This is a genomic window from Lysinibacillus sp. NPDC096418 (assembly GCF_044762775.1).
Taxonomy (GTDB): Bacteria; Bacillota; Bacilli; order Bacillales_A; family Planococcaceae; genus Lysinibacillus.
This window is the reverse complement of record NZ_JBIWEY010000006.1, coordinates 1-115,343: the sequence shown is the minus strand read 5'-3', so window position 1 is coordinate 115,343 and position 115,343 is coordinate 1. Positions and strand designations below refer to the sequence as shown.

Annotated in this window: 122 protein-coding genes, 2 pseudogenes and 1 riboswitch (1 of these 125 running past the window's edge); of the genes and pseudogenes, 83 read left to right on the top strand and 41 right to left on the bottom strand. The window is 37.2% G+C overall.

What is annotated here, in order from left to right:
* Positions 1–539, top strand: partial view of a DUF4179 domain-containing protein gene (locus tag ACIQZG_RS07900; RefSeq protein WP_402754621.1) — the 3' portion only. 574 nt of this gene lie to the left of the window's left edge; only the last 539 of its 1,113 coding nucleotides appear in the window; its start codon lies beyond the left edge, outside the window; the stop codon is at positions 537–539.
* 157 nt (positions 540–696) lie between these two features.
* On the opposite strand, the gene ACIQZG_RS07895 is transcribed toward ACIQZG_RS07900, so the two are convergent.
* The 4 genes from ACIQZG_RS07895 to ACIQZG_RS07880 form a co-directional block, all read right to left on the bottom strand.
* Positions 697–3,081: an ABC transporter permease gene (locus ACIQZG_RS07895; RefSeq protein WP_402754620.1), complete on the bottom strand. Its 2,385-nt coding sequence runs from the start codon at positions 3,079–3,081 to the stop codon at positions 697–699.
* 3 nt (positions 3,082–3,084) lie between these two features.
* Positions 3,085–3,843 (bottom strand): ABC transporter ATP-binding protein, encoded by a 759-nt coding sequence (locus ACIQZG_RS07890; RefSeq protein ID WP_402754619.1) that lies wholly within the window; start codon positions 3,841–3,843, stop codon positions 3,085–3,087.
* Positions 3,844–3,925: 82 nt separating this feature from the next.
* Positions 3,926–5,368, bottom strand: a complete 1,443-nt coding sequence (locus ACIQZG_RS07885) for a sensor histidine kinase (protein ID WP_402754618.1) — start codon at positions 5,366–5,368, stop codon at positions 3,926–3,928.
* 12 nt (positions 5,369–5,380) lie between these two features.
* Positions 5,381–6,085 (bottom strand): response regulator transcription factor, encoded by a 705-nt coding sequence (locus tag ACIQZG_RS07880; protein ID WP_402754617.1) that lies wholly within the window; start codon positions 6,083–6,085, stop codon positions 5,381–5,383.
* Between the two features lie 340 nt (positions 6,086–6,425).
* On the opposite strand from ACIQZG_RS07880, the gene ACIQZG_RS07875 reads away from it, so the two are divergent.
* Positions 6,426–7,088 carry an MBL fold metallo-hydrolase gene (locus ACIQZG_RS07875; protein WP_402754616.1) on the top strand — a complete coding sequence of 221 codons (663 nt, stop codon included), beginning with the start codon at positions 6,426–6,428 and terminating at the stop codon, positions 7,086–7,088.
* Positions 7,089–7,366: 278 nt separating this feature from the next.
* On the opposite strand, the gene ACIQZG_RS07870 is transcribed toward ACIQZG_RS07875, so the two are convergent.
* From ACIQZG_RS07870 to ACIQZG_RS07855, 4 genes are all read right to left on the bottom strand, one after another.
* Positions 7,367–8,077, bottom strand: coding sequence for an ABC transporter permease (locus ACIQZG_RS07870; protein WP_402754615.1), 711 nt, complete (start codon positions 8,075–8,077; stop codon positions 7,367–7,369).
* Between the two features lie 17 nt (positions 8,078–8,094).
* Complete coding sequence (locus tag ACIQZG_RS07865; protein WP_402754614.1) at positions 8,095–8,973, bottom strand: ABC transporter ATP-binding protein; 879 nt, start codon at positions 8,971–8,973, stop codon at positions 8,095–8,097.
* A 423-nt stretch (positions 8,974–9,396) separates the two neighbouring features.
* Complete coding sequence (locus tag ACIQZG_RS07860; protein WP_402754613.1) at positions 9,397–10,413, bottom strand: ABC transporter permease; 1,017 nt, start codon at positions 10,411–10,413, stop codon at positions 9,397–9,399.
* On the bottom strand, positions 10,410–11,138 hold the full coding sequence (locus ACIQZG_RS07855; RefSeq protein ID WP_402754612.1) for an ABC transporter ATP-binding protein: 729 nt from the start codon (positions 11,136–11,138) through the stop codon (positions 10,410–10,412). The genes ACIQZG_RS07860 and ACIQZG_RS07855 overlap by 4 nt, the downstream gene beginning before the upstream one ends.
* 413 nt (positions 11,139–11,551) lie before the next feature.
* Here ACIQZG_RS07855 and ACIQZG_RS07850 point away from each other — a divergent pair, with 413 nt between their 5' ends.
* The 3 genes from ACIQZG_RS07850 to ACIQZG_RS07840 all read left to right on the top strand — a co-directional run bounded on the left by ACIQZG_RS07850 (position 11,552) and on the right by ACIQZG_RS07840 (position 14,145).
* Positions 11,552–11,953 (top strand): DUF3992 domain-containing protein, encoded by a 402-nt coding sequence (locus ACIQZG_RS07850; protein ID WP_402754611.1) that lies wholly within the window; start codon positions 11,552–11,554, stop codon positions 11,951–11,953.
* A gap of 606 nt (positions 11,954–12,559) precedes the next feature.
* Positions 12,560–13,123: a sigma-70 family RNA polymerase sigma factor gene (locus ACIQZG_RS07845; RefSeq protein ID WP_402754610.1), complete on the top strand. Its 564-nt coding sequence runs from the start codon at positions 12,560–12,562 to the stop codon at positions 13,121–13,123.
* Positions 13,120–14,145 (top strand): DUF4179 domain-containing protein, encoded by a 1,026-nt coding sequence (locus tag ACIQZG_RS07840; protein WP_402754609.1) that lies wholly within the window; start codon positions 13,120–13,122, stop codon positions 14,143–14,145. Before ACIQZG_RS07845 ends, ACIQZG_RS07840 begins: the two co-directional genes overlap by 4 nt.
* Before the next feature lie 78 nt (positions 14,146–14,223).
* On the opposite strand, the gene ACIQZG_RS07835 is transcribed toward ACIQZG_RS07840, so the two are convergent.
* Both ACIQZG_RS07835 and ACIQZG_RS07830 read right to left on the bottom strand, forming a co-directional pair.
* Positions 14,224–14,427 carry a hypothetical protein gene (locus ACIQZG_RS07835; protein ID WP_402754608.1) on the bottom strand — a complete coding sequence of 68 codons (204 nt, stop codon included), beginning with the start codon at positions 14,425–14,427 and terminating at the stop codon, positions 14,224–14,226.
* Positions 14,424–15,305 (bottom strand): DMT family transporter, encoded by an 882-nt coding sequence (locus tag ACIQZG_RS07830; RefSeq protein ID WP_402754666.1) that lies wholly within the window; start codon positions 15,303–15,305, stop codon positions 14,424–14,426. The genes ACIQZG_RS07835 and ACIQZG_RS07830 overlap by 4 nt, the downstream gene beginning before the upstream one ends.
* Before the next feature lie 153 nt (positions 15,306–15,458).
* Between ACIQZG_RS07830 and ACIQZG_RS07825 the strand changes: the two genes are divergently transcribed.
* The 5 genes and pseudogenes from ACIQZG_RS07825 to ACIQZG_RS07805 all read left to right on the top strand — a co-directional run bounded on the left by ACIQZG_RS07825 (position 15,459) and on the right by ACIQZG_RS07805 (position 19,791).
* Positions 15,459–16,835 carry an aminotransferase-like domain-containing protein gene (locus ACIQZG_RS07825; RefSeq protein WP_402754607.1) on the top strand — a complete coding sequence of 459 codons (1,377 nt, stop codon included), beginning with the start codon at positions 15,459–15,461 and terminating at the stop codon, positions 16,833–16,835.
* Positions 16,836–17,769: 934 nt separating this feature from the next.
* Positions 17,770–17,957 (top strand): annotated as a pseudogene (locus tag ACIQZG_RS07820) (helix-turn-helix transcriptional regulator).
* On the top strand, positions 17,957–18,172 hold the full coding sequence (locus tag ACIQZG_RS07815) for a hypothetical protein (protein WP_402754606.1): 216 nt from the start codon (positions 17,957–17,959) through the stop codon (positions 18,170–18,172). The pseudogene ACIQZG_RS07820 and the gene ACIQZG_RS07815 overlap by 1 nt, the downstream one beginning before the upstream one ends.
* A 335-nt stretch (positions 18,173–18,507) precedes the next feature.
* On the top strand, positions 18,508–19,113 hold the full coding sequence (locus ACIQZG_RS07810) for a TetR/AcrR family transcriptional regulator (protein ID WP_402754605.1): 606 nt from the start codon (positions 18,508–18,510) through the stop codon (positions 19,111–19,113).
* A gap of 27 nt (positions 19,114–19,140) precedes the next feature.
* Entirely contained in the window at positions 19,141–19,791 is a 651-nt protein-coding gene (locus ACIQZG_RS07805) for a CPBP family intramembrane glutamic endopeptidase (RefSeq protein ID WP_402754604.1), read from the top strand.
* 174 nt (positions 19,792–19,965) lie between these two features.
* On the opposite strand, the gene ACIQZG_RS07800 is transcribed toward ACIQZG_RS07805, so the two are convergent.
* The 3 genes from ACIQZG_RS07800 to ACIQZG_RS07790 all read right to left on the bottom strand — a co-directional run bounded on the left by ACIQZG_RS07800 (position 19,966) and on the right by ACIQZG_RS07790 (position 22,771).
* Entirely contained in the window at positions 19,966–21,138 is a 1,173-nt protein-coding gene (locus ACIQZG_RS07800; RefSeq protein ID WP_402754603.1) for an MFS transporter, read from the bottom strand.
* Entirely contained in the window at positions 21,135–21,680 is a 546-nt protein-coding gene (locus ACIQZG_RS07795; RefSeq protein ID WP_402754602.1) for a PadR family transcriptional regulator, read from the bottom strand. Before ACIQZG_RS07795 ends, ACIQZG_RS07800 begins: the two co-directional genes overlap by 4 nt.
* Positions 21,681–21,862: 182 nt before the next feature.
* The gene (locus ACIQZG_RS07790) at positions 21,863–22,771 is read right to left on the bottom strand and encodes a hypothetical protein (RefSeq protein ID WP_402754601.1); all 909 of its coding nucleotides are present in this window, start codon (positions 22,769–22,771) and stop codon (positions 21,863–21,865) included.
* Positions 22,772–23,285: 514 nt separating this feature from the next.
* Positions 23,286–23,474, top strand: a riboswitch (cobalamin riboswitch).
* 212 nt (positions 23,475–23,686) lie between these two features.
* Between ACIQZG_RS07790 and ACIQZG_RS07785 the strand changes: the two genes are divergently transcribed.
* Positions 23,687–23,869: a hypothetical protein gene (locus ACIQZG_RS07785; RefSeq protein WP_402754600.1), complete on the top strand. Its 183-nt coding sequence runs from the start codon at positions 23,687–23,689 to the stop codon at positions 23,867–23,869.
* Between the two features lie 150 nt (positions 23,870–24,019).
* Here the strand turns inward: ACIQZG_RS07785 and ACIQZG_RS07780 are convergent, their stop codons facing one another.
* Both ACIQZG_RS07780 and ACIQZG_RS07775 read right to left on the bottom strand, forming a co-directional pair.
* The gene (locus tag ACIQZG_RS07780; protein ID WP_402754599.1) at positions 24,020–24,880 is read right to left on the bottom strand and encodes a YitT family protein; all 861 of its coding nucleotides are present in this window, start codon (positions 24,878–24,880) and stop codon (positions 24,020–24,022) included.
* Between the two features lie 134 nt (positions 24,881–25,014).
* Positions 25,015–25,554, bottom strand: a complete 540-nt coding sequence (locus ACIQZG_RS07775; protein WP_402754598.1) for a helix-turn-helix domain-containing protein — start codon at positions 25,552–25,554, stop codon at positions 25,015–25,017.
* Between the two features lie 186 nt (positions 25,555–25,740).
* On the opposite strand from ACIQZG_RS07775, the gene ACIQZG_RS07770 reads away from it, so the two are divergent.
* Genes ACIQZG_RS07770 through ACIQZG_RS07755 form a run of 4 tightly spaced genes read left to right on the top strand, consistent with a single transcriptional unit; the run spans position 25,741 to position 28,099 of the window.
* Positions 25,741–25,992, top strand: coding sequence for a PLD nuclease N-terminal domain-containing protein (locus tag ACIQZG_RS07770; RefSeq protein ID WP_402754597.1), 252 nt, complete (start codon positions 25,741–25,743; stop codon positions 25,990–25,992).
* A complete protein-coding gene (locus ACIQZG_RS07765) occupies positions 25,976–26,884 on the top strand; it encodes an ABC transporter ATP-binding protein (protein WP_402754596.1) in 909 nt (302 codons plus the stop codon). The genes ACIQZG_RS07770 and ACIQZG_RS07765 overlap by 17 nt, the downstream gene beginning before the upstream one ends.
* Positions 26,881–27,660, top strand: a complete 780-nt coding sequence (locus ACIQZG_RS07760) for an ABC transporter permease (protein ID WP_402754595.1) — start codon at positions 26,881–26,883, stop codon at positions 27,658–27,660. Before ACIQZG_RS07765 ends, ACIQZG_RS07760 begins: the two co-directional genes overlap by 4 nt.
* Positions 27,661–27,709: 49 nt before the next feature.
* Positions 27,710–28,099: a GntR family transcriptional regulator gene (locus ACIQZG_RS07755; RefSeq protein ID WP_402754594.1), complete on the top strand. Its 390-nt coding sequence runs from the start codon at positions 27,710–27,712 to the stop codon at positions 28,097–28,099.
* Positions 28,100–28,211: 112 nt separating this feature from the next.
* Here the strand turns inward: ACIQZG_RS07755 and ACIQZG_RS07750 are convergent, their stop codons facing one another.
* Positions 28,212–28,712 carry a hypothetical protein gene (locus tag ACIQZG_RS07750; RefSeq protein ID WP_402754593.1) on the bottom strand — a complete coding sequence of 167 codons (501 nt, stop codon included), beginning with the start codon at positions 28,710–28,712 and terminating at the stop codon, positions 28,212–28,214.
* 342 nt (positions 28,713–29,054) lie between these two features.
* Here ACIQZG_RS07750 and ACIQZG_RS07745 point away from each other — a divergent pair, with 342 nt between their 5' ends.
* Positions 29,055–29,576 carry a general stress protein gene (locus ACIQZG_RS07745; protein WP_402754665.1) on the top strand — a complete coding sequence of 174 codons (522 nt, stop codon included), beginning with the start codon at positions 29,055–29,057 and terminating at the stop codon, positions 29,574–29,576.
* A 400-nt stretch (positions 29,577–29,976) separates the two neighbouring features.
* On the top strand, positions 29,977–31,308 hold the full coding sequence (locus ACIQZG_RS07740; RefSeq protein WP_402754664.1) for an arsenic transporter: 1,332 nt from the start codon (positions 29,977–29,979) through the stop codon (positions 31,306–31,308).
* A 286-nt stretch (positions 31,309–31,594) separates the two neighbouring features.
* On the opposite strand, the gene ACIQZG_RS07735 is transcribed toward ACIQZG_RS07740, so the two are convergent.
* The 4 genes from ACIQZG_RS07735 to ACIQZG_RS07720 form a co-directional block, all read right to left on the bottom strand.
* Entirely contained in the window at positions 31,595–32,986 is a 1,392-nt protein-coding gene (locus tag ACIQZG_RS07735; RefSeq protein WP_402754592.1) for a hypothetical protein, read from the bottom strand.
* 224 nt (positions 32,987–33,210) lie between these two features.
* Complete coding sequence (locus ACIQZG_RS07730; protein WP_402754591.1) at positions 33,211–34,479, bottom strand: PTS ascorbate transporter subunit IIC; 1,269 nt, start codon at positions 34,477–34,479, stop codon at positions 33,211–33,213.
* A gap of 26 nt (positions 34,480–34,505) precedes the next feature.
* Positions 34,506–34,769, bottom strand: coding sequence for a PTS sugar transporter subunit IIB (locus ACIQZG_RS07725; RefSeq protein ID WP_402754590.1), 264 nt, complete (start codon positions 34,767–34,769; stop codon positions 34,506–34,508).
* Entirely contained in the window at positions 34,769–35,224 is a 456-nt protein-coding gene (locus tag ACIQZG_RS07720; protein ID WP_402754589.1) for a PTS sugar transporter subunit IIA, read from the bottom strand. Before ACIQZG_RS07720 ends, ACIQZG_RS07725 begins: the two co-directional genes overlap by 1 nt.
* A gap of 306 nt (positions 35,225–35,530) precedes the next feature.
* On the opposite strand from ACIQZG_RS07720, the gene ACIQZG_RS07715 reads away from it, so the two are divergent.
* Together ACIQZG_RS07715 and ACIQZG_RS07710 are read left to right on the top strand one after the other, a co-directional pair.
* Complete coding sequence (locus ACIQZG_RS07715; protein WP_402754663.1) at positions 35,531–36,796, top strand: M48 family metallopeptidase; 1,266 nt, start codon at positions 35,531–35,533, stop codon at positions 36,794–36,796.
* Between the two features lie 85 nt (positions 36,797–36,881).
* Complete coding sequence (locus tag ACIQZG_RS07710; protein ID WP_402754588.1) at positions 36,882–37,697, top strand: YitT family protein; 816 nt, start codon at positions 36,882–36,884, stop codon at positions 37,695–37,697.
* Positions 37,698–37,957: 260 nt separating this feature from the next.
* Here ACIQZG_RS07710 and ACIQZG_RS07705 read toward each other — a convergent pair whose 3' ends face one another.
* Positions 37,958–38,302: a GIY-YIG nuclease family protein gene (locus ACIQZG_RS07705; RefSeq protein ID WP_402754587.1), complete on the bottom strand. Its 345-nt coding sequence runs from the start codon at positions 38,300–38,302 to the stop codon at positions 37,958–37,960.
* A gap of 16 nt (positions 38,303–38,318) precedes the next feature.
* On the bottom strand, positions 38,319–39,074 hold the full coding sequence (locus tag ACIQZG_RS07700; protein ID WP_402754586.1) for a DUF2087 domain-containing protein: 756 nt from the start codon (positions 39,072–39,074) through the stop codon (positions 38,319–38,321).
* Positions 39,075–39,375: 301 nt separating this feature from the next.
* Between ACIQZG_RS07700 and ACIQZG_RS07695 the strand changes: the two genes are divergently transcribed.
* The gene (locus ACIQZG_RS07695; protein ID WP_402754585.1) at positions 39,376–39,903 is read left to right on the top strand and encodes a hypothetical protein; all 528 of its coding nucleotides are present in this window, start codon (positions 39,376–39,378) and stop codon (positions 39,901–39,903) included.
* 356 nt (positions 39,904–40,259) lie between these two features.
* Positions 40,260–40,928, top strand: coding sequence for a DUF2642 domain-containing protein (locus tag ACIQZG_RS07690; protein ID WP_402754662.1), 669 nt, complete (start codon positions 40,260–40,262; stop codon positions 40,926–40,928).
* Positions 40,929–41,041: 113 nt separating this feature from the next.
* Here the strand turns inward: ACIQZG_RS07690 and ACIQZG_RS07685 are convergent, their stop codons facing one another.
* From ACIQZG_RS07685 to ACIQZG_RS07670, 4 genes are read right to left on the bottom strand one after another with little or no spacing between them, the layout of a single operon-like run.
* Positions 41,042–41,917, bottom strand: a complete 876-nt coding sequence (locus ACIQZG_RS07685) for an ABC transporter permease (RefSeq protein WP_402754584.1) — start codon at positions 41,915–41,917, stop codon at positions 41,042–41,044.
* Positions 41,914–42,837, bottom strand: a complete 924-nt coding sequence (locus tag ACIQZG_RS07680; RefSeq protein ID WP_402754583.1) for an ABC transporter ATP-binding protein — start codon at positions 42,835–42,837, stop codon at positions 41,914–41,916. The genes ACIQZG_RS07685 and ACIQZG_RS07680 overlap by 4 nt, the downstream gene beginning before the upstream one ends.
* Positions 42,837–43,259, bottom strand: coding sequence for a DUF3021 domain-containing protein (locus tag ACIQZG_RS07675; protein ID WP_402754582.1), 423 nt, complete (start codon positions 43,257–43,259; stop codon positions 42,837–42,839). Before ACIQZG_RS07675 ends, ACIQZG_RS07680 begins: the two co-directional genes overlap by 1 nt.
* Before the next feature lies 1 nt (position 43,260).
* Positions 43,261–43,710, bottom strand: a complete 450-nt coding sequence (locus ACIQZG_RS07670) for a LytTR family DNA-binding domain-containing protein (RefSeq protein ID WP_402754581.1) — start codon at positions 43,708–43,710, stop codon at positions 43,261–43,263.
* A gap of 744 nt (positions 43,711–44,454) precedes the next feature.
* On the opposite strand from ACIQZG_RS07670, the gene ACIQZG_RS07665 reads away from it, so the two are divergent.
* Both ACIQZG_RS07665 and ACIQZG_RS07660 read left to right on the top strand, forming a co-directional pair.
* Positions 44,455–44,955 (top strand): pyridoxamine 5'-phosphate oxidase family protein, encoded by a 501-nt coding sequence (locus tag ACIQZG_RS07665; RefSeq protein ID WP_402754580.1) that lies wholly within the window; start codon positions 44,455–44,457, stop codon positions 44,953–44,955.
* A gap of 26 nt (positions 44,956–44,981) precedes the next feature.
* Positions 44,982–45,278, top strand: coding sequence for an AraC family ligand binding domain-containing protein (locus ACIQZG_RS07660; protein ID WP_402754579.1), 297 nt, complete (start codon positions 44,982–44,984; stop codon positions 45,276–45,278).
* 79 nt (positions 45,279–45,357) lie between these two features.
* Here the strand turns inward: ACIQZG_RS07660 and ACIQZG_RS07655 are convergent, their stop codons facing one another.
* From ACIQZG_RS07655 to ACIQZG_RS07645, 3 genes are all read right to left on the bottom strand, one after another.
* On the bottom strand, positions 45,358–45,885 hold the full coding sequence (locus ACIQZG_RS07655) for a hypothetical protein (RefSeq protein WP_402754578.1): 528 nt from the start codon (positions 45,883–45,885) through the stop codon (positions 45,358–45,360).
* The gene (locus ACIQZG_RS07650) at positions 45,882–46,691 is read right to left on the bottom strand and encodes a hypothetical protein (protein ID WP_402754577.1); all 810 of its coding nucleotides are present in this window, start codon (positions 46,689–46,691) and stop codon (positions 45,882–45,884) included. Before ACIQZG_RS07650 ends, ACIQZG_RS07655 begins: the two co-directional genes overlap by 4 nt.
* 113 nt (positions 46,692–46,804) lie before the next feature.
* Entirely contained in the window at positions 46,805–47,026 is a 222-nt protein-coding gene (locus ACIQZG_RS07645; protein WP_402754576.1) for a hypothetical protein, read from the bottom strand.
* A 545-nt stretch (positions 47,027–47,571) separates the two neighbouring features.
* On the opposite strand from ACIQZG_RS07645, the gene ACIQZG_RS07640 reads away from it, so the two are divergent.
* The gene (locus ACIQZG_RS07640; RefSeq protein WP_402754575.1) at positions 47,572–48,303 is read left to right on the top strand and encodes a hypothetical protein; all 732 of its coding nucleotides are present in this window, start codon (positions 47,572–47,574) and stop codon (positions 48,301–48,303) included.
* Between the two features lie 41 nt (positions 48,304–48,344).
* Here ACIQZG_RS07640 and ACIQZG_RS07635 read toward each other — a convergent pair whose 3' ends face one another.
* Positions 48,345–48,722: a hypothetical protein gene (locus tag ACIQZG_RS07635; protein WP_402754574.1), complete on the bottom strand. Its 378-nt coding sequence runs from the start codon at positions 48,720–48,722 to the stop codon at positions 48,345–48,347.
* 76 nt (positions 48,723–48,798) lie between these two features.
* Positions 48,799–49,422 carry a hypothetical protein gene (locus ACIQZG_RS07630; RefSeq protein WP_402754573.1) on the bottom strand — a complete coding sequence of 208 codons (624 nt, stop codon included), beginning with the start codon at positions 49,420–49,422 and terminating at the stop codon, positions 48,799–48,801.
* Between the two features lie 154 nt (positions 49,423–49,576).
* Between ACIQZG_RS07630 and ACIQZG_RS07625 the strand changes: the two genes are divergently transcribed.
* The 4 genes and pseudogenes from ACIQZG_RS07625 to ACIQZG_RS07610 all read left to right on the top strand — a co-directional run bounded on the left by ACIQZG_RS07625 (position 49,577) and on the right by ACIQZG_RS07610 (position 53,555).
* Entirely contained in the window at positions 49,577–50,107 is a 531-nt protein-coding gene (locus tag ACIQZG_RS07625; RefSeq protein ID WP_402754572.1) for an NfeD family membrane protein, read from the top strand.
* A gap of 15 nt (positions 50,108–50,122) precedes the next feature.
* Positions 50,123–51,670 carry a flotillin lipid rafts scaffold protein FloT gene (locus ACIQZG_RS07620; protein WP_402754571.1) on the top strand — a complete coding sequence of 516 codons (1,548 nt, stop codon included), beginning with the start codon at positions 50,123–50,125 and terminating at the stop codon, positions 51,668–51,670.
* Between the two features lie 175 nt (positions 51,671–51,845).
* Positions 51,846–51,980: pseudogene (locus ACIQZG_RS07615) on the top strand (IS3 family transposase); the annotation flags it as partial.
* Between the two features lie 366 nt (positions 51,981–52,346).
* Positions 52,347–53,555 (top strand): acyltransferase family protein, encoded by a 1,209-nt coding sequence (locus tag ACIQZG_RS07610; RefSeq protein ID WP_402754570.1) that lies wholly within the window; start codon positions 52,347–52,349, stop codon positions 53,553–53,555.
* 98 nt (positions 53,556–53,653) lie between these two features.
* Here ACIQZG_RS07610 and ACIQZG_RS07605 read toward each other — a convergent pair whose 3' ends face one another.
* Positions 53,654–54,232 (bottom strand): TetR/AcrR family transcriptional regulator, encoded by a 579-nt coding sequence (locus tag ACIQZG_RS07605; protein ID WP_402754569.1) that lies wholly within the window; start codon positions 54,230–54,232, stop codon positions 53,654–53,656.
* A gap of 875 nt (positions 54,233–55,107) precedes the next feature.
* A complete protein-coding gene (locus ACIQZG_RS07600; RefSeq protein WP_402754568.1) occupies positions 55,108–55,653 on the bottom strand; it encodes a GNAT family N-acetyltransferase in 546 nt (181 codons plus the stop codon).
* Positions 55,654–56,173: 520 nt separating this feature from the next.
* Between ACIQZG_RS07600 and ACIQZG_RS07595 the strand changes: the two genes are divergently transcribed.
* Positions 56,174–57,379: an MFS transporter gene (locus ACIQZG_RS07595; protein WP_402754661.1), complete on the top strand. Its 1,206-nt coding sequence runs from the start codon at positions 56,174–56,176 to the stop codon at positions 57,377–57,379.
* Positions 57,380–57,422: 43 nt separating this feature from the next.
* Here ACIQZG_RS07595 and ACIQZG_RS07590 read toward each other — a convergent pair whose 3' ends face one another.
* From ACIQZG_RS07590 to ACIQZG_RS07580, 3 genes are all read right to left on the bottom strand, one after another.
* The gene (locus ACIQZG_RS07590) at positions 57,423–58,205 is read right to left on the bottom strand and encodes an enoyl-ACP reductase FabI (RefSeq protein WP_402754567.1); all 783 of its coding nucleotides are present in this window, start codon (positions 58,203–58,205) and stop codon (positions 57,423–57,425) included.
* A 472-nt stretch (positions 58,206–58,677) separates the two neighbouring features.
* Positions 58,678–59,196: a hypothetical protein gene (locus tag ACIQZG_RS07585; RefSeq protein ID WP_402754566.1), complete on the bottom strand. Its 519-nt coding sequence runs from the start codon at positions 59,194–59,196 to the stop codon at positions 58,678–58,680.
* A 216-nt stretch (positions 59,197–59,412) separates the two neighbouring features.
* Positions 59,413–59,661, bottom strand: coding sequence for a ferredoxin (locus tag ACIQZG_RS07580; RefSeq protein WP_053584054.1), 249 nt, complete (start codon positions 59,659–59,661; stop codon positions 59,413–59,415).
* A 106-nt stretch (positions 59,662–59,767) separates the two neighbouring features.
* Between ACIQZG_RS07580 and ACIQZG_RS07575 the strand changes: the two genes are divergently transcribed.
* The 7 genes from ACIQZG_RS07575 to ACIQZG_RS07545 all read left to right on the top strand — a co-directional run bounded on the left by ACIQZG_RS07575 (position 59,768) and on the right by ACIQZG_RS07545 (position 67,300).
* Positions 59,768–60,796: a YpbB family protein gene (locus ACIQZG_RS07575; RefSeq protein ID WP_402754565.1), complete on the top strand. Its 1,029-nt coding sequence runs from the start codon at positions 59,768–59,770 to the stop codon at positions 60,794–60,796.
* A gap of 2 nt (positions 60,797–60,798) precedes the next feature.
* Positions 60,799–62,241, top strand: coding sequence for a RecQ family ATP-dependent DNA helicase (locus tag ACIQZG_RS07570; RefSeq protein ID WP_402754564.1), 1,443 nt, complete (start codon positions 60,799–60,801; stop codon positions 62,239–62,241).
* Positions 62,242–62,326: 85 nt separating this feature from the next.
* Positions 62,327–63,061: a LysM peptidoglycan-binding domain-containing protein gene (locus tag ACIQZG_RS07565; protein WP_402754563.1), complete on the top strand. Its 735-nt coding sequence runs from the start codon at positions 62,327–62,329 to the stop codon at positions 63,059–63,061.
* Between the two features lie 161 nt (positions 63,062–63,222).
* Positions 63,223–63,981 carry a metallophosphoesterase gene (locus ACIQZG_RS07560; protein WP_402754562.1) on the top strand — a complete coding sequence of 253 codons (759 nt, stop codon included), beginning with the start codon at positions 63,223–63,225 and terminating at the stop codon, positions 63,979–63,981.
* A 73-nt stretch (positions 63,982–64,054) separates the two neighbouring features.
* Entirely contained in the window at positions 64,055–65,017 is a 963-nt protein-coding gene (locus tag ACIQZG_RS07555) for a YpdA family putative bacillithiol disulfide reductase (protein ID WP_402754561.1), read from the top strand.
* A 173-nt stretch (positions 65,018–65,190) separates the two neighbouring features.
* Positions 65,191–65,754, top strand: coding sequence for a glycerol-3-phosphate acyltransferase (locus ACIQZG_RS07550; RefSeq protein ID WP_402754560.1), 564 nt, complete (start codon positions 65,191–65,193; stop codon positions 65,752–65,754).
* A gap of 4 nt (positions 65,755–65,758) precedes the next feature.
* Entirely contained in the window at positions 65,759–67,300 is a 1,542-nt protein-coding gene (locus ACIQZG_RS07545; RefSeq protein ID WP_402754559.1) for a GNAT family N-acetyltransferase, read from the top strand.
* Positions 67,301–67,522: 222 nt separating this feature from the next.
* Here ACIQZG_RS07545 and ACIQZG_RS07540 read toward each other — a convergent pair whose 3' ends face one another.
* A complete protein-coding gene (locus ACIQZG_RS07540) occupies positions 67,523–68,491 on the bottom strand; it encodes an asparaginase (RefSeq protein WP_402754558.1) in 969 nt (322 codons plus the stop codon).
* 81 nt (positions 68,492–68,572) lie between these two features.
* Between ACIQZG_RS07540 and prsW the strand changes: the two genes are divergently transcribed.
* From prsW to ACIQZG_RS07345, 39 genes are all read left to right on the top strand, one after another.
* A complete protein-coding gene (gene prsW / locus ACIQZG_RS07535) occupies positions 68,573–69,247 on the top strand; it encodes a glutamic-type intramembrane protease PrsW (RefSeq protein ID WP_402754557.1) in 675 nt (224 codons plus the stop codon).
* A 151-nt stretch (positions 69,248–69,398) separates the two neighbouring features.
* The gene (gene sleB, locus ACIQZG_RS07530) at positions 69,399–70,232 is read left to right on the top strand and encodes a spore cortex-lytic enzyme (RefSeq protein WP_402754556.1); all 834 of its coding nucleotides are present in this window, start codon (positions 69,399–69,401) and stop codon (positions 70,230–70,232) included.
* 16 nt (positions 70,233–70,248) lie between these two features.
* Entirely contained in the window at positions 70,249–71,532 is a 1,284-nt protein-coding gene (locus tag ACIQZG_RS07525) for a PepSY1/2 domain-containing protein (protein WP_402754555.1), read from the top strand.
* An 87-nt stretch (positions 71,533–71,619) separates the two neighbouring features.
* A complete protein-coding gene (locus ACIQZG_RS07520) occupies positions 71,620–72,273 on the top strand; it encodes a flagellar brake protein (RefSeq protein WP_402754554.1) in 654 nt (217 codons plus the stop codon).
* A 123-nt stretch (positions 72,274–72,396) separates the two neighbouring features.
* The gene (gene cmk / locus ACIQZG_RS07515; protein WP_402754553.1) at positions 72,397–73,071 is read left to right on the top strand and encodes a (d)CMP kinase; all 675 of its coding nucleotides are present in this window, start codon (positions 72,397–72,399) and stop codon (positions 73,069–73,071) included.
* Positions 73,072–73,173: 102 nt separating this feature from the next.
* On the top strand, positions 73,174–74,316 hold the full coding sequence (rpsA, locus tag ACIQZG_RS07510; RefSeq protein ID WP_402754552.1) for a 30S ribosomal protein S1: 1,143 nt from the start codon (positions 73,174–73,176) through the stop codon (positions 74,314–74,316).
* 326 nt (positions 74,317–74,642) lie between these two features.
* Positions 74,643–75,953, top strand: a complete 1,311-nt coding sequence (der, locus tag ACIQZG_RS07505) for a ribosome biogenesis GTPase Der (protein ID WP_402754551.1) — start codon at positions 74,643–74,645, stop codon at positions 75,951–75,953.
* Positions 75,954–76,091: 138 nt separating this feature from the next.
* Entirely contained in the window at positions 76,092–77,108 is a 1,017-nt protein-coding gene (locus ACIQZG_RS07500) for an NAD(P)H-dependent glycerol-3-phosphate dehydrogenase (RefSeq protein WP_402754550.1), read from the top strand.
* Between the two features lie 274 nt (positions 77,109–77,382).
* On the top strand, positions 77,383–77,592 hold the full coding sequence (locus tag ACIQZG_RS07495; RefSeq protein ID WP_402754549.1) for a DUF2768 domain-containing protein: 210 nt from the start codon (positions 77,383–77,385) through the stop codon (positions 77,590–77,592).
* Between the two features lie 20 nt (positions 77,593–77,612).
* Complete coding sequence (locus ACIQZG_RS07490) at positions 77,613–78,419, top strand: hypothetical protein (protein ID WP_402754548.1); 807 nt, start codon at positions 77,613–77,615, stop codon at positions 78,417–78,419.
* 91 nt (positions 78,420–78,510) lie between these two features.
* Entirely contained in the window at positions 78,511–79,989 is a 1,479-nt protein-coding gene (spoIVA, locus tag ACIQZG_RS07485; protein ID WP_402754547.1) for a stage IV sporulation protein A, read from the top strand.
* 197 nt (positions 79,990–80,186) lie between these two features.
* Positions 80,187–80,459 (top strand): HU family DNA-binding protein, encoded by a 273-nt coding sequence (locus ACIQZG_RS07480; protein WP_053584035.1) that lies wholly within the window; start codon positions 80,187–80,189, stop codon positions 80,457–80,459.
* 270 nt (positions 80,460–80,729) lie between these two features.
* Positions 80,730–81,299: a GTP cyclohydrolase I FolE gene (gene folE, locus ACIQZG_RS07475; RefSeq protein WP_402754546.1), complete on the top strand. Its 570-nt coding sequence runs from the start codon at positions 80,730–80,732 to the stop codon at positions 81,297–81,299.
* A gap of 63 nt (positions 81,300–81,362) precedes the next feature.
* Positions 81,363–81,581, top strand: a complete 219-nt coding sequence (gene mtrB / locus ACIQZG_RS07470; protein WP_402754545.1) for a trp RNA-binding attenuation protein MtrB — start codon at positions 81,363–81,365, stop codon at positions 81,579–81,581.
* A 119-nt stretch (positions 81,582–81,700) separates the two neighbouring features.
* Positions 81,701–82,465, top strand: coding sequence for a heptaprenyl diphosphate synthase component 1 (locus ACIQZG_RS07465; protein WP_402754544.1), 765 nt, complete (start codon positions 81,701–81,703; stop codon positions 82,463–82,465).
* Positions 82,466–82,483: 18 nt separating this feature from the next.
* A complete protein-coding gene (locus tag ACIQZG_RS07460) occupies positions 82,484–83,188 on the top strand; it encodes a demethylmenaquinone methyltransferase (RefSeq protein WP_402754543.1) in 705 nt (234 codons plus the stop codon).
* 19 nt (positions 83,189–83,207) lie between these two features.
* Positions 83,208–84,182, top strand: a complete 975-nt coding sequence (gene hepT, locus ACIQZG_RS07455) for a heptaprenyl diphosphate synthase component II (RefSeq protein ID WP_402754542.1) — start codon at positions 83,208–83,210, stop codon at positions 84,180–84,182.
* An 87-nt stretch (positions 84,183–84,269) separates the two neighbouring features.
* Entirely contained in the window at positions 84,270–84,686 is a 417-nt protein-coding gene (gene ndk / locus ACIQZG_RS07450) for a nucleoside-diphosphate kinase (protein WP_402754541.1), read from the top strand.
* Between the two features lie 184 nt (positions 84,687–84,870).
* Positions 84,871–86,400: a class I adenylate-forming enzyme family protein gene (locus ACIQZG_RS07445; RefSeq protein ID WP_402754540.1), complete on the top strand. Its 1,530-nt coding sequence runs from the start codon at positions 84,871–84,873 to the stop codon at positions 86,398–86,400.
* Positions 86,401–86,479: 79 nt separating this feature from the next.
* Entirely contained in the window at positions 86,480–87,628 is a 1,149-nt protein-coding gene (locus ACIQZG_RS07440; protein ID WP_402754539.1) for a thiolase family protein, read from the top strand.
* Between the two features lie 15 nt (positions 87,629–87,643).
* A complete protein-coding gene (locus ACIQZG_RS07435) occupies positions 87,644–88,411 on the top strand; it encodes a 3-hydroxyacyl-CoA dehydrogenase (RefSeq protein ID WP_402754538.1) in 768 nt (255 codons plus the stop codon).
* Positions 88,412–88,420: 9 nt separating this feature from the next.
* Positions 88,421–89,563, top strand: coding sequence for an acyl-CoA dehydrogenase family protein (locus tag ACIQZG_RS07430; protein ID WP_402754660.1), 1,143 nt, complete (start codon positions 88,421–88,423; stop codon positions 89,561–89,563).
* 52 nt (positions 89,564–89,615) lie between these two features.
* Positions 89,616–91,241, top strand: coding sequence for a long-chain fatty acid--CoA ligase (locus ACIQZG_RS07425; RefSeq protein ID WP_402754537.1), 1,626 nt, complete (start codon positions 89,616–89,618; stop codon positions 91,239–91,241).
* A 251-nt stretch (positions 91,242–91,492) separates the two neighbouring features.
* The gene (locus ACIQZG_RS07420) at positions 91,493–91,729 is read left to right on the top strand and encodes a hypothetical protein (protein ID WP_402754536.1); all 237 of its coding nucleotides are present in this window, start codon (positions 91,493–91,495) and stop codon (positions 91,727–91,729) included.
* A 78-nt stretch (positions 91,730–91,807) separates the two neighbouring features.
* On the top strand, positions 91,808–92,581 hold the full coding sequence (locus ACIQZG_RS07415; RefSeq protein ID WP_402754535.1) for a CheR family methyltransferase: 774 nt from the start codon (positions 91,808–91,810) through the stop codon (positions 92,579–92,581).
* A gap of 256 nt (positions 92,582–92,837) precedes the next feature.
* Positions 92,838–94,019 carry a chorismate synthase gene (aroC, locus tag ACIQZG_RS07410; protein WP_402754534.1) on the top strand — a complete coding sequence of 394 codons (1,182 nt, stop codon included), beginning with the start codon at positions 92,838–92,840 and terminating at the stop codon, positions 94,017–94,019.
* Positions 94,020–94,022: 3 nt separating this feature from the next.
* The gene (gene aroB, locus ACIQZG_RS07405; protein WP_402754533.1) at positions 94,023–95,114 is read left to right on the top strand and encodes a 3-dehydroquinate synthase; all 1,092 of its coding nucleotides are present in this window, start codon (positions 94,023–94,025) and stop codon (positions 95,112–95,114) included.
* Positions 95,111–95,479 carry a chorismate mutase gene (gene aroH / locus ACIQZG_RS07400; RefSeq protein ID WP_402754532.1) on the top strand — a complete coding sequence of 123 codons (369 nt, stop codon included), beginning with the start codon at positions 95,111–95,113 and terminating at the stop codon, positions 95,477–95,479. Before aroB ends, aroH begins: the two co-directional genes overlap by 4 nt.
* A 16-nt stretch (positions 95,480–95,495) precedes the next feature.
* Positions 95,496–96,596, top strand: a complete 1,101-nt coding sequence (gene hisC, locus ACIQZG_RS07395; RefSeq protein WP_402754531.1) for a histidinol-phosphate transaminase — start codon at positions 95,496–95,498, stop codon at positions 96,594–96,596.
* Positions 96,593–97,690 (top strand): prephenate dehydrogenase, encoded by a 1,098-nt coding sequence (locus ACIQZG_RS07390; RefSeq protein ID WP_402754530.1) that lies wholly within the window; start codon positions 96,593–96,595, stop codon positions 97,688–97,690. Before hisC ends, ACIQZG_RS07390 begins: the two co-directional genes overlap by 4 nt.
* Before the next feature lie 229 nt (positions 97,691–97,919).
* Positions 97,920–99,209 carry a 3-phosphoshikimate 1-carboxyvinyltransferase gene (gene aroA, locus ACIQZG_RS07385; RefSeq protein ID WP_402754529.1) on the top strand — a complete coding sequence of 430 codons (1,290 nt, stop codon included), beginning with the start codon at positions 97,920–97,922 and terminating at the stop codon, positions 99,207–99,209.
* Positions 99,210–99,321: 112 nt separating this feature from the next.
* Complete coding sequence (locus ACIQZG_RS07380; protein ID WP_402754659.1) at positions 99,322–100,572, top strand: tetratricopeptide repeat protein; 1,251 nt, start codon at positions 99,322–99,324, stop codon at positions 100,570–100,572.
* A gap of 14 nt (positions 100,573–100,586) precedes the next feature.
* On the top strand, positions 100,587–101,144 hold the full coding sequence (locus ACIQZG_RS07375; RefSeq protein WP_402754528.1) for a ReoY family proteolytic degradation factor: 558 nt from the start codon (positions 100,587–100,589) through the stop codon (positions 101,142–101,144).
* 149 nt (positions 101,145–101,293) lie between these two features.
* Entirely contained in the window at positions 101,294–101,743 is a 450-nt protein-coding gene (locus ACIQZG_RS07370) for a DUF2487 family protein (RefSeq protein WP_402754527.1), read from the top strand.
* A gap of 157 nt (positions 101,744–101,900) precedes the next feature.
* On the top strand, positions 101,901–102,401 hold the full coding sequence (locus ACIQZG_RS07365; RefSeq protein WP_402754526.1) for a QcrA and Rieske domain-containing protein: 501 nt from the start codon (positions 101,901–101,903) through the stop codon (positions 102,399–102,401).
* Between the two features lie 22 nt (positions 102,402–102,423).
* Entirely contained in the window at positions 102,424–103,098 is a 675-nt protein-coding gene (gene qcrB / locus ACIQZG_RS07360) for a menaquinol-cytochrome c reductase cytochrome b subunit (protein ID WP_402754525.1), read from the top strand.
* A gap of 42 nt (positions 103,099–103,140) precedes the next feature.
* Positions 103,141–103,911, top strand: a complete 771-nt coding sequence (locus ACIQZG_RS07355; protein ID WP_402754524.1) for a menaquinol-cytochrome c reductase cytochrome b/c subunit — start codon at positions 103,141–103,143, stop codon at positions 103,909–103,911.
* 94 nt (positions 103,912–104,005) lie between these two features.
* On the top strand, positions 104,006–104,602 hold the full coding sequence (gene lhaT / locus ACIQZG_RS07350) for a lipoprotein heptaprenylglyceryl N-acetyltransferase LhaT (RefSeq protein ID WP_402754523.1): 597 nt from the start codon (positions 104,006–104,008) through the stop codon (positions 104,600–104,602).
* Between the two features lie 60 nt (positions 104,603–104,662).
* Positions 104,663–105,337, top strand: coding sequence for a zinc metallopeptidase (locus ACIQZG_RS07345; RefSeq protein ID WP_483869785.1), 675 nt, complete (start codon positions 104,663–104,665; stop codon positions 105,335–105,337).
* A 178-nt stretch (positions 105,338–105,515) separates the two neighbouring features.
* Here ACIQZG_RS07345 and ACIQZG_RS07340 read toward each other — a convergent pair whose 3' ends face one another.
* Positions 105,516–106,385 carry a YitT family protein gene (locus tag ACIQZG_RS07340; RefSeq protein ID WP_402754521.1) on the bottom strand — a complete coding sequence of 290 codons (870 nt, stop codon included), beginning with the start codon at positions 106,383–106,385 and terminating at the stop codon, positions 105,516–105,518.
* A 118-nt stretch (positions 106,386–106,503) separates the two neighbouring features.
* On the opposite strand from ACIQZG_RS07340, the gene ACIQZG_RS07335 reads away from it, so the two are divergent.
* The 5 genes from ACIQZG_RS07335 to ACIQZG_RS07315 all read left to right on the top strand — a co-directional run bounded on the left by ACIQZG_RS07335 (position 106,504) and on the right by ACIQZG_RS07315 (position 110,637).
* Positions 106,504–106,839 (top strand): nucleotide pyrophosphohydrolase, encoded by a 336-nt coding sequence (locus ACIQZG_RS07335; protein WP_402754520.1) that lies wholly within the window; start codon positions 106,504–106,506, stop codon positions 106,837–106,839.
* Entirely contained in the window at positions 106,839–107,636 is a 798-nt protein-coding gene (dapB, locus tag ACIQZG_RS07330; RefSeq protein WP_402754519.1) for a 4-hydroxy-tetrahydrodipicolinate reductase, read from the top strand. The genes ACIQZG_RS07335 and dapB overlap by 1 nt, the downstream gene beginning before the upstream one ends.
* A gap of 90 nt (positions 107,637–107,726) precedes the next feature.
* Entirely contained in the window at positions 107,727–108,131 is a 405-nt protein-coding gene (mgsA, locus tag ACIQZG_RS07325) for a methylglyoxal synthase (protein ID WP_402754518.1), read from the top strand.
* A gap of 198 nt (positions 108,132–108,329) precedes the next feature.
* Complete coding sequence (bshA, locus tag ACIQZG_RS07320; protein ID WP_402754517.1) at positions 108,330–109,478, top strand: N-acetyl-alpha-D-glucosaminyl L-malate synthase BshA; 1,149 nt, start codon at positions 108,330–108,332, stop codon at positions 109,476–109,478.
* Positions 109,462–110,637 carry a CCA tRNA nucleotidyltransferase gene (locus ACIQZG_RS07315; protein ID WP_402754516.1) on the top strand — a complete coding sequence of 392 codons (1,176 nt, stop codon included), beginning with the start codon at positions 109,462–109,464 and terminating at the stop codon, positions 110,635–110,637. The genes bshA and ACIQZG_RS07315 overlap by 17 nt, the downstream gene beginning before the upstream one ends.
* 54 nt (positions 110,638–110,691) lie before the next feature.
* Here the strand turns inward: ACIQZG_RS07315 and ACIQZG_RS07310 are convergent, their stop codons facing one another.
* From ACIQZG_RS07310 to ACIQZG_RS07300, 3 genes are read right to left on the bottom strand one after another with little or no spacing between them, the layout of a single operon-like run.
* Positions 110,692–112,002, bottom strand: a complete 1,311-nt coding sequence (locus ACIQZG_RS07310; protein WP_402754515.1) for a serine hydrolase — start codon at positions 112,000–112,002, stop codon at positions 110,692–110,694.
* Between the two features lie 54 nt (positions 112,003–112,056).
* The gene (locus ACIQZG_RS07305) at positions 112,057–112,359 is read right to left on the bottom strand and encodes a hypothetical protein (RefSeq protein WP_402754514.1); all 303 of its coding nucleotides are present in this window, start codon (positions 112,357–112,359) and stop codon (positions 112,057–112,059) included.
* A gap of 2 nt (positions 112,360–112,361) precedes the next feature.
* On the bottom strand, positions 112,362–112,592 hold the full coding sequence (locus ACIQZG_RS07300) for a helix-turn-helix transcriptional regulator (protein WP_402754513.1): 231 nt from the start codon (positions 112,590–112,592) through the stop codon (positions 112,362–112,364).
* A gap of 491 nt (positions 112,593–113,083) precedes the next feature.
* On the opposite strand from ACIQZG_RS07300, the gene ACIQZG_RS07295 reads away from it, so the two are divergent.
* The 3 genes from ACIQZG_RS07295 to ACIQZG_RS07285 all read left to right on the top strand — a co-directional run.
* Positions 113,084–113,623 carry a YhfM domain-containing protein gene (locus ACIQZG_RS07295; protein WP_402754512.1) on the top strand — a complete coding sequence of 180 codons (540 nt, stop codon included), beginning with the start codon at positions 113,084–113,086 and terminating at the stop codon, positions 113,621–113,623.
* Positions 113,624–113,817: 194 nt separating this feature from the next.
* A complete protein-coding gene (locus ACIQZG_RS07290) occupies positions 113,818–114,801 on the top strand; it encodes a biotin--[acetyl-CoA-carboxylase] ligase (RefSeq protein ID WP_402754511.1) in 984 nt (327 codons plus the stop codon).
* Positions 114,802–115,148: 347 nt separating this feature from the next.
* Positions 115,149–115,343 (top strand): transposase (locus ACIQZG_RS07285; protein WP_483869784.1); only part of this gene is annotated, 195 nt, incomplete at its 3' end.

Sequence of the window (115,343 nt, the reverse complement as noted above, 5' to 3'; positions counted from 1 at the left end):
TATGGAAAGTAGATAAAATATTTATCGAAGAAACAAATACAGTCATTAATGGTAACTGGCGTTTTGCTTTTTCTATTGATGCGACAGAGCAACATACACAAGTAGTCGATCAATCTACAGAGCAAGATGGGGTCAAGGTGACAGTTAAGCAAATCACGAAAACACCAATGTCGGCCATCGTTTACCTAAAAGAGCAACTCGATCAACAGGTCTCAGAATACTGGAATTCTATAAGTCTTGAGTATTCAATGATGGATGATGTAGGGAATGTCTATGAAGGTGAGGGCATGGGTGGTTATGGTGAACTAGATGACCCAGGGGTTATGAATACGGGGAAAACGTTTGAGAAAATAGATGAACGTGCAACAAAGTTAACAATAGTTCCACAGCTAACCATGCTAAAAGCTTCTGCGAATCCAAATGAGCAAACTGATAGCGTCAATGCACTTGGTGAATCTGTAGTAACTAATACTGCAACAACAGTTATGGACCATAAGGAAATAACGCTTGAACCGATTGTCATTGAGTTAGAGAAGTAAAAGTCATGAAGTGAGGATACGAATAGTGGAGTTTTTGTAAAATAAAAATGGATGTTGGAAAAACTACTTAATTATATATTCTTCATCAATTATTAGTTGTGAATCAAATTGATGCCCCTCGTTATTCAATTACTTATATAGCGAGGGGCATTTGTTCTTATTCTACAATTAATATGCGAGGGGAAGTTTTTGCAATAACTCTTGTTGCTACCCAACAGCCAATGCAAGAAGCGACGATACTTAAGCAAGCTATGGCAATACTCATTGGCCAGTTCACGACAAGCGGTAACTCAATTAATCCATATTCTAATAAGATGACCTTTAGGGAAAAAGGAATTAGTTTTATGCCAACAAAAATGCCGATTATTGAGCCAAGTGTTGAAAGTATACATATTCCCGAAGTAATGGACCATCTAATATTTGCTGAAGTCATACCAATAGATTTATAAATCCCGTAGGTACTGCTTTCTTTTCGAACATTGATACGAGAAACACTAAAAATAATTATACATGTAACGGTTAAGAATAAAATGCCCATGACAGAAAGTGGGATGATAAATACTGTAATAACCACTTTGAACATAGAGTCTAATAATGTTTGCTGCGTTTCAGCGGTTATAGAGTCCTTGAATTTTTCTTTTAACTCAGTTACTACTTGGTCTGCTTGCGTCTCACTGTGTAAGTTAATCAAACTGATTTTAGATGCTGAGTAGTCGGAATGATGAACCTTTACAACTTCAGCTGTGATTCGCGCAGAGGTAGACTTATTCGCGATAGCTTGATATATGCCAGTAATGAGAAGGCTATGTTGTTTTCCTTCTATATAGACGTCGATCACATCGCCTAAGCTTTTGTTTAATGCGCTTGCAACATTCACACCAATGGCAATTTCATTTCTAAGGGAAGGGTTACGACCCATAATATTTTCGTAGCCTACATCATCGAAGCTTCCTTCTACAATATCAATATTGATATGCAACGGTTGCTGTGCTTTGTTTGGAAGGATTCCAGTAATTACATCTAGCCAAGCGTAATTTTTAATTCTACTATCAGAAAGCAATTGCTGTTCAAAGCGCTCTTTTGAAAATGTAGCATCATTATCAACAGTTACTGCGATATGAGATGAATCATAGCCCCATGAAGGTGCAGTGTCTTTAATAGAAGCAATGCTGTTAAGAAAGACAACACTAAATACTAAAATGCCAGAAGTGATTGTAGTCAGTATAATAATAAGAATTGAACTCTTCATATTCTTTGTTATATTTTTCATGCCGAGTTGCAGATGAATTGGTAAATCTACAAAATGTAGAATTCGATTTGATTGATTGAGACGTCTATTCATTTTGCTGTTGGCTAGTTCAGACATACCGTATTTGATGGCCTGAACAGGTTTGATATATCGAGCTTTGTTCGAATAAAAGAAAGCGGTAATGCTGACGATAAAAAATATTAGTAATCCGATAAGTAAATTTGTCGTAACATCTTGAATAATCGTTAAATGATCTCCTGTTTTTAAATAAGACAAAGAGCTTTCAATGATGATGCGAGAGAGGACTTTACTTACTATTAGACCTGGAACTATGGCAACAATCGATAAAAGGCTATATTGCAGTACATATGTTGCAATTATCCCTTTAGATGAAAGACCAAGGGACTTGATTACACCAATGGTTTTGTAATTGGATAAAATCGCATCTGAAATACTTAATCCAATGATAAATAATGAAATAAAAAGCATGGCTATGGCTAATACCACCATGATAAAGCCAATTATTTTATTGATGATGGAATAAAATGAGAAGAGTTGCTCATACTCCATTTTTGATTCAAGATATGGGCTATTTAAATATTGTTCGAAGTTCGTCCAATAGTCTGTACGTTGATGATAGTCTTCATATCGAAGGGCCATCATATATTGATCTGTCCCTGCCATCATGCCTAAATGTGCATTGTAATCCAGTTCGTTCATCCAAATGCGAGCATTTGTTGTAAAGGGTCCGCCGTAAGGTAAATCTACGACAATTGCGGCAACGCTTAGTTTAAAACTATTTTCGCCAGTCTGGAATTCCACGAAGTCACCAATAGTTATACCAGAAGTAGCAGCCATAGATGTGGGAATCCATATAGTTCCTTTGTCTGGATAAGGCTGTTTTTTTCCTTCTGCAAGTATTAATTGATCAATAGGAGATGGTGTTTTCGGTGTATTCATCATAAGTAAGTATAGATTTGGTATTTCAATACCATTAAATTTTGGGCCTGATAGGTTTCTAAATGGTATTAGTTCGGAAGCGGTTACGCCATTTTGATTCTGCCACCAGTTGTTTACGATGCGTGGATTATGGATTTCTTCGCCCATTGTCAAAATTTGATGGGCACCATTTGTTTCACGATGTGTTTTCTCAAAAATATTATCAGTATTGGTGATAATGGTAATAGAAGTGGCTAAAAGTAAAGTGGACAACAAAATGAGTATGGCAATAAGTCCATTTTGAATTTTTCTTTTTCTTATATGTGCGAGACAGAGAGTAGTGACTGCATACATAATCTAATCCTTCCTCGAAACATAAGAAAATATGATATTCTCACGCTCTTGCATATTTGTTTCATCGAATTTTTCAAAATCTAAAATACCATCAATCTTTCCATCTTGAATAAGTATGAGGCGATTCGCACGACAGGCTGCTTTTATATCGTGTGTAATCATGACAACGGACTGACCATCTTTATTTAAATTCGTTAAAGTATCTAATACCGCGATTCCTTGGTCATAATTTAAACTTCCCGTTGGTTCATCTGCAAAAATCACTTCTGGATCATTAACTAATGCTCTAGCTATTGCAGCTCTCTGTTGCTGACCTCCTGAAGTTTGGGAAGGGAGCCGATTGCGCTGCTCTTTAAGTGACATTGCTTGAAGAAGAGAATCCGCTTTTTTTAGAACCTGTTTTTTTGCTGTTTTTGCAATATATCCTGGAAGTACGATATTTTCAAGTAAGGTTAGATCGGGCACAAGATTACTACTTTGATAGATGTAACCTATTCTTTTTGAACGAAATAAAGCCAGCTCTTTTTCTGAAAATGTATCCAACCGTTCTCCATGAAAATGGACTTCTCCGGCCGTTATCGAATCCAGTCCACTTAGTAGATAGAGAAGTGTGGATTTGCCAGATCCAGAATTCCCCATAATAACAGTGAAATCACCTTTGTAAATTTCAACATCAATATTTTTTATGGCATGGTAGTGTTCACTACCTGTTGTATAAGTCTTACACAAATTTGTAGCACGAATAAGAACCTCTTTTTCCAATTAAATTCCTCCCTAAATGCTGTATTTTCTTCAGTGTAATGGATACATATTACAAGGTCCTTATCCAAATATTAATAAAGTATTAACAAATAGGGAGTAGTAGCGTAAAGGTTGTTCCTTCATTTTGTTTACTTTTGAATGATATGGAACCATTATGAGCCTCCATAATATGCTTGCAAATGGATAATCCGAGGCCTGCACCTTCATTTTTAATGATTGTTTCATCTGTAGAATGAGAACCTCTAAAATAACGTTCAAAAATAAAAGGCATATCTTGTGGAAGCATACCGTTCCCTGTATCCGACACAATAATTTTTAGTGCTTGCTGTTCAACAGTGATGGAGATGGTTATGGAGTCCCCATAAGATGTATGTTTGAGCGAATTTGTAATAAGATTCGCAATAACTTGTTCTAAGCGATGTTCATCTACTTGGATTAGGACATTCGGAATATCTGTCGGTGCTGTTAATTGAATGCCTGTTGTATGGACGTAATGACTAATCGGATGGAGGATATTTGTCAGTACTTTTTTACTGTATTGTTCTTTTAAGGTGACAGGAATATGGCCAAGTTCTTTTAATGAATGGATCAATAAATCATCGAGGAGTCTCGACATTTTTTCTGTATTAGCTTGCATCACATTTATATAGGCCATTAGGGATTCCATATCAGGACAAATCCCTTCAGCAATCGCATCTAAATAGGCTTTTACTGTTGTCAGAGGAGTTTTAATATCATGTGAAATGCTAGAAACGAGCTTCTTTTGGTTTTGGTCCTGTTCAAGACGTTGCTTGTTAAGATTCATAATTTCGATGCGCATTTGTTCAAATACGGCGTATAAATCACCTATTTCATCGTTTTTCACGAAGTCATTCTTTTGACCATAGTTACCTTTTAAAATTTCTTCTGTACTCTTTTTTAAATTGTTGATAGGTAGTAGCACATCTTTTTTTGATTTATTTACAATGACATAGAAAAGTACTATTAGAATAATCGACAGGAGACTAATAACGAGCATTATTAAATAGTTATTCGAGTTATTTGGCTTTTCTGCTAGTACCATATCTTTACGGAGAGTAAAGATGGCGTTACCTATTTGATTCTGTGTTGTTTCTTCTATAATAGGGAACGCGATTTTATACACTTCCGGTTCCGCTTTTGAAGCTGATAAATCATAATGAAGATCATTTTTAATATGAATATACGAAGGACTATCGATATTTGTAGATTTAAAGATTACTCTACCGTCTAATTGAACAACTAATATACCTATTTTTTTGTCATTGCTCATTGTCTGAAGGGAATTTTGTAGATAGAAGTCCTGTTCCAAATTTTTATAGTGTTGCTCTATGTACAATTGCAAGTCGTTTACTTGTAGTCGAGTTTGATTGATAGCGTACGGATTTCTAGAGTCAGAATCGCTATCCAAACTATTAAAGAATATATAACTGACACATCCAAGCAGCAGTAATAAACAGACGATAGCTGCCAACAACCATTTTCTTAGCCAGTCTTTCACATACATAGCGTTCTCCTATTAGTCGTTTTTTGTATTAAATTTATAGCCAATTCCCCAAACAGTTTGTATATAGACAGGGGTAGATGGATTTTTTTCTATTTTTTCACGCAGCCTTCTAATGTAAACTGTTATCGTATTTTCATCCCCGAATGAAGTATATCCCCAAACAGCATCCAGTAACTGACTTTTTGAAAAGACTTGATTTCGATTTTGGATTAAAAAATATAATAATTCGAATTCCTTAGCTGATAATTGAATTTGCTTTTGGTCACGCGTAAACGTATGTTCTATTTTATTTATCTCCATATTTTCAACCTGAATTACATCTTTATTGTTAACTTGATCCTGTAATAATCTATCTTGTTTACGTAAATGTGCATTTATTCTTGCTACAAGTTCGCTTAAAGAGAATGGTTTTGTCATATAATCATCCGCACCGAATCCTAATCCAAGTACTTTATCAGTATCACTGCCACGTGCACTTAATATAAGAATCGCCACATTGCTATTCTCGCGAATTTGGCGACACAGCTCGATGCCATCACAATCTGGGAGCGTCAAATCGAGGATAATAAAATCTGGATTGCTTTTCTCGATAGTATAAATGGCTTCCTTGCCAGTTTCGGCAATCATCACCTCAAAATTATGTACTTTTAAATAATCTCTTACGATAAAAGCAATATCCTTTTCATCTTCAATAATTAAAACCTTCTTCTTATACAAATATTCTGCCTCCTATTAGAAAATACTGGTATGAATAGTATAGAATAATTTGAATGTTGATGCTCTAATTTACTTTGTTAAAAAGTGAAATTGTAAGCTAATAAAATGTATGAGATTTGAAATTTAAATTATTTGATAGTTTTTTTTGCAGCAGGAACTTTGGAGAATGCAGCAGAAGTTAGTAAGTGTTATTCCAATGAAGATTGTAGGTATCATCATAATGAATAATTATTGGTACTACGTAATAAAAGTGTACCGAAGCTTTGTTATTTCGAACCTTTTATGTAGTATAACGATTCTCTTAAATCAATAAAATCTAATTATGGAGGAGGAGAAATTTATGGAAATTGCAAAGGGAGTAGAAATGCTTCAGCTTGATTTTTATGGGAGTAGTATTCATCCAACTCTTTTATGGGATCAAGAAATGGCTGTTTTAATAGACACTGGATATCTTGACCAATTTGAAGATTTACGCTTGGCAATGGAAAAGGTTGGTGTTACATTCGACAAGCTAAAAGTTGTGATTTTGACACATCAGGATATAGATCATATAGGTTGTCTTCCTGAAATAGTACAAGAATGTGGGAGTCATATAAAAATATATGCCCATGATCTAGAAAAGCCTTATATTCAAGGGGAGTTACCTCTTTTGAAAGATGGTCATCTAGAGAATCCGCCAAAGGGAACAGTAAACAATACTTTGAGAGACGGTCAAGAATTATCGTATTGCGGCGGAATTCAAGTCATCCATACGCCAGGACATACATCGGGTCATATAAGCCTATATTTGAAGCAAAGTAAAACATTGATTGCTGGGGATTCGCTATACAGTGTAAATGGAAAAATTAAGGGGATTCATGCCCCGACAGTATTGGATATAGAAGAAGCTCGACGCTCTTTAAAGAAATATCTAAACTTCGACATTGAATCTGTAGTTTGTTACCATGGAGGATTAAGTGAGGGCAATATTAATGATCAAATTCAACAAGTAATCTCATATTAATTTAAATCCTGTTAAATGTAAGAAAGGGTGTGTCCTAAAAGAAAAATAGCATACTTAAAGTACTCTTCGCATACCGTCTTTTCTTTTAGGACAGCTTGTTATTTCTAAATAAATGTATACCTTATTACGCACTCCATCTTTATGATTAAAAATGGGATACAGAATGGTGGATGCTTCAATACTTTCAGATGATAAAAGCTGTGTCCTCTTTAATAATGGATGTCTTCATCAAGAGCATCTACCTTCGTCAATACTAAATTTTGATTAATAACTACTCATTATAAATTCCGTTTGCGCGTAGTAATTAAAATGAAAATACTTATAATGAGTGTGCCATACATAAAAATCCATCCGAATTGCCAATAAAATAATCCTGGGATAGAAAGGATTTCATCTCCCGAAGCCATCATTTCTAACGAAAGATAGACTGGTGGTAACAGCCAGATAAGACCTTTTATTTGTAAAATTGAACTTTTTACAGTGGCAATGGCTAGAGAGAGGAAAAGAATGCTTAGTACCCCCCACCAAGTATTCTGTTTGTTTTTCACCATTTCTCTTGTGAAATTAGCAGACAATGCGATAGCTAGAAAGGAAAGACTAAAGTGAGACAAGAAACCCATCAAAATATGTAATGGTTTCGGCTGTGCACCAAACGCATTAATAACTATGGGGTAAGTGATGGACACACAACTTAGGCACAAACCGATCAGTAAACAAATTGTAAAAAGTGCTAAGCTGTACTTCTTTCGATTTTTGGTATGTAGTAAAGTTATAATCTTTTGGCCTTCGTCTTCTGAGTGGAAAATCGTGATTGTAAACCAGCCCATGATAAAGAATAGCACTATAGATGAAAAGGAGTAGCTATCTAATATTGGGTTAGGTGTAAAAGTATAATTCACTATAAGAAAAATGATAAAAATCGAAAATGGTGGAACATATCTATATGCACGTAAATAATTGATAAATTGATAGCGTAGCAAACTACTCATATTCATACCTCACTTATTTAGAAATGGTTGTAGAAATCTTCTTTTGCAGGGTTTATGGGCTGTAACTCTTTAATGGAAGCATTTTTTTTGAGGAGTTCTAGTAAGATTTTGTCTGTATCCTCTTGTTTTACAATTACTTTGACAGTATTAACTTTTGGATTTAATAGTCTTGTTTGTACATTTTCAAAATAGTTGTGTAGATTTTCTAAAGATGCTTGTGTTGAAATTTCAAAAGAAAGTTTATTTCTATGAATAATGGTATTCAGAACTAAGTTATTTTGATTAACGTGACAATCATTTATGGAAAGAATCTCATCTACAATATTTTCTAGTAACTTAGTTTCATGGCAAGTTAAGATGATACTTAATCCTTTGTCTTTCAATAACGAAAGTGTAGCTTCTAAATCATTTTGTGCCTTAGGGTCTAGTCCAGATAAAGGCTCGTCCAATATTAGAAGATTCACCTCTTCAAGCAACGCCTGAATAATCATGACCTTTTGTTTCATACCCTTCGAAAAATCAGAAATCCTTGTTTTGCGAGAACCTTGCATATTAAAGATGTCGAGTAAGTAGTTTATTCTGGGTTGGAGTTCATTTTTAGGCATACCTCTAATACTTCCCATATGAAACAGATACTCTTCAGGAGTGAACAAAATATTAGAAGGTGTAACTTCTGGTACGTAGCCAATTGTAAAAGGATGGATATGCTTAGAAATTGTCCCGCTGTCGGGGTTAACTAAACCCCCGATGATTTTGAGAAGGGTACTCTTCCCAGAACCATTTTTCCCTACTAGTGCTACAACTTGATGAGCATGTATCGAAAAAGAAATATCCTCTAGGATTATCTTGCCTTTAAACTGTTTTGTGACGTTCTTTATGTCCATTATTGTTTTCATGTATGCCCATCCTTTATTAAGTATTAGACAACTCGAAGGAAGATCGTGCCCCAAAAATACGATAACTTATTTCAAAGTGCAATAATTGGCGATGGATGTATGCAAGTTGTCGATAAAAACAGTATAAAGTAATATGAATTCTTTTTCTCCTTATATATGGTTATTTTTATAATTAGTGGCTATTTACCATAAATTGTGGTTGATTTCCGTTACGTCAGCGTGCTTTCCTGGGGGGCGTCCGAAAAGCCGCTGCTCGCTCCAATGACTTATCAGTGAAGGAGTTCCGCTGCCTCTACTCCAAGTATCAAACACTGTATTTAAAATATCACCCTCAACTTTTGGTGAAGAGCCTAATTAATTGTTAAATAAAAAAAGTCCCGCTAACTATTTTTTAGCAGGACCTTCATATATATAATTAACTAATTACAATGAGCGGTATTTTTTCAGACTAATAATATTTAAAGTAATAAACACGACAGCAAATAATGCTAGTATCGCTAAATCTGTTGAAATATCACTAAACGTATATCCCTTGTACATCACACCATTTAATGCGTCTGATGCGTAATAAATAGGCATGATACGACCGATATTTTGTAGCCACTCGACCATATTATCAAGAGGGAAGATACCTGAAAAGAATACTTGTGGCACGATCACTAGTGGAATAAATTGCATCATTTGAAACTCTGAAGCAGCAAAGCTAGACAACAAGGCTCCCAATGATAAGGATACAAGTGCCAATAAAATATTCGTGAGCAGGACAAGCCAGATGGAGCCTACATGCACAATATCAAGTACATAAATACTAAAAAATACAATAATAATCGTTTGGATTAATGCGAATAATCCATAACCAATCATATAGCCAACGACAATTTCTGATCGCTTGATAGGTGTAGCTAGTAGACGTTCTAAAGTGCCAGATGTCCGTTCTTTTAAGAGTGCAATACCGGTAATTAAAAAGACAAAAAAGAATACGAAATAGCCAATAAGCATCGGACTAAAAATATCAAAAATTACAGTATCTTCGTTACCATATACATACTCGGTTGAAAACTTCATAGTTGACGGGCTTTCAGGTTGTATCGCTTGCGTGAGTTTCATTCGTACAGCTTGAGCTGTGGATGGGCTGTCGTTAAGTAACGTAAGTTCGAATTGGTTTTGCCGGATGTCTAACCAACCATCATAATCCTCTGTTTTTAAATTTTGTTTTGAAAAATCGTCTTTTTCTATGATATGAAAATCTACAGCTCGTAGTTTTTCGATTAATTGCGTATGTCCATTTGACACAACAAGTGTTAAATCTGTCTCATCACTATCGAAAATAAAGTACATTAACGAAAGTATGAGAAGCGGAGCTAAAAACAGTAATGCAAGTGTGCGTTTATCGCGTCTCATTTGCTGAAAAATCCTTGTGACTAGTGCGAAAACTCTCATACTACCTCACCGCCAGCCTTTAAGAATACATCATCAAAGTCTTTTGCATCATAACGTAACTTCAACTCATGAGGTGTACCATATGCGATAATTTGACCATCTCGTAGCATCGCTAATTGATCACAACGTTCGGCCTCATCCATAGCATGAGTTGTCACCAAAATGGTTTTTTGTTCTTCTTCTTTCAGGCGAATGAGTTCCTGCCATATTTCTCTTTTTAGGACAGGATCAATTCCTACTGTAGGCTCATCTAAAATAAGAAGCTTTGGATTTTGAATTAATGCAATAGCCAATGACAATCTTCGTTTCATACCACCAGAGTAATTAAGTACTTTTTCATTTAAATCTTCCGTTAAATGGACGAGATTTGCAGCGTATTGCACGCGGTTCTCTCTTTCCTGTTTGGATAAACCATAAAGTTTTGCGAATAAATTTAGATTTTCTGCTCCAGTTAAATCTGTATACAGAGCATCAGATTGTGCCATATAACCAATGTCCATTAATAGCTGTTTATGTGGCACAGCATAGTTAAATATGTGAATGCACCCTTGGTCGGGCTTTAGCATCCCCATAATCAATTTAATTAATGTAGTTTTCCCGCAACCTGAAGGACCGAGTAAGCCAATGAGCTGACCAGTCGGTATTTCTAATGAAAGTGGTGCAATGACCTGTTTATGTTTAAATCGTTTTTCAACTGCAGATAGAGTAATCGCTTTAGCTTCCACATTACATCTCTCCTTTTCTGAACACTGTGTCTAACATACTAAAATTTTACGTTAGCATAATTGCAAATACAATGAACAAATCAAGAAAAAGGGTAAAGTGAATAGGGGATCTATTTGTCAGTTCATGAAAAGATGGAAAAATGGAGATTTTATCTGTGTGTTGAAATAATCTAAGACCAAGTATTTCTAGAGTTTTAATCGTTAAATACAAGCGTATTGTTTTTCCTCGTTTAAAGAGGATACTTTTGCTTGATTAAATGGTTTGGCGAAAGTGTTTACTAAATTTGGCTATTTAAATTTAACGGTTACAACAGCACAAATAGTATCTAGAATCCAGCACAAATAGTATCTAGAATCCAGCATTTAATAGTAAGAATTATCATTTTAGGATAGGAAGGAGTTGAAGCTATTTTATGTGTCAAAGTTCTAATGGAAGTATTGGAGCGGGAAGTTTTAGTTGCTGCGAGCCTAAAAATTTTGTACAAGATAAAGTATGTAATAATTTCACAGTTGCTGGTGACGATGTAGTAGGTGCGGAAATCCTTTACGCTACAAATTCAAACGAAGTTATTTATGCATCAGGATTTATAAAAAACACTGGTAACTTTCCTATTACCGTACAATTTGTAAAAGGGGCAGACCCTGTCGGAGGCACAGGCGGTACCATCGTCAGACAAACAGTTGTCCCAGTTGGAGGAGCTTTTACTTTCACAATCTCACGTTTTGATACAATTCGTGCATTCGCCACTGGAGCTACACTAGCTCTACCAGCTGCGGGAGAATTTTGTATCACTCCTCGTTATTCAATCGGTTAATAGTTTTTTGATTTATATAGGATAGCAAATCGCTCTTTTGAAAACCAATTATTTGGAGTATGATACTGCTGAATTTCAACGCTAGTATTGAAATAGAAAGGAAAATAAAAGTCGATAGTAATTTTATAATCGCCTTTTTTTATTGCCCATTTTCTCACAAATATTCATCTTTAGTAGAATATGAAATTTTCATGTTTATGTGCCAAATGTATGAAGTGAAAAACGGATAAACCGAAAAGTTTAGTTTTAAATATAAAATACTTTGTAACATCAAAGTGATAGAGCCTGCTCCTCATTTTATTAAAGCGGTCTTACAAAAAATGATTATATAAGTGATGCCGTTCTAGATAATACATAATCTATTTTTCAAAATGGGAACCCAAAAATTCTTAAGTGTGTCATGCTTATTTTAATTTTCTGCTACGTCAGAACAATAAGAAAAATGATTGTCGTTATCGTTTTAGTCTTTTAAATTCCTGCTAATCGAAAGTAATAATTGAACACTTCTATTAACAAGGAAATCTAAAAGTTTTTTGAGAATAAGTAGTAAGACTGTTCGTTGTACTTTATGAAAAAGCTTTTTCAATCACATAAGGAGCGAAGTAAATGAAAAGTTCATCGGCAAACTTTATCATGAGATTAAAAAAACAAAAAGAAGATGCACTCGAGTATATTATTGATGCCTACATGCCACTCGTGAAAACAATTGCTACAAAAATTTTACACAATATGAAACGCCCAGATATTGATGAATGTATCAATGATGTTTTTTTAACGGTTTGGCAAAATGCTCATCAGTTTCAAGGTGATACACAGGACTTTAAAAAATGGATTGGCATGATTACGAAATACAATGCAATCGATCGCTATCGGCAAGCTGAAAAGCAAATTGCTCGTGAACAATCAGATGCTCCACTCGAGCAAAAAGCGAGCTCTCTAAAAACAGATTTATCTGTCTTACAACGAGAACAAAAAAATGAATTATTACTGGCAATCAGTCAGCTAGAGGAAATTGACCGCGATATTTTTATGATGAAATATTATTTAGAGCTATCAAACAGTGAAATTGCCGATGCACTTGGGCTAACGAAGGCCGCTGTCGATAATCGCCTATATCGAGGGAAGAAAATATTAGCCACAAACACAAAGTTGAAGGAGCGATTTGTATGAGTATGAAGGAGTGGATGGATTTAGATATCGATTCTCTTGAATTATTAGAGGTAACAGATATCGAAAAGGCGCGCGTCAAACAGCATGTACTAAAGATACGAAAAAAAGCCCCCATTTGGCGCCATATTGCGGTCGCTGCTGTGATAATTGTTGGAGCTACTACTGCAACAGGCTTTGCATTCCCGACCATTGCTGCACAAATTCCTTTTATGCAAAATGTCATTAGCTATTTTGAGGATGGAGAACAAAGATACAAAAATTTTGAAGCTTTCTCTACTAATATCGGTCTCGCACAAACGAGTAACGGCATGACAGTGATGATTGACAATGCGGTATACGACGGAACAAATATTACAGTGTCCTATGCAATTGAAACGGATCATGATTTTGGAGAAGCGATGCAAGTTCGTGCACCAAATTGGTTTGATGTCGTTGGTGCAATTGGGGGTGGGGGTGGACATAATATTACGAAAATTAGCGATACACGTTATGTAGGCTTATCAGAATTCACCCCACATTTCAAAAATGATATATACCCAGAAACCGTGAAAGTCACTTGGACACCGCAAGCATTTTACAGTTTATCAAATGACTTAGAGGTCGAAGGGGATTGGTCGTTCGCATTCTCTTTGGAGCGCTTAGAAGGTGATATACTGCTCCTTAATGAAACTGTACAAGAAAAAGACGTAAACTTTACACTACAATCTGTTGAATTCACAGATGTTTCGACGGTTATTACGTATGAGCAATTTGTGACTGACAAACTTATTGAACAATGGCCAGAAGTGACACCTGTATTCCGAGTGTCAGATGATCTCGGTCATGTATACATGAATGAAACAGGTGGTGGCGGCGTTTCTACAGATAACGGGAAAATTTTTAAAGGAACAACAGCATTCGGTGCCATCCAAGAAGGTGCCAGTCAGCTCATTATACAGCCTGTTGAAATTGCAAGTCTTATGTACGGTAAAGGGCATACCGAAATTGAACTCGAGCCGATTATCATTGAATTGAAAAAATGATAGTATTAGCCCCTATAGAAGTTAGTGGATTGTCTAACTTTTACAGGGGCTTTAATTAAAGAATGTATCGCAACAACATTAAATTATGCACGAACGTTCTAAGTGTTCGTTTAAAGTAAATTCTTCTCCAACATATACTTTTATTACCTCATATATGCCGTCACCGAATTGATACCTACGTTCATCTTTATCAATGACAACTTCTTCATCCAATACAATTCGATCTTTTTTTGAGGGTAATTCTTCAGATAGAATTTGTATATGGTTATTAATACCTCTCATTTTCTAGATACGGGAGCATTTTTTCCAATTAAAACAGAAATGACAACAATCACTGCGATGACAAGCGTAAACCATGTGATGGATTCGTCTAGGAATAAAGTCGCGAATAGAATCATCAAAAATGGTTGTAAGTATTGAATTTGACTAACTCTGGCTATGCCACCCATAGCCATTCCGCTATACCAAGCAACATATGCTAGGAATTGACTAACTACTGCAAGATAGATAAAACTTACCCAAGCTTGCATTGGGGCATGGAGCATTTCAGTTGTAAGCTGCAAGCCAACTGGAATAATGAAAAATGGAGCCCAAATCATAATTGCCCAAGCAATCACTTGCCAGCTACCTAATTCTTTTGCTAATATTCCACCTTCTGCGTAACTAAGTCCAAGTAGTATCACTGCTGCTAGTAAAGCTAAATCGGCAAATTGTAATTGACCGAATCCAAGATGAAGTGCATACATAATGACAGCTAAAGAGCCGATGATACTTGAAATCCAGAATTTAATGGATGGTGTTTCACCTGCTCTTAACAATGCAAATCCAGCCGTAGCTAACGGTAACAGAGCTAATTCTACAGCCCCATGAGAAACAGGCAAGGATTCCATTGCCCAAGAAGTAAGAAGCGGAAATCCTAAAACTGCACCAACAGCAACAATGATTAGACTTTTAAATTGGCGAGCAGTAGGAAGTTTTTCTTTTTTCACGATCAAGACCACAGCTACTAAAATAGCAGCAACAACGGTTCTTCCTAAACCTACGACGGTAGTTCCAAAATACTCTACAGCAATACTTGTAGAAGGAAGCGTTAAGCTAAAGCAAATTACACCTACTAGCCCTAAAAATAATCCGAATTTTTCTCTCCGCTCCATTTGCATTTTATCCACCCCAAATCTTCATATAAATCTGTACCAGCTACTGCGCTTTGGAAAGCCGCTCTGGTATAGTTAAATATTAATAGCTGTACACATTAGGAATAAACAGTTGTTTTATCCATCTGTCATGGTACAGTTCAAGGAGTGAATCAGTGGATGAGTTCGAAATACATTCAAATTATGGAGGGAATTAAAGAGCAGTTAGCAAATGGCATACTGCATGCAGGTAGTAAACTTCCTTCAGTTCGTCAATTATCTGAGCGTTTTTCTTGCAGCAAAAATACGGTGATTAGAGCTTATACAGAATTAGAAAAGGAGCATGTCATTTATGCTGTTCCTAAAAGTGGCTACTATGTGGTCAATGAATTTCAGCATACCAAGCATGAAAATGAAATAATCGATTTCTTTTCTGCAGGTCCCGATATAAATGTGTTGCCTTATGTTGATTTTCAGCACTGTATGAATCAAGCAATTGAACAATACAAAGGAGAACTGTTTACCTATTCTGATCAACAAGGGCTCTATTCTTTACGCGTACAGTTAGTGAAATATTTGCAAAATTTACAGGTCTTCACGCAACCAGAGCGACTAGTAGTTGTATCTGGCTCACAGCAAGCCCTTAATTTATTCGTTTCCATGCCGTTTCCTAATGGCAAAAACAATATTTTAATCAAACAGCCTAGTTATTTCGGAATAATCGAATCTATCAATTTGCATCAAGTTACTACTCTTGGAATTGAACTAACTATGGAAGGAATTGACCTTGACCGTTTGGAATATATTTTCCGTAATAATGATATCAAGTTTTTCTATGTGATACCGAGATTTCATAATCCGCTTGGACATAGTTATACAAATAGCGAGAAGAAAAAGATTGTGGAATTAGCTGAAAAATACGATGTTTATATCGTAGAGGATGATTTTTTAGGAGACATTGATCCAAATATAAAATCAGATCCTATGTTTTCGTTTGCTCCTTCAGGGAGGGTTATTTATATTAAAAGCTTTTCGAAAATTTTCCTTCCGGGGTTAAGAATTGCGTCAGTCGTTCTTCCTGAACGAATGGTTGAAAATTTTTTGCGCTACAAATTCACTTCAGATTTTAATAGTTCCACCTTGTCTCAAGGAGCATTAGAAATCTATTTAAAAAGTGGCATGTTTACTAGTCATCTAAAAAAAATAAAAGAACTATATCATAGAAAAATGCAAGTCCTTCAAGAAGCATGTGAGTTATTGCTACCGACTACTACTCATTTTTCTAAACCGACTTCAGGATTTTATCTAACCATCTATTTGCCCGGAAATATAACAGCAAAACAGATAGTTCATATGTTAAACGAGCAGCATGTATATGTTGATGATGCCTCCAGAATGTTTCTACCAGAATATAAACAGGAAAATCTCCTTCGATTATGCATTTCTCAAGTGAATGAAAATCAAATTAAGGTAGGGGTTGAGCGATTGGCTCACTGCATTACTGTTATCGACAGTAGGAAGAAAACATATAAAACCAAACAACTTTTTACTCTTTAGGGATGAGTAATGATTAATAGATGGAGATATCTTTCCAATGTCGTATCATTAAAGGGAAAGGATTTTTTACAGTGCTAACAATGATCAAATTTCAAAACTTATTTCCATTCTATTAAAATATAGGAGCTCTCCGCTCTGGCCCTCACTTTCCGCAGGCACATCATTAGCCGCTACAAGCTCTTACTAGTAGTGTGGAAATATTAGTAACTATTTTTGCTTATTTAAAGAGTGTAGTCTTTTTTGTGTGGTGCATTTTTATTTTGAAACCTTTTTTAAGTTCATTCGTATACTAACTATACAATTCGAATTGATAGAATTAAAAAAGGGAGAAATTTTATTTTGAACCATTGAACAAAACTGTTTATTTTTGTGACTTACTTTATTGCAATTGGGGAAGCGTATTATTCTACGCTGTTTATTGAACCAAAGACACCACCGCAACACCAGACGATTCAAGCGTCTGCAATTACGATGGCACAACTGCGGTAGCAAACCAGACAAAAAGAAGCGTAAAAAACGTCGTTTTAACTCTTCTATGTTGCAATCAATCAAAGGATTTCTTCTGAGCACTAAATGTTCTAAAGAAAAAAGGATTCTTTACTACATGTTAAAGAATAGAATGGATATAGGCAGACCAATGCGGGAGCCGCTTTTCATCTTTTTACGATATCGAACTTTACGTTGTTGATGATATATGTTCATAATTATTAAGTTGCAAATTTATTTGCAGCTTTTTTTGGTTTTGTAGATTAATTTTAAATTAAGTCGTGAGCATTCAAGGGCCGAATGTTATGAAAAGTAATATCAGCATTACTTTTCATAAAAGGGTTCAACTAGGCCTCTTCTGGCATCATTGCTGTTTTGATTTGTGCATAAAATGTAAGATACAATGATAAATGTAAAAATTATTTATATTTTATGCAAGGGGAGGAAAATGCAAAACATTATAAAATTTAAACGAAAATCAAAGAAACTATCACAAGAAGAATTAGCTAAACTTTACGGGTCTCGAGACAAGCCATCAATGCTATTGAAAATGATAAGTATGAACCTACACTCCAATTAGTTTTTCATTTAGAGAGTACTGTTGATGAATTATTTCAATTTCAGGGAGTGAGATGATGAGTAAAGAAGTAAAAAAAGATGAAAAGGGTAAACAAATTATTCAAAAGAGTTCTTCTTTAAGCCAAATAGTATTTTATACCTTATTACTTTTATGGGTAATTGACTTCTTCTTTGTTGGAAAAGGAAACAACCACACCCTATTTCTCGCTCTATGTATAGCTTATCTAACCAATCGAATTATTCAATTTATTAATGTGAAAAGAAGTATGTAATTTCTTATCTTGTGTTACTACTTTTTGATTTCTTCTGTTCTTAATGTTGAATTCTTTTTTCTCTTCTGAGCCATTGTTAATGGTTCTTTTTTCTTGATAAATTATATTGTAACTGAAATAAAAGATCTCTCTTTTAAAATGTTCTTGTCAGTCAGTTGAATAGCAACAATCAATACGAAAACAGCCTTAGTAAAAATGAAAGCACGTATCTTTTTCTTGATTGAATAACTTAAATTAAGATAATGTTACATCAAAATAGTTTTGACAAAATAATCCTTCTGGAATAAGATTATTTTAAATTGACTGATTAATCAATCAAAAAAGAGGTGTTAATAATGCCAAGAAATGAAGAACAAAATCAAGAACTTCGAGACGCTCGGAAAGAACAAATTCTACAAGCTGCTTTACTCGTATTTGCGCGTAGGGGGATGGTTGCTGCAAAAATTAGTGATATTGCCAAGGAGGCAGGATTAAGTCATGGACTTGTATATCATTATTTCACTTCTAAAGAAGAAATCTTTTCGACGTTAGTAAGGACAGCTGCAAATAACTCGGTAGGGGTCATTCAGCAGGCAAGTGAGCAAATAGGCACGCCGCTTGAGAAATTACATTGGATGTCAGAACAAATTTTAAATGGCTTATCAGATGAGAGAAATACGCTGTTATTTTTAATCATGATTCAAGCAAGTACTTCAGATGCTATACCAGATGAGGTTAAAGAGATTTTAACAGGGGTGGAAGCAGTTTCGCCGGTAACTTGTATACTACCTTTGATTATTGAGGGACAAGAATTTGGAGAAATTATTTCAGCTGACCCGGTATCTCTGGCGATTGCTTACTATGCTTTTATACAAGGACTCGCTGTTAATAAAATTCAATGGCCAGAATGCCCTATACCTAATGCGAAATTGATTATGAAGATTTTTGAAAAGGATAATTAATCATTTGAATGGAGAGGGGGAAAGGTTATGGTTAGGAGTAACAAACAACGCTTATATCTTTTGATATCACCTTTCGTTATCATATTTTTAGGTTTTTCAACAGCAACTATTTTCAAACAATATATACAAGGGTGGGCTTGGATACCATTAGCACTTGTTTACTGGAGTTCCCTCGGTTTTTGTATATATTATTTCAAAGGCGATCAATCAATAAAAAATTGGCTAGGAAAGTCGAAATCATCAAAGTCTTGGATTACTCTTTCTTTACTTATTGGGATGTTCCCACTCACCATTCTAATAATGAATTTTCATTTATTTGATTCCATTTCGCTTGTCCTACTATGGTTGTTATTTGCGCTCATTAATCCTTGGTTTGAAGAACTTTTTTGGCGTGGTGTATTACTGGATGGCTTACTTGCTTGGTACCCAAAATGGCTATGCATATTGTATACAACGGCTTTATTTGTCCTGAGTCATCCTTTGATGTGGGGTGTTTTCTCGATTGCAAGTAAGTCTTATCACTTATACATTTATTTAAGTGTAGCAGGTATTGTTTGGGCGATTACATATTTTAAAACAAAAAGCTTAAGATGGGTTATTTTTTCTCATTTTATAGTGGATATCGGGAATTTGACCGTTTTAACTTTTTTGAATATCTATTTACCTCCAACTATGTAAGAGTAATAAATTTAAATCTTGAATATAGTATTTTGATTTAGTAATGGAAAAGGGCATATAATTTACCCTTTTCCGCATTCATAATAAGAGTAGAAAAGCCACTTATACTTTTAGGAATAAGTTATAAATGATCAAATAGAGTATGAGTAGCGGGACCTAAAATACAATTGAGATTTACGCCTTTGGTGAAATTATTTTTGAATTTAGTTTATTCAAAGGAAACAAGTATAAAATAATTAAAAGTCCCATTACTAAGTATGCTGTTTTAAGTCCGAATCCATCTGCTAATGTACTTGCAACTAATGGTCCTACCATCATTCCAAAAGAATATGCTGTATTATACACCGCAAAGGTAACACCCTGAGAGGGATTTCCTACTGAGTGTGAAATATCAGCTAACTTAGGAAGAGTAGGTGTTAAAATCATCCCAAGGCTAATCCCTAACACCGCAAGTGTAAGTATCTGTACCCATATTAGAGTAGGGAAAGCATTTAAAGGAAGTACAATAGCCGCCATCCCAACGCCTATAATGATAGTTTTTACATGTCCAATTCGGGTAGAAAATGTACCAATCATTGGTGCAGTCAAACCATAAGCAAGAGTTATTACAACAAACATTGATCCGATTATTCCAGGAGATAGATTTAAATTTTCACTAAGATGAATAGGTAAAGTCGGCTCAATACTTGCGAATATCGAGGCCCCTACTGCTGCTATTCCTGCGATTATTAGGACTTGTTTATGACGAAGAATTCTAAATGGTGAAGTAAAACTTTCTGCCCTTGTTTCAGTTATATTTCGGAGGAACACAAAGCTTAGAAGAGCAGCTAGTAGTGCCATGCCTGCAGCTACAAAAAAAGGTAATTGATATCCACCTAACTCAAAAAGCCATCCACCTAAAAGTGGACCAAGAAGAACGCCACTAGCTTGCCCAGACATGGCCATCCCCATAGCTGTTCCATGCTCTTCTTTTGAAAACACTTCTGCAAGCAATGCTAATCCTGCTGTCCATGGTATGGCTGCAGCTACTCCTTGTAAAGAACGTGCCAATATAAGGAGTAAGAAATTAGTTGCAAAGGCAAACACTATTGTCGTAATAGCGAGCCCAATAAGTCCCAATACAATAAGTTTTTTTCGACCCATTCGATCGGCTAAAGCTCCAAAAATAGGGGTTGCAATAAATAGTGCTATTGCGTAACTAGCAAACAAAAAACCGATTTCTGATTGAGAGGCACCTAAGTACTCCGCATGCATAGGTAAAAAAGGAACAACTAATCCATACATAAGCATATCTGTAAAAATGGTAATCATAATTACAATTACAACCATTTTTTTTGATGTTTTCACTTGTATTCCCCCGCTTTAACCATCTGCAATATATCTTCCATATAATTCAGTTGTAATTCACATTGCTTGAACATGTTGTGAAAAATGAGATCGATTTTGGCTGGTGTTTTTCCATTCATTCGCTCCTTCTCCTCGTATCCATGCTTCATACTCTGATAAATGTGTGTTATTTCATCTATCTGTTTTTCTAATGCGGTAATGATCTCATCTTCTGATAAATTTTCCATAAAGGTTAAAGCTGTATAGAGAGAAGCCGGGAAAACTACTGATGGGCTAGCAAATGAATCTAAAAGTAGCTGGTTTAATTCAAGCTCTCCATCTTCAGTGATTTTAAAAATTGATTTTATTCTTAAGCCAGTCTGTTCTACTTTCTCTAACACTACTTTTCCCTCATCCTGTAGCTTCTTTAAGGCATGATAAATCGAAGCTGGCTTTACATAAGCCCACGTATCTGTTTGTGCTGATTGCATCATCTGTTGAATTTCATATCCTGACATGGGTCCTGCCGACTTTAAAAGACCTAAAACTAATGCACGTGTCATAATATCCCTCCATATTTACTAAACATTGAATACTAAACGTTTAGTATTAATGAGAATATATTAGCATTACTTGGAAAAACAGTAAAGTAAATTTATTGATTCCATTTGTTAATTCTAAAAGAATTAAATGAAAAACCAGCAATTCTCCAATCCATTCGATTGAGATGTTGCTGGTTGGTCATCTATTCGTAATACTCAATTAATGCTACTTCCAAACGTTCGGCCAAGTGCTTTGTGATATATCCGTCAATAAATTGCTCTTTTTCCACTTCAATTTGTGTGGATTGGAAGAGTTTTGCGAAAAAACCTGCCTTTTTTTGAGTAGAAAATTGTTGTAATGCTTCTGTACGTAAAGTGGAGACAATTTCATTCTCAATAAATCGTTCACGGATTTTCATGACGACATCCTTCGCGTTATCTTCTCTTAGCTCCGCTATTTGTTTTTGTAGTCTTTCATTTTCATATTTTAGCTTCTGTGTTTCTTGTTGAATTTCTATGATTTGGTTGTTCGATTCGGAAGCTTGTACGAGCATATTTTGTGTGAGAAAATCTTTGTTCACTGCAATTTGCAACGCGCCACTTTCATCTTCTTGTTGCAGGTTAAATAACCCTGTCTGCATCATTTGCTGCAATACATTCCCTAAAACCTCGACTTTATTTACTAAATCATCTGGAGATGTAAAATCCGTTGTGGCTGTTAGTTGTTGGTTGATGAATTGGCCATTTTCGTCCATACCAAGAATCAGTTTAAGCCCTCTAACACGGTACTCATCTTTAAGTAGTAAAATCATTCGCAACTTTAGAATAGCCGGTAGGTTGAAACGAATAGCAGACGTGTTTTTTGGGTTAACTATCATGTCATCAAAAATATAGTTTTCAAACGGTTTGATATAATAACGAACTTTCTTCTCCGTAATGTCAAACCATCTTGCAACGTCTGCTGTTGAGTAATACTTTTTTTCGTTAATGTCGTTTAAGTACGTATCACGATAAAGTACTTCTTCAAGAGGGCTGCCTTGTAAAACAGCGAACAATGGGTCCTGTTGGATTATTCCGAATACCATTTCTTTTGCATCATGTGTTTCAATCATATTCTTCACACTCCATTTAAGGTTATTTTATCTCACGCGTTTTTTCGGAATACTTCTCTATTAGATTCCTATTCAAATATGGACAAATATATGCTTGTTTTTATGAAGAAAATAATTTTCGGAGCATATCTACTTAGTAAACATATTGATAGGGTTAATAAATTATTTTCGAAAATATAGGCAAATGGGAAAAGTATTAGAGTGATTTAGGAAATATGAAAAAACAGAAGTAATTCGTCAAGCGCGAGTAATAAAACAAGTATGGAGGGAGGTTTGCAGGTATTAAATAAGGATTAATTAGGGGTTAATTCTGATTACGGTTTGAACACACGAAAAGAGACCGAAACTATTGCTACTCTTGCGATTGTGTTAGCAACTACAAAAACATTGAGCCAGCAAGTAAAGCTATCAATAGTATAATTTAATGCAAGGTTTCTTACAGAGATCATGTCTTACTATAGGTTTCAAATAATGTTCAATTATTTGGTGTTTATATTATGTTAAAATAATAAAAGTGGAATAATACGATAAAGGTACAAGTCTAAATTCGGATTTGTTTAAAAAGGAAGATCGGTGAAAATCCGGCATTGTCCGCAACTGTAAATGGGAGCACATTTCTTAGGTCACTGTTACATATCGTAATGGGAAGGGTAAATGTGAGATGAGTATAAGCCAGGAGACCTGCCTTTTTCTAGTACAACCAAAATCTACGAGGGTAGGATGTGTTGAGTATGATGGAAGAATTTCTTCAGCATACTCATAGTACGACGACGTTCAAAAGGATAGCTTCAATAATGTATGGTAGAAGGCTTATTTCAACATGGCAATCGGCGTATTATGCAGTTTGTTTGTCATAGCATGCATCTTACTAAAAGTGAAAGGTGTTTATATGTTTACTTTGAAGGAGTGTTACACATGGATCAACAAGTAGTCGAATATTATGAAAATCTGTTTAAAATTGAAATCATGCAAAAGCAGATAGACGGTGCTACAAAAACATTAAAAGAATTAGTTGCAGAATTTGTTCAACGAGACGAAGCACATCATACAGATATTCACGTTGCCTATTCAAATGTGAAAAAAGAATTAGTCGGATAATAGATAAAAACCAGCAATTCCTTATATAAAGGGATTGCTGGTTTTTATATGTCCAGTACTTATTTGTATGTGTGACAAAGTGTAAAGGTTATAGTACAAATGTATAGATTGAATTGCGAGAAATAACTAAAGGACTCTGCACCACAATTCTTAGTGAATATCGCGTTTTTTGAAGTTACCACCACGTACTTCTGATACGTCAGAAATAACGACAAAAGCACCAGGATCTATATCTTTAATAATGGAGACTAGCTTATTTTCTTCCATTCTGTTAATAACGCAATTTAAAATTTCTGTAGGTTCGTTCGAAAAACCACCACGGCCTTGTGTATATGTTACGCCACGACCTAAGCGTGATTGAATGGATTCACCAATCTCTTCTGATTTACGACTAACAACTTGAACCGACTTGGACTTTTCTAAACCAACCTGAATAATATCAATTACATTTTTAGCAATGTAATATGTTAAAGCTGAGTATAACGCGCTTTCTAGTCCGTAAATAAAGCTCGCACCTATGAATATAAAGGCATTAATAAATAGAATAATATCGCCGACAGAAAATGGGACTTTACGCGAAAGTAAGACTGCTAAAACCTCAGAACCATCTAAAGCGCCACCATTACGTAATACAATACCTATACCAACACCCAGCATAATACCACCAGATAACACGATTAATAAAGGATCTTCAGGTCCTAAAATCGTCTCAACATGGTGTAATACTACTGTCGAAATCGATAATGCAGCAATCCCTACAACACTCATTATTGCAAATGTTTTTCCGACTTGCTTGTAGCCTAAATATACAAACGGAATATTTAACACAAACAGTAGGACACCTAATGGAATACCAAAGAGATGGGCCCCCATAATACTAATCCCTGTAACGCCACCGTCAATGACATCGTTAGGAATCAACACTGCTTCAAGACCGTACGCAGCGATGACTGCACCAATAATAATCATGATGGCTTTTCGGATGTTTTCTACTAACTTTTGTTTCTTCATACTATTTCTCCATTTCTTTTTGTGTAGCAAGATTAACTCAAAAAGAGCACTTTTCTATTGTAAACTTTTTTTTATCGAACCTCTAGGAATATTCTCCATAGATTTAAATTTAAAAAGTCACCCTAAAAAATATATTAAGATCTTGGAATAATGTTTATAGCAATGGTTTTCGATACAATTTCTTCATTTTCGTTACTCATTAAAATATATTTAGAAAATAAATTACTTAACTCGTTTTCGAAATGTAAGAATTGCTCATTGGATAAAGATAACTCTACAAATGAAAAAGTTGCGGTATCCTCTGGGTGTTTGTTTTCCTCAAGTGAAGTTAAATAGTTTTGGTATTGTGATAATAATGCTAATTGGTAGTAGGAAATATAGTTTAGCTTTTGTTCTTTAGACAGACGTTGCCAATCTTCTTGATTTAATCGTGCTGCGTCCCCATTTACTGCATAAAACTTCTCAGAAACAGAACGTACTTTACGTTCTTTGACGATTTTAATAATACCTGCATCCGTTAAAATTTGAATATGTCGATACAAAGTTGCCTGTGGAACGTCTTTGATGATTGAACTCATCTCTAATGTACTTAAGCCTTCTTCTTTTTTTTGCATAAGTGTCTGTATAATTTTCATTCTCACAGGGTGCATTAAAATCTCTGCTTTGTTGCGCATAATTAGTTCCTCCAATATGTTTGATTGTTGAGTTATCAATGGTAATTGTGACTGGTTATTTAAAATGAGAACATTATCAAAAAATATAATATAAATTTCAACAAATGTATAGTGTAGAAAAAGGTGGATTTATTCTGTTTATTTTGTTATCGTTATTGATAATGATAACGAACGGGGTGAGCAATTTTGAAATTACATTATGGTTTTGATGACTTAAGTAAAATTGATTGGAGTAGTATTTTGCCCATAATTATTCCTTTTCTACTTGTTGGATTTTTATTAATATTGATTGCTTTAGTGGATTTATATCGTCATCGTGCATTAAGAGAAAACGTACTGATGTGGACAATTATTATTGTTTTTTTTAATACAATTGGGCCTATCTTATACTTTGTAATTGGTAGAAAGGATGTAAACAAACATGCGATTAGAGATTAATAATGTGACAAAAAAGTTTAAGCATAAAACTGCGGTGAATCATTTTTCAATGGTAATCGAGGCAAATGAGTGTGTTGGTTTAATTGGGCCGAATGGTGCCGGAAAATCTACATTAATTCAAATTATTGCAGATATTCTTACTGCGGATGAAGGTCACATTCTTCTAGATGGTCAAAAAATTTCAGCTAAGAAAGATCAAATTGGTTATTTACCTCAATATCCAAACTTTTTCTCGTGGATGACAGCATTTGAGACCTTATTGTTCATGGGAACACTCTCTGGACTTTCTAAAACCCAGTTGCAAAAAGATATTCCTCTTATCTTAGCAAAAGTAGGGCTGGCGAAAGAAGCACAGACCAAGGTTGGAACATTTTCAGGGGGTATGAAGCAGCGTTTGGGCATCGCACAAGCCATACTACACAAACCCACTTTAATAATCATGGATGAACCTGTATCAGCACTAGATCCAATTGGACGTAGGGAGGTATTGAATCTACTAAAAGAGATTAAAAAAGAAACGACGATTTTATTATCTACACATATATTGGCTGATGCGGAAGAAATCTGTGAACGCTTTGTTGTCATTAAAGAAGGTCAGAAAATTGAAGATGCAACAAAATCTCAGCTGCTAAATCGTAGTCAAGAATCCGCTATTTATCTAACGATTCGAAAAGAAGATTATGAATGGCTAAAACAAGTTGAACATTTTCCATATGTGAAGGGAATTGAGAACATTGGAGACGGATTTAAAATAAGTGTACATCAAGTAGAAGAAGATGCGTATCGACTATTACAACATGGACTGGATCAGAAAATTGCTTTTACTAAGTTTGAGATAGGGGTTAAGGAAAGTCTTGAAGAGATATTCTTAGCATTGGTGGTGGAGGTATGATTAATTTTGCAGTATTAAGTAAAAAAGAATTTAGTCAAATGATTCGTGAATTAAAAATAATATGGCTTCCTGTTGTTTTTATGCTATTAGGGCTTATGCAACCAATTACGATGTATTATTTACCCGTTATTTTAGAGAAGCTTGGGGGCGTAGAAGGAATTGTTGTTGATCCGATGATGGCGAGACCTGAGGGAAGTGAAGTACTAGCTTCGACGTTGGGCTCACAGTTTGACCAGTTAGGAATTATCATCCTCGTAGTTGCTGTTATGAGTATAATCCAAGCTGAAAAAGCAAATGGGATGTTGGCATTTATTCTAACAAGGCCGGTGTCTATTTCTTCTTATATCGGAAGTAAAATTATTAGTCATTATTTGTTGGCTATTATTTCATTTGCGCTTGGTTATGCCGCGTCATATGGCTATACAGCCTATTTATTTACATCCGTACCGATTGCTCAAGTGATGTTGGCGTTTGTCTTGTACTGTATTTGGTTGTTATTCGTGATTACTTTAGTAACCATGTTGAGTACGTTTTTTAATAGCCCTGCTTTTATTGCGTTAGTAGGGATTGTGGTGCTTTTCCTATGCCGAATGGTTGCAGGTTTACATCCGTTAATAGGCGCCTTAAATCCTGCTGGTGTTAGTCTACGTGCTTCAAGTGTTTTAGTCACAGATAGTATGGGGGACTGGTGGGAAGTTAATATTGTAGTGACACTTTTAATAACTTTAGGAATGGCACTTATAATACATTACTGGATTGCGAAGAAGAAGTTTTAAATAAAAAATATGAGGGGATGGGCGAAAAGAATTGAAAATATCTTTAAATATGAATAGCCAAATTCCCCTTTATCAGCAGCTAGTTCAGCAAATTATTTTAGAAATAGCAAAAGGGAATTTACGATGTGGCGACCAATTGCCTTCTATTCGTGAGTTGGCTAGGCAAACAAACGTACATTTACATACGGCCCATAAAAGCTACAAGGAACTTCAAAAAAAGGGACTTATAAAAATGAAACCTAATAGTGGAGCCTTTATTTTGGCAATACAATATGGATCTATAGACGAGATTGATCTACACCAATTTTCGTGTAATTTGGAGCAAGTGGTGGTAGAGGCATATGTGAAGGGAATCAGTGAGGAACAATTGCAACAGCTATTTAATCAGATATCCCAAAAAATTATTCAATTTAAAGGAGAAGACTCCAGTATATACTGAGGTCTTCTCACCGAAGCGTAAATATTTTATTCATCGTTTTGAGAATTAGTCTTTTGTAAAAATCCTCAATGGAGTGACTCATTTAATAATTTAATATAATCTCAGTCTTTTTTTATTTAGATTCTTCAATTTTAAATTTCGCTTCAGTCAATGTCACAGGTTCTTTCGTTGGATCATTGTCTGTAAATTGAACAGCCGTCACTGTGTAGTCACCAGGCTTCAAATTATCCTCTGATAAGTTTAATAATGATTGCGATAATTTTCCTACTTGCTCCTTAGCGGAGAAAATTTCATTGATATACACATATGTTTCAATGCTATCGTCAAAGTTTTCATATTCGATGTCAATTTCCGTTAGTACATCGTCTTCATACACAAATAACACTGGAACATTTCCATTTGAGCTATCGCCACCCAGAGTACTTACAGTAATAGTTGCGTTACCTATTGGTGAGGCGTTTGGAAATGGGTATTTACTTTCAGCTGTGGCTGGTTTTTCTGTAACTTCTGATGGTTCTGCAGTAGGAGTTTCCTCTTTAGGTTTGGCCTCTTCTTCGCTACATGCTGTCAGCAACAATGCTGATAATGCTCCGATATAAAATAATTTCCTCAATCTCTACACTTCCTTTCAATTACCATTTTAGAAAAGCGTGCTTCAAAAGTATATAAAAAGACAACATTAATTGTCATCTGCTTAAAATAGTTTCTTAATTGTCCATTTTAATGAAGGTTTACGTGGATTCTTAATTAATGGCTTAGGATTTTTAATTTTTATGCCTAGTTATTTCAAGTAATGTTTGGACATCTCAGAATGCGAAAGTTAAGTTATAAATTTAAAAAGTGATTTAGATAATTTCGGTGATAAAATAATTCTATAAGTTCTGATGAGTCATTTAAGGGGAACGTGAAAAGACCACTCCGTAATGGGTGATTTTTTTAAAATGGAGGTAAAAAAATCGGAAAGAAAAAATTAGAAAAGAGACTGACTTATTTATTTTCGGGAGAATTATCTGCGTTAATTATGTTTATTATTGTTAGTTTTCTTGCTAATAGGACTTTTCCTAATTTGCAATTATATTCATTGTATTCTTTTTGGATATCATTTTTTCTTTTAGAAATTCTTCTACTACAAGGGACTATTTATTGGTATTCGAAATTGAAGAGATTAAGAATTGAAAATACGTCTATGACACCTGTTTGGATAGTTAGACTATTGAAACGTTTAAAAATAATTAATATTATCTTAATTTTTGTTTCAATTGTTATGTTTGTAATTGATTACGTGCAATTTCATTCTTCTCTACCAATAAAAGGATTGATAACTGTAGCTTTCATTTATATTTTTGCAGTTTTGGAATTTATCAATTACTTTTACATTCAACTTTCATATGACAATATCTCTGATTTTAAATATTTGTTGAAAACAAAGAAATTAAAGCATTCCTGTATACGTAAAGACTTTCAAAGAATTTTATAATCTAAGATATACACTTTACTTCTCGACTAATGATGACATGGGCTTAGCTGAATAAACGATAAAAAAGACCACTCCATGATGGGTGGTCTTTTAATATGTCTTTTATGGGTGTTAGAGTGACAGCTCCAAGTCAAATAGCATTATTAGGGAGGGCGTAAATGGAGAACAGATTAGCATTATGAAAGTTTAGTAGGCATTTGATGATAGGTTTCAGCAAATTTAATTAAAAGTCAGGTACTAAGCCAAGAGAGGTTTAACCCAGGTACATATAAATATTGTAAGGCAAAATCATAAAGATAGCCGGGTGAGGTGATAAGGCAGTTTTTTAGAGAGGGAACAAATTTATATAAATGGGTAGTTTAAAAATAAGGCGGAAAGGAGGGGGAAAACAATGCAACCAATGGCTTGGATAACCATTTTAGCATTTCTTGCTACACTTATATTTATTCTTTGGAGACCTAGAGGCATAAATGAAGCTATACCTGCGACAGTAGGTGCTATCGTTGTACTAATAAGTGGAAGTGTTACACTGAGTGAACTCGGAACGATTGCTGGAACTATAAGTGGGGCTGCAATAACCATTATGGCAACGATTGTAATGGCAATCGTCTTAGAGAGCTTTGGATTTTTTAATTGGATAGCAGAAAAGTTGGCGGAAAAAGCAAACGGATCAGGCATTCGATTATTCTGGTACGTTAATCTTTTATGTTTTCTAATGACACTCTTTTTTAATAACGATGGTAGTATTTTAATAACGACGCCGATTTTAGTTATGTTATTAAATAATATGGATTTGAAAAACCATCAAAAGATTCCTTACCTACTGTCAGGTGGTTTAATCGCAACGGCTTCAAGTGCACCAATTGGCGTAAGCAATATCGTCAATTTAATTGCTCTGAAAATTGTGGATATGAGTTTGTATTCGCATACAGCAATGATGTTTGTACCAGCAACTCTTGGGTTACTACTTTTAGTCGGACTCCTGTTTTTAAGATTTAGGAAGGATTTACCGAAAGTTATCCCTATTAAAGTAGCCGGACTATCTCTCCCTTCCTATCACCCACTTAAACAGCATTCAATCTATTCTTCTGGAAAAGATCGTTCAAAGTTTATGCGCAATATCCTACTATTCGTTTTTGCAGTTCGACTTAGTCTCTTTTTCGCTTCATTCGTAAATATTCCAGTCTCTGCTATGGCTGTTCTTGGCTCCTTACTACTTTTAGGATGGAGATGGATGTATCTAAAAGTACCACCAGGAGATATGTTGAAAAAGACTCCGTGGTATATTCTCATTTTTGCGTTTAGTATGTACGTAATTATTTATGGTTTGAATAACATCGGTTTAACAGACTGGTTAATTGGGTTTATGCGTCCTATGGTATCTGGTAGCTTACTCCATACAAGTGTGTTGATGGGGGTACTCTTATCAGTACTTTCAAATATATTTAATAATCATCCAGCGCTAATGGTCGGAACAATGACGCTTATGAATATGGATTTAGATCCACTTTCCTTGAAGGTTGCTTATCTGGCAAATGTTATCGGAAGTGATATTGGTTCATTACTTCTTCCAATGGGTACGCTAGCTACACTCATGTGGATGCATATTGTAAGAAGAGGTAATGTAAAAATTACTTGGTGGGAATATATAAAGGTTACGGTAGTCGTGATACCGCCGACATTAATAATTACTTTGGTTATTCTTTATTATTGGGTTACGTGGTTATTTTAATGAGCATTCAATTTACTGCTCAACTTTACGTCAGATAAACCGCCTTGTGTTCATTTTTCTAAAATCTCGTCAATCGAATGATGAATTGACGAGATTTTTTGTTGTTAAGGAAATTATAGATTTTTCACCTGTGGATAACTGAGGGTATTATCTTTAAGGATAAAGCGCTACATCCTCGAGGTTCCTGCGATTCCTCGGGCGAAAGTGGTGAAGCGTTTACTTTCGCTTCGGACTCGAATGAAGCTGTCGGATGTGAACGAGCACTTTAGCGCATTTGTTTTTTAAGTTACATTAAAAACAGAGCAACAATGGTTGTGGCAATGAGCCCGATAACTACAGGTACTAAATTTCGCCGTGCGAGTTCAAATGGGCTTACGTTACAAATCGCAGCAGCAGGGATGAGTGCCCAAGGAATGAGTGTACCGCCCCCAACCCAAATTCCGGTAATTTGTCCGAGCGCAGTAAGTGTAGCTGTACCTTCACCTATGGCATTGCCAAATAAACTACCAATAGAACCTGCTAGAGATATACCGGAAAATCCAGATCCGTCTAATCCGGTGATGGCACCAACGACTGCCAATGTGATAACTGCTATTTCTTTTGTTAAAGGTACAATGGCTGCTAGACCAACACCGAGGTCATTGACAATTCCATGTGAAGCTTTTGGTAAATAGTCACCAAGGATTTGATTGAAACCAGAATCTCCTAAATAAAAGAATGCAGCGATTGGAATGACCGGTCCAAATACTTTAAAGCCAAATTGGAAACCTTGAATCAAATAGCTAGTTGTCTTCTCAAGCCCCTGTTTTTTATGGGCTACAACTGAAAGTATTAGTAAAATAAAGACTGCTGTTCCACCGATTAATGCTGTTGCGTCGCCACCTTGTAATTTCAAAACGGACATTGCCACGACGTCAGCTAAAAAGGCAATGGGAATCAATATTGCGAAAAATCGTTTTTGCCCAATTGAAAGTAAATTCTCTGGCTTCTCTTGTTCGGTTTCTTCGCCGTTCGTAACTGTTAAATCCAAAGTTCCTCTTTTCATATCACGTCTAAGCATTATAAAGGCCACAATCGTTGTGACAAGCCCCATTGTAATCACGAGTGGAATACTTGCGCTAACTACATCTCCAACAGGAATACCAGCAGCGTCAGCAGTTAGCTTTGGAGCTCCCTGAATGACAAAGTCACTAGATAAGGCAATCCCGTGACCAAATAGGTTCATCGCCATCGCCACACCTAAAGCAGGTAAACCAGCACGTATTGCTACAGGTAACAGAACGGCACCTAAAAGGGCTACTGCTGGGGATGGCCAAAAGAACCATGATATAACCATCATCAATATACCAATTGTCCAATAGGCTAGTGTCGGTGTTTTAATAATTTTCGTAAATGGGGCCACCATGACCTCATTAATACCCGATTTCATTAATACTCGGCTCATCGCCACAATGATGGAAATGATTAAGATGGTTGATAACAGCTCTGTGATTGCAAAAATAAAGCTATTAAAAACGCCACTAATCGATGCAGTTAAATCGCCAGTAGCGACAATGGCTATCATAAATATTCCAATAATACAAATGAGGGTGGTATCTCGACGTCGAACCATAAAACCAATGATCAATACAATGAACACGACATAAATCCAATGGAGAGCAGTAAATTCAATCCCCATAATTTTTCCCCCTCAAAATAGGTCTGACTATAGGGTATGAAGATATTTCTAGAGTGTGAGTGATTTCAAAATAAAAAGTGCGTGCCTAGGGGATGTAAATACAAAAGGGCTATTAGAAGTAGGTTAAAATAAATTTGAAAAACTACATCCATTAAAGAAACTCGTTCTGAAATTCAGAACGAGCTTTGCATTATCATTTTTACAATTCAGATATAGTAATACGATTAAACCGCACCGAATAATTTTAGAACATTAATAATAACAATACCTACAATGCCGAAGTCTGAATCACCAAATGTTGTCCCTTCGTAACCGATGTCACCCATGAAAATAAGCAGGATGGCTGGCAGGAAGCTGATGATTACACCATTTGCAAATGCGCCAGCCATGGCCCCAATTCGACCACCCGTTGCATTCCCGAATACCCCGGCGGCAGCGCCAGTGAAGAAATGTGGCACAAGACCCGGGACAATCACTTTTAAGCCTAAAAGTGGGAGGGCGAACATGGATAGTAATCCTGCTAGGAAACTGAACACGAAACCGATGATTACTGCATTTGGTGCGAAAGGAAAAATAGTGGGGCAGTCTAAAGCTGGTTTTGAATTAGGTACGACCTTATCTGCGATTCCTTTGAATGCAGGAATAATTTCTGCAATGAGCATCCGTACACCTGCTAAAATAATGTAGACACCAGCAGCGAAGGTGATAGCTTGAATAATAGCGAAGACAATGAAGTTAGAACCGCCAGATAAATCTGCCTCAATATAAGATTGCCCTGCAAATAATGCCACGATAATAAAGAATATAGCCATTGTTAAAGATACAGCGACGGATGTATCTCTTAAGAACCCTAGAGATTTAGGAACTTTAATATCTTCCGTTGATTTTCCTTTGTTTCCAAACAGCTTACCAATTTGAGCTGATACATAATAACCGACACTGCCAAAATGGCCGACAGCAAAATCATCACTACCTGTAATTTGACGGACAAATGGTTGTAGCAGGGCAGGGAAAACGACCATACAAATGCCAAGTAAAATAGAGCCTACAAGTATGAGGGGAGCCCCGCTCATACCACCAACTGACAGTGAAGCAGCGATTAAACAAGCCATAAATAAAGTATGATGACCAGTTAAAAAGATATATTTTAAAGGCGTGAATCGTGCTAATAGTAAGTTCATAACCATACCAAATACCATAATCATTGCTGTGGCTGTACCAAATTCCGTTTGAGCTGCAGCGACAATTGCTTCGTTGTTCGGGATAACTCCCTGCACATTAAATGCATGATCGAACATTTTACTAAAATGATCTAACGAGCCGATTAAAACAGCTGCTCCAGCCCCCAAAATGACAAAGCCCATAATTGTTTTTAATGTACCTGAAAGAACTGTTGAAGCTGATTTCTTTTGAATGAGTAAACCGACTAATGCGAATAGGCCGACTAGTATGGCTGGTGTACCTAAAATGTCATTGACAATAACATCTAACATACCAACACCTCATCCAATCCGAATTTTTAAAGAAGTGGGTCGAGTTTCCGTTTAATCTCCGAAACATTCATCATATTAATGATACTCACAATTTTTCCTTTACTTTCATCCAAACGCTCGACAATGTCTCCCGCACCGATAAAAATATCTGCCTTCTCAGTGTTGGCTGATGCTAAATCTGTGTGAGTTACCTCTGCAGTTTTTCCAAGTTCAGTGAGTGCTTTTTTCACATTCAATTGCATAATGAAGCTACTGCCTAACCCATTTCCACATACCACTAATATTTTCATCATAGCCTCTCCTCTGTAGAAAATTGTTTTATTTTATTGAGAATTTCATCTGTATGCTTACAGGCGATAATAATGTCGATTTGAGATGGATCATGTATAACTTGCGCTAAATCGACTAATGCCTGTAGATGGGACTCGCTATCTGTAGTAGCTAAAACAAAGATTAAATAAACTGGTTTATCTGGTGCGAAAAGTACTGGGGTTTGTAAGTGTAATAGGCTCATGGATAATGCCTTGACGCCATCGGTAGGACGTGAATGTGGTATGGCAACTTTGGGGGTGAGAACGACATAGGGACCGTATTTTTCTATGGATTGAATCATCGCTTGTATATAGCGATTTTCTATTTTGTTCTGTTGCAATAGAGGCGCTGAAGCTAGGCGAATTGCATCCTGCCACGTGTCTACTTTGTCAGCAATTTGAATCGTATCCGCATTTAGTAACTCAGTTAGCAAGCAGTAATACCTCCTTTCAAAAGGAATATTAAAATCTTCTATGTATGTTATTAATGTGAGGGTGGTAATTATGTCAAGGGAGGGCATAATATTAGAGATTTTGCTTGATGATGAATGAAAGTATTAATAAAGCTATCTTTAAATAATGCTTGTGTGAAGAAATTTTTTTTGGCGGATAGCGGAATAAATGCGTATAAAGAGAATGTGTTTCATTAGCAATGAAATAAACTCGGACAAACATGTTCTAACTTTTCTTATTTTGCTTACACTTACTATAGGATAAAACTGTGCAAGGGAGGAAAAGACATAGCTAAAAAATGGGGAATTGTAGCATTGATTTTATTTGCCCTGTATGTGCTCTGTATGTATTTGTATATTTTTCATAGTGGTAGCGGTACTATTCCAATGACTCTAAAAGGGACAGCTGCGGACCCTGCGATATTTATGTCAGAGCGGGAACTTAATCTAAGTGGGGAATATTCAAAAATTAGAAATTTCCTCTTCTTTGTTGTGACGCCGTTAGAATGGCTCATTTATTTTTATATTTTGCTAATGGGGATTTCACGTTGGTTTGAAAAAGTAGCGATTCCACAAACAAAATGGACAGTCCTACAAAATGCGGCTTATTTATTTTTGTTATCGCTGTTTTTGTTTATTGTGTTATTCCCGATAGATTATTATCGCTATGCATTAAGTAAGAGCTATGGCATTAGTACACAAAACTTTACTTCCTGGATGAGAGATGGCGTCATTGATTTTTGGGTGAACTTTGGTATGTCCGTTATACTTATATCAGTGCTATATTGGCTCATTAAAAAAAGTACAAAAAGATGGTGGCTCTATGCTTGGTTATTAACCATTCCATTCTCCATTTTCCTAATGTTTATACAGCCAGTCGTTATTGATCCTTTATATAATGACTTTTATCCATTGAAAAATAAAGAATTGGAAACGAAAATTTTAGCGCTTGCCGAAAAAGCAAATATCCCTACTGAGCATGTCTACGAAGTCAACATGGCTGAAAAGACCAATGCGTTAAACGCTTATGTAACGGGCGTAGGAAATAATTCGAGAATTGTGCTATGGGATACAACTTTAAACCGTTTAACGGAAAATGAAATTTTGTTTGTCATGGCACATGAGATGGGACATTATGTGGAAAAGCATATTTACTTTGGTATAGCTGGCTATATATTAATGACGTTAGTTGGACTTTGGTTTACTGCGAAGCTCATGACGTGGATGATTACGCGTTATGGCCATGTATTGAAAATAAAAAAGGTAAGTGATATTCGGTCCTTACCATTATTTTTCCTGATTACATCTGTATTATTATTCGCTTCAAGTCCTCTTTCTAATTATGTTTCGAGGTACCAAGAAACAAGAGCGGATGAGTATGCGATCGCATTAATGGGGAATCAGGAGGCGGCGGTAACGGCTTTTCAAAAGCTTACAAAAGCAGGCTTGAGTGAAGTGAACCCACCACTACTTGTGAAATGGTTCAGATACTCACACCCTACGATGCTTGAACGAATCGATAAAGTAGCTGAAAAAGAAGGAGAGAAGAAATAAATAGTGTTTTTTGTACGTATAAGTTGGGTAATCTAGATATAGAAAACATAAAATTTTTCTGCTTTAGAATGGTAGGGGAGTCGTTATGCGCAATATTGTAATTATTACACTTGCATCAATTTTGGTTAGCTTTGCTTATAACTTTTTGCTAATTCCTCATGAAATTCTTAGTAGTGGCTTAAGTGGAATTGCCATCATGTTGGGCTTAGTAACGCCAGTGAATACAGGTATTTTGAATTTTTTATTAAACCTTCCGTTGCTTATTATCGGGGTTATGAAATTAGGGAAGCGGTTTATTGGGTATACAATTCTATCGGTCGTCGTAATATCGGTCAGCTTATTAATCATTCCTGTTTACAAGGTAACAAATGAGCCCCTCCTAGCCTCTTTATTTGGTGGTGTTATTGCGGGAGTAGGGGTCGCGGTAATTTTTCGTGCCTCAGGATCATCGGGTGGCTTCGATATCGTAGCGATGCTTTTAAATAAGAAAAGAGATTTACCTTTAGGGGCATTAATTTCTGGGATGAATGCAGTCGTCGTATTAGTTTCAGGTTTTATCTTTAGTTGGGATGCAGCATTGTATACGCTTGTCTCGATATATGCCACAGGTAAGGTCATCGATACGATTCATACAAGCCATATCAAACTTACGCTTATGATTGTCACAAGTAGTGGGGACGAAGTGAAGAAGAAGCTACTGAGCAGTCTTTATCGTGGCGTGACCATTCTGGATGCGGAGGGTGCGTATACTGGGGAAAGAAGAAAGGTGCTTTTCACGGTTATTACGCGCTACCAACTTGGAGAAGTAAAAGAAATGATTAAAGAAGTTGATCCATCCGCGTTCGTCAACATCACGCAAACAACTGAGGTTATTGGGATGTTTGATCGGGGAGCAAAATAAAGTAGCCGTTCAAAAAGAGAAAAATAATGTTGAGAGTACTTCTAGCATGCTTTTTTGATTCACAGGCGTAAATCCGCGGAGACTCCTACGGGAACATTTTTCGACGAAAGCGTGAGTGAAACGTAGCGGCAGGAGTACGCACAATAAGTAAGCCGCAACCAGCCGCGCGTAGCGGGGGTGGTTGCGGCTTATTTTGTGCCCGCGGAAAGCGGAGCGGATTTTTATCATATAGAAAGTATGATGTTATGCTTTAGTATTCTTTAAGCATTATAGCCATGGTCACCATACGGCTTTAGTGTGTCGAGCCATTTTTGTTCAAGCTTTTCCAATTCTTTTTTTGCATCGAAATAGCCTTCTTCTTTTTTCTTTAAATACTCTACAACCTCAATATCAAAGGCATCTACGCCAAACGTTTTGTAATCAGCTTGCAAAGCCTTATTTGTATGTGTGTTTGTTTTCAGCATGAACTGAAAGCCATTTAAACGTTTTAAATTGTTGAAGCTTCCGACAAATACTTTGCCATTTTCTTTATTAGTCATCGTGAAAACGCCGGCTTCAATCGGTGTTTCTTTATATAACTCTTTCAATTGTTTCTTGTGATCCATAACGAGCCCCACTTTCTTATTTTTTCACCCAGTAAGAACTACCATCTTCTTGGCGGTCCATAAAGCCATATTCGATTAAATAGCGACGAATTTGTACATAGTCTTCATAAATCGGCTGAATGATTTCATTTAATTCTTTTTCAGAATATTGTTTGGTGTCATCTAGTAATTTCGTAATCGCACGTAGCACGACGATTTTATGTTTTTCACGTTTTGGGAAGCGAACAAGCAGCTGCCCTACTCCATTTGGGAAGTACTTTTCAAGAAGTTCTTGCTCTTCAGAAAGTGTGATATCATAGCGTTCATCAACCATAGTAGCCGTTTTATGAATGGGTACATAGGCATCAGCTTTTTGGTCTTTTTCTTTGTATAACTCCATCATTGCGAGGAAAATCTTTGCTTGACGTTCTTTTTCTTTTAATGCAAAACGGTGATGGCGAATCGTGGTTGCACTGCCGACTTCCAATTCCTCTTTAATTTCTACATCCGATTTACCTTCATAAAATAACCGTAAAATATGGCTTTGGTGATCGGTTAAGCCTGTCATTTTTTTATTTAAGCCATTTAAATAATGAAAAACGGACTGGTGCTCCGCTGTGATATGAAGTCGCATATATTTTTCAGCTTCATAAAAGACATTGTCATGTGGATAAATAATCCCTTTTTCAATTTTTTTACTGCAAAGTAAGCAAGTATAGTAATCGTTTTCTTCAGTAAAACCTTCTTTAATATCCTCTAAGGATGCTTGCCAAAATAGTTGGTCTAAATCCATGTAGATTCCCCTTTTTACAAACGTAAAATAAATTCGTTTGTTTATTTATATATAAAGTAACAAAATGTTTGGTAAAAATCAATAGAAACGACATTTTATTTCAATGTATCGAAAAGTTTTCGCTATCTATAGTCATCTGTAGGGATGTGAGACATAAAATATAGGCACATTCCATCATTTAGTTCATATTATAAAGATGAACCTATTTGACAGCTAAATTTTCCAATTTAGGCGTTTAACATAGGTTTATTAATCAAAGACACATATAGATAACAAGACAATAAAAATAGGGGGCAAAAAAATGAACAAAGAACTTCTACTTTCCTTAAAGGATAAAGTTGTAAGAGTAGATCGGGGAGGTCCGGAATCACGTATTGGTCAATTACTATCTGCAGAAGACGATCATTTTGCATTACTAACTGAAAAAGATGGTGTCGTTTACTATAAATCGCAGCATATTAAGAGTCTTACAGTCAATTCGAAAGATGGTATGGATTTTAATGTTGAAATTCCTGACGACTTCGAATTTTCGATTGCTTCAGATTTTAAATCAGTTGTAGCTGGGTTAAAACATCAGTGGGTAAAAGTAAATCGTGGTGGTCCAGAAATGTTAGAAGGGATTATGGATGACGTTACCGATGATTTTATAACGATTATTTCAAAAGATGAAATCATCCGTCTTGCATTGTATCACGTGCGAAACATTAGCTATGGAGCTAAGGTTGAAAGTAATGACAAAAATGAGAATAAGGATAACGGCAATTCGAGAAATAAAGATAACGGCAATTCGAGAAACAAAGATGGTAATTCTAGAAATAGAAGAAGATAATACGGTAAATTTGTTGAGGCTGAGTTACTTTCCTTAAATTTATTACTATTTTTATAAAGTGATATGCTTAATTAAATCTCAATTATTGCTCTCTTGTGATACCGAAGATGACTATGAGGGTATGGTCTTAGTTGCGACTTTAGCGGGTCATTTAGCGACGTTGCCATATGGAATTTCAATTAAATATATTGTTTTGTATATTAGTAATTATTCATTATGACTGATTAGTGTGAAGGCTGCATCGATTGATGTACTAAAATCCCTTAATATTCTAATTGGTTTTCTTGTGAGGTTACTTAGATTATTAGTGAGTATTATTTCCATCCAACTGTAAAGCGGTGAGAAAATTGAATAAAATGGTTCAGAATCTTAATAAAGAAACAGTTAGATTGGACATTTCAGGAAAAAAAGTACTTAAAGGAATAATTGTGGATTCGGGTATTGATATGATTGTCCTTTATAATGGATACGATTATTATTACATTCCTAATAGTCATATCCATGAATTGAAAATGGATGATTATGAAGAGGATAGCATTGTAATACCTACAAAAAAACCTGATATTGTTTTAAACAATAATAAGGATGATTTGACCCTAGAAAAAGTACTTACACGTGCTATGGGGATATACTGTGAAATCTATGTGACTGGTAATCAGGCACTCCATGGCTATATTTCAAATATTATGGACGATTATTTTGTATTTCAGTCCCCTTTATATAAAACTATATATATTAAAATCGAACATTTGAAATGGCTCATTCCATACAATGACCATCAATTTCCGTATAAACTATCAGCTGCAGAATTTCCAGTTCAACCGTTTAATGAATCATTATCGAAAACGTTTGAAACACAAATTGACTCATTGAAAGGTAAACTTGTCATATTTAATCAGGGAGAAAAAAGTAATTATATTGGAAGAATGAATAATGTTAAAGGACAAATCGTTGAGCTACAAACAGCCAGAACGAGTCCTATTTTCCTCAATCTTCTTCATTTGAAAACGGTATATCAAGCGTAATTCTCTATTGCCCTCTAATCTTTGAAATATAAAATGATTAAATAAAAGCATGTCTTTGGAAGCAACACTGAATGGATGCCATAGACATGCTTTTTTCATCTTTTCAAGAAATATTATTTATTTTTCTTTTTGAAAATCATAATTGACAAAGTGGCTAGCACGACAATTGACACTAGAATAATTATGATGCTAGTCGTAGAACTTAGTAAATGTCCGTTAATGTCGTAGACAACCCCATAATTTACTTTATAGGCCTCTACGTCCGTAGCTGGCACGCCGTCAAAAACAGTCGAAATGGAGTTTTGCATAAAGGCATCTCGCAAAAGCACAGTAGTATGGCTGATAGGGAAGTACATTACTAGATTTTGTGCAAAACTAGGTAGCACGCCAACTGGCACGTAAACCCCACATAAAAAGCCGATCCCAGTACCAAGAAGAGTACCTAGCGTTGAAAAAGCATTTTGTGTGCTGACAAACTGCACAAGGAAAACATTAAAAACACTTGCTAGCGTGACAGATAACAATAAAATGGCGAGCACTTTAATAAAATCAGCTAGACTGAGTAAATTGCCACCAGTTGCAACGATGAAAATCTCACAGCCAATAAGTGCAACAAAAGAGAAGGCAAGCCCGATTAGAAAAGCATTTGCTACATAACTGAATTGAATGGTAGCTCGTGATACTGGAGCGGTTAAAAAGTCCGCTGTTGCCTTCGTCTCGATATCCTTTACCGTAATACCGAAAGTAGCAAGGGTAGTTGTGACAGCCATCATCGATAATAATCCAGCAGCGAGCCATTCATTGACCATGGTCACCATTTCAGGTGTTGCCTGTGCTACTTGTTCAATGGTATCAATTTGCATTTTTTGCAGGAAAATCGCGTATAAGGCAATGACGATAATTATAGATAAAAGTGAGAAAAAGACTTGGGTTTTATCTCGACGAAATACTTTGTTATTGCGAAGAACTAAACTAAGAAATGCATTCATTCGGCATCCCCTCCGTCTTCCATAATGTGAATAAATACATCGTCCATCGTACCTTTAATGACCTCAAAGGAAACTAAAAGGGGCTCAGCCTTTTTTAGTAAAGCTAATGCATCTAATGTAGTGTTAACTTTGATGGTGTAAATACCTTGCCTTTCAATGTATGGTAGCTCATTTTCGAGGAGCCACTTTTCACCTTCTTTATCGTTTTGAAATACTAATGCCATTTGGTCATACGCATAAGTCGTTTTGAGTGCATCAGGTGTGCCTTGTGCGACGATTTGGCCGCTTTTCAAGACAATGACATTGTGGGCGACAGCCGCTTCTTCCATATAGTGAGTTGTTAAAAAGATGGTCATATTGGTTTCTTGCTGTAATTTCTTGATGGCTTGCCATACAAACTGACGTGTTTGTGGATCAAGTCCTGTTGTAGGTTCATCTAAAAATAAAATTTGAGGTTTATGAATAAGAGCACGTGCAATATCCGCACGACGCTTTTGACCGCCAGATAATGTGCCGTATTTTTTCTTTTCAATATCATCTAGGTGAAGGTAAGTGGAGACGAACTGATAATTTGCTGTGAGTTCAGCCTTTGTTAAACCATATGTCTTGCCACGGTGTATGATATTTTCATAGACTGTGAGACGTTCATCGAGTAAGCTTTGCTGAAAGACGACACCAATGGATTTACGAATATCCGCATTATCATTTTTTGTATCGAGTGTGAAGCCGTTAATGCGAACAGTCCCACTTGTTTTTTTAACTAAAGTACATAAAATTTCGATCGTCGTGGATTTTCCTGCGCCATTTGCTCCTAAAAAGGCAAGAAGTTCTCCTTTTTGGACTTCAAAGGAGATGCCTTTGACTGCTTCATGCGCACCATATTGCTTGCGTAAATTTTCTACTTGAATAGCAATTGTCATCAAATGCTCCCTCTTCTCTTTTGAATAGATTTGTTCATTTCCTTAACATCTAGCTTTAATAACACATAGATAATACACCAAGTGAGTATATAAATGATGACCATAGAAAGGAGGACAACTGCAACTGTAGAAAGATCTGAAATATCATACCAATGACCGATGTACCCCGCTATTAACACGCAAATGGTAATCGCGATATAGTGAATGATTAACAGAATCGTAAAAGGCAGGCGCTCTGTTTCTAGAATAAGTGAAATTAAGCCAATAATAACACCAAGAACTGCAGCAATCATTACTTGCTCTAATAATTCTACTCCCGTCATCACAGCGTCTGGTTTTGAAAAAACGCTTAGTGACATTAACACATAGGAAGAACTTAGTGAGATAAGTAAACCAATGATCATCATACGTAAAGCATGCATATTAAAATTCCCTCCCAATGCCCAATTGACGTTTCAGTTCTTTTAAATATTTCCGGCTGACGTGAATAGAGACATCGTTGTCGAGCAATAGTTCCGTTGAGCCGATTTTGCCCATTTGAATGGAGGCAATTTTATTGATATTAACAAGGGTCGATTTACTGACACGTGCAAAATCTTTAGCCATCTGTTCTTCCAGCTCATACAATTTACGTTTCGATTCAAATTCCTGTTCTTCAGTCTGTAAAAAAACCTTCGAGCCTTCCGCATAAATAGAATAAATATCACTGATTTTCAACATATGAATCTCCTGTTGTAAATAGCCGTCAATTATCGTCGATTGAGCCGCTTGTAATTGCTTCATCAGTTTTTCAATTTGTTCGTTATACTCTTTTGCGTGTATATGAATCTCTGTTTCGTGGAGCTCACTGTTAATCGTTAAATGGATTTTCATTAGAGGCCTCCTTTCGTTAATGTAAATGTAACATAGAAAATTTTGGATAAGATATGTAGCTTGATAAGTGGTTGAAAATGATTTGTAACAGGCTGTTTTCAGCATATATAGTGCATGGAATGTAGTCGCTAGAAAAAGTCCTTATTCCTTGCATAATAGAACTATTCTATCGTAAATGGGAGATGTAGGTGAATAAGGATTATAAAACTATGCTCCTATCGTTAAATAGTTGGTTTTCTAGGTGTATTGCTGTATTCCATGCCTAGGTTGCTTGGTGCGATAGCAGCTGTGCTTTGTGTACAGTTAGTAACGGCTGTGCATTCCTTCGTAATTTTGGGTTGGTCGTTGTAAGTTATTCAATTCTTTGTACAGAAATTAAGAGCATAGTTTGGCTATATATAGAACGAAATTATAATTGCATAATAAATCCTCAGGTATGTTGATTAGCCAATTTTATCCTATCCTAACAAAAAAGGTGATTTCCGCTACAATCTATAAAAGTGGCTTTATTAATACTGTAAACTTTTATGGAAAAGTTGAGGAATCGCGATAAAAACCATACAATCATTCCCTAATCAACACGCTTGATAAATCCTATAAATATATAACAGACTATTCCATTTTTGATGTTAAAGATGTATTATATATATATGTTTTAGTGTGTGGGTTTTAGAAAAATGGTGTATGCAAAAAATGATTTCCCGGAAAGTATGACCAATAATGACATTAGAGGAGTGGAATAATATGCGTGGATTAATAGGAAATAAGAGAGTGGAAATTTCGAAAAAAGAAGCACTTCAATTTTTAAGATCTGGACAGGTTGCACATGTCGCGACGGTTGGAGAAGATGGATTCCCATATGTAATTCCATTTGTTTATGTGTATGAAGGGGAAGAGAAGTTATATCTTCATATTGGCAATATAAGAGATAGTCATTTTTGGACGAACATTAATAGTAATCCTCTAATAAGTATTGAAGTAAGTGAGATGGGTGCTTTACATCCTGGTAAAAAATATGCTTGTCAGTCTGCATTAGTTTATACAAGTGTCGTACTGTTCGGTGCAGTAAAGCATATAACTAATGATTCAAAGAAAGAGTGGTTCTTTGACCGTTTATTAGAAAAATACGGTGATCCTAAATGGAAGTTTGAAAAGGCGGGTTATCCTGTATTGCCTAAGATTGAATTATTTGAAATACAAATTGAACAAATTACGGGAAAACATAATGAAGGGTTAATGCATTAACCATAATAGGTGTTAGGAGAGATTGGATGGAACTAGTTCACATTGAAAATGAATTGAACGATAAGGCGAAAATCATTAGGAAAGTATTCTCACATGACAAAATGGATATTGTGACTATTCAATTACGCGCAGATGAGAAAATTGCTACGCATGATGCACCAAATACGGTCGTAATTGTTGTACGAGTTGGAGAAGTTATTTTTACTGTTAATGAAATGGAACATACTTTAACATCTAATGATGTAATGGTGATAGAGCCATTTGAAAAACATAGTCTGTCTGCAGTTAGTGATACTGAGATTGTCTTGCTTAAAGCTTTTTAAACAGACATGAAAAGTATAGTTTCGTTATGTATGAATAAAAAGTTCCTTCTCCATTTTTAATAGTGGAGAAGGAACTTTTTTAGACGATAGAATGTTGATCCATACTAGTACCTGTACGAATTAAATAGATGAAAAACCAAACCATGATACAAAATGAGTAAGTACCAATGATGGAAGAATAAAGATCTTGTGTTTCTAAAGGTGTATGAAGTAAAGTAGCTATGCCTATAAATCCACCAAATAGCATAATGAAAAAGCATATACGTAACACCTTCGTATAGGATTGTTCATTCAATGACATTGCAACATCTTGTAAAATCTCGAATAAGAAATAGTAGAAGATAATCATTAGAAATTGTTCGGCTAATGAAATGGCTGTTGAAAAGAACATTATTTCTTGTAGAGGAAGCAACAAATAGAAAAAGTTCCAGATACAAAGTGGGATAGCAAAAGTACGCGCCCTTTTAGCAGATACTGAGTTTACTTTCTCTAGAGCTGCAATGATCAAAATCCAGCCAACAAAATTAGGAAGGACATCAATTGGAATGCTAATACTTAGCCAAATAAATAGATGGCCAAAGATTAGCAGTTTGAAAAACGTTTTCATTTGTCACCCCTCCAATCACGTATAAGCTGACGCATTATCTTTTCAGGGGGATGCCCATATGAATCTAGTATTTGTGTTCGTAGAAATGGAGCGCCATTTTGATCCTCCCCAGTAATTAATAATTGTAGTTGTTGCGCTGATGTGAAGTTATATAAGTTTTGCACATTAATTTTTAGGATTGAGCCTTTTTGTATAGTAGTTGGTAAAGAGATTTCCTTGTCATCAACAGTAGCTGTGAACTTAATAAAAGGCGAAGGACTTTTAATTGTTGAGACTGTGATAGGTGCCTCATTTTGTATATCGAATAAAAGTGTACCTGCACCCTCTGTTGTAACTGTTCTATCCGCCTTAAGAATACTTTGTTCAAATGGTTCTAAAAATGACAATGGAGCGGTTTGTGGTTCAAGTTCTGTAAAATGAAAAGTGGCATTCTTCAATAATTCAGGGTTATCTTTGAAATAGGCCACATCATCTCCAGTCAGAGAAAATCTTGTTTCATATAAAGAGTAATATGTATAGTCGATGGTAGATGAAGTAGATGGTGATTCAAGTAACAAGTTAGTTGGATCCTTCGTATAAAATGAGCGCTCACCAATCGTAATTCTTTCTAACTCTCGATGGTCCTGACGGTTATCGACATAAGCTATTGTCAAAAATTGATGCTCGCCACCTTCTGTAGAAAGGATAGATTCACTTTGAGGAATCGGAATCGGGTACTTGATCGTCGTATTCCTGTAGTATATAAATAAACTACTACAAACAATCGACGTCGTTACTAATAAGAGCACAATGAAACGTTTACTCAAGCAAATTCACCTCGATTTATACATAATTGTTTAATTATACCATAATCAAAGTGTGGTTAATTAAGAAAGGTTATTCAGTATCAGTTTTCCTGATGATTGAATAACCTTTTTACTTAATATTTAAATTGATAAATTAACGAATGGAGATTTTCCGCATTCTTTGCTAATTGTTCTGCGGCTTCATTAATATCCTCCATAGAGTGCAAATTTGTATTGGCAATTTCGGTAACGGTATGAGCTTCTTTTGCGATTTCTGCCATTAAATGTGTAGAGGCATTTGCTTCCTCGATACGCGCGTAAAGTTTCGCAGGCGACACACGCGTCAATACAAACATTTCTACTAATTCATTTTTGCTACATAAACAATTATTAAAAAAAATACTATTTTTACTATTATATAAACGTTTCAAACATTTGTATATTTCAAATGATATAAATTACTAAATTTCCGGAAAATAGCAGAGGCTATGCAAAAGAAAGTTCATTAGAAGTGTAAATTGAAAAGTTTGAAAGAATCGGCACTTACAGATGAATTCTGAAGTAAATTGTAGTGGCATTTAAATCGTTATAGGAAAAATCAATAGGTGATGATAATGAGCTAAAATATTAAACAGTAATCGGGAGAATTTCAAATAAAAAATTTAGGAGATTAGAGGTAAATTACTTGAAAAAATTTGGTGTTAGATTTATGTTCTTAAGAGATATGCAAAATTTTATTTCAAACAACTCGCTGAATAAAATTAAAGTCTCCGGTGAATGTCACAGATTTTGGAAAGTACTAGCACGATTCAAAGTTTGGATGCTAGGTTTCTGCGCTTACGTGTAGTGACAGCGACAAATTTTCTGGGGTGAATTTGATTGGAACTTGGAGGATAAAAACATGCACGGAATTTTAATACGTTATAATGTGTCAGAAGAAACGACTGAAAATAAGTGCTTTAAAAAAATGGATGCATTTGCATATGTTCAGCGGAGCAAACCTCATGCTGAAGAAAAGATGCTTTCATCGGATGAATTACGAAATCATGCAATTCGCTATATTAAAAGTTTAAAAGAAAACGCAAGTGAACACCTGGTGGAACATCGCACGGGTGAAATTGAACATTTTGATCGACGATATACAGAGTCGTTGAAATCAAAAGAAAGTATTGAAGCACAACTCATTAATCTAGAAGAAATTCTACTATTGTTACAATCGATGAATGTCCTAAATTTATCACATGCATTTGTAGAGAATTCGGGGAAATTATTGCGCCAACTTAGCCCTTATGCCAATGATGCAGACCATCCAACATTTCAAACGACGCGTGTAGAGCGCCATTTTTATACGGAATTGATAGAGCATATAGAAGTGGTGCATGCACGTATAATGCGCATGCATAATCCATCCACTATCGAGATGCAGCACAATGAAAAGCTATGGACAACAGTTTGTGGGCAAGCAATTGAAAAAGTAGAGGCACGAATCGAACGGTTTTTGAATGTAAAGGTTAAGTATGAAAAAAAGTTACTTGAGCTACATGAATTAAAGCAACAAAATGTCGAGGCGAAAGAACGTTTGGACCATGCTGTCCATGAGTTAGACCAAATACTAGAAGCTTTGGAATCATAAAAAAAGCATGCCACTAGCAGTACTCTTATAATAGGAGTATTCTAGCTTGGCATGCTTTTATTGTTTTTATCTTTTGATTGGCGGTACATGCGAAGTAGATTAAAAGTGTGTAGTAGTATTGCAATGTAAAATAGTGGGGTGTTTAAAGATAGTCCAACTTGTGAATGACCGCCAAGCAATGTCAGCGTAATCCACAAGCCCACGATATAAATTGTTAAATAAAGATGCTGTTTTAGTGAGAGTTTATCTTCCCGCCCTTTTGTTACCACAAGCTGCAAAATGATAAGTGCAATGATTATAGCGAAAATGACTTTTTTAGAAATTACATCCGCAAATGCCATCGAAGGAAAAAAATCGATTATTACAATGAACGTGAAAAATGCAAGCATTGTAAAGTTAATGAGCGTCGGAAATTTCATGTAAATTCCTCTTCCTACTAAATAATGCGTTTCTCCTTAGATAGAAAACACAAAGGAAATATCGTCCTTTGTGTGCTTAGAGTTTATGTTTTTTCCCGTTTTGATAGGCATGATGAGCCGCTGCCCATAATAATGGTGATGGTTGGTAAGGGGGATTTTTGGAGCTGGTTTTCTTTTTCTTCCGATAATCAAACTCTGTTGCTGGCTTTTCTTGATATTCCTTTGTTTTTTGATATTCTTTGACAGAATCTCGTAGTTGATTTGCACGAGCTTGGGCTTCTTCAGCAGTACCGCCAGATTTTCTAATACCGTCAATCGTTAGTAAAGGTACTTGCATAGTACTGACTTTTGTGCGAGACATACGCATCATCATCTCATTTTGTTCCCGTTCAGCAGAAATACGTAAAATACGATCGACGCTTGCTGGAGCATGTTTTATGAGATAACTAAGTTCTTCAGATGATAATTTTTTTCCACTGTTAAATTTACTAATAATACGCTCAGCCTTTGAGTTACCTTTCCCGGTTTGCATCTTTGCTTCCTGTATTTCAGATAGCTGTTTTTGAATGGATTCTTTTAGGATAGTATCAGAGTCTTTTATTTTATCTTCTTCATCGGTGATTATTTCTGTTGGGTTTGGAGCCGTTGTTAGCGAGGTTTTTTTAGGTAAAAATGTACCCATTGATGGATGAATTTTCATTATATAATCCCTCCTTAATTTAGTAACTATATCGGAAGTATTTGTAAAAGGTGAAGTAGTGGCGCCTCAATTATTTGAAAATATTAAAAATTACGAAACCTAATGAAGGGTTCGCCCGTATAGTAAGTAACACGATGAAAAGGGGTGAAACAATTTGACGCTATTTGGCTATTCGCTGGAGCAAATATATTTAGTTGTTTTAATTTTTGTCGGTCTAGGAACAATTTTGTACATGTTTTTTGGGGATGTCGCAGAGGGAATTGGTGAAGGACTACCTATTTTAAATCCGAGCGTAATTTTATCGTTTATCACGATGATGGCTGCAGCTGGTTATATTTTAGAGAAGCTTGCATGGCTTTCTAGTGGTATGAATATCGTCGTAGCTTTTATACTCGGTGCCATTTTAAGCACTCTTTTCTATTTATTCATACTAGTACCGTTAAAATCAGCTGATGTATCGCTTGCATATACAGAAGAATCACTTGGCGGTCAATTAGGAAAGGTCATTGTACCGATTCCGATAGACGGCTTTGGAGAGGTCGTAATCGAATCAGCTAGCGGCATGATTTCCAAGCGTGCAACGGGCTTTGACAACGAAGCAATCGATTATGATACAACGGTTTTGATTGTGGAAGTGAAAGAAGGTACGTTATTTGTTAGGGAGTATGAAAAGAAATTTATATAAAGGGGAGAGATTTAGATGACAGGGATTTTGATTGTTGTAGGAATTGTTGCTTTTATATTAATCGCAATCGTAGCACTATATGTGACGAAGTATCGTACGGCAGGTCCTGATGAGGCATTAATCGTTACGGGTAGTTATCTTGGCTCAAAAAATGTACATACGGATGAGTCAGGAAATCGCATTAAAATTATTCGTGGGGGCGGTACATTCGTATTCCCGATTTTCCAACAGGCTCAACCACTTAGTTTATTATCTAGTAAATTAGAAGTTACTACGCCAGAGGTTTATACAGAACAGGGCGTTCCCGTTATGGCAGATGGTACAGCTATTATTAAAATTGGGGGCTCGATTACTGAAATTGCTACAGCCGCTGAACAGTTTTTAGGGAAGCAAAAATCGGAGCGTGAAGGAGAAGCGCGTGAGGTTTTAGAGGGACATCTACGTTCGATTTTAGGGTCAATGACAGTCGAGGAAATTTATAAAAACCGTGATAAGTTCTCACAAGAAGTACAACGTGTGGCATCGCAGGATTTAGCGAAAATGGGCTTAATAATCGTATCCTTCACGATCAAAGATGTTCGTGATAAAAATGGCTACTTAGATTCATTAGGGAAGCCGCGTATTGCGCAAGTGAAGCGTGATGCAGATATTGCGACAGCAGATGCGGAAAAAGAAACACGCATTAAACGTGCAGAAGCATCAAAAGAAGCTCAAAAGGCAGAGTTAGAGCGTGCAACTGAAATTGCTGAAGCGGAAAAAGAAAATCAGTTAAAGGTTGCAGAATTCCGCAGAGAGCAAGATATTGCAAAGGCTCGTGCAGACCAAGCCTATGAGCTTGAAACAGCCCGTGCAAAACAAGAAGTAACAGAACAAGAAATGCAAATCCGAATTATCGAACGTCAAAAGCAGATTGAGTTAGAAGAAAAAGAAATTTTACGTCGTGAGAAGCAATATGATTCGGAAGTGAAGAAAAAAGCAGATGCTGACCGTTACGCAGTGGAGCAAAATGCGGCAGCGGAAAAAAGTCGCGAGCTTGCGCAGGCTGATGCAGAGAAATATCGTATTGAGTCATTAGCAAAAGCTGAAGCGGAAAAGATTCGATTAGATGGTCTTGCAAAAGCAGATGCTGAACGTGCACAAGGGGAAACAGATGCTGATATTATCCGTTTACGTGGTCTTGCAGAAGCCGAGGCTAAACGTAAAATTGCAGAAGCCTTTGAATACTATGGTCAAGCAGCTGTCCTCGACATGATTGTGCGCATGATGCCTGAATACGCAAAAGAATTAGCAAGTCCGCTAAGCAATATTGATAAAATTACGGTTGTTGATACAGGTGGTGGAGAAGGTGGAGGCGGTGCTAACAAAGTGACGTCTTACGCGACAAATCTTATGTCAACATTGCAAGAAACTCTGAGAGAAACATCTGGCATTGATGTGAAGGAGCTAATTGAAAGCTATGCAGGCAAACATACACTACGCCCAGAGTTATCTCAAATTGCTACGGGATTAGAGAAGAAACAAGATTCAGTGGAGACAGAGAACGAACCACAAACAGTTGAATAAATAAGCAATAGCTACCTAACGATTTACTTCTCTAGGGTTAAATATTTATAATCAAACTACTAAAAAGGTATTACATTTTAAGGGACTTACCCCATAAGTATAGACAAATAAAAAAAGCATCTTCGATTGAATTCGGGTTTAATTACCCAAAATTTAATTAGGAGGTGTTTTTTCTATGGGGACAAGAGTGAGTTATACATATGAAGTGAAAATGAAGGCCATTGAAATGCGATTAGCTGGTGTGCCAACGAAACAGGTGTTACTCGAATTAAATATACGGAATAAAACGCAAATAGAAACATGGATGCGTAGGTAGGAACTTGTATCATTGTAAGCATCCTTTCCATTCCTCCTAATCGACTTTTTTGCCAATTAGAAGGTTAGTAGTTTTGAAGGGTACGGACAATGATATTTTTGTACGTTTTAAAGGACCCATAACTGCTAGAATTTCCAGTTACATTCTGCTCCTTTTTTATTATGCACTAAACATTTTATATTAAAGTGAAATTCCACGTAATTAACCATATATATAAATTGACCCGTAGTCATAAATGATAATTGTAAAATAAATATTCTGAAATTTAATCAATAAAATAGTAAGATAAATATTGACCGTGAGTCTAAAAAGTATTATAAATAGTTTAGTAGTTATTTCCAAAAAAAGGGGAAATGTAAGTTGTCTAATACACGTATTCATTTTATGGATTTTTTAAAAGTGTTTCTTTCTTGCACTGTAATCGTCCACCATGCAGGTCAACCTTATGGTGGGGCAAATGGTTTTTGGTATGTACGAGATTTGGGTGTCGATTCTGACTTGGGCGTTTTTTTTGGGATAAACTCTGCCTTTAATATGAGTCTTTATTTTTTTCTTTCTGCTTATTTTATTCCTCTTGCGTATAAACACAAAGGGAATATAGGTTTTTTGAAAGATCGGTTGAAGAGGATTGGTATACCTTTATTGTTTGGATTTATAGTAATAATTCCTTTAATAATGTACTTTTATTATAATGAATTTCGTGGTTACCCTAACCTATCGTTATATGAATACTATAAAAATATTTATCTAGGATTTGGTGAAAAACCATTAAATTGGGCAGGACCATCTTGGCCAGACCTTAATTTTGGCCATCTTTGGTTTATTGAACATCTTCTTATTTATTCACTGATATATCTATTAGTAATGTATCTTTTTAAAAATATTAATTTACCAAAATTTTCAATTGCCCCAACACATAAACATATTTTTATATTTGTTATTATCGTATCGTTAATCACTTTTTTAGTTCGAACAAGTTATTCGATTGATGAATGGATTGGTGTACTAGGTTTTATCCAAATGGAGTATGCACACTTTCCTCAATATTTAGCATTTGTAGTTTTGGGAATAACAGCTGCTAATAGTAACTGGATTTATCATATCCCTAAAGGTGTTGGTAATTTATGGTTATTTATAGGGGTTTTATTAATTGCTCTAAATGTCATTGGGTTTGTACCACATTCAAGGGGTGGATGGGATAGTAGTTCACTTATTTATGCAATCTATGAGACCTTTTTATGTACAGGACTTTCAATTGGTTTAATTGAATTATTTCAACGTAAATTAAATAGAAAATCAAAATGGATTGAGACGCTAGCTAAAAATACCTTTTGTGTTTACATTATTCATATTCCGGTTTTAATTGGAATTCAATACATTTTAATTAGTGTACCTGTTTCAGGCTATATAAAATTCGTATTAGCATCACTATTGGGGATTGTCTTTAGCCATTTAATATCGTATTTTATTATTCGGAAATTACCGATTATTAGTCTACTATTCTCTGGTACAAATCATAGACGTTCTCAAAGTTTAGTCGATAAATTTAATAAGAAGAGTATATATTAGTTCTCTACTTGTCTCCAATTCTCTCTTTGACAACATTCCTGCGAGTTTTTATAACCCAGGCTATTCTCGCAGGAGTACTTTGGAAATCAACAGGATCTTTATGAAGATATTCCTTTAAAGAAAACATCAAAACTCATCAAAAGTTGTGTAATAAGATCATCTTCGCCTCCACCAAGACACCAGTGGGTTAATACACCAATAAACATTTGAATAGTTAAGTCTGCCAGTGTTTCAGGGGATAATTTTTGTGTAAATTCCCCCGTTTCTTGTCCATGCTTAAAAATTGGAATCAATAAAGCACGAAGATTATTCATATTATCTATGTGATTATTTAAATTATTAGCACTTGAGAGAGTTGCCATTAAAGTTGCTCTTCTTAATGACCTTGTATAGTTTAAATTATGTACGATATTAATTAACGAAGAGAGTAGTTTAGGTACTACTGGACTTGTGATATTCATAAATTTTTCAGCTTCTGAATAAATTGAAATTCTTTCGAAATCCTCTATGACTGCCTCTTTTGTCGGAAAATAATTAAAAAAAGTACCCTTAGAAACTCCAGCTAATTTCACAATATCTTCAACCTTTGTCGACTCATATCCGTTTTCCGAAAATAATTTGAAAGCAGCGTTTGTTATAGCTAATTTAGTTTGTCTTTTCTTTTCTTCCCTTCCCAACTTTATTCACTCCATTTCTTACAATAACGTTATTATTAATTCTACTATAAATAACTGTTTAAAAAGTAATTATTGTTTTAATTATACGTATTAAGAAAAACAGACAGCTATTATTGATATGCTCCCAATTAGGTAGACAGATGAAATTAAAAAATTCATCTTATCTAATTGGGGGCATTTTTGTATGGCCTTTTATAAACATCCCAAAGAATTAATGTTATCTATTGTTCATTTATATCAAGACACTAGCGTCGCATTAAAATAGCTTAGGTTTCAATTTGAGTCTGAATTTTCTGTAATTATATTTCTCCATAAAAAAATCCTTTATAATGGTTTGGCGGTAGTAACCAATCCAAATCCAACATAAGGGACAAACACATGGATAAGATACCATATAAAACATCAATTAAACACACTTGCACCTGAAGATTAGTCAATAAGATGTTGATATTTCATACATAATAAAATAGTATGAAAAAAATGAAATTTATTCACTAGTTAAGATATGATACAAAAAAAACGCTACGAAATCAAAGTTTGGGTAGACACAAAACTCCAAGAAATGTTATTCAACAATCGGGCGCGTTTATGGAGTAATGCTGGAAGAAAATGTTCAAACTTTTTTATAAAAACTAAACTTAAAAACGCAAGAGAAGAATCCATTTTGATCAATCTTTTTTCAAAATGGATTCTTCTTATTAATCATAAAATAAGGATTTACGAGGTGTTTTGCTCAAACTTTATTTCAAAGCTACATATATACAAATAAGAAGTTTGATTATATATAATCAAACTCAAAACCTCTAAATATAAGGTCTAGTTTTATTTTATTATACTATTCACCCTATATTAGGACGCGGTTAGGTAGCTATTTTCTATTGAGTTTTCTTCCATTCATTTGCGAGCATGCCATATACAACATGGTCGACAAAGTGGTCGTATAGCCATTCTGCCGATCGAATTGTGCCTTCTTTTACAAAACCTAGACGTTCTGGGATAGCTCGACTTTTTATATTACCCACTGCAGCACGGATTTCAACTTTATTGAACTGAAGCTCTTCAAATGCATACTGACATAAAGCTTGCACAGTTGTTGTCATGATGCCATGACCTTGTACATCATTACTTAACCAGTAGCCGATATAAACGGTTTCATTGGCATGGTTTATGTAGTTGAAACCAGCAATACCCACAGTTTTTCCGTTAAATATAATAACCGTGGAAAGGCATTTCTTCTCATTGAATCCTGTGATACAGCTCTCGATATAATTACGAGTATGCTCTTCTTTTGTCGTCATATCGAGCCAAGGAAGCCACTCGCGTAAAGTACTTCTCGATGCCTCCGTTATAGCAAAAACTGCTTCTGCATCCTCTACTGTTACAGTGCGTAGGGATAATTTGTCATCAATCCATATGTGCATCTCATCTGCCCCTTTTCATTAAAATTCGAGATTAGTTCCCATACAACAAGATTGAAATTAATCGGTGAGTCATTATAACAACGGATTTAAGAACGTTTTAAGGGAGAATGCTCTATTTGGTGAAGAAAACATCAGTAGTTCATAATTGAACCTTTATTTACCATAAAAGGATGTTTCTTTATTGTAATTCATTCTATTATGTAATATCAATTATAGACCGAAAGAATGATAATGTTTTTACGGTTTAATAGTGGACTTGCTACTGTGCAATTATCAATGATATAGGACATCTTTAAAAAGGTGTGTTCGGTATAACTTTGATTTAGCTGAAATTTGTCTATTTTTCGACAATTTAAGATGTATTTCGATTAAAGTTGTATTAGAATAATAGTATAACAATTGATATCTTCAAAGTTTAAAAGTAAAAGCTTAGAAAATAGGTTCTGTGAGGGAAAATATTTCGAAGATGAAAGTATTTTGCACGATGTAACGAAGACTGAAAATTATGGGGAGAACAGAGATGGCGTATATAAAGAAGGGAACAAAAGAGTTTAATAAAGCGAACTGGGCATTATTTTTAGCAGGTTTTATTACGTTTGCAAATTTGTATGTGTCGCAACCATTATTGCCGACATTTTCAGAGGAGTTTAACGTATCGCCCGCAGTAGCTAGTTTATCTTTATCGGTGACAACATTTGCACTAGCCGTAAGCATGATTATAGTGGGCTCATTATCGGAATCTTGGGGGAGAAAACCGTTAATGACTATTTCGATTTTTGCAGCATCGGTTATTACGCTAGCACTCGCATTTTCACCAAACTTTGAAACGATTCTTGGATTGCGTGTAATTCAGGGTGTCGTATTCGCTGGTTTACCTGCAATCGCGATGGCGTATTTAGGAGAAGAAATTGATCCACCAAGCTTAGGCATTGCAATGGGTTTATACATAAGCGGTAACTCAGTAGGGGGACTGAGTGGTCGCGTCATTATCGGAACATTTACTGATTTATATAGTTGGAAAGTAGGTATGATTGTCCTTGGTATTTTAAGTATCATTATTAGTGTGATGTTTGTCTTAATGCTACCGAAATCCAAACATTTTACACCACGACCTTTGCAATTAATAGCGTTAACCAAATCACTCGTTGAGCACTTAAAAGACCCATCCATGCTATGTCTTTTTGGCATTAGCTTTGTCTTAATGGGGAGTTTCGTGACATTGTATAACTATATAGGCTTTAAGTTAATGGCGCCTCCTTACAATTTGAGCGCAGCGATTGTTGGCTGGATTTTTGTGATCTATTTAGTCGGCACGTTTAGCTCGGCTTGGTTTGGTAGTTTGGCTGATAAATATGGAAGGCAGAGAATGCTGTTACTTGCCATTGGTATTATGCTAATGGGTGCCATCATTACGCTAAACGGCTATTTGATCATGAAAGTTTTAGGTATTACTGTATTTACATTTGGCTTTTTTGCGGCTCATTCGATTGCCAGTGGCTGGGTAAGTAAACGTGCCACACACGCTAAGGCGCAAGCGTCATCATTATATTTGTTCTTCTATTATTTTGGTTCGAGTGTTGGGGGAACAGTAGGGGGCGTATTTTGGATGCAATATGGATGGATAGGCGTCATTTCTATGATTACGATCTGTTTACTTATAGCATGTACTCTGACATATATATTAAAGGGGATTGTAGCAAAGAATCCATTAGTATCTAGTCATTAAAAAGGAGTGAGCGACATGTGGAAAATGTCGCTCACTTCTTTTTTTAACCCATAATATTGTAACCAGCATCAATGTAAATCGTTTCCCCAGTGACACCACGTGAAAGGTGGGAAAGCATCACGATTGTCATATCTGCTACTTCATCTTGTTGAACATTGCGTTTTAAAGGCGCAGTTTCTTCAATTTTGTGCAAGATTGTATTGAATGAAGGGACACCTTTTGCAGCTAGTGTACGAATGGCACCCGCTGAAATGGCATTGACACGAATATTGTCTTTACCGATATCTGCAGCTAAATAACGCATTGAAGCTTCTAATGCAGCTTTTGCCACACCCATCACATTGTAGCCATCAAGTACACGTTCAGCACCTAAGTAACTCATTGTGACAATGGATCCGCCTTCTGTCATATACGGATGTGCGGCTTTTGCAGTTGAAATGAGTGAGTACGCACTTGTATCTTGTGCAAACGCATAGCCGTCACGTGTTGTTTCTAAGAAGCGATTGTGTAAATCCTCAGCATTGGCAAATGCAACTGAGTGCACAATACCGTGGATGACGCCAACTTTTTCTCCGATTTCATCGAAAGCTGCTTTTGTACTTTCATCGCTGTTCACGTCGCATTGTACAATGAGTGTACCTTGTTGTCCATAGTTTTCAAGTTGCTTTTGTAATTTTTTTAGTGAGCGCTCTTGACGGTAAGTGAAGATTACATTTGCACCAACATCAAATAAACGTTTGGCAATCCCCCAAGCAATACTTCTGTCATTTGCAACGCCCATCACGACGATATTTTTATCTTTTAATTGTAATAGATTATCCATCATTTATAGTATCCCCTTTTGAAATGATATCTGTTATTAGTACCAACTACTAAAATCTTATCATATATAAATTATGGATGCAATAACAACATAAAAAAGACGATGCACAAGTGGCTCGTCTTTTAGGTTGTTATTTATGAGGACGGTATATAGGCATCGCTCAACATTGGTGGTGGCTCGCTCAACTATGGCAGTAAGTCGCTCATGTTCAGTCTTGACTCGCTCAACTATGGCAGTAAGTCGCTCATGTTCAGTCTTGGTTCGCTCAACTAAAGAAGTATGTCGCTCAAGTTCAGCCTTGGTTTGCTCAACTATGGCAGTAAGTCGCTCATGTTCAGTCTTGGTTCGCTCAACTAAGGAAGTATGTCGCTCAAGTTCAGCCTTGGTTTGCTCAACTAAGGAAGTAGGTCGCTCAGGTTCAGCCTTGAGACACTCAACCTCACCCTTAAGTTACTTCATTAAAAAGTGAATTTTCTTATTTTGTGTTTAAATGTGTATTATAAATATCCAATGCTTGATAAAATGCGTCATTCACTGTTACCCTAAAACAGTTTTTTGAACGAATGGACTGTGCAATTTTCTTGATTACTCGCGTTTGATCCATATGAAAGATTGCATCGTTGGTTGTGAAGTCTTTACTGCTGTGAGTAAGAAAGTATTCTTGCTTGATATTACGATGTAAAATATCGTCCATGTCGTCGGTATTCAATAAATTGTATATCCAAAGGTTGACGGCTTTACTAAATTGGAATGCTGAAATATAAAATAAATCATCGTTATTCATCTTTATTATCTTGTGAAAAATATGAAATTTTTCAAGTTCTTCCGCTAAGAAAGTATTGATAGAATAATGAATGGCTTTTGAAGGGCTAAGGATAAGATTATTCTGATGGGATTTCATAAGAAGCCAGTTATTTAATACAACAGCCCATGTATCTATTTTATTTAAACATGTTGGATGGACATCATGTAAAACAGTTTTCCAGTTTGTCACGAGTTGTTTAAATTGATCTAAATGATTTTGCTGAATATTGTATAAGCTATGATCGATTTCTAATTGATTGAACAGAATAATTCCTCCTATGTAATTCTATATCTCTAGAACAAAAGGAATATAAATCCTAAGTAAATCCTATATGTAAAAATTGCTAATTAAGAAGGCACCCTAAGAAAGGATGCCTTGCTAATTTTATGTGTAGCTGTATAAAGATTACTCGAATTTTAAAGAGTCGCCATCAAAAGTTTCGTCTGCCACTTTGATAGAATCAGTTGGGCAACCTTCGAAAGCGTCTTGCATGTCTTCTAATAGATCTTCTGGAACTTCAGTAGTCCCCATGTTATCATCTAAAATAACGAAGGCAATTCCTTCATCATCATAATCATAAATGTCTGGTGCCGCTGCTCCGCAAGCGCCACATGCGATACATGTATCTTTATCGACAATTGTGTATTTAGCCATTTCTTTCTCTCCTTTTAAGATGTTCCTACGAAAGCTTCATACTCATTCTAAAGATGTTTAACTCACTTTTCAACATAATCCTATTAAATTGGAGGAATTTGCGTCAATGTTTCAGCAAATCTTATTGCAAATTTTTCAGAAATTGAATAATGAACGTACTGTTTCAGCTGCATATCATCTACTACGGGGGAAGCGTTCAGGCCAGACAATTCAAGATGTTGGGCTGTTTCAGTTGCATGCATATTTTGGTTTATTGCCTAAATTAACACGTGCCACATTCGATTCAGAGGTAACTACTTTTATGCAATATAGTTGGTTAGATTTGCAACAATCCGGTCACTATTGCTTGAAAAAGCTTGGTTTACAGCGAGCGGAACAAACACCTGAATTTTTATTTGATGGTTGGCATTACCGGGGGAATGAGCATGTGTTTTTTGCAAGATTATCGTTGGTTGTACAGAGTTTATCCTATCAACGCGCCGATATTCGTTCATTTTCGCCAATTAGTAAAGACCCGCATGTGCAGGCATGGGTTAGATCATTTTTACTCAATCATTCTTACCAATCAGGGCAGTTACAGCAACAGTTATTGAATGAGTGCCAGCAAGTATTGGCCACTATTCAAGTGTGTAATACGAATAAACAGCTTGTGTTATACCGCTTGAGTGGGAATGGTGTGCCAGGGTGGACTTGGCAACAGCTTGCTAGTGAAAGAAAGGAAACGGTATTAGATAGCCAATTAGCATTTATTGAAGTATTACATACGTTATTAAATGAAGTGTATACCACAAATGCCTATCCACTGTTAGGTAAAATTGCGGAGGGCTTGCGGGTAAAGGCGTTGCTAACAGATTCAGCGCAGCAAACCGCACATTTATATGAACAAGGTTACTCGCTTGAGCAAATTGTACAAATGAGACGTTTAAAACAAAGCACTATAGAAGATCATTTAGTTGAAATTGCGATGAATGAGCCGAACTTTTCTATCGGCCCCTTCGTCTCATATATAGATGCTGAAAAAGTTTGGCAAGCATCGAAGCAACTACAAACAAAAAAATTAAAAGCATTACATGAAGCTGTTGAAGGCATGAGTTACTTTCAATTGCGATTAATCCTTGCTAAAGGGGAGGTATAGCCATGCAATTAGAACAAACTTTAGCACAGTATTTTGGTTACACTTCGTTTCGACCGGGGCAAAAAGAGGTGATTGAAGCTATAATTGAGGGGCAAGATGTAATTGCCCTATTGCCAACTGGGATGGGGAAATCGCTCTGTTACCAGTTACCTGGTTATATTTTTTCAAAGCCTGTCCTCATTGTTTCGCCATTACTTTCTTTAATGCAGGATCAGGTAGAGCAATTGAAGCGTTTAGGAGAAAAAAGAGTGGTCGCCTTAAATTCTTTTTTATCAGCGGATGAAAAACGTTATGCGCTTCATTTTTTAGAGCAGTATCGTTTTATTTTCACATCGCCAGAGATGTTGTTACAGCAGCAGGTACAAGAGAAATTGTTGCGAATGGAGCTTAGCCTAATTGTGGTGGATGAGGCGCATTGTATTTCACAGTGGGGCTTTGATTTTCGACCTGATTATTTACGAATTGGCGAGTGGTTTTCGCAAGCTAAGCGTCCACCAGTACTGGCTTTATCAGCGACTGCAACAGACAAAGTATTAACTGATATTCGTTCAACGTTATCATTACATACACCATTTGAATTTATTTATAATGTGGATCGTCCGAATATTCATTTGGGCCGTGTAACCTTTGAAGATAAAGCAGATAAGGCGAATTGGATCATGCATCATATACAAAAAACAGCAGGACCTGGTATTTTGTATATGTCCTCCAGGAAACGTGCTGAGCAATATAGTGAAACGTTAAAGCAAACGGGTATTCGAGCGGCAGCTTATCATGCGGGATTTGGAGCAGAGGATCGTCAGTTTATTCAGCAACAATTTTTAGATGGGGAGCTCGACTGGATTGTGGCGACTAATGCATTTGGCATGGGCATAAATAAGGCAGATATTCGACAAGTTATTCATGAATCGATGCCTTCAACTGTAGCGAATTATATGCAAGAAATTGGTCGTGCGGGACGAGATGGTAAACCTGCACTCGCGACGCTACTTTATAGCGATGGTGATGAAGAACTGGCTAAATTTGTGTCAACAGGGGATTTACCGGCTGCCATTCATGTTGACCGTTATCAAGAACTAGCTATGCAAAGTATCCACCCGTCACAAATGCTAAAAAACGGAGAGGTTGGAGAGACAGCTTTCCGCGTTCTTGATTATTGGATGAAAGAGGAGCCTGTAGACCAGGTGAAAATACGTTTAAATAACTTAGCACTCGAAAAATATCAATCAATCTATGAAATGCAAAAAATTGCGGAGACAAAAGAGTGTATGCGTCGACATTTAGTAGGGTATTTCGGTCAAAATTTACGAGAGAATCCTGAAAATTGTTGTGAAAATTGTGGAATTGAATACAATGAAATTATTAATGAACGAACAGAAGTTGAACAAAAAGTAGAAATGGTATCTTGGGAGATTCGGTTAAAACAGTTACTAATCGGCTTGTAGACAAATAACTACAGTCATTTACTTTTTTCGTAAAGTTCGTCATAATAATATGAAAGAATGGAAGTAAAGTTGGAGGGTAAGACGAATGAGTAAAGAAGACTATCGTGATAAAATCGAAGAACATCGCCAGTCATTTGAAGAAGAAACAGATCAAACAGCATTGTCTAGAGCTTCACGTTTGAGTCGAAATGGCGGCAATTTAAAAAAGCAACAGAAAACGAAACGTAAAATACCACTAATGACGATTTTATTTATTATTTTTATATTGATTCCATCAACGATATTAATTTATTTCTTGGCGTTCTATGAGCCTGGAAAGTCGATTGAGGAAGCGGAGAAAGATACGTCTGGATCACAAGTTGAAATTGAGAACCCAGGCGATAAACCTGATGGCAAAGTAACAGCAGATAAAAATGAAAAAGAAGAAAAAGAAGAAAAAGCAAAAAAAGAAGATAAAGAGAACGCAAAAGCAACAGAGCAATCAAAAAAAGATGCTGAAATGCTAGCTGCTAAGGAAAAAGCGGCACTTGAAGCGAAAAAGGCAGAGGAAGCACGTAAAGCAGAGGAAGCAGCAGCAGCCAAGAGAGCTGAAGAAGCGAGAAAAGCAGAGGAAGCACGTAAAGCTGCAGAAGCCAAAAAAGCACAAGAGGAAGCAGCTGCGAAATTAAAGACACATACTGTAAAAGAGAATGAAAACTTATATCGTATTGCCTTAAATTATTATGGCGATGGCAGTGAAGCAACGTTAGCAAAAATTCGTTCGGCAAATGGCATGTCTTCTGATTCTCTTCAGGTAGGGCAAGTGATTAAGTTACCATAAGTATAGCGAGTATTATGGCATTTACATGAAGTTTTTCTAGTATAAAATAATCGACATACGTCAACAACAAGTAATATTGAATTGTATGTCTAATTTGGCAAAGAGACGATACTTCATGGGAATGTATCGTCTTTTTGCTTTCGTTAAGGAGGAGTGCAGGAATGATTTATGTTGGAGTATTTTTAGTAATTGCACTAGCATTCCTACTCTATATGTGGAAAGTAGCACATGAAAACAATGTGCTGAATCACCAATTGAAATTGGTTGGTAAACGAGAAGAAATTCGCTTGTTTTTTATTTCTGACACGCATTTACGTAAAATTAATCGTGATATGATTAAGTCGATACAAGGTTCTTTTGATGCAGTAATTATTGGGGGAGATTTTGCTGATAGCAGAACACCTATTGAACGCATTCATGACAATTTAGACTTATTAACACCACTTGGACCTACTTATTTTGTCTGGGGCAATAATGATCGCGAAGTTGGAGAGAATCGGCTTCGAGGTATTTTGCTTGAGCATGGTGTACAAATAATAGCAAATGATGCAGTGTTATTACAAAATAAGAAAAATCGTTTTTGGCTAAGTGCCATAGAAGATACGTCGACAATGAAATATAGCTTTGAGGCTGCTTTTGAAAAAGTTGATGAAGAAGATCTTGTCGTCTTTATTTCACATAATCCGGGTGTTTTTGCTCGTGTACGTGCTAAGTTTAGAGCTGATTTAATGATTGGTGGGCATTTACATGGTGGGCAAATCCGCGTAGGTCCTTATGGTGTCCATCCAAACGGTTCGTATAGGGAACGTGATGGCGTCATGACACTAGTAAGTAATGGTTATGGTACAACATTGTTACCACTTCGTTTAGGTGCAAAGCCACAATGTCATATTATTGACATTGATATAGCGGGTAAATAAACAACTATAACTGTATAAAGGGCGTATAATGGTAGCTATAGTCTTTCTTTAGAATTAAAAGGAGTGTCAAATAATGCAACAAGTAGATGCAATTATTGTAGGCGGAGGCCCATGTGGGTTAGCAGCAGCAATATCTTTGCAAAACATTGGCTTAAACCCAATAGTTATTGAAAAAGGAAATATCGTAAATGCCATTTATCATTATCCAACGCACCAAACATTTTTTAGTACGAGTGAACGATTAGCGATTGGAGATGTACCGTTTATTATTGAAGAACGTAAGCCAAAACGTAATCAGGCACTTGTTTACTATCGCGAAGTAGTACGTTTGAAAAATATTCAAGTAAATCGTTTTGAAGAAGTAAGTAGTGTCGTGAAAAGTGGCGAATCTTTTACAGTAACGACCAGTAAAGATGTGTATGAAACACCGTATGTCGTGATTGCGACAGGTTACTACGATCATCCGAATTATTTAAACTTACCAGGCGAGGACTTGCCAAAAGTCCATCACTACTTTAAAGAAGCACACGAATTTTTTGATGCGGATGTATTAGTAATCGGCGGGAAAAATTCTGCGATTGATGCTGCTTTGGAGCTAAATAAAGCTGGGGCACGTGTGACTGTGGTATATCGTGGTAGTGAGTATTCACCAAGCATTAAACCTTGGGTATTACCAGAGTTTGAAGGTGTCGTACGTAACGGTGAAGTGACGATGTATTTCAACACGAATGTCAAAGAAATTCGTGAACATGAGGTTGTACTTGATATAGATGGTCGTGAAGAAATTTTGAAAAATGACTTCGTTTTTGCAATGACTGGCTATCATCCAGATCATGCCTTTATCCGTGCAATGGGAGTGACGATTGATGAAGAATCTGGTCGTCCATTCTGTGAGCCAAAAACGATGGAGACGAATGTGACAGGTTTATTCATAGCAGGGGTCATTGCAGCAGGGAATAATGCAAACGAGATTTTCATTGAAAATGGACGTTTCCACGGGGATTGTATTGCGAAAGCTATTGCAGAAAGAAAATAAGACTGCTGGCTGTATGAGCACTAGATGCTGATACAGCTTTTTTCATATGGGGACACCAAATGGGTATAAATAGAAAATTATTTGTCGCCAAAAGTAGGGAATGCTATTCGATAATGTTTGTTGATTGGAGCGGAAATCAAACCTACGTTATGGTGAATTAAAAGGGGAAATGTATGTTGGCTTTGTTGTACTGGTTATTAAGTTATGGTGTCGGAAACTTTATGACAGCTTTTTTCGTTGGAAAAGTATATAACGTTAATTTGCAAGAGAAACGCAGTAAAAACTTAGGAGCGAGAAATGCGGGAAGTGTCATCGGTAAAGCTGCCTTTACATGGACGTTATTAGGGGATTTATTAAAAGGTATACTGGTTGTCGTGTTAGGGCGTTACTTACAACTTGAGGAATGGGTAATTGTGGGAGGGGCATGCTTTGTTATTCTGGGACATTTATTTCCAGTTTGGCTTAAGTTTAATGGTGGTAAAGGTGTAGCGACCTTTGTTGGTGTGGGGCTCGTCTTATCGCCTGAGTTATTTTTGTTCATGGTCATTGGTACGGTATTAACAGCCCTTGTTACAAGAAGTTTAACACTTGGAATGCTAGGTGGCTTTTTCTTCTATACGAGCGCTATTATCATTTCAGGGCAGTTACAGACATATATACTGTTATTATTGGCTATTGTATTGATGCTTATTAAACATAAATCAAATATTCAAGAATCTTTAGATAGAAAGAAGTGAGTGGATGTATTGGTGTAAAATTGCACAAACACAAGCTGAATTTGATGCCATTGCAAAGTTGAATTATGCTACTTTTATAGAGGAAATACCACAACATGAACCAAATGAATCAAAACGAAAAATAGACCGTTTTCACTCGGAGAATACATACTTAGTTGTTTATAAAGAAACTGAATTAGTTGGTATGTTAGCGTTTCGTGATCAGCGACCCTTTTCAATTGATGAAAAAATCGGAGCTGTCGAGAATTATTTAGAGGAAGAGGTTTGTGAAAAACTTTGTGAAATACGTTTACTTGCAGTGAGGAAGGAATACCGGACAGGGCGGGTATTCTTAAAGTTAGCTCAAGCTTTATATAGTTTTGCATATGAAAAGGGTTATTCTGCAGCGGTTATTTCTGGTACGACTCGTGAGGAAAAAATGTACAAGCAAATGGGCTTTACACAATTTGCACCAGCAGTTGGAGCAGAAGAAGCGAGATTTCTGCCAATGGTACTAACTAGACCGCAGTTTGAACGGACTTTGCAACAGCGTTTAGCGAAGGAGAGTTCTACGTTTTATCCTGGTCCAGTGAAGCAACTAGAGGATCTTGCATATTCAGATATTTCACACCGTTCCCTAACGTTTCAGGCACTGTTTCAACGAATGAGAAAAGGACTTTTACAAATTTCACAGGCGAATTATGTAGCCACGTTAGTTGGGACAGGGACACTTGCTAATGATGTGTTACTTGGGCAATTAAAAGGTCAAAGATTAGGGCGTGGCATTATTTTATCCAATGGAGAATTTGGTGAACGAATAATTGAGCAAGCAAAGCAATGGGATTTAACTTTTGATACGGTACAAAATGTCTGGGGTCATCCATTTGATCCAACTATCATTCAAGAACGTTTACAATCTGGACTTTACAATTGGTTGTTGTTTGTTCATGGGGAAACTTCGACGGGGACATGTAATGATATGGAGTTGCTTGTAAGTCTGACGAAAGAATATGACGTGAAGCTATGTGCTGACTGCATTAGCACTTTTGGTGCAATGCCGTTTTCTCTTGAGAACTGTTATTTAGCAACAGCCGTAAGTGGAAAAGCGATTGGGGCTATGAGTGGTTTAGCGTTTGTTTTTTCACAAGGGCTTGCTGAACCTTCGACATTACCAGTTTACGTTAACTTAGCCAATTACCAACGTGAGACCGTACCATTTACGATGCCAACAGCACTTGTCGCGAATATTGAAAAAGCGCTACAAGCATATCCTGAAAGATTCGGACTATTACAGGAGCGTTTTCAATCACTACAGCAACTATCGGTTGTGGAAAAATATCAATTACAGACGTCGCCTTATCCGATGATTGTCACTCTAAATTTACCGGAAGCATATCGAAATCTTTGCATGGATTTAAAGCTTAATGGATTGTATTTACATGGGGATAGCATTTATCTACGTCAGAAAAATTTTATGCAGATAGCTATAATTCAGCCTGGTTTTGAATCGGCATTCAAGCAAATTAAAGAGATTGTTTTTTATTATGAACAAGTAGTCGGAATATAAAAAGGGACTTTTCCTAAAAGAAAAGATAGTCTTTTGAGAGTATTGCAATCCTTTTGATATACAGGTAAAAATACGCATAGACTCCTGCGGGAAAAGCACGAAAAGTAAGACGCAACAAATCGCGCGTAGCGAGGGTTGCGTCTTACGCTATGCCCGCGGAAAGCGAAGCGGATTTTTACCATATAGAAAAGTAGTTGTTTTGCTTAAAGAGACTTATAGTAATTAAGAAAAGAAATTTTTTAGATCAACTGAGTCATCTACCTGATTGAGACCAATTAATAATTTTAAACGAGCTTTTTGACCGTTTATGCCTGTGGCAAAGAGTGCACCTAGATCTTCAAGCATTTTACCGCCGCCCACGTAGCCATATACGCCTTCTGCAATCCCGTTAAAGCAGCGTGATACAAGCACGACGGGAATGTCTCGTTCAAGCAAAGTTTCAATTCCTTTGACGACAGCGGGAGGCACATTGCCTTGTCCAAGCCCTTCTAAGACAACGCCGTCATAGTGACAAGCAAGTACAACATCCAATAAATCCTCTTCCATACCAGCGTATATTTTTAGCATTGCTACGCGTTTAGATAAATCTTGTAACTCTACATATTGACGACGTAATGGGCCGTGGTGGAATAAAATACGAGATTTTGTAATAAGTCCAACAGGTCCATATTGAGGAGATTGGAAAGTATTTACTGAACTAGTACTTGTCTTCGTTGTATTTACGGCAAGATGAACTTCATCATTCATCACAACAAGTACACCTTTTCCACACGCTTCGTCATCTACAGCGACGCGTACAGCTTCTACTAGATTGTAGACACCATCTGCACCTAATTCATTTGATGAGCGCATAGCGCCGGTTAACACAATCGGTATATGTAAATTTGTTGTAAGTTCTAAAAAATACGCAGTTTCTTCTAATGTATCAGTGCCGTGGGTGATGACAACACCATCAATGTGCTCAGTCGATGCTTTTTCTACAATTAAATTACGCAATATTAGCATTTCATTTGGTGTAATATGTGGAGAAGGAAGGTTGAAAGCCTCTATCTCGATAATCTTAGCAATTGATGCAAGGGCATTACTTTCTTTCATTAGAGGGTTTTCTTTATTTGGTAACACCGCACCTTCTTCGCTCATCGCCATAGAAATCGTACCGCCTGTATGGATTAATAAAATTGTTTTTTTCATAAAATATATACTCCTTTTCAAATTTTCTTGGTCTTTACATGGTATAATATTTAGAGTCTATTGTTGAAAGGGGCCGGCAACATGATCATCCTTTTATCAGCTGCCATTGCTCCCGGTCTAGCGCTATTTAGTTATTTTTATTTGCGCAATCAAATGGCAACGGAGCCAAGAAGAACTTTGGTACAAACGTTTTTATATGGTGCATTTTTAACTTTCCCTATTTTGTTCTTGCAGTATGTGCTGACAGAAGAAGGGGTTTTTCCATATGCTTTTTTACAAAATGTCCTCTTTACGAGTACTCTTGAAGAATTTTTTAAATGGTTTGTTTTATTAATCGCAATCTACAACCATATGGAGTTCGATGATCCTTACGACGGTCTTTTATATGGTGCCAGTATTTCTCTTGGCTTTGCAACGGTTGAGAACGTCTTATATTTACTGTCGTTCGGTCTTGATACGGCATTTATGCGCGCATTATTACCTGTGTCAAGTCATGCATTATTTGGAGTTGTGATGGGTTATTATTTCGGAAAGGCGAAGTTTTCGAAGCTCACAAAAACAAAAGAAATGATTGCAATGGCATTGTGTGCGCCAGTAATTTTGCATATTTTATATAATACAATATTATCATTCAAGGGTCATTGGGTATATTTAATGGTACCTTTTATGATGTTTTTATGGTGGTTCGGTTTGCGTAAAGTAAAACTGGCTCATCATCATCTTGTTCAGCATTTGCATATGCATAAGAAAATATAAAAAGCGTAGAAATCAAAATGGTTTCTGCGCTTTTATTATTAACTTGTAGGAGATATCTCAAAGTTTCACGGAGATATCTCTTTTTCTTATGTAAAAAAAGCGTATAAATTTCTGCAATTGTTTCAAGCTATCTAAAAAAGGAGTGATTGTTGTGCGCTTATTAAGCATAATTTTAAGTTTGGTTTTTGCAATTAGTATCGTCTCAATTCCACAAAACGATGCCTTTGCTTTTTCAGAGCAACAAATATCGCGGGGGGCATATGGAGATGATGTCATTGAATTACAATCTAGATTACAATACTTAGGTTTTTACACAAGCAAAATCGATGGTAAATTTGGCTATAACACGTATTGGGCATTACGAAACTTCCAAGAAAAATTTGGACTTCCTATAGACGGCATAGCTGGTGCAAAAACAAAGAAAGCTTTAGCAGGTAGATCTGATTATGATGAAAAATGGGTGAAGGCTCAACTAAATGCAGGTAATAAGTTCACCTATTATGGTGGAAAGCCACTTGATCAGCAAGTACAGAAAAATCCGAGTGTTGCGAATACGGCCAATAATAATAAAAATAACAATAATAGCGGTGGTGGAGGAGGCGGAAAAAATACGCAACTTCCAGCTAAGTATACGGAGCGAGATTTACAACTTCTTGCTAATGCAGTTTATGGTGAAGCAAGGGGAGAGCCTTATGAAGGGCAAGTTGCCGTTGCGGCCGTAATTTTGAATCGTATCGAGCATCCTGATTTTCCTAATACAGTTTCAGAAGTTATTTTCCAACCACGTGCCTTTACTGCAGTAGCTGACGGGCAAATTTGGTTAGAGCCAAACCAACGCGCAAAAGAAGCGGTAATCGATGCCATGAATGGTTGGGATCCTTCAGAAAATGCTACTTATTATTTTAACCCAAAAACAGCAACAAGTAAGTGGATTTGGTCACGACCACAAATAAAACAAATTGGCGAGCATATTTTCTGCTCGTAGATAGGAGGGATTTTAGATGAGAACGATGCTCGTAATTTTGTCGGCTGCAGTCCTTGGTTTAGGTGTATATAGTTACACTTTGCATAACGACAAGGAAAATCTAGAGCGTACTGTCCATGCACAGTATACAGAAAAATTAACAGATGCTTCTGAAAAATTATCATATTTACAAAGATCAGTGTCACAATCATTATTGTTTAAAGATGATACAGCAGTTCATAACGAACTCGATACAATTTGGCGACTAAGCTCAGATGTGCGTTCATCCATTTCAAATCTGCCAATCGATCAGGAAATGTCGAGTAATTGGTTAGGTTATTTAGGTAGACTCGGTGAAGAAGCAAAGCAAACTGCGAAAACAGGGGACTACGTAGCATGGCGTGAAAAAATGCCGAAAATTTCTTCGAACCTACAAGCATTGTCAGAGGAATGGGCGACAGCAACCACTGATTTTTATAGGCAGGATGGTAAGGTAGATGTATGGATGAATCACGTAGCTAGTAAGGAGCCGAATACTAAATTTGATAATGTGAAAAAGAGCTTGAAGGATTACGGAGAAAGTGATTTCCCACTTACTTTAAGTGAATCCGATTGGCAGAAAAAAGTAGAGCTTAAAGCCTTACAAGATTCACTTATTACAGAAAAAGAAGCGATAGAAAAAGTGAAGACTTTATTCCCAATGATTAAAGATGCAACCTTTACAGTAACGAAAAGTAGTGACACTGCACCGTATCCGTTCTACCATGTTCAATTCCATCAAGGAATCCGTCTCGGCTATGCAGATTTAACCGAAAAAGGTGGGCATTTACTGTCTTATTTAGTGGAACGACCTGTTGATGAGGACAAGCTCTCACAAGATCAAGTTCTTAAAAAAGCAGAAGAGCATTTAAAGAAACTGGATATTACTGATGTGGCATTTGTTGAGTCACGTGAAAATCATTTAGCATGGCATGTAACATTTGCACGCGTTAATCCGAGTGACAATGCATTGATTTATGCTGATGGTGTCCAACTGAAAATCGCAAAAGACACGGGTGAATTACTCGGCGCGAATACAATGGAATATGTTCAGGCAGAGGCGATTAAACCTCAAACGGCAAAACCAATCGATTGGAAAACATATTTCCAAGATGATGTACGTGTTGAAGAAGTGAAAAAAATCTACACAGATAATGGACAATTTGAACAACGCTTATGTTATCAAGTAATTGCAGTTCGCGGTGGAAAAACTTCTGAGACTTTCCGAGTAGTCATTGATGCTGAAAATCATAAAGTACTAAAAGTAGAATATTTATCTTAAAGAAGCAGAAAAAGCTTCCAGATAATATAGCAAAAATTTGTATCTCATGCGATAATGAATTTATATATTTCTTTCGGGGAGATGCGCATGGATATAAAAATTGGTACGTTATTACAATTAGAACCTACTTATAGTAAGCAAATTGAAAAATTCCGCTGTAAAGTTGTCGAGCAAAAAGATAATATCATTTACATTGACTATCCTACGAATGAGAACACAAAGAAAACGGCTTTCTTAGTAGATGGAGCGGAATTTAGAGCAAATTATCAAACGGAAGATAAACAAGCATTTGCTTTTAATACGCAAGTTATAGGGCGTAAAGGTGGCAATATTCCAATGATTATGCTGTCATGTCCAGAAGATTCGGAATTTATTAAAATCCAACGACGTGAGTATGTTCGCGTGGAAACACCTGTAGATGTTGCGCTACGAATGGGTGAACACAAATATCAACTTGTAGCAGAAGACATTAGTGCTGGAGGTTTGGCGCTAATTTTGAATGGCGCATTTTCCTTACAAGATGGAGATGATGTAGAGTTAACGATTGTTTTACCTTTCGCTAACGGGGAGATAAATTATATTGTGACAAATGCTTCCATCATCCGAATTTTTGAAAGAGATACGATGGAAATTGCGACTATTCGTTTAACAAATACAGATGAAATTGATCAACAACATATTGTGCGTTTTTGTTTTGAACGCCAACTAATAAATCGTAGAAAAAACCTGAATCCTTTATAACAGCTTTCAGCACTATTGGATAAAGGTTATGAAGTACCTACAGCTCAAGAAAGTCCTCTGTTTAAAGAGGGCTTTTTGTTATTTCTGTGATACAATATTCTATGATAGAAAGTGGGGAATCGTATGAAAAAAAACATTCAAATTGCTATTGATGGTCCAGCAGGTGCTGGCAAAAGTACAATCGCAAAAATTGTCGCAGAAACACTTGGTTTTACTTATATAGATACAGGTGCAATGTATCGTGCGGTTACGTATAAAGCGTTGAAACAAAACATACATTTAGATGATGAAACAAAATTAGCTGAAATGTTAGCAGTGAGTACGATTGATTTAAAGCCCTCAGAGAAAGGACAACTTGTCTTTTTAGATGGGGAAAATGTGTCTGCTGAAATACGTTCAAATGAAGTAACTTCATCCGTTTCTCAAGTTGCGGCACATGCAAGAGTTCGCGAGCTACTAGTGGCAGAGCAGCAAAAGTTAGCTGCAAATGGCGGTGTAGTCATGGATGGTCGTGATATTGCCACACATGTGTTAAAAGATGCTGAATTAAAAATTTTCATGTCTGCGACAGTAGAAGAGCGTGCGAAACGTCGATTTATCGACAATGAAAAACGTGGTATTAAATCTTCTATTGAGACATTAAAAGAAGAAATTGCGTTACGTGACAAAATGGATAGTGAACGTGAAGCATCACCACTGATTCAAGCAGAAGATGCGTTATTTTTAGACACAACTGATTTATCAATCGATGAAGCGGCTCAAGCTATTTTGAAATTGGCAGAAGAAAAAATGGCTTAAATGCTAAAAATACAGACAATTTTTAGAATTTAAGGATTAATTTTTGTTTTTGTCATCAATATCGAATAAAATAGAAATTGAAGATGCGAAGGAGGGTTACATATGTCTGAAGAAATGAACTATACGGAAAGCAAAACGTTTCAAGAAGGTGATGTCGTAAAAGGTATTGCTGAGAAAGTCGATGAAAAAGCAGTAACTGTTTCAATTCCGGGTGCTCCATTTGATGGAATTGTACCAATTAGTGAGTTATCTAGTCTGCACATTGAAAAAGCTTCTGATGCAATCTCCGTTGGGGATGAATTGGAATTGATGATTACAAAAGTTGAAGAAGAAAACTATGTATTATCAAAGCGTAAAGTTGATGCCTTAAAAGCATGGGACACACTTGAACAACAATTTGTTGCGGAAGAAGTATTTGAAGCAGAAGTTAAGGATATTGTAAAAGGTGGTCTTGTGGTCGATTTAGGAGTACGTGGCTTCGTTCCAGCATCCTTAGTAGAAGATTATTTCGTAGATGATTTTGAAGGCTACAAAGGTCAATCATTATCGTTTAAAATTGTTGAGTTGGATAAAGAGAAAAATCGCTTAATCTTATCTCATCGTGCAGTAGTAGAGGAGGAAAAGGCTTCTCACAAGAAAAATGTGATTAACCAAATTCATCCTGGCGATGTTTTAGATGGTAAAGTGCAACGTATAGCTGCATTTGGTGCGTTTATTGATCTTGGAGGCATCGATGGACTTGTGCATATTTCACAAGTGTCACACGAGCATGTAAGTGATGTAAATGAGGTTTTAGCAGTAGGACAAGACGTAAAGGTAAAAGTTCTTTCTGTTGATCCGGCAAATGAACGTATTTCTTTATCGATTAAAGAAACTCTACCTGGACCATGGGCAAATATCGAAGAGCGTGCAGCAAAAGGTACTGTCCTTGAAGGAAAAGTAAAACGTTTAACATCATTTGGCGCATTTGTGGAAGTATTCCCAGGAGTAGAAGGCTTAGTGCATATTTCACAAATTGCACATAAGCATATCAACACGCCACATGAGGTGTTAAAAGAAGGTCAAACGGTACAAGTGAAGGTGCTTGAAGTAAATGCCGATGAAGGTCGCTTAGCACTTAGTATAAAAGAATTGCTTGAAAATCCTGATGCTGAGGAAATCATTGATTATGAATTACCTGTAGAAACAACAGGTTTCTCGTTCAGTGACGTAATTGGCGATCAACTGAAAAACTTTAAAAATTAATTAATTATTATGAGACGGGGATGTGTAATGTATCCTCGTCTTTTGTTGATTTAAGATTCGGATGAAAAGAAGAGGGGATAATGATTATCACCATAACTTGGGACTAAAATCAACAAGCATTCTAACGTTGTTATCCTCTTTTACCAAAGGTCATCTCCGACTTTTGATGTTGAATCTAATTATTTTAGCTTCATTTTTGACGGAAATTCATGACTAATATTAGCACAAACTATTAATTCAGGAAGCATGGGTGCTATTTCTTATGATATAATGACATTTTTCGTGTATAATAGCGAAAGACAAGAAGTTGGAAGGATGAAGTACAGATGACGAAACCAGTAGTAGCCATCGTAGGTCGTCCGAACGTAGGTAAGTCGACGATTTTTAATCGTATCGTAGGTGAACGTGTATCGATCGTGGAAGATATTCCAGGGGTAACACGTGACCGTATTTATAGTTCGGCAGAGTGGTTAACACATGACTTTAATATTATTGATACAGGCGGAATTGAGATTGGGGACGAGCCGTTTTTAGAACAGATTCGTCAACAAGCTGAGATCGCTATTGATGAAGCAGACGTAATTATTTTCATGACAAATGGTCGTGAAGGTGTAACAGCTGCAGATGAACAAGTTGCAAAAATTTTATACAAAACTAAAAAACCTGTTGTTTTAGCAGTTAACAAAGTAGATAATCCAGACATGCGTGAAATGATTTATGATTTCTACTCACTTGGCTTTGGTGAGCCTTGGCCGATTTCAGGATCTCACGGTATAGGCTTAGGAGATTTATTGGACGAATGTGCAAAGCATTTCCCACAGGATGATGAAGAACAATACGGTGATGAAGTAATTAAATTCTCACTAATTGGTCGCCCGAATGTAGGGAAATCTTCTTTAGTAAATGCCTTTTTAGGTCAGGACCGAGTTATCGTAAGTAATATTGCAGGGACAACTCGTGATGCGATCGATACACCTTATGTATACGATGATCAAGAGTATGTAATTATCGATACAGCGGGTATGCGTAAGAAAGGGAAAGTGTACGAAACAACTGAAAAATATTCTGTGTTACGTGCCTTACGTGCTATCGAACGCTCAGACGTTGTATTAGTTGTCTTGAATGCGGAAGAAGGTATTCAAGAACAAGATAAAAAAATTGCAGGTTATGCACATGAAGCAGGTAAAGCTGTTATTATCGTCGTAAATAAATGGGATGCTATTGAAAAAGACGAAAAAACAATGAACTTCTATACACAACAAATTCGTGAGCATTTCTTATTCCTAGATTACGCGCCAATTATTTTCGTATCAGCAAATACGAAACAACGTGTACATCAAATTTTACCGATTATCCAACGTGTAAGTGAAAACCACGCAATGCGTATTCAATCATCTATCTTAAATGAAGTGATTGAAGATGCTGTAGCGCGTAATCCTGCACCGACAGATAAAGGTCGACGTTTACGTCTATACTATGCAACACAAGTGGCAATCAAGCCGCCAACATTTGTTGTATTCGTAAATGAGACAGAGCTTATGCACTTCTCATACGAACGTTTCTTAGAAAACCGTATTCGTGAAACATTTGACTTTGAAGGTACGCCAATCCGTTTAATTACACGTGCAAGAGCTTAATAAAAGCATAATTTTAATGGAAGTACGTCAACCCGATTATGACGGGGTGGCGTACTTTTAAGCAAAATTTTCGAAAAATTATTTTAAATAAGTTCCTCGTTATAAAAACGAAGGTAACCCACAAAGGGGGATTTTTAGATGGAACGAGTTTGTGTCTTAGGGGCAGGGTCTTGGGGTTCTGCATTAGCGATGGTACTTGCTGAAAACGGGCATGATACACTTATATGGACACATCGAGCTGAGCAAGCAGATGAGATTAATGAATCACATACAAACAGAGCATATTTGCCTGAAACAGTGCTACCTGCAAATTTACGTGCAACTAGTGATATTGCAACAGCCGTTGCTCATTCTGAAACAATTGTTGTAGCCGTACCGACAAAAGCAATTCGTGAAGTATGTGAAAAGATGATGGCGACACTTGATAAGAGAGTGTTGTTTGTCCATGTATCAAAAGGAATTGAGCCTGATTCACTAAAACGTATATCTGAAATTTTAGCAGAAAGTTTACCTGCTGAATTCGTCGAAGAAATTGTTGTCTTATCAGGACCAAGCCATGCGGAGGAAGTTGTACAACATCATCCTACTACGATTACAGCAACATGTGCGAATCTAGCGGCTGCTGAAAAAGTACAAGATTTATTTATGAGTCAATACTTCCGTGTGTATACGAATGAGGATGTCATCGGTGTTGAAATAGGCGGTGCATTGAAAAATGTTATTGCTCTTGCAGCAGGGATTACAGATGGTTTAAATTATGGTGACAATGCGAAGGCAGCGCTTATTACACGAGGACTTGCAGAAATTACCCGTCTTGGTGTGAAAATGGGTGGCAATCCGTTTACATTTTCAGGCTTAACCGGCATGGGTGATTTAATTGTTACATGTACAAGTGTGCATTCCCGTAACTGGCGTGCGGGTAATATGCTAGGTAAAGGCATGAAACAACAAGAAGTGCTTGAGCAAATGGGTATGGTGGTTGAAGGTGTACGTACAACGAAAGCCGCTTATCAATTAGCAGAAAAGTACAATGTGGCGATGCCAATTTCAACGGCACTTTACGGTGTACTCTTTAATGATGTCGAGCCTAAAGAGGCTGTTGATGCTTTAATGATGCGTATGAAAAAACGAGAAATTGATGAAATGATGCAATAATAGTGTTTAGCCTTATGCAATAGTTTTTGCGTCAATACATTAAAGTCTTTCGTCGTAAAATAGACACAAACAGAAGGTCCTAAAAACGGTCCTTCTGTTCTTTTTATATGTAGTGCATAGTATAATATACGTTGGATTACATAACGTTATAGGTTCTGACAGATGTCACAGATTTTGAAAGTGACCAATTGAGGTTAAAACATTCGAAAATCTGGACGAATATAGTGTTGGACTAATGGTAGATGTAAATTATAGAGAAAGGCGGTTGGCTATTATGGGTCCTTTATCGCATATGCATGCGCTGGATATTATGTGGGTTTCTTTTTATTGTATAGGTTTTATGATTGTTTCGGTCGGTTTAATTTATTTAGGGCGACATAAAATTGCCAATGGCTTTCTACGTATCATTGTAAATTTAACTGCATACATATTGTTTGGTCTTGGTACATTTTTAATGGTGCTTATCGTTGCCACATGGCCTTAAATTGAAGGGGAGTAAGTAATATGAAAAAATTAAGCGCTTTACTTTTGTTGGCTATCGTAGCAGTTTTAATGGTTGGATGTGTATCCTCAGAACAAGAAAAAATTGCTCAACAAGTGCCAGACGTTGATAATCTTACAGCTGTGCAACGAGCAGTAAATGAATATCGCGAGGCAACGGGTGGACTTGTACCGATTAAAACGAGCGACATAGATACGGATATTTTTATTAAATACTTGATTGACTTTGAAAAGTTAATACCAGAATACATCACACAAATTCCAGGAAATGCGTATGAAAAAGGTGGTATTTTCCAGTATGTTATTTGGGATCCTGAAAATACTGCTGAAGTAAAGCTAGTGGATTTAAATGCAGCTGAACGTATGCGCGAGATTGATATTCGTAAAATGGGTATGAAGTATTTACCAACGACAGAAGCGATTTCGAATAATGTTTTCAAAATTAACTATGAAAAACTAGGCTATAAATCAGATGTAACTGTGAAAAGTCCATATTCGGGTACACAATTACCACTAGTTATGACGGGTGATGGCGAACTACACGTAGATTACTCGATTGATTTAAACCAATTGTTAAAAGAAGACAAGCCAGATGTAACGCCAGGCGAGGATATTCGACATTTACTCGTTGATAAGTACCCAGTTGTGCCGGCATACTCTATACCTTATACTGTTGATGAAAACGGCGAACCGACATATATGATGGATGTTTATATGGCAGAGGTAGAAAAGAAAAGAGAAAAAGCTAAAAAAGCAGCGAAGGAAGCTGCAGAAGAAGCAGCCAAAAATGCTGAAAATGAATCAAAATAATAAGTTGCTCCTCACATTTGTGGGGAGTTTTTTCATATCTTCAACTTCAATCGCATATAGTGAAAAAGCGTAGATAAAGGAGGCAGAAACCTTGAGTGAAGCGGTATTTAGAGAGATTGCAGAGCGCACAAATGGCGATGTTTATATTGGTGTAGTCGGTCCAGTTCGGGTAGGGAAGTCAACATTCGTAAAAAAAGTAATGGAGTCAGTAGTATTACCGAATATTGTGGATGAAACGGAAAGAATGCGCGCACAGGACGAGCTGCCACAAAGCTCACCTGGTCCAGTTATAATGACAGCTGAGCCTAAGTTTGTGCCTGCGCAAGCAACTCGAATTGCTGTTGGCGATGACGAGATGACATTCCAAATACGTCTAGCAGATTGCGTTGGCTATATCATTGAAGGTACGAAAGGCTATGAGGATGAGAATGGTCCGAAATATGTCCATACACCGTGGCACACTGAGCCGATTCCTTTCCAAGAAGCGGCTAAAATTGGTACGGATAAAGTCATTCGCGATCATGCCAATATCGGAATTGTGGTAACTACAGATGGTACGGTAAACGGGATTCAGCGACGAGCGGCAGAAAGAGCTGAAGAAGAAATTGTTGGGCAATTAAAGGAAATTGGTAAACCATTTGTTATCGTTTTAAATTGTCAAATGCCAGCAAGAGAAGAAACTGTACAACTACGTAATGAATTATTTGAGCGTTACAATGTACCAGTTATTCCAGTTGCAATCGATCAGATGCGCGTAGCAGATATTCAGTATATTTTACAAGAAGCATTATTTGAATTTCCGATTCGAACAATTGAAGTTGAGAAGCCAGATTGGCTAGATGTATTAGATGCATCTCATCCGTTAAATGTAGCGTTAGTTGATTCAATGGAAGATGTGTTATCTTCTGTTATGAAAATTCGCGATGTTCAACAAGCGTCAGATGCATTTAAGGAAATTGATTTCATTGCTTCTAGTGAGGTCGTGAATGTGGATGCTGGGATTGGTACAGCTGTTATTCGAGTAGCCTTACAAGGTGATCTATATAAGGCAGTATGTAATGAATGGCTAGATGAGCCGATTGAAACGAAGCGAGACTGGCTTTTATTCATTAAAGAGGCCGCAGAAGCCAAAGAAGCCCAATTCCGCTTTAGAGAAGCGATTAATGATGCAAGAGAAGGTGGATATGGTGTTACACTGCCAATGATACAGGAATTTGAACCTACAGCACCAGAGCTCATTAAACAAAATAATTTCTTTGGCGTACGCATGAAGGCAAGTGCACCGTCCTATCATATTATTCGTATCGATATGGAATCTGAATTTGCACCACTCATTGGGTCCGAATTCCATAGTCAGCAATTATTAAAAGATTTAAATCACGCGTATTTACATGACCGCGAGGCCTTATGGGCAACGCAACTTTTTGGTACGCCATTACATGAGGTACTAAAGGAAGGCATTCGTTATAAAATGAATGCAGTTCCAGAAACTGCTAAAAAACGTATGCGTCAAACAATAGGTCGAATGGTAAATGAAGGTGAAAGAGGGTTAGTAACCTTTATTTTATAAAATAATGAACTGATTAAAATATGGAAAAATAATGCAGGACTTCACATTTTTATGTGAAAAGTCCTGTTATTTTTGTTTTTTGAGTAAAAAATAGTCTTTTTGGATATAATCATGGATGAATACAGTTGCGTAGCGGTTTTCTATGTGTTACTCTTTTTACAGATTGATTCATGACCCTTTGAGAGGAGGTGAATGGTGTGAATAAAACAGAATTAGTAAACTCTGTTGCTGAAGCTGCAGGTCTTTCTAAAAAAGACGCTTCTAAAGCAGTTGAAGCTGTATTTGATACAATTCAAGATGCTCTTGCAAAGGGTGACAAAGTACAATTAATCGGTTTTGGTAACTTCGAAGTACGTGAACGTGCGGCTCGTAAAGGTCGTAACCCACAAACTGGTATGGAAATCGAAATTGCTGCTAGCAAGGTACCTGCTTTTAAGCCAGGCAAAGCGCTTAAGGATGCTGTAAAATAATACGCGTCTAGTAGTTACATAGAGCAGTCTTCATGTAAACGAACATGAAGACTGCTCTTTTTGATGTAACGCCGGTTATCTGCGTGAAAATGAACGTCAGATGTTTTTGTACCGAAGGCGCATTTAATACATAGAAAATGCACTAAAAATTACTTGAGATATGTTGAATTTTGTTTTGATGAGGTAAGCTGTTTTGCGCTCGCCTATATGATATGCTACGATGCAAAGAGAAATTGTGTAATGTTTTGAACCGCAGGAGGGTTTTTTAGGATGTCGAATGTTGATTTGAAGAAAATAGAGGAAGCAGTAAAAATGATATTAGAAGCAGTTGGTGAGGATGTAGAACGTGAAGGCCTACTAGATACACCAAAGCGAGTGGCAAAAATGTACGCAGAAATGTTTAGCGGCTTACATGAAGATGCGAAGGATTATTTTAAGACGGTATTCCATGAAGATCATGAGGAATTAGTGCTAGTAAAAGATATTCCATTTTATTCAATGTGTGAGCATCATCTAGTACCGTTTTACGGGAAAGCGCATGTGGCATACATACCAGAAAATGGGGTTGTTGCAGGACTTAGTAAATTAGGACGCGCTGTAGAAACAATTGCACGCCGACCACAATTACAAGAGCGTATTACTTCATCCGTGGCTGATACAATCATGGAAATGCTTTCACCTAAAGGGGTTTATGTCGTGATTGAAGCGGAGCATATGTGTATGACGATGCGTGGACTAAAAAAACCTGGTGCTAAAACTGTTACATCTGTTGCGCGTGGTGTATACGCAGAAGATGAAATAAAACGACGTGAAGTATTGTCTTTTATTCAAATGTCTTAAATTGCAGGTCGTATTATGGTATGATAAACAAAGAATTTGTCGGATTTAAGGAGCGTAAAAACTATGGCACAAGATTATATTGTTATCCAAGCTGAGGAAGATGGCGTGCATGTGATTGGCTTAACACGAGGAACAGATACAAAATTTCATCATTCTGAAAAATTAGATGCTGGTGAAGTAATGATTGCGCAATTTACAGAACACACATCTGCAATGAAGATTCGTGGTAAGGCACAAATCCATACAGGGCATGGTATTATCCATAGCGAAGCAAAAAAGTAAAACTAGAAAAAAGAAAACTTTTTAATTACAAATCGTTGCTTATGCTATAATGACACAGTAAGCGAGCGTTAGGTCACGCGAATGATAGACGTATTTGAAAGTGAAGTGGAGAAAGGTCTATGGATTCAACATACATTCAAAATTCAATAGCACAGCTAAAAGCAGATATTTTCATAGATGTTCGTCATAGAACTTTGCAAAAGTACACAGGAAATCCTGTGCTCGATGAAAATCAATTGTTTTTCTTGTTAGTTCCTTTCTTTAATGGAGAAGAGTGGCGACAAGAGCAAACAGAAGCTGCAATTACAGTAGGTATTGTGTACGCAGCACTTGCGGCACATGATCATATAAAAGAATTAGATGCCACTTCAAAAGACCAACAGTTAACAGTGTTAGCAGGTGACTTTTATAGTGGCCGTTATTATGAGATTTTAGCAGCGTCAGGAAATGTCGGATTGATTCGAAGTTTGTCGCAAGGAATAGCGGCACGATGTGAACATCAAATAAAAGTGTACGAACACGAGGTACGTACAGTTGAACAATGGTTTGCAGCAGTAGAAAATATTGAAGCAGGCTTAATTGGTCAGTTTTTTGACCTTTATGGATTTGGGCACTATATAGCTTTGGCAAAAAAATGTCTATTACTCATCCGATTGGAACGAGAATGGACAGTACATCGGAACGGACAAGAATCGTTGCTTAATATATATATTAAAAAAAGTGCTATACATGAAGGCACAACGTATGACGTTGTCATGCAAAATAAAATTGTGCAATTAAAAACAGAGCTAATGCAAGACATTAAACAATCTTCATTTTTACAGCAAGATGTAAAGCAGGCTTTGGAGGCACGTGTAGAAGCAAATTTAGTTTCTACAAACTGATAAGAGAGGTTTGACAAAATGGCTAAATCGAAAGAAGAGCACGTACACGAAGTATTTGAACATATTTCGGAAAGCTACGACAAGATGAATGGCGTGATCAGCTTCCAGATGCATGTCAGCTGGCGCAATGATACGATGAAGCGTATGGACGTGAAACCTGGCTCAAAGGCTTTGGACGTTTGTTGTGGTACTGCGGATTGGACAATTGCATTAGCAGAGGCAGTTGGCGAAACAGGGGAAGTTAAAGGCCTCGATTTCAGTAAAAATATGTTGAAAGTTGGCGAGGAAAAGGTAAAGCCTTATCCGCAAATCGAACTTTTACATGGCAATGCAATGGAATTACCGTTTCCTGATGATACATTTGATTATGTCACAATTGGTTTTGGGCTTCGTAATGTACCAGATTATTTACAAGTGTTAAAAGAAATGCAACGTGTTGTGAAACCGGGTGGAATGGTCGTTTGTTTAGAAACATCACAATCTGAAATTCCAGGCTATCGTCAATTATTCCGATTTTACTTTAAATATATTATGCCGTTATTCGGAAGAATCTTTGCGAAAAGCTATAAAGAATATTCTTGGTTACAAGAATCGGCAAATGATTTCCCAGGCATGAAGAAATTAGCGACAATGTTTGGACAAGCAGGTTTAGAAAAAGTAACGTATAAAGCGTACAGTGGCGGTGCAGCAGCAATGCATATGGGCTTTAAAAAAGTACGTTAATGGGGGAAGGTTTTCACGCGTGGAAAAGATGAAGTTAAAACTACTCTATTCTGATTTGAGATCAGATTTAGATGTCATCGAAAAAGAATTAGAAACAGCGGTGGACTCGTCTTCACATTTGATTAATGATGCTTCTCTCCATTTATTACAAGCAGGTGGCAAACGGATTCGGCCAATTTTTGTGTTACTTGGCGCGAAATTTGGCGACTACCAAATCGATAAAATAAAGGATGTCGCAGTTCCGGTAGAGCTTATTCATATGGCATCCCTTGTACATGATGATGTAATCGACGATTCGGATATGCGTAGGGGCCGTCCGACGGTAAAGTCACAGTGGAATAACCGAGTAGCTATGTACACGGGCGATTTTATTTTTGCACGTGCACTTGAATATATTACAAAGCTTGAAGACCCACTCGTTCATCAAATTTTAGCGCGAACAATGGTAGAAATTTGTAACGGTGAAGTCATTCAAATTGAAGATAAATATAGACTTAATCAAAGTTTGAAAGATTATTTCAGACGTATTAAACGAAAAACTGCATTATTGATTTCTTCTAGCTGTGAACTTGGTGCAGTCGCTGCAGGTGTAGATAAAAAGACAGTCAATCATTTAAAGCGCTTCGGCTATTTTGTCGGCATGAGTTTCCAAATTATAGATGATATTTTAGATATTGTAGCAACCGATAAAGAGCTTGGAAAGCCTGCGGGTAGCGATTTATTGCAAGGGAATATCACTTTGCCGATTTTGCTATTAAAGGATGATCCGCAGATGCAACCATATTTAACAAAGGTGCTTGCAGGCAAATTAACAGAGCCTGAACGTCAAGAGATGTTGAAATATGTGCGTAAATCAGATGCGATCAAGCAAGCAAATATTATGAGTGACAAGTACTTGAAAAAAGCATTAAAAGAGATTGATGCGTTACCAAAACATCCCGTAAAGAAAAAGCTAAGAGATATCGCTTTAGTGATGGGAAAACGTAAATTTTAGCTTTTTGTTGTACAATTGCTCATAGTTTGTTAATATTTATCGGTAGGTGAAAAACCTGTCAGACGAATTTAAGGAGTGTTTTATAACATGGCAATCGAACAAACATTTTTAATGGTTAAACCAGACGGCGTAGAACGTCAAGTAATCGGTGATATCGTAGACCGCTTTGAGCGTCGCGGTTTTGTAATGAAAGGCGCAAAATTAATGGTAATTCCTCAAGAATTAGCAGAAAAACACTATGCTGAGCATGCTGAACGTCCATTCTTCGGTGAATTAGTAGAATTCATCACTTCTGGTCCAGTATTCGCTATGGTATGGGAAGGCGAAAACGTAATTAAACTTGCTCGTACTATGATGGGCGCAACTAAACCAGAAGAATCTAACCCAGGAACAATCCGTGGTGACTACGCTACAACTGTATCTCACAACATCATCCACGGTTCTGACTCTTTAGCTTCTGCTGAACGCGAAATCGGTTTATTCTTTGGCGAAGATTTAGTTTAATCTGAATCTGCTTTAAAGTATAGATGAATATAAACAACTATCGTTTTTTTATAGCGATAGTTGTTTTTTTATTTCAAATTACATAGTGTTATAAGGTGACCTTTCTATTTTTAGAATTGTTTGAAAAATTTGTTTATAGTACAATTAATTTCGTAACTAACTAATTTCTTAAAGGTGGGATTTCATGGATTTAACAGTACCGTTAATGTTACATGCACATCGAACGCCGAACAAGGTTTGTTTAGTTTATCAGGAAAAAGAATACACATATCAATCGTTAAATGAGGAAGTCAATCGCTATGCCAATGGATTAATGGCACAAGGAGTTAAAAAGGGCGACAAAATTGCTGTTTTTATGAAAAACTCGGATGATTTTATTATTGCTGCATATGCAATTTGGAAAGTCGGCGGTGTTCTTGTGCCGATTAATTTCCGCTTAACAGCAAATGAACTGAGTTATATTTTAAATCAGTCAGATAGCGTATTTATGCTAGCAGATGCAGAGCTAGAAGATGTTTGTAAAGAAGTGATTGTTCAGTTGCCCATATCAATATCAGTGGCTATTACGCCGACAGCTAGAACTGAAGGTTTTTTATCATTCCGTGCGCTGCGAACAGATAATATTGCTGAAACTGGTGTTGATCTTTCGCCATTGGATGATGCGGAAATTTTATATACTTCAGGGACAACTGGGAAACCAAAAGGAGCCTTATTTGATCATCATACCGTTTTAAATGTAAATGTGGCCTATAATCATATTGCGAGATTAAATGAAGAGGATTGCTATCTTTTAGTTGCGCCAATATTCCATTCAGCTGCATTGAATTTAGTGTTTTTAACAACGATGTTTAGTGGGGGCACGCTAGTTGTGCATCGTGATTTCCATCCAGTCGAGGTGTTGAAGGCGATTGAAACGCATAAAGTGACGACTTTCTTTGGAGTTGCAGCTATGTATAATGCGTTTTTACAAGTGCCACCGAAGACATTTAACTTATCCTCCATACGCTTTTGTGCATATGGTGCTGCGCCGATGTCACCAGCACTAATAGAAAAGTCAATGGCGTATTTCGGAACTGACCAGTTTTACAATTACTGTGGTCTTACAGAGGGTGGACCTGGTGGGATTTACCTTTCGCCAGAACAGCATAAAACTAACCTTGGTGCTGGTGGGAAATCTATGCCATTTACGAATGCACGTGTTGTTAATGAGCAAATGGAAGATGTAGCACCTGGAGTAGTGGGTGAATTCGTTCTTCGTGGAGTTACTATCATGAAGGAATATTATAAAAAACCTGAGGAAACGCGTAAAACTTTTGTAGACGGTTGGTTATTAACAGGTGATTTAGCAACAATTGATGTTGAAGGGTTTATTACAATCGTTGATCGGAAAAAGGACATGATAATTTCAGGTGGTGAAAATGTTTACTCAGTTGAAGTAGAACAGGTGCTGGATGGGTATTCAAAAATACAAGAAGTAACTGTGATTGGCTTGCCAGATGAGCATTGGGGAGAAAGTGTTGCAGCTGTCATAGTATTAAAGCCTGACGAAATAATTGATGAGCAAGAGTTGAAGGTTTATTGCAGAGAAAAATTGGCAGGCTATAAAATTCCACGTCAATTTTTTTATATGGATCAATTGCCAAGAAATGCATCAGGTAAAATACTGAAATATAATTTGCGTGAAAGCTTTGGCACGAAAATGATTAATAGGTGAATAGTTTACGAGGATAGCGCATATTGTGCTCAGTGTGCAAAAAAGCTACGTTAAACGAGTCAATAAGGGGGATTTTTTTATGAGAGAAGCAGTAATTGTGGCAGCAGCTCGTACAGCGGTTGGGCGTAGCAAAGGCGCATTAAAGGATGTACGTGCGGATGATTTAGCGGCGGATGTGTTGCAGGCGGCCGTTAGTCGTGCGGGTATCGATAAGGGGCAGGTGGAGGATGTTATTTTCGGCTGTGTCACGCAAACGGGGGAACAGGGGGCAAATATTGCTCGCACAGCATTATTGATGGCTGGATTCCCAGAGACAGTGCCAGGCGTAACGATTGATCGCCAATGCGGTTCTAGTCAACAGGCGGTACATTTCGCGGCACAGGCCATTTTAGCTGGAGATATGGAAATTGTCATTGCGGGTGGTGTTGAGAGTATGACAAGGGCACCGATGTTTTCGAATATGAAGGATGCACATCAGGGAAAACGCTTACAAGAAAATCATAATATTATCCATCAAGGGCTATCTGCTGAAAAAATGGCGGAGAAATGGCAACTTTCAAAAGGTCAACTGAATGAATATGCACTCACAAGTCATAGACGAGCACTTGCTGCAATTGAAGCTGGGCATTTTGAACAAGAGATTGTTCCAGTGATGGTCCCGCAAGAAGATGGTAAATTAATTGCTTTTTCGGTTGATGAAGGACCACGAGCAGAAACGACAATCGACATTTTAAATAGTTTGAAAACTGTCTTTCAAGAGGACGGGTTGATTACTGCAGGAAATGCGAGTCAAATGAGTGATGCTGCATCAGCTGTTGTTGTGATGTCACTAGATAAAGCAAAGGAACTTGGCATTAAGCCACTTGCGAAAATTGTGACAAGAGTTGTCGTAGGCTCAGACCCGACACTTATGCTGACAGGACCTATTGAAGCAACGAAGCGAGCACTTGAACATGCTGGTTTGACAATCGATGATATCGATACGTATGAGGTAAACGAGGCCTTTGCACCGGTACCACTGGCTTGGCTGCATGAAATTGGGGCAGACCCAGCAAAGCTTAATCCAGATGGAGGAGCGATTGCACTTGGACATCCACTTGGTGCAACAGGTACGAAGCTGTTAACAACGATGCTGTATCGTATGGAACGTGAGAATTTACGTTATGGTTTACTTGCAATTTGTGAAGGTATGGGGATGGCGAATGCCACAATTATCGAAAAACTGTAAAAGGGGTTGTGTTGGATGAAATGTCATGAAGTAATAGCGGTTGTAACAGGTGGTGCGTCAGGTTTAGGTGAGGCGACTGTACGAAAAATTGTAGGGGATGGTGGAAAGGCTGTTATTTTCGATGTCAATGATGAACGAGCAACTGCGCTTGTACGGGAACTGGGCGAAAATGTGCAATATGCTCGTGTAGATGTAACGAATGAGGTAGATGTTGCAGCAGGACTAGAACAGGCTCTAGCAGCGTTTGGATTGGTGAATGTAGCTGTGAACTGTGCGGGGATTGCCATCGGAAAAAAAGTGCTATCAAAGCGTGGGGTACATGCACTTGATTCTTTTGAGAAGGTGATAGCTGTCAATTTGATTGGCACATTTAATGTTATTCGTCTTGCTGCTGAAAAGATGCAACATAATGAGCCTGATGCAGATGGTCAACGAGGTGTCATCATTAATACAGCGTCGGTAGCAGCTTTTGATGGGCAAATTGGACAAGCGGCTTATAGTGCTTCAAAAGGTGGTGTGGCGGCAATGACTTTACCAATTGCTCGTGAGCTGGCGGATATTGGTGTACGTGTCATGACGATTGCACCGGGCTTAATAGATACTCCAATGTTTGCGACGCTACCAGAGCCTGCGAGAGAAGCACTTGGAGCTATGACACCGTTTCCGAAGCGCCTCGGTAAGCCAGCTGAATATGCAATGCTTGTTGAAAGTATAATTCAAAATGGGCTGTTAAATGGTGAAGTGATTCGTTTAGACGGAGCCATTCGAATGCAGCCAAAGTAAGGGGGAGTGCTGATGCGGTATTGTTTTGAAACAGAGGAACATGAAGTGTTCCGGAAAACAGTGCAGAAATTTTTACAAAAGCACGCGGCGCCGTATATTGATACGTGGGAGAAGGAGAAGCGTGTTCCATTAGCATTTTGGCATACCCTTGGAGAAATGGGTTATCTTTGTCCACAAGTAGCAGAAAAATACGGAGGACTTGGACTGGATTTTAGATATAATATCGTCATTGCTGAAGAGCTAGAGCGCGTTGCATCTAGTTTAATCGGTATTGGTCTTCATAACGATGTAGTTGTGCCCTATATTGAAGCCTTTGGTACAGATGCACAAAAAAAGCGCTGGCTTCCAAAGTGTGTAACTGGGGAAATCATCACTGCGATTGCAATGACCGAGCCTAGCACTGGTTCGGATTTAGCTGCTATTCAAACCGTTGCTAAAAAAGAGGGTGAATATTACATTGTTAATGGTCAAAAAACCTTTATTACCAATGGGATTCATAGTAATGCAGTGATTGTTGTTGTGAAAACAGATGCAAATGCGGGACATAAAGGAATTAGTTTATTAGTTGTTGAAGAGGGGACAGAAGGTTTTACGCGAGGGCGTCAGTTAGAGAAAGTTGGACTCCATGCACAGGACACAGCGGAGCTTTACTTTGAGGATTGTCGTGTGCCTGTCGGTAATTTACTTGGTGAAGAGGGACAAGGCTTTTATTATTTAATGAACAAGTTACAGCAGGAACGTTTAGTGGCAGCACTTGGCGCGCAAATGTCTGCTGAGGATATGTTTGATACAACGCTTGAATATGTGAAAACCCGAACAGCATTTGGTAAACCAATTGGTACATTCCAAAATACGCAGTTTAAAATGGCGGAAATGGCTACACAAATTGAACTGGGCAAAAGCTTTTTAGAAAGTCTATTAGAGGCACATATGGCTGGGAAGGATATCGTAACGAAAGTTTCGATGGCGAAATATTGGATTACAGAAAATGCGCGTCAAATGGCAGCGCAATGTATGCAGCTTCATGGTGGCTACGGTTATATGGAAGAGTATAAGATTGCTAGAAGATATCGAGATATACCAGTAGCTTCGATTTATGCGGGAACAAATGAAATTATGAAAACGATTATTGCTAAGAATATTGGTCTGTAGCAGCAGTCAGTCTCGGTCGTTCTATATTTAGAATATGAAGGGGAGAGATTACATGCATATGATGGACACACCTTTATTATTAACAAGCTTTTTGAACAGAGCAGAGCGTTTTTTTCATGCAAAGAAAATAGTTTCTCGTACAAGCACTACGACAATTCAGGAATTTACGTACAAAGAGTATGTCAGTCGTACACGTAAACTAGCGGATGCATTAACGAAGCTTGGAATGACGAGAGGTATGAAAGTTGGTTCGTTTGCTTGGAATCACCATCGACATTTAGAGGCATATTTTGCCGTGCCTTGTGCGGGGGCAGTACTTCACATGGTCAATATTCGATTAGCGCCAGAGCATATTCTCTATGTTATTAATCATGCAGAGGATGAAATATTACTGATTGATGATAATTTAGTACCGCTCATTGCACCAATAGCTGCCCAGTTAAAAACAGTGAAGCATTTTATCGTCATGGGGGATGCAGTGACGCTAGAAAATTGTCCATTGCCGAATGCTCATTCATATGAGGAATTACTAGCAGCTGCAAGTGAAGATTTTGTTTTCCCAGAAGATTTAGATGAAAATACTCCGGCTGGTATGTGTTATACAAGTGCGACAACAGGTATGCCAAAAGGGGTTGTATATACGCATCGTAGTATTGTGCTTCATAGTATTTCGTTGGGATTGTCAGATAATACTGGCCTTTGTGAGAACGACGTAGCACTTCCAGTCGTACCAATGTTCCATGCAAATGCTTGGGGGTTACCGTTTGCAAGTGTATTATTTGGAACAACACAAGTGCTGCCTGGGCCGATGTTTACGCCACAAATACTGCTCGATTTGATAGAGCAATACAATGTGACATTAACAGCAGGAGTACCAACGATTTGGCTAGGCGTTTTACAGGAGCAACGCCAAAATCCACGCGATTTATCGTCGCTTCGACTCATTCTTAGTGGCGGCTCAGCATCTCCAGTCGGTTTAGTTCGTGGCTTTGAAGAGGAGCAGGGAATTCCGTTTTATACGGGCTATGGCATGACAGAAACATCGCCACTTGTTAGCCTATCGAGCTATCTTTCACATATGCACAATTATACGCAAGATGAAAAGATGCAGATTCGGTCGTTGCAAGGAATAACGACATCACTTATCGAGACGCGAATTGTCAATGAACAAGGTGAAGTACCGTGGGACGGTATAACGATGGGCGAGCTCACGATACGAGGACCATGGATTGCAGCAGAATACTACAACGATGAGCGCACTGATGAAGCTTTTAAGGATGGATGGCTCTATACGGGAGATATTGCTGTTATGACGCCAGATGGTTATATTAAAATTACGGATCGTACGAAGGATTTAATTAAGAGTGGCGGTGAATGGATTTCTTCAGTCGACCTTGAGAACGCACTTATGACACACGATAAAGTATTTGAAGCAGCTGTTATTGCGGTGCCACATGATAAATGGATTGAGCGTCCATTAGCATGCGTTGTACCAAAGCCTGAGTTTAAAGATACGATTACCAAAGAAGAGTTACTAGAGAGCCTACGTGGTCAATTCCATAAAACATGGATTCCTGATGATGTTCTATTTATAGACGAAGTACCGAAATCTTCCGTTGGGAAATTTTTAAAGTCGAAACTACGAGAGGACTTAAAAGATTATCAATTAAAGGTATAATCACAAAGGAGCTGACCAAGGTATGGTAAGCTCCTTTGACTATATTAAATAACATTTGCGTTGATAAACTTATTTCCATTATTCCTATTAAAGTGGGAGGTTGTTTTCCGCTACGGGATGCTCGCTTTCTGCGGGCAAGCATCGAGCTGATTGATAATTACTCCCGTGTGGTCACCTATATATTTTGAAAAAGAGACGAAACTATCCTTTTGTTTTATCGTATAATCTTATTAAAGGAAGGATGTGGAAGTATGAGTATTGCAATAGTTGCGATAATTGGTGGTGTTGTCATCTCACTAGCGGGTATTTTTACCGATGCACTTACAAGACAACAGAAAATTAAATTAAAGATTGTTCAGCAAGAGTTAGAACTGGAAAAGTTGCGTCTAGAATCGTATACGATGGAAACTGAAAAAATGAGATTGGAACTAGAGCATTCGAAAGTTCAGATGATAGAAACGAAGCAAAGTTTACTGAAGAAACCTTGATTCCCCTTGAAAGCCTATTTCAGTAATGCTATTTTTCCGCTATAATGGAAATAAGACGCTAGAGGGGAAGATGACCATATGTCTGATTATGTACATTTTGTAGAAGGTATTAAGCGTAAAACAGGTATTGATTTAGCTTTATACAAAGAAGCGCAAATGAAGAGACGTTTAACTTCTCTCTATGAGAAAAAAGGTTATCGTAATTTTGTTGATTTTCTAAAAGCGCTAGAGCAAGATCGCGATTTAATGAATGAATTTTTAGATCGTATGACGATTAATGTGTCAGAATTTTATCGCAACGGTAAACGTTGGGAAGTATTAGAAAAGAAAATTTTTCCGAAATTATTACAAACAAATAAACGTTTGAAAATTTGGAGTGCAGCATGTTCAACTGGAGAAGAGCCGTACTCATTAGTGATGGTGCTGTCCCAATTAGTGCCGCTATCACAAATTCAAATCATTGCTACAGATTTAGATGAAAATGTAATTCAAAAGGCAAAGTTAGGGCTTTATCCTGAGCGTTCTTTAGCAGAGGTACCTAAGGATATTCAAGCGAAGTACTTTGAAAAAGAAGGAAACTTCTTTAAAGTAAAAGATGAAATTAAACGTTGTGTAACGTTTAAAAAACATAATCTTTTAAGGGATAATTATGAGTCGAATTTTGATCTGATTGTTTGCCGTAATGTTATGATCTATTTTACTGAAGAGGCAAAAGATCAAATTTATGCGAACTTCAGTAAATCTCTGCGCAAGGATGGAATATTATTTGTAGGCTCAACGGAGCAAATATTTAATCCATCGCGTTATAATTTTGAAGTAGAAGATACGTTCTTTTATCGCAAAAATAGTTAATTTTATAAAAAGCCATACGTACAGAGGACAAGCTTTATTCATGTACATATAGTACAAGCATTAGATATGGATAGAAATACGCTTTTCGCTTGTTAGTGAAAAGCGTATTTTTAAGGATTTTAATGGCTACCTTTTGTATAAATCGTTCAGAATATTCGAAAATAATTGATTGCATTTGCAAAGGCACTGTTTTTTTAGAAAAAATATGTTATAGTGAAAAATACATACTTTAGCGAGTTGAAGGGAGAAAGCGTTTATGCGTTACTTAACAGCAGGAGAATCACACGGACCACAATTGACAACAATTATTGAGGGTTTACCGTCACTATTACCAATTACAGCAGAAACGATTAATCATGATTTAAAACGACGACAAGGAGGTCATGGCCGTGGGCGTCGTATGCAAATTGAAACAGATACAGTAGAAATCGTTGCTGGCGTACGTCACGGGCAGACATTAGGTTCTCCCGTCGCACTTGTTGTTACAAATGATGACTGGAAACACTGGACAAAAATTATGGGAGCAGAGCCATTAGCAGATGATGTGAATCCAGAAGATATTAAACGTCAGATTTCACGTCCGCGTCCAGGGCATGCAGATTTAGTAGGTGGCATGAAATATGGTCATCGTGATTTGAGAAATATTTTAGAACGTTCTTCAGCGCGTGAGACAACTGTGCGCGTAGCAGTAGGTGCTGTTGCAAAAGCATTATTAAATGAACTTGGTATTTCAATTGTGTCACATGTAACAGAAATTGTTGGCATTAAAGCAGATACTTCAGTAATAGAAGGGAAATCAGCAGATGAAATCCGCGCGATTATTGAAGCGGATCCATGTTACTGTGTAGACCCGAGCGCATCAGCCAAGATGGTAGAGGCTATTGATGAAGCGAAAAAAGCTGGCGATACGATTGGTGGCGTTGTAGAAGTTATCGTAGAAGGTATGCCAGCGGGTGTTGGTTCTTACGTGCACTATGATCGTAAACTAGATGCTAAATTAGCAGCAGCAATGCTCTCTATTAATGCATTCAAAGGTGTCGAGTTTGGCATAGGTTTTGAAATGGCTCGTCGTAAAGGCTCTGAAGTCCATGATGAAATCATTTGGTCAGAAGAGGAAGGCTACACACGTGCTACAAATCGTCTTGGCGGTTTAGAAGGTGGAATGTCTACAGGCATGCCGATCGTCGTGCGTGGTGTAATGAAGCCAATTCCAACATTATATAAACCATTACAAAGTGTCGATATCGAAACGAAAGAACCATTTAAAGCAAGCGTTGAGCGTTCAGATAGCTGTGCAGTACCAGCAGCTTCAGTAGTTGCTGAGCACGTTATTGCCTGGGAAATAGCAAGTGCAATTATGGATCAATTCCACAGCGATCAATTACCACAATTAAAAGCTCAAATTGACGAACAGCGCCGTTACACAAAGGAGTTTTGATGTATGCGCGTACCAGTAGCGACAAAATCACATTACTATGATGTTGTGCTTGGGCATGATTTTTTAACCGAAGCTGTACAATCATTTGATGATAAATTGCAAAAAGCAGATAAACTAATCGTTTTTACAGATGCCAATGTATGGGAAGTACAGGGCGATTATTTTAAAGCTAATTTCCCATATGACTTTGAAGTCTTTGTACTTCCTGGTGGTGAAGCTTGTAAAACATTTGAACAATATAATGCAGCACAAACATTTTTACTTGAACAAAAATGCTCACGTAAATCATTCATTTTCGCATTTGGTGGCGGTGCAGTTGGCGATTTAACTGGCTTCGTGGCAGCTACATATATGCGCGGTGTACCATTTATTCAAATTCCAACGACGATTTTAGCGCATGACTCCGCGGTAGGTGGAAAAACAGCGATTAATCATCCATTAGGAAAAAATATGATTGGTGCTTTTTATCAGCCTGAAGGCGTAATTTATGACACGATCTTTACAGAAAGCTTACCAGAGCGGGAAGTACGTTCTGGTACAGCTGAGGTCATCAAACATGCAATGATTTCAAATGCAGAATGGTTACAAGAACTGATGGTTGCAGATTCGGTAATCCACTTCAATACAGATGAATTAGCGAAACAGCTAAAAGCTGGTATTGAAGTAAAGGCGAAAATTGTATCAGAAGATGAAACAGAGCAAACAGTACGTAAATATTTAAACTTAGGCCATACGTATGGTCATGCCATCGAAGCAGCTGCTGGCTATGGTAAAGTGGCACATGGCGAGGCAGTTATGATTGGCTTAGTGTATTGTTTATTACTAAGTGAACGCTATGGTGAGTTAGACCGCACCTTCACGACAGAATTTTTACAATTTGCGTTGAAAAATGGTTATCCATTTGACGCAGTGAATCATTATTCATTTGAAGAGTTAACGGAGTATTTAGTAAAAGATAAAAAAGCAGAATATGGCGTACTGCAATTTGTTTTGCTCGAAAAAATTGGAGAGCCATTTGTACGACCAATTGAACTAGCAGAGTGCAAAGAAGTAGATGCCGAATTTAGGAAACTATTAGCGGAGGTGCTTGTATGATTCGTGGACTAAGAGGAGCAACAACAATTGAATCTGACAAGCAAGAGCTTGTATGGGATGAGACAGCAAAGTTAGTGCGAGAAGTAGTAGCTGCAAATAGCGTCGATGTAGATGATATTGCCTCTATTATCATCTCAACAACACCAGATATTACATCAGCGTTCCCAGCGCGTTCAGTACGTTTAATGGAAGGCTGGCAGTATGTACCGGTGATGTGTATGCATGAAATGGACGTACCAAATGCTTTGCCCTTATGTATTCGTGTACTGATTCATGCAAATGTTGAAGTATCACAAAAAGATGTAAAACACTTATATTTAAATGGTGCAATAAAATTAAGACCAGATTTAGCCCAAGCTAAGTAAAGAGGAGACGGTAGAGATGAAATGGAAACAACAAATTCACGGCATGAAAGCCTATCAACCTGGTAAACCAATTGCAGAAGTACAACGCGAATTTGGTTTAAAAGAAGTTATTAAACTAGCATCCAACGAAAATCCGTTTGGTTGCTCACCAAAAGTAACAGCTTATTTAAAAGATGATGCGACGAATCATGCAATTTATCCAGATGGCTATGCGCAAAACTTACGTACAGCTGTGGCTGAGCATTTAGGTGTGAAAGAAACACAACTTCTTTTCGGGAATGGCTCAGATGATATTATTACGATTATTACTCGTGCTTTGTTGTATCCGGGTGTCAACACTATTATGGCAGACCCATCATTCTCACAGTACTGGCACAATGCTGATATCGAAGGTGCGGAAGTGCGCAAAATCCCATGCATTGAAGGTGCACATGACTTAGATGCCATGGCAGCTGCAATTGACGACAAAACTTCTGTTGTTTGGGTATGTAGTCCGAATAATCCAACAGGCGTTGTTATTCCAGATGCAGACCTACGTGCATTCCTAAATAAAGTACCTAATGACGTACTTGTTATTTTAGATGAAGCGTATATCGAGTACGTGACAAATCCAGGACATAAAGACACGCTAACATTAATCGATGAGTATCCAAATGTCTTATTAATGCGTACATTCTCAAAAGCTTATGGTCTTGCATCGTTCCGTGTTGGCTACGCAATTGGTCAACCAGAAGTAATTGCAAAGCTTGATCCAGTACGTGCACCATTTAATAATACAATTTTAAGTCAAGCGGTAGCCGCAATTGCACTAAGTGACCAAGAATATATTAAAACTTGTCGTGAAGCGAATGAAAAAGGCAAAAAGCAATACGTTGAATTTTGTGAAAAACATAATTTGAAGTACTACCCATCTGATACAAACTTTATATTCTTTAACACAGGCGCAAATAGTGATGTTGTATTCGAAGAACTAATGAAACGTGGCTTCATTATCCGAAGTGGAAATGCTTTAGGCGCACCAGGCTTTATCCGAATCACAATCGGTACAGAAGCACAAAATGCAGCGCTATTAGCCCAACTAGAAGATGTGTTAAAAGAGCAAGGGGTTTTTGCATGACACGGAAAGTACTCGTTATAGGGCTAGGCTTAATCGGAGGCTCAATTGCCCTCGCATTACAAAAAGCGCCTGAAACGAAAATTATCGGCTACGATATGGATGAAAAAACGCGCGAGCATGCAAAGACGCTTCAAATTGTGCATGAAGTTGTAACTAATCCTGAAGAAGCCGCAGCTGAAGTGGATGTGATTATCTTCGGTACACCAGTCAACGCAACACTAGACTGGATGGAACAATTAAAATCATGGCCCCTAAAAAATAAAGTGATTATTACAGATACGGGTAGTACGAAAAAGATGATTATGCAAAAAGCAGGAGAGTTGCGAGCACTAGGTATTACGTTTATCGGTGGTCACCCAATGGCTGGTTCACATAAAAGTGGTGTATTAGCGGCAAAGCCTCATTTGTTTGAAAATGCTTATTATATGCTGACGCCACTAGCTGGTGAGGAAATTGTTAATATGGCACAACTTGAAAGCTTGCTAAAATTTACACATGCGAAAGTTGTAAGTGTGTCTGCTCGTGAGCATGACCATATGACAGCGGTTGTTAGCCATTTCCCACATGTCATTGCTGCTTCTTTAGTGCATCAGCTTGGGGATGAAAAAAGTGAATACCCAATGACACGTTCCCTTGCCGCTGGAGGTTTCCGTGATGTGACTCGTATTGCATCGTCTAATCCGATTTTATGGCGAGATATTACACTACAAAACCGTGATGAGCTCATTGTACAATTGGAAGGTTGGCAGTCAGAGATGGACCGTGTAAAGAGTCTATTACTTGAAGGGAATTCAGACGACATTGAAAGTTACTTTTCTGTGGCAAAAGAATTACGTGATGAATTACCAGTCAGTGCGGGTGCGATATTTACTTCGTTTGATTTGTATGTAGATGTGCCTGATTATCCGGGGGTAATCTCTGAAGTAACAGGCTATCTTGCAGATGAAGCGATTAGTATTACGAACCTACGTATCATAGAGTCGCGTGAGGATGTTTTCGGAGTGCTAGTAATTAGTCTTCAAAATGAAAATGATCGAGACCGTGCTGCGTCGTGTATCCAAAAGCGCGCAAACTTTGAAACATATATATCTTAAAAGAGAAAGCGTCGAACGATCGGCGCTTTCTATCTTCATTCAGAGGGTGCCCAACGCCGGTTGAATAGTGGAACTCAGGCTAAGAACACCGCGTTCTTAGCCTGAGTGACCAACATCCTGTTGGCCCAAAGTCTCCGGCGGATGTAACAGATTTTCTGTGCGAAAGCGAAGCGGCAGGTACAATTACGCCAAGGCGTAATTGTACTTCATATAAGGAGGAGAAAGAACAATGAGTGAAAAAGTATTACAATATAATAAATCTTCCCTACAAGGGATGTTAACAATTCCTGGTGATAAATCGGTGTCACATCGTTCTGTCATGTTCGGCTCCATCGCGACAGGTAAAACGACTGTAAGTGGCTTTTTACTAGGGGAAGATTGTTTAAGTACAATTGACTGCTTCCGTAAACTTGGTGTAGAAATTAATGTTGACGGCACAAACGTGACAATTGAAAGTGATGGCATCGATGCATGGCGGGAACCTACTGAGGTATTGTACACAGGGAACTCTGGTACGACAACGCGTTTAATGCTTGGTATTTTAGCAGGCTCGACTGTTCATACAGTCATGACGGGGGATGCGTCAATCGGTAAACGTCCGATGCGTCGTGTTATCGATCCACTACGTCAAATGGGTGCTCACATTACAGGACGTGCAAATGGGCAGTATACGCCACTTGCTATCCAAGGCACAAAACTACAAGCTATTGATTATCAAATGCCAGTTGCCAGTGCACAAGTAAAATCAGCGATTCTACTTGCAGGTTTGCGTGCTGAGGGCACAACAATTGTCCGTGAAACTGAAGTTTCTCGTGACCATACTGAGCGTATGTTACGTCAATTTGGTGCGCAGGTCGATGTTGAGAACGGTGTTGTTTCCTTTAAAGGTGGACAAACGTTAACGGGTACCCACGTGTCTGTACCAGGTGATATTTCATCGGCTGCATTTTTCTTAGTGGCTGGCGCGATCTGTCAGGGGAGTGACATCACATTAGAAAATGTCGGTGTGAACCCAACCCGTGACGGTATCATTGAAGTGCTTCAAAATATGAATGCGACCATGTCGTTAGTACAGGACAATGATGGGCAAGCAGAGCCTACCGCTACGATAAGAATTCAAACTTCTACATTAAAAGGCACAACAATCGAAGGTGCAATTATTCCTCGTTTAATTGACGAAATTCCAATCATTGCATTACTAGCAACGCAGGCTCAGGGCAAAACTATTATTAAAGATGCCGAGGAGCTAAAGGTAAAAGAAACAGACCGTATTACAGCAGTCGTTGAAGAGCTTAAGAAATTAGGCGCTAATATTGAAGCAACTGATGATGGTATGATTATTGAAGGACCAACGTCATTACACGGTGCAAGTTTAAAGACATATGGTGACCATCGTATTGGTATGATGGGTGCGGTGGCAGCTTTAATTACAGAAGGTGCTGTGACATTAGATGATGCAGATTGCATTGCTGTCTCATATCCAGAATTTTTTGAGCATATTGAAGCTGTGAAAAAATAGTCAACTCAAGACTTCCCAGTACTTTTGGGGAGTTTTTTCTTGTTTAGAAAGTTAATGTCTTGTAGCATAAAGATATTAATGAAAGAATAGGTGAAGATCTGTGAACAATCCAATGAATGAACTCGTTCAAGCCCTTGAACAAGGTGACTTAACGTTATTAGACCAATTACTAGAGCCTTTTTTAACAAATGCGATGCCAGAGGAGCAATATTCAATCGCTGAATTATTTATGCAATATGGCTACATGAAAGAAGCGGACCGTGTACTTGAACATTTACAATTTTTGTTCCCAGAAGAAGCTCAATTGAAAATTGACCGTGCAAATGTATGTATGGAGCTTGGGAATGAAGATGAAGTGCTTGATTTACTGCTGGAGGTTGAAGATACAGCACCTGAATATCCGCAAGCACTTCTTGTATTAGCTGATTATTATCAAATGCAGGGGTTATTTGAGGTGGCGGAAAAGCGTATTAATGAAGCACTAGCTATTTTGCCAGATGAACCATTATTACAATTTGCAAAAGCAGAATTACTATTTGAAACAGGTCGATTTTTAGAAGCAGCACGATTATATGAGGAATTACTTGAAGTGCAAGAGGAGTTTGCGGGAATTAGTCTGATTGAACGTCTTGCAGAAGTATATCGTGCAGGTGCTGCATATGAAACAGCGTTAGAGTTCTATTTAAAGGCGCTAGAAGATGAAGTAAAACCAGATATTTTATTTGGTGCTGCCTATTCAGCGTTCCAATCACAAAAATATGAAATGGCTATTAAGCAATTAGAGGAACTAAAAGAACTAGATCCCGACTATTTCTCAGCATATTTATTATTAGCGGAAGCTTATGCAATGACTGAAGATAATAAAAATGCATATGCTGCTATTCAAGAAGGCTTAAAACGTGATGAATATGATAAATCACTATTTTTATTTGCCGGCAAAATGGCACTAAAAAACAGTCTCCCACAGGAAGCGGAAGGCTATTTGCGTGAAGCAATAGCTTTAGATCCTGAATATATGGAAGCTGTGTTAGCGTTGATGTCATTATTAGCGCAGCAAGAACGTCATGAAGATGTAATAGAACTATTTGAAACGCTACAAAAAAATGATTTTGAGTGGGATGCGCTTTATCCCTATACTGCCGAGGCTTATGCGAATTTAGAACAGTACGACCGTGCATACGAATTTTACCGTTTGGCATATACTGAATTTAAGGAAGACGCAACATTTTTAGAAAAATATCTTTATTTCTTAATGGAAGACGGAAAACGTTCGGAAGCTAGAGAGATAATTGAGCAATTAATTGCATTGCATCCTGGGGAACCACAATGGCAAGAGATGTTGGAGAGCTTAGAATTCGAATAGAGGAGGGAGTGGGTATGACTGCTTCTGTATCAGTTGTCGATAAAAAGGCATTTGTTAGATGGTTCTTGAAAAATTACCAATTGAAACGTCGGGAATGTGTATGGATCTTAAATTACTTATTAAGTAATGATGAATTGCTTAAACATATACGATTTGTAGAAGAAGCCCATTATTGTCCGAGAGCTATGGTGATGTCAACAGTTGAATCAACAGGTGTGCCATTCCGTTTTTACAAAGGAAACGTTATGACAGCAGATGCTGAAAAATCCTTTCATGATTTACGTTTAAATGAAAAAGAAGATATGTATCTGCAGTTGAATTTTCCGAATATACCACCGAGCACGCAATACTTAGCTGTTCTTGAAGAAAATCCATTTATGCCGGAAACGTTACTAGTCAGTGAAAAAGATCGTTTACTTGCAGAAGAAATGTTATCGAGTAGTCTACTGGTGTTCCAACAAGAGAAACTATTAGCACAAATTGATGAGGCTTTAGATCAAGGTGACGAGGAACGTTTTTATGAATTGTCTAACTTACTACAAGCTTTGAAGCTAACAGCAGAGCAAAACTAAAGATTCACAATCCAAAAAATGAGTGCCCTTTATGCATTTCTATATGGTAACATTACAAAGTGAAGTATACATTTCACTTCGTTTTGGCTAACCTAGTAGAAGTGAAAAAGGGTGCTTTTTTACTTTAGCAATACAAGGAGGATTTTTAGATGTATTTTAATGCGAAGGATATAACAGATTTTATGGCACAGAAAGATTTTATCGATACAGCGATTGTACCGCTAGTATCAGTTGATTTATCAAATGAAAAGATCAAGCAAAGTGGTGTAGAAGCGGATTTTTTACTGTCACTAACAGCATTTGTTGAACAACAGTTTAAAGGACGCCTACTTGTCATGCCACCTTTTTCGTATAGTGCTGTTATGAAAAATGAGGAAATGCCAAAAGTGCTAGAAACACAGTTACATAATGCAGGTTTTAAACATGTGTTTTTCATTAGTTGTGACCATTTTTGGACAAATATTGCTGAAGCAGTAAATGTTATCTGGTTACCTGCAATACCGCTTGAATCCATGGATAAAGGCGTGAAAAACTCTATTCTTGAAGATCAATTACGCCAAATTATTCCGGTTTTTTCGACTAAATGGGCACAAAACTAACATATTGTTTCAATATTTGTTCACATTATATTGCTTTCCACAGAATGCTATATTGACCAAGCTATGGTCTTGAGATATCATAGATATGTCCTAGTAATTACTAATTGTAAAAGTATGTCCGTTGGACTGACCTTTAAAGGTAAAAGGGGGGAAAAGGATGAGTAAACAAGTTTCACGACGCCAGTTTCTAAGCTACACGTTAACAGGTGTAGGCGGTTTCATGGCTGCAGGGATGTTGATGCCAATGGTACGTTTTGCGTTAGATCCAGTACTTCAAACTAAAGAAGCTGGAGATTTCGTACCAACAGAGCTTAAAGTGGCTGACATCACTGAAATACCTACTAAAGTTGACTTTACTTTTGAACAAGTTGACGCATGGTACAAGGCTAATGTTACTAACACTGCATGGGTTTATAAAAATGGTGATGCAATCATCGCATTATCACCAGTGTGTAAGCATTTAGGCTGTATGGTGGACTGGGAACATAAAGACGGAAATAAAAATGAGTTCTTCTGTCCTTGTCACGCTGGGCGTTACACGAAAGACGGAGGCAATATTAAAGGTACACCACCTCTAGGTCCGTTGGATGAATATGAAATTAAAGAAAAAGATGGCTTATTAATGATTGGTCCAGCAAAAGCAAACACTCTAGTTTAATCTGTAAGGGGGTACGAAATCAGTGCTAAACAAAATTTATGATTGGGTCGATGAAAGATTAGATATTACACCGATTTGGCGTGATATTGCCGACCACGAAGTGCCAGAGCACGTTAACCCTGCACACCATTTTTCAGCTTTCGTTTACTGTTTCGGTGGATTAACATTCTTCATCACAGTAATTCAAATTCTGTCTGGTATGTTCTTAACAATGTACTATGTACCGGATGTAGAGAATGCTTGGAAATCAGTTTACTATTTACAAAACGAAGTAGCATTCGGTGAAATCGTTCGCGGTATGCACCACTGGGGAGCTTCATTAGTTATTGTTATGATGTTCTTACATACGCTTCGTGTATTCTTCACAGGTTCTTATAAAAAACCTCGTGAGCTAAACTGGATGGTTGGTGTAGGTATTTTCGGTGTAATGATTGGTTTAGGTTTCACAGGTTACTTATTACCATGGGATATGAAAGCATTATTCGCTACTAAAGTAGGTATCGAAATTGCAGCATCTGTACCATTTATTGGAGAGATGATTAAAGTATTATTAGCGGGTGATGCAACGATTATTGGTGCACAAACGTTAACACGATTCTTTGCGATTCATGTATTCTTCTTGCCTGCAGTATTGTTTGGGTTACTTGCAGCTCACTTTATCATGATTCGACGTCAAGGAGTCTCTGGACCGTTGTGATTTTTCTTGACGGTTTGATGATTTTTTAAAGGAGGGGACACTATGCATCGCGGAAAAGGAATGAAGTTTGTCGGCGATTCACGTATTAAAGCGAATCATCGTATGCCGAACGTTCCAAAAGATTATTCCGAGTATCCAGGGAAAACAGAAGCTTTCTGGCCAAACTTCTTATTAAAAGAATGGATGGTTGGTGCTGTATTCTTAATTGGTTATTTATTATTAACTGTCGCTCACCCTTCACCACTTGAAGGGCCAGCAGATCCAACAAAACCATATACTCCATTACCGGACTGGTATTTCTTATTTATCTATCAATTATTAAAGTACACGTATGCGTCTGGTCCATATAATATTATCGGAGCAATCGTAATGCCAGGTATTGCGTTTATGGCACTATTGTTAATGCCATTCTTAGATACAACTCCAGAACGTAAGCCATCTAAACGTCCATTACCAACAGCATTTATGATTTTAACTTTGGCTTCTATGTTCTACTTAACTTGGGAATCAGTTGTAAACCACGACTGGGAAGCAGGTAAAGCGCAAGGAGCTATCGTGCATGAAGTAGAATTCGATAAAGAATCAGAAGGTTACCAAGCATATGCTGCTTCATCATGTATTGGTTGTCATGGTGGAGATTTGACTGGTGGCGCAGGTCCTGGATTAACAAATTCAGGTTTAACAGCTGATGAGATAAAGAACATTGCGATCAATGGTTCTGAAAGTGGTGCAATGCCAGCTGGTTTATGGCAAGGTACTGATGAAGATCTGCAGAAAGTTGCAGAGTTTATCGAAAGTTTAAAATCAGAATAATTTTCTAAAAGAGTCGGGAAACTGACTCTTTTTTTCACATTTTAGACATACTGATAGAAGTGTAGTAGAAGACGAATATAGAGGAGTTTTACATATGCAACTAACACGCGCAAATATTTGGTATTTATTAACGCACCGTTCATTTTTAATACTATTATTAATCGTGAATTTTTTAGGAACGTTATACGGATACTACTGGTACAAGTGGCAATTGGAAATTACGGATCCGATTTTTTATATTTTTGTACCAGATAGTCCGACAGCTAGTCTTTTTTTCTGCTTCGTGTTAGTGGCGTGGATAGTAGGTAAAAGTTGGCCTTTAATGGAAGTACTAGCGCTTGTGACACTTGTGAAGTATGGTTTATGGGCAGATGTGATGAATATTTGGACACTGATTGAAACAGGTTCAATTGGTTGGCAGGGCTGGATGCTTGTGGGTTCTCATTTTGCGATGGCTGCACAAGCTGTTATTTATTTGTCAAAATATACGTTTAAATTATGGCATGTAGGTGTTGCTGCAGTATGGACCTTACACAATGATGTTATCGATTATGTGTTTGGACAAATGCCAATGTATCGAGATCTTGAAGCTTACACAAACTATATTGGCTACTTTACGTTTTGGTTATCCGTTATTTGCATCAGTTTAGCGATTTTTTCTGTTAAACAGCGCAATTATTTGCTGAAATAAAAAAAACTAGCTAGAATTAAGTCATAAAGTTAGAAAGGGGTTAAAATATTGTCAATAAGTATGTATATTATCTATTTTGCAATAATTATGCTATTGCCACTTTATGCACAGATGAAAGTAAAAGGCACGTATAAGAAATTTGCAAAAGTTCGTACAGCGAAAGGACAAACTGGTGCAGAAGTTGCTCGTGCAATTTTAGATGCAAACGGTTTGTATGATGTACGTGTTGTGCCGACACAAGGTGTGTTATCAGACCACTATAATCCGGCGACAAAAACAGTTGCTTTATCTGAAAGTAATTTCTATGAATCGAGTATTGCTGGTGCTGCAGTTGCTGCCCATGAGGTAGGACATGCAATTCAACATAAAGAAGCGTATTCAATGCTTACTTTACGCAGTAAGTTAGTGCCAGTTGCAAATATTTCATCGAATGCATCATGGATTTTCGTGATGATTGGTATTTTTGCAAGTAGCTCAGGTTGGTTACTGCTTGGTATTGTACTATTAGCTGCAGGCGTAGTGTTCCAATTAGTAACTTTACCAGTAGAATTTGACGCGTCTAAGCGTGCACTTGTGCAAATGAATTCAATGGGTATTATAACGAATGAAGAAGAGCGTCCAGCTCGTAAAGTGTTAAATGCCGCGGCATTAACATATGTTGCTGCAGCAGCAGTAGCTGTGCTTGAGTTATTACGTTTGATTTTAATTTTTACGAATATGCGTAGTGATGACTAATTAATAGCTCGTTGTAGTACATTTATTGTGCTACGACGGGTTTTTCTTTTGGGTGGAACTTAGAGTAGGGTCGGAAACGCTCAAGTACTCAGAAATATCGCTCGAGTAATAGAATTTATCCCTCAGCTAAACTAGCTAGCGTAGAAAAAACGCCAGACAAAATTTGTCTAGCGTAAGGTTAGGTAATCGGTTGTTTTTGCTCGTCTAGTGTAAAACCTTCACCTGCGACGTCATGTACTTCAAAAATCGACACGAATGCATGTGGATCGACTTCGTGGATGATTGATTTTAAGCGCACGAGCTCGTTACGGCTCACGACACAATAAAGTACTTCTCTTTCTTGTTTGGTATAATGCCCTCGCCCTTGTAAGGTCGTTACACCTCGTTCCATTCGTAGCGATATCATATCAGCAATAGCACTAGGATTTTGTGAGATTATAATTGCTCCACGTGCTGCATACGCACCCTCCTGTACAAAGTCAATGACACGGGCACCGACAAATACTGCTACGAGTGTATACATCATGGAACGAGCATCTAAAAACGTCAGCCAAGATAATAAAATAACAATTGCATCAAACATAAACATCGATTTCCCCATGCTCCACCCGAAATATTTGTGAGCAAGGCGCGCCAAAATGTCAACACCACCCGTTGTACCACCAAAGCGGAAGACAATTCCGAGTCCGAGTCCAACAAAAACTCCCGCAAAAAGTGCCGCAAGGAATAAATCATCCTTTAACTGAATATCGAACTGATATACCTGGAAGACTTTTAGAAAAATAGAAACAGAAACTGTACCAATTAAAGTGTAAATGAATACCATTTTCCCGAGTAATCGCCATCCAAGAATAAACATAGGAATGTTTAGAAGCAAATTCAGCAATGCAGGGTCCCAACCTAGTGTAAAATATAGAACGAGGGTAATACCAGCGAAGCCACCTTCTCCAAGTTGGTTTTGCATATTAAAATGTACAAAACCAAAACTATAAATCGCTGCACCGAGCATGATGGCCACGATATTGCGTATTTTAATTTGTTTGAGCATAATACCTCCCAGAAGTTTTCTGACAAATGAAGTTTTGCATCTTATTATCTGATATTTTATCGTTTTTGACAACAATGGTGTAAAATATATACGATATAATGTAGGAGTGTGAAAATGAATGACTGAACAAATGACGATGCATGCTTTGCAAAAGCGAGTAGACGATTATATCGGACAATTTAAAGAAGGCTACTTTCCACCATTTGAACTGTTAGCTCGTTTAACAGAAGAACTTGGTGAATTGTCACGTGAAGTGCAAGACGTTTACGGGCAAAAGAAGAAGAAGAGCACTGAGGGATCAAATAGTATTGAAGAAGAATTAGGCGACTTTTTCTTCGTCTTAGTATGTTTTGCAAATGCTCAAGGAATTAAACTGGATGAGGCATTACTTAGCGTCATACATAAATTTGAAACGCGCGATAAAGATCGATGGACGAGGAAGGATGAAGAATAATGGCAATTCGTGTAGCAATCGCAGGACCTAGAGGGAAAATGGGAGCTGAGGCTGTACATACCATCATGAAAAATGGCAAAATGGAGTTAGTTGCTGTACTTGATTATAAAGAGGTAGGGGCAACGTTAGCGGATTTAGATATGTTCCCTTCCAATTATACAGCACCGATTTTCACGGATATGAAAGAGCTTGTAGCAGCGACAGATCCGGATGTATTAGTTGATCTAACAAATCCGCATTCCGTCTATAAGCACACAAAAGAAGCATTAGCATTAAGTGTAAGACCTGTTATCGGTACAACTGGCTTTACGGATGCTCAACTAGAGGAATTAACAGCACTGGCGAGAGAAAAGGAACTAGGTTGCATTATTGCACCAAACTTTGCCATTGGTGCGATTTTAATGATGAAGTTCGCCAAAGAAGCAGCGAAATATTTACCGGATGTTGAAATTATTGAAATGCACCATGATCAAAAGTTAGATGCACCATCTGGTACTGGTGTAAAGACAGCGCAAATGATTCAAGAAGTACGTGCACAGAAAAAACAAGGCCATTTAGAAGAAACTGAAACACTTGAAGGCGCAAGAGGTGCTGATTTTGATGGCATGCGAATTCACTCAGTACGTTTACCTGGTTTAGTAGCGCATCAACAAGTATTATTTGGTGGGGAAGGTCAACTTCTAACCATTCGTCATGACTCGTTAAATCGTGCTTCATTTATGTCGGGTGTAGCATTTTGCGTAGAAGAAGTCATGAAGATGGATCAACTAGTATATGGGCTGGAAAACATTATTTAATCATAGATGAACAGAGGGCATACCTCTTTTCAAAACATAACAAAACTTAACTACCACAAGGTAAATTTGAGTAGAATAGGGATGATCGCTATGAAAATCGCATTAATTGCACATGATCGTAAAAAGGATAATTTAATACAATTTGCTATTGCCTACAGAGACATTTTAAGTGAGCATACGCTCTATGCGACAGGTACAACAGGACAGAGAGTTATAGATGCAACAGCTCTAGAGGTAACACGTTTCCGTTCAGGTCCATTAGGCGGCGACCAACAAATTGGCGCGATGATAGCAGAAAATGATATGGACATGATCATATTTTTCCGTGATCCGTTAACAGCCCAACCACATGAGCCAGATGTTTCTGCACTTATTCGTCTTTGTGATGTTTATCAGATTCCACTAGCTACGAATATGGGAACAGCAGAAATATTATTAAAAGGGCTACAAGAAGGATTTGTAGACTGGAGATTGATTGAGGAGAGACGTAATTAACCTGATTTAGTGGTACTTGTTACACACACTAAATTTAGTTAATGCCTTAGACGGATGTCGCGGTTTTTATGAGAAAAGAGTCGTGCTGGCACGATTCAAAATCTGGACACAATTTTTTGTGTACCGAAAGCGTTGTAGAACGCAGCGACAGGTACAAATACGTTTAGACGTATTTGACTTAGAAAGGATGATAATCGAATGAGAAAGCTAAAAATCGGCATTACTTGTTACCCAACTGTTGGGGGCTCTGGTGTGATTGCAACAGAATTAGGGAAAATGCTTGCAGAGAGAGGACACGAAATTCATTTCATCACCTCAAGCGTACCATTTCGATTAAACAAAATTTATCCGACCGTCTTTTTCCATGAAGTAGAAGTAAGTAATTATTCAGTTTTTCAATATTCGCCGTATGACATCGCACTTGCGAGTAAAATGGCGGATGTGATTAAAGATGAAGGGCTAGACGTATTACATGTGCATTATGCAATTCCGCATGCTGTATGTGCAGTATTAGCTCGTGATATGAGTGGGCAGGATGTTGGTATTGTGACGACATTACATGGTACAGATATTTCTGTGCTTGGTCAGGATTCAACGCTTGCGCAGGCGATTAAATATGGTATTGATAAATCTGACGTTGTGACAACAGTGTCAGAATCTTTAAAAGAACAAACTTATGAACTAATTGATACGGTGAAACCAATCGACACGATTTATAATTTTGTCGATGAACGTGAATATCGCCAATTAGATCCTGGTGATTTAAAAGAACAGTTTGGCATTCAGCCGGATGAAAAGGTCCTTATTCATGTGTCCAACTTCCGGAAAATTAAAAACTTACCACATATTATCGATGCATTTATGAAAATTCGTGCTCATACGAAAGCAAAGTTACTACTTGTAGGAGACGGTCCGGAAAAACATCGTATTATGGATCTGGTAAAAGAAAGTCCTTACGCAAAAGATGTATTATTTTTAGGCAAGCAGGAAAACTTAGCCGAGTTGTATTCAATTAGTGATCTTAAACTGTTACTGTCACAACAAGAATCATTTGGACTTGTATTACTTGAAGCAATGGCTTGTGGTGTGCCGTGTATCGGTTCGGCTGTAGGCGGCATTCCAGAAGTCATTGAACACGGAGTAGATGGCTATATAGTGGAGCAAGGTAACACGGATGCAGTTGCACAATATGCAATTGAATTATTAAACGATGAAGAAAAATTACAAAGCTTCCGTGAGGCTGCAATGCGCGCTGTAAGTACAAAATTCCACTCAACTAAAATTGTCGAGCAATATGAAAATCTGTACGAGAAGGTTGCTGAAAAAAAGCATGCAAAACAACAATGAATGGCAAGCGGCATTTACTGTCATTAAACAACTAGAAGATGCAGGCTTTGAGGCAGTCGTCGTAGGGGGCGCTGTGAGAGATGCATTACTTGGCCGCGCTGTGCACGATGTGGATGTTGCAACGAGTGCGATGCCATCCGAGGTTAAAGAGATTTTCACGCGTACAATAGATATTGGGATACAGCATGGCACGGTCCTAGTACTCGTACCTGAAGCCCCTGTTGAAGTAACGACCTATCGTACAGATGGTGATTATACCGATCATCGTCGACCAGAGGCCGTGCAATTTGTACGCTCATTAGCAGAGGATTTAAAGCGCCGTGATTTTACGATGAATGCCATTGCAATGCGTAGTGACGGTTCTTTTGTCGATTATTATGGTGGTCAAGAAGATATAGAGGCTTGTGTAATCCGAGCAGTTGGGGAAGCACAGGCTCGTTTTGCAGAAGACGCACTTCGCATGTTAAGGGCAGTGCGTTTTTCTGCGCAACTTAGTTTTACAATCGAGCCTACCACGATGCAGGCGATGCGTGAGCAAGCCGCTGATATCGAATGGATTGCAAAAGAACGGGTAAAAGCAGAGTTCGATAAGCTATGGGTAGGCAAAAACGTCTATAATGGGATGTTGAAGCTTCAAGAAAGTGGCTTAGCGGCGCATCTGACAGGGGAATTTGAAGCAGAACAATGGCAAGGTTTTAGTACACAGGATGCGCAGGTTGGCTGGGCTTATTTTTCATTGCTACAGGGCGAAAATTGGTCAGAAGTTTTACGTAGCTATCGTCTATCGAATAAGGAAACCTCATTTGTGAAGGCAGTTTTAGCAGCTTTTGAGGCGCTAAAAGTAGGCTGGAATAAAATGGACTATTTCTCGTATTCGGAAGTGGAGCTAGACGCTGCACTTGATTTTGCCAAGTTGCAAAAGTTTCAGGTTGAAGTGACACAGGACGCTATTCGCGCTGCACAGACGAACTTGCCAATAAGAACGCGAAACGAACTTGTGGTCAACGGGCTTGATCTGCAAAAATGGTCTGGACAAAAGCGGGGACCGTGGTTGAAAGAAGCACTACAAACAATGCTAGAAGTAGTAGTTGCTGGCGAGGTAGCAAATAGTAGGGAAGACATTCAGGCTTGGTTTGAGCGTTTCTATGAAGAATGTTAACTCAACATCCAAAAAGATCAGGTACTCCATTACGGGCCTGATCTTTTTTGTGCGTTATGATTCAGAAAGTTCCTTTTGGATTTTCAGACGGTAGTCTTCACTTCCGAGTAATTTTGACTCGAAAGAATTCATATTATTTCGGAGCATTAGTCCTTGCCAGAAATTCAAGTCATCTGTCAGAATTACAATTTCAAACTTATCACCTTTGTGATCTTCAGCATACATTGCCTCGGTAAGCACAAATGCGGTTGAACCACCTTTTGCTCCAAAATGGATAAAACGCTCATGATTAACTGGGTTATATTGCATTGGCCACTCTAGTAACTCTCTTGCGATGTCTCCGGCTCCCTCAGGAAGTTCGTCATTTGAAATGATCGCTAAAAACTTCCCGTAATCATTGGCAGATGCACCTATTAAGCGATCGGACCATACTCTTTGAAGGTTCATAGGCAAATCAAATGAAATATCTTCAATTTTGATGGTCCCATCTTTCATTTGTTCACTTAATTTTGCCGCTGTAGAACGATAGATTTCCATCGGCATCTCTTTAATCTCTTGGATTAACTGCTTTTCACTCTTCGATGTACTATCCATGTGTTTAGAGATTAATAGTGCACTGACAATTGGATAAACCTCTTCATGCTGTGTAAGACCTAGGGAGTTTGCTCGCTCATTGATGTTAGCGATGCCAAGTAGATCAATGAGATAATCCGTATTGGCATTGGAGCTATAGGTGATCATTCCTTTCGCAACATCATGCAGTGATACTTCATTATTTTTAATGCTTCCTTTACTGTCCATCTCTGTCAACCAATCTTTATGTGCGTTGCCATTTGAGTTTTTATAATCGTAACGCTTTAAATCGTCTACCGATACGGAGCTGTCTTTAGTTAGTAACCCTGCATCGATTTGCATCGCATACTCGACAGCAATTAGCATTTTGACTGTGCTTGCTAGGGGACGGACTATATCTGATTGATAAGTTATTAATTGTTCATCATTTTCTGCGACATAAAGGGAAGTTGTTTGTGGATTATTCTTTAAATGCTTCAGAACATAATCAGGATTATCACGGAAAATAAAATAGCCTACAATACTAATAACTAGAATAGTTGAAAAATAAATTATCAAACGCTTCTTCGTATACGTTTTTTTATCGAATACAATCATGGCAATGAAACCAGCAATTAGTGCAAATAAATAATTAACGCTAAAAACTAACACAGCAACGATGATACCGATCACAATCGTTACCGTTACAATTGCTTTACTAATTTCCTCTTTTGACCGATTCTCTTTTTTTAGTAAAGGCAAGAGTGTAAAAATGATAATTCCCAGCATCCCAATCCACGCGATAATATTCATGTAGCAATTTCCCTTCTACTGATTTTTATCAACCATTATAGAAATAGGTTACATTCAATACTTTCGTTTTAATACAGTTAAGCTGACCGCTTGAAGAATCATTAATCCTGTGAGTAAATACCAAATGGTTAATTTGTAAGTGTCATAACTCAGTGTTCGGACGAACTGATCATACATCTCGATTAAAAACCATCCCAACGGCATTAAAGGGAATACGATACCGTACGATTTACTTGAAATGCTTTTTCCGCATTCATCTTTATTCTCTTCGCTCCATTCAAATTTTAATGAAATAAATACTGCAATAAAGAAAATCAATACATAAATAAGAGACAAGATTGTTGAAAAAATCTCCATTTTTACTGTTCCTCCTCCACTTCATATTGAAAAACTTCGTGTAAATCTACACCAAACATTAGAGAGATATCAAACGCTAATTTTAAGGACGGATTGTATTTATTTTTTTCAAGTGAAATAATGGTCTGTCTACTCACGCCTAATCGATCAGCAACCTCTCTTTGGGATAAACCTCTTTCAGCTCTTAATACAACAATTCTGTTTCGAATCTTTCTTTCGTTATTTAATGTCATAATCGATCACCTCTCACAAATTAAATGTAATGTATTTTTTACCAATAGTAAAGTATTTTTTACATTTAGTATGAAATATATTACTAGGGATTATCTTTCTGTGCCGTTTTGTATGTACTTGTGTTTCTTCGTAAGTGTGGTTTATGGGGAATATTGGGGTAATTGTTCCGAAGTAATTTGATTATGAGGTATTATTAATTAAAAGACTTGTCTGGGAGGGTTGTTTATGAAAGTTTTATAAGGAATGTATGCTGGAAGGGCAGTCTAACGAGTGAGTATATTTTAGATGGTGAATATTCAGCAATAGCAACGTGGATTTGTCTTGTGCTCTTTTTATTAGTGTGCCTAAGTCAATTGAGAAAAAACATTGCTCACTATACATATATCAGTTGAAACCTAAGTATTGAGAGGTTATTGTGTTGTGATACAAAGAAATCGCAGAGCTAATAGGTCAAAACATCAATTAAAAGAACAAATGGGGGTGGGGGAAGATGAAGAAACAAATTAAAGAAAGCATTGATGAGTTAAATCAACAACAGTTACACCAAGAAAATTTTGTGAAGAGTACAAAACAATCAAGAACACTTCCTATTATTGCTACACTCTTCTTATCAGCAACAATTGTGATGTTTATAGTTACCCTATTACCAAAAGGGGCTGATTTCCAAAATGAAGTAGCAATAAGTATTGACAATAATCTAGATACAAATTTAATTCAAGAAGCAATGCAGGGCTATAAAGAAGAAGCGGTTATGGTAAAAAAGAACGGAACCGTTATCTTTTATGATGAAGGTGACATTCAATATTTAGAAGGAATGTTTCAACAAGCGGAGCAAATTCCTGGTATTGTTAATATGGCAACACCACAATATAAAGTTCGGCTAGGAGAGGATGGAGAGTTATTCTTTTTATGGTTTAATGAAGATCATTCTGCTACTTTAATGAAAAGCGAAGTTACGCATACCATTTATAAAATACAGTCTGCTGAAAAAATAGAAAAGATGTTGCAGGAGAGATTAGCACTTGCATAATTTATGGATGCTGTTGAATGGAAAACTGGGATGGTTAGCATGGCAAAACCATTTCAAAGGGCTCGGCTCAAGTTGGAAAAGTAATAGCAGATGGTCAATTGTGTGAATTTACAGTATCATAAATACTGATATATAGAATTAGAGAACTAAAGTAAAAAAGTGTTTGATCACTTAACTAAAGGATTGGTTTGAAGATGAGTATTTCGATGAAAGATGAGATTCTGAGAAAATTATTAGCGGCGAATGGAGAAGCGGTTTCTGGGCAAGAGTTAGCAGACGAATTGAATGTGTCGCGCACAGCCATCTGGAAACATATGCAGACATTGCAAGAAGAGGGCTATACATTTGAAACTGTGAAGAAAAAAGGCTATGTACTTACTGGTATACCAAATAGTTTAAGCCCGATGCAAATTGAACTGTTTTTAAATACTGAGCGCTTTGGTCGACACATTCATCATTTTGATGTGGTGGATTCCACACAAATAATTGCCCATAAGCTGGCACAAGAAGGCGCTCCTGACGGCACAATCGTCATTGGTGAAGAGCAAACTGCGGGTCGTGGTCGTATGGCGAGACCCTGGGAATCCGCACATGGAACAGGCATTTGGATGACTGTTATTGTGCGCCCAGATGTGACGCCGCAACAAGCATCTTCTTATACACTTGTCGTAGCAGTTGCTGTGACAAAAGCGATTAAGACCTTGTATAAAAACGTAGAGCCAGCCATTAAATGGCCAAATGATTTACTGATTAACGGCAAAAAGTGCACAGGTATTTTAACAGAAATGCAGGCAGAGGCTGACTGTGTACAAGCATTACTTGTGGGTATTGGCATTAATGCGAACCAAGTGGAAAGTGATTTCTCGCCGGAGATTGCTGAAATAGCGACATCTTTACGTCTAGCCGAAGGGGAAGAAATAAACCGTGCAGCACTTGTTGCGACAATTTTACAATACTTGGAGCAATACACGGAATTATTCGTGAACGAAGGCTTTGCTAGAATTAAAACGTTGTGGGAACAAGCATCATGTACAATTGGTCAACGTATCGAAGTGACAACATTACGTGAGCAATTTGAGGGTATCGCGAGTGGCATTACCGAGGAGGGTGTGTTACAGCTAACACAGGATAATGGTACTGTGAGAACGATTTATTCTGGAGATATTAGAATTATTTAAACGAAAAGAGGCTGGGACAAAACACTAACCTCAAAAATGAAAAGTCTCGAAAATTTTACGTTTAGTAAAATCTTCGAGGCTTTGTTTTTTAGTCTGCTTCGTAGCCGTTGTTCTCCGATACGGCGGACGCTTTCCGCGGGCACGGCTCCAGCCTTCTCCCTCGCTTCGCTCAGTCCGGGTGCTTCCGCTCGTGCTGTTCCCGCAGGAGTCGCCGCCTTCGCTCCGAACAACTAATGAAATACTTCTATTTCAATTAAATTTATTCATTATTTTAGGCATAAAAAAAGGACATCTTCTGATAAAATTTAAGTACCCCTACCCAAATTAACACAGAAAGAAGTGTCCTTATGTTTAAAGATTATAACATGAATCAACTCATTTTACCGCTAGATTTGGAAGTGAAATTACAAGAAAATGATATTGCCTTTTCAATCCACCATTTAGTTGAAAGTATTCCAACTGAAGCTTTCGCTCCCTTCATCCATCACACAGGTTGTCCATCGTACCATCCACGTATGATGCTTAAACTGATTTTATGTGGT

Coding starts and splice junctions, on each gene's coding strand:
- ACIQZG_RS07895 (WP_402754620.1), bottom strand. CDS start 3,081: ATGTATGCAGTCACTACTCTCTGTCTCGCACATATAAGAAAAAGAAAA.
- ACIQZG_RS07885 (WP_402754618.1), bottom strand. CDS start 5,368: ATGTATGTGAAAGACTGGCTAAGAAAATGGTTGTTGGCAGCTATCGTC.
- ACIQZG_RS07875 (WP_402754616.1), top strand. CDS start 6,426: ATGGAAATTGCAAAGGGAGTAGAAATGCTTCAGCTTGATTTTTATGGG.
- ACIQZG_RS07870 (WP_402754615.1), bottom strand. CDS start 8,077: ATGAGTAGTTTGCTACGCTATCAATTTATCAATTATTTACGTGCATAT.
- ACIQZG_RS07865 (WP_402754614.1), bottom strand. CDS start 8,973: ATGAAAACAATAATGGACATAAAGAACGTCACAAAACAGTTTAAAGGC.
- ACIQZG_RS07860 (WP_402754613.1), bottom strand. CDS start 10,413: ATGAGAGTTTTCGCACTAGTCACAAGGATTTTTCAGCAAATGAGACGC.
- ACIQZG_RS07850 (WP_402754611.1), top strand. CDS start 11,552: ATGTGTCAAAGTTCTAATGGAAGTATTGGAGCGGGAAGTTTTAGTTGC.
- ACIQZG_RS07845 (WP_402754610.1), top strand. CDS start 12,560: ATGAAAAGTTCATCGGCAAACTTTATCATGAGATTAAAAAAACAAAAA.
- ACIQZG_RS07840 (WP_402754609.1), top strand. CDS start 13,120: ATGAGTATGAAGGAGTGGATGGATTTAGATATCGATTCTCTTGAATTA.
- ACIQZG_RS07835 (WP_402754608.1), bottom strand. CDS start 14,427: ATGAGAGGTATTAATAACCATATACAAATTCTATCTGAAGAATTACCC.
- ACIQZG_RS07830 (WP_402754666.1), bottom strand. CDS start 15,305: ATGCAAATGGAGCGGAGAGAAAAATTCGGATTATTTTTAGGGCTAGTA.
- ACIQZG_RS07825 (WP_402754607.1), top strand. CDS start 15,459: ATGAGTTCGAAATACATTCAAATTATGGAGGGAATTAAAGAGCAGTTA.
- ACIQZG_RS07815 (WP_402754606.1), top strand. CDS start 17,957: ATGAGTAAAGAAGTAAAAAAAGATGAAAAGGGTAAACAAATTATTCAA.
- ACIQZG_RS07810 (WP_402754605.1), top strand. CDS start 18,508: ATGCCAAGAAATGAAGAACAAAATCAAGAACTTCGAGACGCTCGGAAA.
- ACIQZG_RS07805 (WP_402754604.1), top strand. CDS start 19,141: ATGGTTAGGAGTAACAAACAACGCTTATATCTTTTGATATCACCTTTC.
- ACIQZG_RS07795 (WP_402754602.1), bottom strand. CDS start 21,680: ATGACACGTGCATTAGTTTTAGGTCTTTTAAAGTCGGCAGGACCCATG.
- ACIQZG_RS07790 (WP_402754601.1), bottom strand. CDS start 22,771: ATGATTGAAACACATGATGCAAAAGAAATGGTATTCGGAATAATCCAA.
- ACIQZG_RS07785 (WP_402754600.1), top strand. CDS start 23,687: ATGGATCAACAAGTAGTCGAATATTATGAAAATCTGTTTAAAATTGAA.
- ACIQZG_RS07780 (WP_402754599.1), bottom strand. CDS start 24,880: ATGAAGAAACAAAAGTTAGTAGAAAACATCCGAAAAGCCATCATGATT.
- ACIQZG_RS07775 (WP_402754598.1), bottom strand. CDS start 25,554: ATGCGCAACAAAGCAGAGATTTTAATGCACCCTGTGAGAATGAAAATT.
- ACIQZG_RS07765 (WP_402754596.1), top strand. CDS start 25,976: ATGCGATTAGAGATTAATAATGTGACAAAAAAGTTTAAGCATAAAACT.
- ACIQZG_RS07760 (WP_402754595.1), top strand. CDS start 26,881: ATGATTAATTTTGCAGTATTAAGTAAAAAAGAATTTAGTCAAATGATT.
- ACIQZG_RS07755 (WP_402754594.1), top strand. CDS start 27,710: ATGAATAGCCAAATTCCCCTTTATCAGCAGCTAGTTCAGCAAATTATT.
- ACIQZG_RS07740 (WP_402754664.1), top strand. CDS start 29,977: ATGGCTTGGATAACCATTTTAGCATTTCTTGCTACACTTATATTTATT.
- ACIQZG_RS07735 (WP_402754592.1), bottom strand. CDS start 32,986: ATGGGGATTGAATTTACTGCTCTCCATTGGATTTATGTCGTGTTCATT.
- ACIQZG_RS07730 (WP_402754591.1), bottom strand. CDS start 34,479: ATGTTAGATGTTATTGTCAATGACATTTTAGGTACACCAGCCATACTA.
- ACIQZG_RS07725 (WP_402754590.1), bottom strand. CDS start 34,769: ATGAAAATATTAGTGGTATGTGGAAATGGGTTAGGCAGTAGCTTCATT.
- ACIQZG_RS07710 (WP_402754588.1), top strand. CDS start 36,882: ATGCGCAATATTGTAATTATTACACTTGCATCAATTTTGGTTAGCTTT.
- ACIQZG_RS07705 (WP_402754587.1), bottom strand. CDS start 38,302: ATGGATCACAAGAAACAATTGAAAGAGTTATATAAAGAAACACCGATT.
- ACIQZG_RS07700 (WP_402754586.1), bottom strand. CDS start 39,074: ATGGATTTAGACCAACTATTTTGGCAAGCATCCTTAGAGGATATTAAA.
- ACIQZG_RS07695 (WP_402754585.1), top strand. CDS start 39,376: ATGAACAAAGAACTTCTACTTTCCTTAAAGGATAAAGTTGTAAGAGTA.
- ACIQZG_RS07690 (WP_402754662.1), top strand. CDS start 40,260: ATGGTTCAGAATCTTAATAAAGAAACAGTTAGATTGGACATTTCAGGA.
- ACIQZG_RS07685 (WP_402754584.1), bottom strand. CDS start 41,917: ATGAATGCATTTCTTAGTTTAGTTCTTCGCAATAACAAAGTATTTCGT.
- ACIQZG_RS07680 (WP_402754583.1), bottom strand. CDS start 42,837: ATGACAATTGCTATTCAAGTAGAAAATTTACGCAAGCAATATGGTGCG.
- ACIQZG_RS07675 (WP_402754582.1), bottom strand. CDS start 43,259: ATGCATGCTTTACGTATGATGATCATTGGTTTACTTATCTCACTAAGT.
- ACIQZG_RS07670 (WP_402754581.1), bottom strand. CDS start 43,710: ATGAAAATCCATTTAACGATTAACAGTGAGCTCCACGAAACAGAGATT.
- ACIQZG_RS07665 (WP_402754580.1), top strand. CDS start 44,455: ATGCGTGGATTAATAGGAAATAAGAGAGTGGAAATTTCGAAAAAAGAA.
- ACIQZG_RS07660 (WP_402754579.1), top strand. CDS start 44,982: ATGGAACTAGTTCACATTGAAAATGAATTGAACGATAAGGCGAAAATC.
- ACIQZG_RS07655 (WP_402754578.1), bottom strand. CDS start 45,885: ATGAAAACGTTTTTCAAACTGCTAATCTTTGGCCATCTATTTATTTGG.
- ACIQZG_RS07645 (WP_402754576.1), bottom strand. CDS start 47,026: ATGTTTGTATTGACGCGTGTGTCGCCTGCGAAACTTTACGCGCGTATC.
- ACIQZG_RS07640 (WP_402754575.1), top strand. CDS start 47,572: ATGCACGGAATTTTAATACGTTATAATGTGTCAGAAGAAACGACTGAA.
- ACIQZG_RS07635 (WP_402754574.1), bottom strand. CDS start 48,722: ATGAAATTTCCGACGCTCATTAACTTTACAATGCTTGCATTTTTCACG.
- ACIQZG_RS07630 (WP_402754573.1), bottom strand. CDS start 49,422: ATGAAAATTCATCCATCAATGGGTACATTTTTACCTAAAAAAACCTCG.
- ACIQZG_RS07620 (WP_402754571.1), top strand. CDS start 50,123: ATGACAGGGATTTTGATTGTTGTAGGAATTGTTGCTTTTATATTAATC.
- ACIQZG_RS07600 (WP_402754568.1), bottom strand. CDS start 55,653: ATGCACATATGGATTGATGACAAATTATCCCTACGCACTGTAACAGTA.
- ACIQZG_RS07595 (WP_402754661.1), top strand. CDS start 56,174: ATGGCGTATATAAAGAAGGGAACAAAAGAGTTTAATAAAGCGAACTGG.
- ACIQZG_RS07590 (WP_402754567.1), bottom strand. CDS start 58,205: ATGATGGATAATCTATTACAATTAAAAGATAAAAATATCGTCGTGATG.
- ACIQZG_RS07580 (WP_053584054.1), bottom strand. CDS start 59,661: ATGGCTAAATACACAATTGTCGATAAAGATACATGTATCGCATGTGGC.
- ACIQZG_RS07575 (WP_402754565.1), top strand. CDS start 59,768: ATGTTTCAGCAAATCTTATTGCAAATTTTTCAGAAATTGAATAATGAA.
- ACIQZG_RS07570 (WP_402754564.1), top strand. CDS start 60,799: ATGCAATTAGAACAAACTTTAGCACAGTATTTTGGTTACACTTCGTTT.
- ACIQZG_RS07565 (WP_402754563.1), top strand. CDS start 62,327: ATGAGTAAAGAAGACTATCGTGATAAAATCGAAGAACATCGCCAGTCA.
- ACIQZG_RS07560 (WP_402754562.1), top strand. CDS start 63,223: ATGATTTATGTTGGAGTATTTTTAGTAATTGCACTAGCATTCCTACTC.
- ACIQZG_RS07555 (WP_402754561.1), top strand. CDS start 64,055: ATGCAACAAGTAGATGCAATTATTGTAGGCGGAGGCCCATGTGGGTTA.
- ACIQZG_RS07550 (WP_402754560.1), top strand. CDS start 65,191: ATGTTGGCTTTGTTGTACTGGTTATTAAGTTATGGTGTCGGAAACTTT.
- ACIQZG_RS07545 (WP_402754559.1), top strand. CDS start 65,759: ATGTATTGGTGTAAAATTGCACAAACACAAGCTGAATTTGATGCCATT.
- ACIQZG_RS07540 (WP_402754558.1), bottom strand. CDS start 68,491: ATGAAAAAAACAATTTTATTAATCCATACAGGCGGTACGATTTCTATG.
- prsW (WP_402754557.1), top strand. CDS start 68,573: ATGATCATCCTTTTATCAGCTGCCATTGCTCCCGGTCTAGCGCTATTT.
- ACIQZG_RS07525 (WP_402754555.1), top strand. CDS start 70,249: ATGAGAACGATGCTCGTAATTTTGTCGGCTGCAGTCCTTGGTTTAGGT.
- ACIQZG_RS07520 (WP_402754554.1), top strand. CDS start 71,620: ATGGATATAAAAATTGGTACGTTATTACAATTAGAACCTACTTATAGT.
- cmk (WP_402754553.1), top strand. CDS start 72,397: ATGAAAAAAAACATTCAAATTGCTATTGATGGTCCAGCAGGTGCTGGC.
- rpsA (WP_402754552.1), top strand. CDS start 73,174: ATGTCTGAAGAAATGAACTATACGGAAAGCAAAACGTTTCAAGAAGGT.
- der (WP_402754551.1), top strand. CDS start 74,643: ATGACGAAACCAGTAGTAGCCATCGTAGGTCGTCCGAACGTAGGTAAG.
- ACIQZG_RS07500 (WP_402754550.1), top strand. CDS start 76,092: ATGGAACGAGTTTGTGTCTTAGGGGCAGGGTCTTGGGGTTCTGCATTA.
- ACIQZG_RS07495 (WP_402754549.1), top strand. CDS start 77,383: ATGGGTCCTTTATCGCATATGCATGCGCTGGATATTATGTGGGTTTCT.
- ACIQZG_RS07490 (WP_402754548.1), top strand. CDS start 77,613: ATGAAAAAATTAAGCGCTTTACTTTTGTTGGCTATCGTAGCAGTTTTA.
- folE (WP_402754546.1), top strand. CDS start 80,730: ATGTCGAATGTTGATTTGAAGAAAATAGAGGAAGCAGTAAAAATGATA.
- mtrB (WP_402754545.1), top strand. CDS start 81,363: ATGGCACAAGATTATATTGTTATCCAAGCTGAGGAAGATGGCGTGCAT.
- ACIQZG_RS07465 (WP_402754544.1), top strand. CDS start 81,701: ATGGATTCAACATACATTCAAAATTCAATAGCACAGCTAAAAGCAGAT.
- ACIQZG_RS07460 (WP_402754543.1), top strand. CDS start 82,484: ATGGCTAAATCGAAAGAAGAGCACGTACACGAAGTATTTGAACATATT.
- ndk (WP_402754541.1), top strand. CDS start 84,270: ATGGCAATCGAACAAACATTTTTAATGGTTAAACCAGACGGCGTAGAA.
- ACIQZG_RS07445 (WP_402754540.1), top strand. CDS start 84,871: ATGGATTTAACAGTACCGTTAATGTTACATGCACATCGAACGCCGAAC.
- ACIQZG_RS07440 (WP_402754539.1), top strand. CDS start 86,480: ATGAGAGAAGCAGTAATTGTGGCAGCAGCTCGTACAGCGGTTGGGCGT.
- ACIQZG_RS07435 (WP_402754538.1), top strand. CDS start 87,644: ATGAAATGTCATGAAGTAATAGCGGTTGTAACAGGTGGTGCGTCAGGT.
- ACIQZG_RS07425 (WP_402754537.1), top strand. CDS start 89,616: ATGCATATGATGGACACACCTTTATTATTAACAAGCTTTTTGAACAGA.
- ACIQZG_RS07420 (WP_402754536.1), top strand. CDS start 91,493: ATGAGTATTGCAATAGTTGCGATAATTGGTGGTGTTGTCATCTCACTA.
- ACIQZG_RS07415 (WP_402754535.1), top strand. CDS start 91,808: ATGTCTGATTATGTACATTTTGTAGAAGGTATTAAGCGTAAAACAGGT.
- aroC (WP_402754534.1), top strand. CDS start 92,838: ATGCGTTACTTAACAGCAGGAGAATCACACGGACCACAATTGACAACA.
- aroB (WP_402754533.1), top strand. CDS start 94,023: ATGCGCGTACCAGTAGCGACAAAATCACATTACTATGATGTTGTGCTT.
- aroH (WP_402754532.1), top strand. CDS start 95,111: ATGATTCGTGGACTAAGAGGAGCAACAACAATTGAATCTGACAAGCAA.
- hisC (WP_402754531.1), top strand. CDS start 95,496: ATGAAATGGAAACAACAAATTCACGGCATGAAAGCCTATCAACCTGGT.
- ACIQZG_RS07390 (WP_402754530.1), top strand. CDS start 96,593: ATGACACGGAAAGTACTCGTTATAGGGCTAGGCTTAATCGGAGGCTCA.
- aroA (WP_402754529.1), top strand. CDS start 97,920: ATGAGTGAAAAAGTATTACAATATAATAAATCTTCCCTACAAGGGATG.
- ACIQZG_RS07380 (WP_402754659.1), top strand. CDS start 99,322: ATGAATGAACTCGTTCAAGCCCTTGAACAAGGTGACTTAACGTTATTA.
- ACIQZG_RS07375 (WP_402754528.1), top strand. CDS start 100,587: ATGACTGCTTCTGTATCAGTTGTCGATAAAAAGGCATTTGTTAGATGG.
- ACIQZG_RS07370 (WP_402754527.1), top strand. CDS start 101,294: ATGTATTTTAATGCGAAGGATATAACAGATTTTATGGCACAGAAAGAT.
- ACIQZG_RS07365 (WP_402754526.1), top strand. CDS start 101,901: ATGAGTAAACAAGTTTCACGACGCCAGTTTCTAAGCTACACGTTAACA.
- ACIQZG_RS07355 (WP_402754524.1), top strand. CDS start 103,141: ATGCATCGCGGAAAAGGAATGAAGTTTGTCGGCGATTCACGTATTAAA.
- lhaT (WP_402754523.1), top strand. CDS start 104,006: ATGCAACTAACACGCGCAAATATTTGGTATTTATTAACGCACCGTTCA.
- ACIQZG_RS07345 (WP_483869785.1), top strand. CDS start 104,663: ATGTATATTATCTATTTTGCAATAATTATGCTATTGCCACTTTATGCA.
- ACIQZG_RS07340 (WP_402754521.1), bottom strand. CDS start 106,385: ATGCTCAAACAAATTAAAATACGCAATATCGTGGCCATCATGCTCGGT.
- ACIQZG_RS07335 (WP_402754520.1), top strand. CDS start 106,504: ATGACTGAACAAATGACGATGCATGCTTTGCAAAAGCGAGTAGACGAT.
- dapB (WP_402754519.1), top strand. CDS start 106,839: ATGGCAATTCGTGTAGCAATCGCAGGACCTAGAGGGAAAATGGGAGCT.
- mgsA (WP_402754518.1), top strand. CDS start 107,727: ATGAAAATCGCATTAATTGCACATGATCGTAAAAAGGATAATTTAATA.
- bshA (WP_402754517.1), top strand. CDS start 108,330: ATGAGAAAGCTAAAAATCGGCATTACTTGTTACCCAACTGTTGGGGGC.
- ACIQZG_RS07315 (WP_402754516.1), top strand. CDS start 109,462: ATGCAAAACAACAATGAATGGCAAGCGGCATTTACTGTCATTAAACAA.
- ACIQZG_RS07310 (WP_402754515.1), bottom strand. CDS start 112,002: ATGAATATTATCGCGTGGATTGGGATGCTGGGAATTATCATTTTTACA.
- ACIQZG_RS07305 (WP_402754514.1), bottom strand. CDS start 112,359: ATGGAGATTTTTTCAACAATCTTGTCTCTTATTTATGTATTGATTTTC.
- ACIQZG_RS07300 (WP_402754513.1), bottom strand. CDS start 112,592: ATGACATTAAATAACGAAAGAAAGATTCGAAACAGAATTGTTGTATTA.
- ACIQZG_RS07295 (WP_402754512.1), top strand. CDS start 113,084: ATGAAGAAACAAATTAAAGAAAGCATTGATGAGTTAAATCAACAACAG.
- ACIQZG_RS07290 (WP_402754511.1), top strand. CDS start 113,818: ATGAGTATTTCGATGAAAGATGAGATTCTGAGAAAATTATTAGCGGCG.